The following is a 115343-nucleotide window of genomic DNA, read 5'->3' on the forward strand; positions in this document are numbered from 1 at the left end:
CACCGCGACCCGCGCCGCCGCTCGCGCCGCGCTGAACGAGGGTGGCAAGGCCGCCGCCCGCGCCGCCACCACCGCCGCCGCTCGCGCCGCCGCCGGTCCGCTGGCCAAGGCCGCGGGCCGCTTCGCCCCGGGCGCCAACGTCGCCATCGCCGCCTTCGACGTGGCCAGCGCCTACTCCACCGTGCGCGACCCCAAGGCCAGCACCACCAAGAAGGTCACCAGCGTCATCACCGCCGTGGGCTCCGTCGCCGCCGCCACCAACATCCCGGTGGTCAGCCAGGTGGGCGCCGCCGTCTCCGCGGTCTCCAGCTTCGTGGGCGGGCTCTTCGGGTAGTCCACCCTCCCGGGAACTTCTGGGTATTGTCGCCGGAGGGCCCTATTCTGGTAGGCACCGTTGAGTCGCTCTCGCTTCAATCCCGTCTGGGATCACGGTCGCTATCTGCCAGGAGGCCCCCCGGTGGCCAGCAGTGACAAGAAGAACGCCTCGAAGAAGCCGTCTCCTGCGCCCGCGGCGGCCCGAGGGACTCCGCCTCCCGCGGAGTCCCCGGTGCGGCAGTTGGTGCAGCGCCTCCCCGTGGCCACGGGCCTCCAGGGCGCGCCGAACCTGCCGGAGGTGAGGGCGCCCTCGCTGGACGGGCTGGACATCACCGTCCCCGCGCCCGAGGACCTCACGGAAGAGGACCTGTTGCAGCGCTTCCATGAGCTGGCGCGCGCGCAGGCCCAGACCCGCCCCCGCGAGGAAGGCGAGGCCGTCGCCATGGGCGACGACGTGCAGCTCGACATCCTGGGCTATGCCCACGGCCAGCTCATTCCGCTGAGTACGCGGCTGGGCTTCTGGATGGAGTTGGCGCCGCAGGCCATGCTGCCCGGCTTCGCGGAGGTCATCGCCGAGGCCGAGGTCGGTGACAGCCTGGAGGTGGGCGTCACGCTGCCGGACGAGTACCCGGCCGAGCAGCTTCGCGGCAAGCCCGCGCGCTTCATCGTGGACGTGCGCGCCGCCCGCGAGGTGACGATGCCCGACACCGAGTCCGATGCCTTCCTCCAGGCGCTGGGGCGCGGTGACACGCATGAGGCCGTGATGGACTCCATCGTGGACGAGATGGAGCAGGAGATGGCGGACCTCCTGTGGGTGGACGCGCAGGGCCTGGTGCTGGACACCGTGGTGGCGCGCGCGGACGTGACGGTGCCCAAGGCGCTGGTGGACGAGGAGATCCGCCGCCGCTGGTCGCAGCTCGAGGGCGAGTCCCTGGCGCTCAAGCAGTTCAGCCTGGAGGAGCAGCAGGAGGCGCTCGACGGGTGGCTGCATCACCCGGGCATCCGCGAGGACGTGGAGCGGCGCCTCAAGATCGCGCTGGTGCTCCGCGCCATCGCCAGCCGGGACAAGCTGGAGCTGACGCCCGAGAAGATGCTGGAGCTCTTGAGCGAGTCCTCCGAGCCCTTCGGCATCACCCCCGCGCAGCTCCGCGAGTCGCTCACCGACCCCACCGCCGCTTCGCAGATGCGGGACGTGGCGTGGCACCTGCTCGCGGTGGAGCACGTGATGTCGCACGCCCGCGTGAAGTTCGAGGGCGCTGAAGAAGCCTGACGCCCGGGCTCCGGCACATCGCCGGAGCCCGAGTCACGCTCGCGGACTCACATGCCCCGCGAGCGGAACGAAATCACTCGCTCCAGTACTGCTCGCTCATCACGCCGAGGCCGGTCGCGGTGTCGACGAAGAACGCCATGTTGTGGCCGCTGAACGGATCCTCCTCGTACTTGAAGTAGCAACCCTTGAACGTGCGGCCCTGGGTCTGGGCGCTCAGGTTGTTCAGGCCCGGCGCGATGAGCGCATCCGGAAACGGATGCATGTGGTGGGCGTAGTCCACCGTGTTCGCCACCACCGAGTTCACCTCGGCCGCGGTGGCCAGGGTGGCGCGCATGGGGGGCAGCGAGTTCGGGTACCCCGGAATGTCGATGGCGTCGATGCCGAAGCACTCCTGCATGGAGACGCGGTAGCCGTAGTGGTGCAGCGTGCCCCACCAGTCGAAGTGGCGGTACACGCGCCCGTAGAAGTCTCCCCGGGGCGTGGCTTCAATGGCGGCCGCGAGGTCCTCGAACGGCTTGCTCAGCGTCGCGGCGTTGCGCAGGCCGCGCATGCTCACCGTGGCGATGCCCGTCGTGTTGCTGATGGCGTCCACGGAGGTGAAGGGGCGCTGGGTGAGCAGGTTCACCGCGCCGTTCCACGCGTTGGGCAGCACCTCGTGCAGCTCGGTGGAGCTGATGTTGTTCACCAGCGACACGATGGCGGCGGCGTCATCCGCCGAGACCGCCAGCTCGTCCACGATGCCCGCGCAGCTCGCCGTGATGTAGTGCTCCGTGCGCGCGCCGCCCTCAATCTGTTTCAGCCGCGCCGGGCCCACCAGCCGCACCGCCGCCACTTCCGCCAGCGTCACGAAGGGCGCCGTGGTGCGCCGGGCCACCAGGTTGTTGACCACGTCGCTCGGCAGGTACACGTCCAGCGTCTGGAACGAGGCGCTGTTGACGAACTGGATGATGCCCTGACACTCCGGGGCCACGTCCACGTCAGTGGACGTCAGCGGCGCCTCCTGGCGCGCGGTGTTTTCGGTGGACGACTCGGGGGCGATGGGACCACCGCAACCCGCGAGCATGCTCACAGCAAGTACGGCTGAGCCGAAACGACGCATCGAGGACTCCTCATGGGGGGCACTGCGAAAGCCAAGCCTCCATACATCAATAGCGAGTGTTTCGGACAGAACCCGACCCGCTGAGTATTCACGAAGTCGGCACTTGCAATGAGATGCCTGCTCAAGTGAGTGATACATTTATTCGGGATATTGCTGGGACCTGCGCGTCCCGTGTCGCTCGCACCACACCCAGAGCGAAGGCGAGAGGGGAGGCGGGCGCGAAAGTCGTCGTCAAAGCAGGGGTGATTGCCTATAGAAGCAGGACGACATCCCGAGACTCACGCGGCCCTGCCCGGGGCCGCGCTCGGTGCCGCCGGAGGCTCCGCTGTTGCAGCAGGCATACGCCCGTGTTTTCCCCAGGGGCTCGGTGTTCTGGCTCGTGCTGGGGCTCGCGCTCATCTACGTCGTGGTGGCGGCGCTGCTCGCGTTCGGCTCGGTGTACGTGCTGCCGCGCGGGCTGCTGGAGCACCTCTTCCTGTCTCGGATGGGCTTCTTCCTGTTCCTCTTCGGGATTCCGGCGGGTGTGTATGCCCTCGGGTGGCGCGCCAGTGACGCGTTCGCCTGGCTGCAAGCGCCCGAGGCGCTGGTGCTGGACGCGGAGGGGCTGCGCGCGGGCGACACGTTCATCGCGTGGCGCGAGGTGCGCTCCATCGTGGAGCGGCGCATGGACGATTGCGTCGTCCTGGAGCACCCCGCGGGCGCCTACCGGCTGCGGCTGGACCTCTGGGATGACGGGGATTCGCTCTACGCCGAGGTGCGCGCGTGCGTCATCCCGGTGGTGCTGGAGCGCGTGCAGCGGCAGGTCGCGCGGGGAGAGTCGGTGCGCTTCGGACCGCTCACGCTCAGCCGCGAGGGGCTGACCCATCGCGGGCAACTGCTGCGCTGGGAGGACATCGACAGCATCCGTCGCCAGGATGAGGAAGACGAATCCGTGGCGACTCGGGAATGGGTCATCGTCGCGCGCGGCACGTCGCGAAAGATAGACGAGGCGAAAATCATCAACGCCCCCGTGCTCCTGGCTTACCTGTCGGCCCGACTGGCCGATTGACCCCTTCTCCAACCGCAGGCGTCACCTCATGCAAATCTACAGCTCCGCTCGGACGAAATCGAAGGCCCAGCAGCCGCACGAACTCTATTACTCACGGACCCGGCTCATCGCGGGCGCCGTGGCCTTCACTGGTGCCACGCTGTTCTTCGGAACGCTCACCTGGCGGATGATGGGCGAGCCGCTCGGCATGGTCCTCATCGGGCTCATCACGCTGGCCACGGCGTGGATGGTCTTCAATTGCATCCGCGCCCTGGGGCGCCTGGACAAGCCCGCGCTCGTCATCAGCCAGGAAGGCATCCTCTTCGAGGATGGCCTGCTCATCGCCTGGGAGGACATGGAGGAGAATACCTTTATCAACCAGACGTACATGGGCCTGCCCATGATGCGCATGGTGCAAATCAAGACCCGGCTGGAGCGCCCCCGCGTCAAGAAGCAGCGGGTCACCGCGCTCGGGGTCTCCAGCGATGAGTACCTGGCCCTCTGCGACCGCTACAGCCAGGACGAGGCACCCCCCTCGCGCCGCTGAAGCACGCCGCGCGCTCGCGCTCCGGACCCGACCCCGTCAGGCGGGTCCCTGAGCCATGTCGGACCGCCAGGGCAATCTCTCGGTTGCCCCGCGGACGGGGGGTCCTTTGTACGCCAACATCCTTGCCATTTCGCCCGGCTTGCCGTCCACTAGCCCACAGCCCGGTGATCCAGGGTGGTGGCCTCATGCGGGCCCCGTGCGCACCGTTGCGATCACCGACGCGGCAGCAGCAAGGGGATGGGTGCATGACGGGGAAGCCATGGCGCAATGGGACGGTGTGGATGGCACTGGGGGTGCTTCTGGCCACCGGTGTCGCTCACGCTGGCCAGGCCGGTGGCGTGAACATGCCGGACTCGCTCCAGGTGGAGGGCCGCACGCTGGCGCTCACCCACATGGAGCTCAAGCGCAAGCTCTTCTTCAACGTGTACGTCTGGAGCCTCTATCTGGAGGACTCGCCCTCCTGCACCACCCAGGCCGTCGCGTCGGACAGCCTCAAGCGCCTCCACTTCCGCTTCCTGCGCAACATCAGCCGCTCCCAACTGGTGGAGAGCTTCCGGGATGGGCTGCGCCGCAACCCGAACCTGCGCGATGGCTCGCTGCACCACGCCATGGAGACCCTGCTCAACTCGCTGCGGGACGTGCACAAGGGCGGTGACCTCGTCCTCACCTACGTCCCCGGCTCCGGGCTCCTCGTCGCGGGGGAGGCCACCGGCGGCCTCCTCATCCCCGGCAAGGGCTTCGCGGATGCCCTCTTCTCCGTCTGGCTGGACGCGCACCCCATCTTCCCCCACTGAGCCTGCCTGACCGCCCTCCTGCCAGGAAGGTTGCGGCTCAAAATTTCAGCACTCCGCGCCTGACGACCCGGGTCCGGAACGCTAGGCTCGCGCCTCCACCATTTGTCGGGAGGATGCGTACATATGCGGACACGTCTGGTGCTGGCGGCTCTCGTTGCTCTGTCCACGGGCTGCGTTTCGCAGGGCAAGTTCGACGCGAAGGCCTTGGAGGCCGAGCAGCTCGCGAAGAACCTCACGGACGAGAAGGGGGGCCGGCAAGCCGCCGAGGCGAAGGTGAAGGAGTTGGAGGAGCAGGGGGCGGCGCTGGCGCAGGAGAAGGCCGCGCTGGAGTCCCGGCTGAGCACCGCTGAGTCGCGCCTGACCGAGTCCGCGGCCGAGCGGCGCGCGCTGCAGGAGCAGAACGCGCAGCTCGCGGCGCTCAACGAGGAGCTGTCGCGCAACTCCAAGAAGCTGGCCCAGGCGAAGGAGGAGCTGGAGAAGAAGAGCTCCGAGTACGAGAGCCTCGCCCAGAGCCTCAAGCAGGAGATTTCCGACGGCAAGATCCAGCTCTCCGAGCTGAAGGGCCGCATGACGGTGCAGCTCAAGGACAAGATCCTCTTCGCCTCGGGCTCGGCGCGCGTGGGCAAGGAGGGCCAGGAGGCGCTCGCGAAGATCGCCGAGGCCCTCAAGGGCGTGAAGGGGAAGATCATCCGCGTGGAAGGCCACACGGACGATGTGCCCACGGGGGGCGGCGCGTTCCCCACCAACTGGGAGCTGAGCCTGGCGCGGGCCATGGCGGTGGTGCACTCGCTCCAGGACTCGGGCGTGGACCCCACCATGCTGTCAGCGGCGGGCTATGGGCAGTACCAGCCCATCGCGCCCAATGACTCACAGGAGCACAAGAGCCTCAACCGGCGCATTGAAATCGTGCTCGCTCCCAGCCTCGGAGGACGCTAGGACGGTGCGCGGGAGACCCGCGCACCCCCTATGAAAACGCTCGCCTCCGTTCTCTGTCTTCTTCTCGCGTCCGCGTCGGTGGCCCAGCAGGCTCCGGACGCGGGCGCCGACGCGGGCATCCCCGCCGGCGTCCTCACCAAGCCCCCCGCGCTCACGCGCCAGGTGGAGGCGACGTATCCGCCGGAAGCCGCCGCCCAGCAGTTGGAGGGCACGGTGGTGATGGTCATCGACATCTCGGAGACCGGCGCCGTCACCGCCGTCGAGGTGTCCCAGCCCGCGGGCCACGGCTTCGACGAGGCCGCCATGGCGGCGGTGAAGCAGTTCGAGTTCGAGCCGGCGGAGGTGGACAATGTCCCCGCGCCGGTCCGCATCCAGTACGCCTACCAGTTCGTCTTCCGTCCCGCGCCGCCCCCCGAGTCCTCGGATGGCGGCGTGGACGGGGGCGCGCCCGAGGCGCCGGTGAACTTCAGCGGCCGGGCGCTGGAGCGCGGCACGCGCAAGCCGCTGGTGGGCGCGGAGGTGGTGCTGCCGGAGCTGGAGCAGTCCACCGTCACCGACTCGGACGGGCGCTTCACCTTCCGGGGCGTGCCGGTGGGCACCCACGCGGTGCTGGTGGTGCTGGGCGGCTATGACCGCTTCCGCACGCAGGAGGCCGTCAGCGAGGGCCTGGAGACGCAGGCCACGTACTACGTGCAGAAGCGCTTCTTCAGCCCCTACGAGACGGTGGTGCGCAGCGCCCGCGAGCGCAAGGAAGTCACCCGCACCACCATCCAGGCCGCCGAGGTGCAGCGCATCCCCGGCACCCAGGGCGACACGCTGAAGGTGGTGCAGAACCTGCCCGGCGTGGCGCGCCCGGCGTTCAATGGTGGACAGCTCGTCATCCGAGGCACCAGCCCGCAGGAGTCCGGCGTCTTCCTGGACGGCCTGCGCATCCCGCTGCTGTATCACTTTGGTGGGCTGACCTCCGTCTACAACTCAGAGCTGCTGGAGGCGGTGGACTATCTGCCCGGCAACTTCTCCGCCTACTACGGAGACATCACCGGCGGCGTCATCAACATCCGCAGCCGCGAGCCCCGCACGGACCGCGTCCACGGCACGGTGGGCGTCAGCCTCATCGAGTCCAACGCCGTGGTGGAGGGCCCCATCACGGACACGCTCAGCTTCGCGGTGGGCGGCCGGCGCTCCTATGTGGACCTGGTGCTCAAGGCGGTCCCCCAGAGCGAGGACGGCCCCAACCTCCAGACCGCGCCGCGCTACCACGACGCCCAGGTCAAGCTCGTCTGGAAGCCCGCCAAGGCACACACCTTCACGGTGCAGGCCCTCACGTCGCGCGACCGTCTGGCATTGCTGTTCGACCGTCCCGCGGACGACGACCCGTCCGTCAATGGCAACCTCGACGTCACCACGGGCTTCAACCAGTTGCGGCTGCGCCACCAGTACCGCGATGGCGCCCTCACCCTCGACACGCAGGGACTCCTTGGCAACACCCTCGTCCAGTTCGTCATTGGCGAGCGCAACCTACGCATTGCGTCAACCGATGTGTATCTGCGACCCACGGCCGAGTATGTGTTCAGTGACGCGGTGTCCGTCGCGGGCGGAATCGACGTGGTGGCCAACTTCTCGAACGTCACGGCCAACATCCAGGCGCCGCCGCGCGAGGGTGAGCCGCCCAGCCCGCTGGTGACGGAGGGCCTGGTCACCGCGGACGGACACTTCACGCAGTACTTCCCGTCGCTCTGGGCGGAGGTGCGGTGGAAGCCAGTCCCGGGGCTCCTGGTGGTGCCGGGCGTGCGCGCGGAGAGCTACGTCTTCACGGACCAGGAGCACCGTCAGCGCACGGTCAACCCGCGGCTGGCGGTGCGCTACGCGCTGACGGAGACGCTGTCGCTCAAGGGCGGCGCGGGCGTCTACCACGGCCCGCCCATCCAGGATGAGCCGACGGTGCCCTTCGGCAATCCCAACCTCGGCGCCAAGCGCTCGCTCCAGTACGGCGTGGGCGCCGAGTGGCAGCCCGTCCCGGAGTGGTTCGTCAGCAGCGAGGTCTTCTACAACGACCTGACCGGGCTCATCGTCCGCTCCAACTCGACGGTGGTGCGCGACGGCGAGCAGGTGCCCGAGCGGCTGAAGAACGGCGGCGTGGGCCGCATCTACGGTCTGGAGTTGCTCATCCGCCGCTCGCTGACGGACCGGCTGTTCGGCTGGATCTCCTACACGCTCAGCCGCAGCGAGCGCCGGGACGAGCCGGGCGCGGCGTGGCGCCTCTTCGACAATGACCAGACGCACGTGCTGACGGCCATCGCCAGCTACAAGCTGCCGCGAGGCTGGGAGGTGGGCGCGCGCCTGCGCTTCGCCTCGGGCAACCCCACCACGCCGGTGCTGGGGTCGCGGCGCGACGACGTCACGGACGTCTTCATTCCGTACTTCGCCGCGGTGAACTCGCAGCGGCTGCCCTCGTTCAACCAGCTGGACGTCCGCGTGGACAAGACCTTCCTCTTCGACACCTGGAACCTGGATGTCTTCCTGGACGTGATGAACGCCTACAACAACGCGGCGGTGGAGGGCGTGGCCTACAACTACAATTACTCGCAACGAGAGTTCTTCAAGGGTCTGCCCATCCTGCCTGTCATTGGCGCCAAGGGGAGCTTCTAGGCCATGCGCAAGTCCATCCTCCTCGCCTCGGTCTTCGCGCTGTCCGCGTGCGGCCCCGACTTTGAGCTCCAGAGCGAGATTCGCCGCGTCCGCGTGCTGGCCATCAAGAGCGAGCCGGCCGAGCTGGTGCTCGACCCGAACGCCTCGCAGCTGCCGCCGCCCGTCACCTTCACCGCGCTGGCGGTGACGCCGGATGCCCGGCCCGTCACCGTCTCGTATGCGCTGTGCCGCCCGGACGTGAACCCCTACGGCGACACGGGCTGCCCGGGCTCGAACGGTGTCGAGCTGTCCGAGGGCGTGCTGTCCCTGGCGGACCCGCGCGTGCAGGCCATCCTGCGCGACTCCTTCCCGAACACGGGCACGGGTGGAGACACGCCGAACTTCAACGACCCGGCGGTGCAGAAGGCGCTCGCGCAGGGCATCCCGCTCTTCGTCGGCTACGAGGCCTCGGATGGCAGCGGCACGCCAGAGGGCATCGAGCGCGGCGTGCGGCGGGTGACGCTGCGGACCACCACCGCGCCCAACCACAACCCGAGCCTCACGGACGTGCTGTGGAATGACGTGTCCCTTTCGGGGCCGCTCCCCCTGGCCTCGGAGGTGCGCTTCCGCCCCGTGCTCGCGGACGGCAGCGCGGAGACGTACGACACGGCGGACGGCCCCAAGACGGAGCAGGTCTTCTACAGCTGGTTCGCCACCGGCGACGGCGAGGTGAAGCAGTTCCGCTCGCTGGAGCCCGTGGACGGCAAGCCCGGCGACCCCACGTCGAAGTACGAGACCGCGGACGTGCCCCAGACCGTCACGTTCTGGGTGGTGGCGCGAGACGGGCGCGGCGGCGTGGATTGGCTGAGCCGCACGGTCCAGGTCGGGCCCTGAGAGACGAAGAGCCCCGGCCTACGCCCTGGCCATGTTGGGCGATGCCCTCGCCGGCATGGCCAGCGTCGCGTAAATCCTCCCAGGTGGCGAGGCCCCGGGGAGCCTCGCCCGAGGCTTCGGCGAGGCCTTCAGCGGCGTCGCTGAAATCGTGGGCAACGCCGTCGAGGACATGAAGAACGACGACCTCAAGACGTACCTCGAGGCCGCGCTTCCCAACGACACGAACTACCGGGAGTGGTTCGCTCCCAGGTCCTCGGCCTCACGCCGTGAGGTTGGCGGAGGCCCGGCCGAGACCCTCGGCCACGGAGGTGAAGGCGTCGGCGGTGCGCACGCGGTCCTCACCGAAGCGGCGCACGTACAGCTCGCGCACGGCGGGAATCTGCGACGAGCCGCCCGTGAGGAACACCGCGTCGATGTCCTTCGCCTCGGGGTGGCGCGACAGCAGGCCGTCCGTGCACTCCTCCAGCTCGCCGAGCAGGCCGCGGCTGGCCTCGTCGAACTCGGCGCGGGTGATGGGCTCGTGCAGGTGGATGCGCGCTTCCTCGAAGTCGATGGTGGTGGACTCCTCGCGCGACAGCTTCACCTTCGCCGCCTCGATGGCGCGGAACAGCCGGTAGCCCAGGTTGTCCATGACCAGGTCGTGGAGCGCTTCAATCTCCGCCGGCCGGTCGCTCGTCTCCAGCATGACCTCCAGCAGCTCCTGGGTGGACTTCTCGCGGATGAAGGACATCTCGTGCCAGGAGAGCAGCTTGGCCAGCACGTGCTGCGGGATGGGCAGGCGCTTCTTGCTGATGCCCATGACCTTGTACGTGGAGCCCGCGCCGAAGCGGGGCAGCAGCTTGTGGCGCATGATCTCCGCGTCGAAGCGGTCACCACCCACGCGCACGCCGGTGGAGCCCACCACGTCCGGGCGCCGGTCCGCGTTGCCTCGGCGCGAGGGCCCCAGCCGCATCAGCGTGAGGTCCGTGGTGCCGGCGCCGAAGTCCGCCACGAGCACCAGCTCGTCGCGCGTGAGCTGCGCCTCGTAGGCGAGCGCGGCGGCGATGGGCTCGATGAGGAACTGGATGTGGGTGAAGCCGGCCAGCTCGGCGGCGCGGCGCAGGCGCTTCTCCGCGAGCGCGTCCCGCTCCGGGTCTGGCGTGAAGACCGCGGGGCGCCCGAGCACCACCGCGTCCGGAGGGCCGCCCATCCGCTCGCCCGCGGCCTCGCGCACGCGGCGCAGCAGCACGGCGACCAGGTCCTCGATGGTGTACGTGCGCCCGCGCACCTGGGTGGCCCGGAACGAGGTGCTGTGGAGGAACGACTTCACGGACTGGATGAAGCGTCCGGTGTTGTCCTCCAGGTAGCGCTGGATGGCGTCCGCCCCGGCGTAGAAGTTCTGCTCTTCGTCCGGGAAGAAGAGGACGGAGCGGAACAGGCGCGGCTCCGTCGTGTGGGGCTGCAGGGGCAGCACGGTCCCGTCAGGGAGTGCGGCGGCGGTGTTGCTGGTTCCGAAGTCGAGTCCGCAGGCGCGCATGGGGGGGCGCCCCTTATCACCCCCCACGCCGCGGAGGCAGTCAAAGTGGGTCCGCCTGCCTCCTCCGTGACACGGGAAGCGGGCAGGGCCTCACCGGCGGTGACGCGTCGCTCAGGACAGCGAGGTGTCGGAGACCACGATGCCGTCCGAGTCCGCGTACAGGTGCTGCCCCGGCCGGAAGGTGATGCCCGCGAAGCGAACCTCCACGTCGCGCTCGCCCTCGTTGCGCTTGAGGCTCTTGCGCGGGTGGGTGCCCAGCGCCTTCACGCCTACCGCGATGCGGCCCACGTCGTCCGCGTCGCGGATGCAGCCGTTCACCACCACCCCGGTCCAGCCGTTGCGCTCGGCGAGCCGCGCGAGCTGGTCTCCCACCAGCGCGCACCGCAGGCTGCCGCCGCCATCCACCACCAGCACGCGGCCTCGGCCTTCCTCCTCCAGCGCCCGCCGAACGAGCGAGTTGTCCTCCAGCGCCCGCACGGTGCTGATGGGGCCGAAGAACGCGCGGCGCCCGCCGTAGTCGAGCAGTCCGGGAGAGGCGACCTGGAAGTGGGGCGCGCTGCCGTGGGTGTCGCAGAGGTCGGCGGTCTTGAAGGTCATGGCGCCGCCACTCTAGCCGCGCGGGCCGGGCCTCCGGCCTGCCCAGAGGGGCACGGCCAGCGTGACGCACCGGACGGCGAAGGGCCTTCCGTCCGGCGCGGCGCCCGTGGCTACTCCAGGTACGCGGGGAACCTGGGCAGGGCGTTGAAGTCCGCCCACTCGTGCTGCACCACCAGCCGCGCGCCCGAGTTGCGCATCAGGCGGTTGATGCGGTCGATGGACGCCAGCGTGTCCGCTCGGCTCGCGTTGAAGGGCGGCACCAGCGACTTCTCGAAGTTCTCGCGCGTGTGGAACAGGTCGCCGGACAGGATGACGGCGCCCGTCCTGGCCAGCTTCAGCATCAGCACGCGGTGGCCCACCGTGTGGCCCGGCGCCTTGATGAGGCGCACGGTGCCGTCACCGAACACGTCCTGGTCCATGTCGACGTAGGTCGTCTTCGCCTTCGCGTGGCCCTTCACCAGCGCGGGGTTCACGCCGACGGCGGGGGGCGAGGCGGATTGCGCCTGCTTGAACTCGGCCTCGTTGACGAACCACGTGGCCTGGGGGAACGCGAGCGCGTTGCCCATGTGGTCCGCGTGCAGGTGGGAGATGCCCACGTACTGGATGTCGGAGGGCTTCAGCCCGAGCTGCGCGAGCTGCGAGGTGAGCGTCGTGGCGACGCGGAAGCGAACTCCGGGCATGGGGGAGAGGCCGTCCGGGAGCTTGGCCAGCGCGTCACCCAGCCCGGTGTCCCAGAGCAGGTTCCCCTTCGGGTGCTGGATGAGGAAGCAGGGCGCGGGCATCGAGCCCGGCTCGCCCGCGTGCTCGCCCGTGTCGGAGAACATGCCCATGTCCGCCAGGTCGATGCGGCCGCAGTCCAGCGTGTAGAGGCGCACGCCCTTGACGGGCTCCGCGGTGCCGTAGACGGCGTCGCGAATCTCGCTGGGGAACATGCCCGTTGCGCCGGGCATGCCCTCGAACGCGGTGTTGGTGACGGCCACCACCGACAGGCCCTTCGCCGCGTCCATGAACCAGCTATGGCCGTACGCGCCGCCCCACTGGAGCGTGCCCGCGGCCTGCGGGCTGTGCGCCTTCACGGGGTCCACCAGCAGGCCGGAGAGGAGGCCAAAGCCCCAGCCGGGCCCCTGCGTCTGCGCCTCCTCGCCGCGCTGCGCGGTGGAGAGGGCCTTCACGCTGGCGGCCGTCACCACGGGCGTGCCGCCTCGGCGAATCGCCTCCAGGAACTTCAGGTAGTCCGCCGCCGTCCCCACCATGCCGGCCCCGCCCGAGGGGAACGCGCTCGCATCCAAGGCGCGGTTCGGTGAGAAGCGGACGCCGCCCGTGCCAAAGGGCACCACCTTGTTGTCCTGCACGCGCGTGGGCTCCGGGCGGCCGTCCGCGTAGGCCGTCGCGAGCCGCGTCGCGTCCCGCGCCACGAACGCCGTGTCCGTCATCCCGAGCGGCTTCGTCACCAAGCGCTCCACCGCTTCCGGCAGCGGCACTCCCGCCGCGCGCGCCACCACCGCGCCCAGGACGTCCGTGGCCACGGAGTAGGCCCAGCGCGTCCCCGGCTCGTACGACAAGGGCACCGAGGCGATGCGGCGCAGGTTCTCGTCCAGCGACAGCCCCGAGGAGTCCAGGCCGTCCGAGACGCCCGCCCGGTGGTAGGGGCCCTCTTGGCCGGGCTCGAAGAAGCCGTAGGTCAGCCCCGCGCTGTGGGTCATCAGCTGGCGCACGGTGATGACCGGCTCGCGCCCATCCGCCAGCCTGGGACGGAAGGTGGGCAGCCACTTCGTGATGGGCGCATCCAGCTCCAACTGGTGCTGCTCCACCAACGCCAGCGCCGCCGCCGACACCAGCGGCTTGGTCATGGACGCCAGCCGGAACACCGCGTCCTCGCGCATGGGGCGCCCGGCCTCGCGGTCCATGGCTCCAGCGGCTCGGTGGTAGACGACCTGCCCATCCTGGGCCACCAGCACCACCGTGCCCACGATGCGCTTCTCGGCGATGGCCTGGTCGATGGCCGCGTCCAACCGCGCCGTCAGGGCGCGCGGGGGGGCGGAGGGCTCGGGGGCGGGGGGATTCGCGCCTAGACTTGCGGCCACCACCAGGGCGGCCAGAACGGAATGCATGCGGGGAGACTCCTGAATACGTAGTGACTGCTACGGAATTAAGAAGCTGGGGGAGGGATTTCAATAGTGACTGCTATGAAAATAAAGGCGACAGAGACCCACAGGGCCCGTGGGCGTCCCCGCGGCTTTGACGTGGAGCAGGCGCTGGAGCGCGCGATGGCGGTCTTCGGGCGCCAGGGGTACGAGGGCGCGTCCCTCGTGGACCTCACCCAGGCCATGGGCATCACCGCGCCCAGCCTGTACGCGGCGTTCGAGTCCAAGGCCGCGCTGTACCGGCGGTGCCTCGCGCACTACCGCGCTGGGGCGGGGGCGTTCACGCAGCGGGCGCTCACGGGGGAGGGGACGACGCGCGAGTGCTTCGCGCGCGTGCTGCGGGATTCCGCGGCCCACTTCGTGAGGGACCAGGCGCTGCGGGGCTGCCTCATCTCGACGGCCGCGCTCACGTGCGCGGCGGAGAATCAGGCGGTCGTCGAGCACACGGCCAGCCTTCGCGCGGACGCACTGGCTCAGTTCGAGGCCCGCATCGAGCGCGGCCTCGCCGAGGGGGACGTGCCGGCCGGCACGGACACGAAGATGCTGGCCCGCTACATCGGCGCGGTGCTCCAGGGCATGTCCGTGCAAGCGCAGGACGGCGCCCCGGAGGCCGAGTTGCTCCAGGTCGCCGCGCTGGCGATGCGCGCCTGGGACGGGCTGTCCCGCCCCTGAGCGCCGGTCTGCATCGCCGCGCGCGAAAGGGCGCTACGGCCTCGGGCCTCGGGCCTGGACCGTGGCCTCCAGGCGGGACAGGCCGCGCTTCAGCTCCGCCAGCTCCGCCTTGAGCGTGTCGACCTCGGCGGTGCGCGCGCGCAGCTCCTGGGTGCGACGCTCCAGGGCCTGGATGGCGGCCATGTTCACCCCGTCGATGTCGAGCATGCCAATGGTCTTGTCATCGGTGCCCAGGCCGAAGGCCGCGCGGAAGTCCTGGGCGACGGGGCCCAGGTGGCGCACGCCGGGCGCCTCTTCCTTGTAGTGCCAGGTGTCCACGGAGAGCCGCGCGACCTTGGCCAGCACCTCCTCGCCATTCAGCGGACGGAAGTCCTCCTTCTGGTTGCGGTCCGAGGTGCAGTTGAACGTGCCCGAGCCCGCCGCCAGGTCGCAGCCGGTGCTCAGCGTGGTGTTGGTCCGCAGGCGCACGCCGCCCGCCGCGCGCACCATGAACTGGTTGTCCGCGGAGTTGGACGCGATCGTCGTCGTCGAGTTGTCGCCCCAGATGAACGCGCCAATGTGCCCGCCCGTGTTCACGCGTGTCCCCATCGCGGTGGCGTAGTCCGCGTCCGCCGCCACGCGATACCCGATGGCCACCGAGCCCAGGCCTTGCGAGGTCACGGCGTAGCCCATGGCCGTCGAGGCGAAGCCCTGGGCCGAACTGGAGGCCCCGGAGGCGAAGGAGACGGTCCCCGAGGCCGTGTTCGTGGAACCGAAGCACACCGCGCCCGTGGCGCTCGCCACGCAGTGGTCGCCGAAGGCGAACGTCCCATAGGCGCTGGCGGTGGAGGCGAGGCCGCCCGCCCACGAGTAGGGGCCCACCGAGGCGTCATCCCACTCAGTGTCCGCGCCTCCCGCACGGAAGGCCGCCTTGCTGGGGTGCCACATCAGCCGCAGCCCCTGGCCGCTCATGGGCACCTTTCCCAGTCCGTACTCTCCCCGCGCCAGCAGCCCGCCCGCGGCGTCCACCGTGAACAGCGGGTAGTTCGCCCAGATGGGCGCGGTGGCCGACGAGTTCTCCACGCGCAGCAGCGGCGTGCCGGCCGCCACGTCCGCCTGGGCATCCACGCGCAGGTTCGCGCGAGTCGTCACCGGGCCGTTCGCCGTGGCGGTCCCCGCGATGGTGAGCGAGGCGTCCTGCAGCGTCGTCCCGTTCTGGATGTAGGAGCCGCTGCCCGCCAGCGGGGGCCGCGCGTCGGTCAGCCGCGGGTCGCTCCCCGCCACCACCGAGGTGTCCGTTGTTCCCGTGCTCACGCTCAGCACGCCATCCTTCAGTGTCAGTCCCGGGCCTACCTGGTACGTGCCGGCGGGACCCGGAGGCCCTTGGGGCCCCACGTCGCCAGCGGTCCCGCATCCAACAAGGCCCGAGGCGAGGAAACCCACCGCGGCCCACAGGGTTCGGCGCTGCATGGAGGACTCCTTCCATTCCTCGGGCAGAGGGGGGGGCCCGAGGGCGGGCGGTGCCCGCGCAGGGTGAACGCGGACCTCCCGTATCCTTCACGCGCCCCGCCAACCCTCCACGGCGGTGGCCACCGCGGCGAGCAGCAAGAGGCAGCCCACCCCCCGCGCCACCAGGGTGCTGGCGGCGGGGTTCGTCTCCAGCCAGCCGCGCGCCCGGTCCGCGATGAGCGCCAGCGAGCCGTACACGCCCACCTGGGTCACCGCGATGATGGCGCCCATCACGACCGTCTGAATCCAGAGCGGTCCGTACTCGGGGCGGAAGAACTGGGGGAACACCGCCAGCATGAACAGGTACGCCTTGGGGTTGAGCAGGTTGGTGACCGCGCCCCGGCCGAAGGTGGCGAACGAGGAGCGCCGCGCGGATTCCGGGCGGGCGGTGAAGGCCGCGCCCGCGCGCCACAGCGACACGCCCATCCACGCGACATACAGCGCGCCGCCCCAGAGCAAGACGTTGAAGGCCGCCGGCATGACCTGGAGCAGCACCGCCACGCCCGTGGCGCCCACGGCGACGTGACACATGCTGCCCACGACGACCCCGCTCATGGCGGACAGCCCCGCCTTGCGGCCTCCCACCAGCGAGCTGGCCAGCACGAAGGCCATGTCCAGGCCGGGCAACACGATGATGCCGAAGACCATCACGAAGAAGAGCCACAGGTGGGATGTCTGAGTCATGCGTCGTACCTCGGTGTGGACCCGCCCGACTTGGGGGAGCGGGCGCACCGTAGACGCGATATAGGGCCGAATCCGCCCTCATTCGAACGAGCCCTCGTGTCCCGGCCCACCACGCGCGTCCTCACGGTGCTCGAGCTGCTCCAGACGCACGGGCGGATGAGCGGCGCCGAGCTGGCGCGGCGGCTGGAGGTGGACCGGCGCACGGTGCGGCGCTACGTGGCCGCGCTGGAGGCGCTGGGCATTCCCCTCACGGCCGAGCGGGGGCGAGATGGCGCGTACCTGCTGGCGGCGGGCTTCAAGCTGCCCCCGATGATGTTCACCGACGACGAGGCGATGGCGCTCGCGGTGGGGCTCCTGGCGGCGCGGGGGTTGGGGCTCGCGGAGGCGGCGCCAGCGGTGGCGAGCGCCCAGGCGAAGCTGGAGCGGGTGATGCCCGCCCCGTTGAAGCGCCGCGTGCGCGCGGTGGACGAGACGGTGCGGCTGGACTTGTCGCGGTCGCCCGAGACGCCTCGCGACAACGCGGCCCTCACGGCGCTCAGCGCGGCGGCCCAGGCGCGCCAGCGGGTGCGCCTGAGCTACGCGTCCGCGGAGCATGAGGAGACCGAGCGCGACTTCGACCCGTATGGCCTCGCGTACCGAGGAGGGCGCTGGTACGTGGTGGGCCACTGCCACCTGCGCCGGGAACCGCGCTCGTTCCGGCTGGACCGGGTGCGCTCGGTGCGGTCGCTGGACGTGGCCTTCGAGCGCCCGCCCGACTTCGACGCGCTGACGCAGCTCACGGTCTCCGTGGCGATGCTTCCGCGCGCGCACGCGGTGGAGGTGCTGCTGCAGACGGACCTCGAGGCCGCGCGGCGCGAGGTGTTCCCGGGCCTCGGCGTGTTGGAGCGCGCCGAGGCGGGGGTGGTGCTGCGAGGGCAGACCGACGACCTGCGCTGGTTCGCGCGGGAGCTGGCGCGGCTGCCCTTCGACTTCCAGGTCCGTCACCCCACCGCGTTGGGCGAGGCCGTGACGGCCCACGCCCGACGGCTGCTCGGGCACGAGCGCGTCTAGCCTGCGGGCTCCAGCTTCGCGATGGGGCCCTGGAGCAGCGGGATGCCCGAGAGCACCACCGAGACGGGCATGTCCGCGCTCAGGTTCGCCAGGTCCACCAGGTAGGTGCCGTCCTGGTACGGGTCCTGGAGTTGGAACTCGGCCTTGTCTCCGGCCTCGGCGGGGTGACGCAGCTCCTGGCCCTTCACGAACACGCGCAGCTCGTTCTGGAAGCCCGGGCCCAGCGGCAGCCCACTCGCGCTGTAGGGCACGAACTGGATGCGGAAGCGCCCGCTCCCCTGGTCCAGGACCTTGTAGTTCGTGGCCTTGGGCAGCGGGAGCACCTCCACGTGGGCCTCCACCGTCTCCACGCGGTGCAGGCCCTGGGCGCTGTCCACGGTGACGAGGAAGCGGTACGTGCCCGGCACCGTCGTGTCCGCGAAGTCGAGCGTCCAGCGGCCCTTGTCCTGCGGCGCCATCTGCCAGGTCTTGCTCACCTGGGCCTGGGCCTTCTCGCGGAAGCTGGCGGTCTTCATGAGCGTGTCCAGCTTCACCTCGTAGGCGGTGCGCTGGCCCTTGATGTCATCCGTGTAGACCTGGCCGCTCGTGTCGCGCAGCAGCGCGCCCAGCGGCGTGAGCGGGGCCCGCGTCTCGACCTTGAACTGGAGGTCGGGCGCGGTGGCGGGCTTTCCGTTCTGGAACGCCACCGCCTCCAGCATGAGCGGCTCGCCCGCGGGGTGGCGCTGGCCGCGCACCCGCAGGTCGAAGTCCAGCTCCCCTTCCTCCGTGAAGACAGACAGCTGATAGGGAATGGCCTGCGCGACCTTGCTGGTGACCTCCACCGTCCACTTGCCGGCCGGTCCGCTCGTGGGCAGGTCCACGCGCTGCACGGTGAAGAAGTTTCCGTCGGTCCGGGCCACGGGCTGCGCGGGTTTGCCGTCTGGACGCAGGATGCGCAGCGTCAGGCCCGCCTTGGACAGCTCCGTGCCGCCCAGCCAGCCCAGCACCACGATGGCGTTCTTCACCGAGCCATCGAGCTGCACCGGGTGGGTCACCGAGCCGGCCGTCGCGGGCGTGCTCTGCTGCACCTGGAGCGCGGCGGACGGCGTGTTGCCCTTCAGCGTGTCCACCAAGGTCTGGGTGAGCGCGACGGACATGCCCATGGCCGGCGTCAACCGGCTCTTTCCCGAGGTCTGCTGCGAGATGCGGTCGAGCAGCTGCGCCCACGGAACGCCCACGTCTCCCACGGGGACGGAGAGGATGGGGACGCAGCGCTCGACGAGCGGCTCCTCGCCCGTGGAGAACTGGAGCGTCTTGAGGCCCGCGAGCGAGCCCATGGTGAGCTCCTTCACCATGGGCTCCTGGTTCTGCATGCCGTCTGTCATCAGCACCACGGTCAAGTCATTGAGCGTCCGGCCCGCGGTGACATCGGCTTGATAGCGCTCGATGGCGTCGCGCAGGCCCGCGCCCATCGCGGTGACGCCGGTCGCGGTGGCGGCGTTGAGCTCCGTGACGAGCCCATCCCACGCGGCTCCGGTCGCGCCGCGCTCGACATACGGGCTGGCCGCGCTCAGGGGCTGGACGCTGGTGGAGAACAGGTACATCGCGAGGCGGTCCTTGCCCAGGTCCACGCCCCCGGAGCGACTGGAGGCCAGTCCCTCCTGCTTCCAGAAGGCCACGAACTGGCCCGCGGCCGACTGCAACGCCTGCCAGCGCGACATCCCGGTGACGACCGACGCGGTCATGCTGCCTGAGCGGTCCAGCACCAGCGCGATGTCCTGCGGCATGCGGCCCTTGTCGACCCCCGGCGGCGCGACGACCCAGTTCAGGTTCGTCTTCACGCGTCGCCTGGCGCACCAGCACGCGTCCTGCGACGCGGCGGCGTAGCCCGTCATCCGGTACGCGGTGATGGGCGGAAAGCCTTGCACGGAGAAGGCATACGTCTGGGTGGGATTGCCCGTGGCGCTCACGAGGCAGAGGTTGGGCGGAATGGCCAGGAAGCTGCGCGCGAAGTACGTGAGGATGACGGTGTTCGTCCCCACGCCCTGGAGGAACACGCGATCGCGGTTCGACAGGTCATGCGGCCCGTCCGTGGCGGGCAGGGTCTCCGCCAGACCGGCGCTGGGCGTGATGGTGATTTGGGGCGAGGTGAACGTCGTGCTGCCCAACTCCAGGAGCACGCGCACCGTCGTCACCGGCGGTGTGCCCAGGGGCACGTCTGGATGGCGATACGAGAACTGCTGTTGCGCGAGGCCCGTGGCGGGCCCCCACACGACAGCGGACACGGCGAGCCACAGCAGCAACGACACACGGCGGTTCATGGTCGGCCCCTGGGGGTGGACGAGGCCGGTCGCCGCTCCCCCCAGAGCGGGTGCCGAGGACGCGCCCCTTGCGTCCGTAAAAGCTGAATTTGCTGATTTTTAACGTTTTGGGAGGGATTGTGCAACTGGGGGCGCCGCGCCTCAGGTGAGCGTGTCGTGGAGCGTCTGGGGCAGCGCGTCCGAGCGCCAGTGTCGGAGCGCGTGCTCGACCTGGGTGGCGTTGGCGTCGCGCTCCTCGCGCACGAGGGGCAGCAGCGTTCGCGCGGCCTGTCGCTCAGGGAGGGGGCCCTGGGTGGCGTCGTGCTCCAGCAGGGCCAGGCGCACGTCGGCGTCATGCAGGGAGCCCAGCCGGTCCTGGAGTCTCTCAATCACCTGGAGGGCTGTGTCTGGCATCGGGCGGGCCGGCTGGAGCAGCTCGATTTCGTAGCGCAGCTTCTTCAATTCCTTGCGCAGCGTGTGGGCCGTGGCCGGGTCGTGGGTCTCTGCATGGTGTGCCATGGCCTTGTCCACCCGGCGCAATCGCTGGCGAAGCTGCTTTCGGATGGGGCGGCTGATGAAGCGATGGGAATCCTTCAAGTCCTTCAGCCGAGCGTGCAGCAGGGGGACCGTGCAGGTGCTCCAGCGCTGGGCCTCGAAAGACAGCCGCTGGCTTCGCGCTTCCTCATCGGAGAGGTGGGTGCTGCGCAACGCGGAGATGCCGGGTTGGAGCTGGGGGTGTCGGCGGGCGGCGGTGTCCAGCCAGTCGGCTTGCACGTGCAGGTCCCTCACCTGTCCGAGCGCGTCCTGGAAGCACTTCACCTCGCGCTCCAGCGTCTTCATCCTGCCCAGGGGCCGGAAGACATGCAGGGCGGCGCGAAGTCGGCGGGTGGCCACGCGCAGGTCATGGACGGCCTCCGGGTCCTGGCCCTGTTGGAGTCGGGCCTCGTGGGTGTGCACGTCCGCGAGTCTGCCCGCGAGGCTGCGCCGGGCGGCCTCGCCAAGGGAGCTGTCTGGTCCCAAGCCGCGGATGGGCGTGGGCTTCGCCATCTCACGGCTCCGTCGTCACGGCGTGCCGCACTTGCTGCAAGGCGGCCTCGGGGCCTTCCCAGCCGAGCACGTTCGCGTCCTTGTCCTCGAAGCGCTGGGTCGCGAGGAAGAAGTGCTCCAACTCGGCGCGCTCTCGCTCGGACAGGTCCATGACCGAGCTGAGGTCGGAGGCGCGGGCGGCGGACAGGGGCACGACGAGGAGCCGGTCGTTGCGCTCCCTCGCGTCCCGAGGCCCGCCCTTGGGGCGCTGGTCGAGCAGGAGGACACCCAAGGGCCGACACGGCAGCACGACACCCGGCCAGCTCGTGTCGTCCCAGTACACCATGGCATCGAGCGGGTCGCCGTCGGGGCCGACCGTCCCGGGGATGAAGCCCCAATCGAACGGATAGCCGAGGCCGCGGGGGAGCGGCCGAGACACGGAGAAGGCCTGGAGCGCGGGCTCGTACTTGAGCTTCAGGGTCGAGCCCCGGGGAGACTCGATGACCACGTGGACTGCGTCCGCGCGCGCGTACGTGGGGAGCCGGGTGAGGTCCGTCGCCATGGGGCAACGGTGGTTCCGGATGGCGGCGACGGGCAACCCCAGTCCCCGTGGGAGTTCGCCTGCGCGCCAGGGCTCAGCGATATCTGAGCAGGGCGGTGATCCCCATGCCCAGGACCGCGAGCCCCATCCCCAGCAGCGGCTTCCAGCGGCCGGTCGGGGGAGGGGCCCGCCGGTTGTGCACCCACACGATGATGTTGAGCACCAAGGCGACGACCTGAATGATCGGGCAGAGGGGGATCAGGGCGACGACGCCAGCGATGAGGCCCAGGGTGGCGGGGGCAATGCCTGTCGCTGGGACGGACTGGACCTTGCTGGCGCGCAGGGTCCAGCAGGCGGGGCACATCGGCACGGACTCGGGGCGGACGCGGTTCTCGCAGCGTGGGCACATGAAGGCGCCACAGCGAGGGCAGAGGCTGGTGGCGACGCTGTCCGAGTGGCCTCCGCAGAGGGCGCCCTCGGGAGGCACGGGCTGGGTCATCCCAAACGTCCCAGGGTCGGGCGGCTCGCCAGGGGCCGACGGCGTGGGTAGAGGCGCTCCTGGAAGGCCTGTGTCGCCTCGCTGCTCGGCAAGCTCAGCGTGAGGGTCTCCTTGTCGATGCGGTGCACGACCGGGCCCTTGTTGCGCACGAACCGGAAGTGACACGCAATGGGCAGCGCGATGCCCAGCACGAAGACGGGCAGCCCGAAGTTCACCGCATCACCCACCAGCAAGCAGGTGCCCCCGATGATGAGGAGGATGCCGGCGACCAGGGACGTGGGGAAGAGGATGCGTCCCTGCCGCCACGCGCGCCACGCCTCCTCCGTGAAAGGCAGATGACCGTTCGCCCGCCGCGTGGCGACCGCGGCGATGAGCAACGCGATGAGGAGGTTGAGGAGGACGAAGAAGTTCACCCAGCGCGGGTACCACGTGAACTTCACGGGCTTGAAGGTCACGCCCTCCGTCTGACCGGTGACGATGCACACGGGGGGGAGGTCAAACTCGTTCAACTCTTTCAAGGGAATCGTCAGGTCGCGCATCGCGCGCAGCTTTAGACCAGACGTGTGGCGGGATGCCAGTCACCCCCAGGCTGCTTGGGAATCCTCGCGCCATGGCTCAGCCCAGGACGCGGAAGACGACCTGGACCAGGTCGGGGAAGCCTGCGCCCAGCACCGCGAGCCCCATTCCCACCAGCGGCTTCCAGCGGCCGGTTGGGGGCGGCTCCTTCCAGTGGGCCCTCCACTGAATGGCGTTGAGCATCAGCGCGAGGACCTGAAACGCCACATCCAGGGAGATCAGCGCGAAGACACCGAAGAAGAGGCACACGGAGGGGGGAGACGCGCGGCGGCCCGATGGGCAGGGCCAGGCAGGACCACAGGTCCCAGCACGCGGGACACAGCGGCACGAACGCAGGGCGGATGCGGTGCTCGCACTGCGGACACCTGAAGGCGCCACAGCGCGGACAGACGCGGGTGGCGGCGCGGTCCGAATGGCCCGGACAGAGGGCGCCCTTGGGCGGCGGGAGTGGGCTCACCCCGAGCGCCCCCATGCCGGGTGTTTCGCCAAGGAAGGATGGCGCAAGGAGAGGCGCTCCTGGAAGGACTGTGCCGCTACGATACTCGCCCAGCTCCGCGGGAGGTCGCGCATCGCGCGCAACTCCAAATCAGTCGGGCGGGGTGATTCCAATCACCCTCCCGCCCACGACTCCGTCAGGAACTGCAACTGACCGCGAGGTGCCGTCCCCACGCCGGAGGAGACGCCGCATACTCCTCGGAGTCGGGATGCTCGTCGAAGGGCGCGGCCAGGAGGGCGAGGATTCGGTCTACCTCCGCGGAGTCTCCTGCTTGGGCCCTCTCGATGGCCCGCTGCGCCACCCAGTTTCGCAGCACGTACTTGGGATTCTCCCGGTCCATTCGCACGCGACGCTCGGTGTCCACGCTGCCCTCGGCGCGCAGCCGCGCTCGGTAGCGTTCGGCCCATGCGTCGAAGCCCGTGGGGGGCAGGAACTGGTCGCGCAGCAGGTCCTGGCGCGCGCCCTCGGTGGTGTCGAAGCGGCCCAGGGCTCGGAAGAAGCGGGCGTAGTCCACGCGCGACTCCGCCAGCAGGCCGAACAGTGACTCCAGCAGGTCGCGGTCCTCCGCGCGCTCCTCGCGCAGCCCGAGCTTGCGCCGCATGCGTGCAAGGAAATGAACCGCGAACCGCGGTTGATATTGAGCGAGCGCGGCGCGGGCCGCGTCCTCGGTCATGAGTGAGAGCAGGGCCTCGCCCAGGCACGCGAGATTCCACAGCCCGATGCGAGGCTGCTGGTCGAACGCATAGCGCCCGCGTGCATCCGAGTGGTTGCACACGAAGCCCGGCTCGAAGTCATCCAAGAACCCATACGGTCCGTAGTCGAGCGTGAGGCCGAGGATGGACAGGTTGTCTGTATTCAGCACGCCGTGCGCGAAGCCCACGGACTGCCATTGCGCGAAGAGGAACGCGGTGCGCTCCACCACCGCCTCGAAGAAGCGCGCGTATCGGTCTGACTCTCCCTGAAGCTGGGGGAAGTGCGCGGCGATGACATGGTCCGCCAGCGTGGCCACATGCTCGGGCTGCTCCGAGTGGTGGAAGTACTCGAAGGTACCGAAGCGCACGTGCGAGGGCGCCAGCCGCACCAGCATGGCGCCTGTCTCCACCGCCTCGCGGTACACGGGCTGCTGACTGCCGAGCATGCACAAGGCCCGCGTGGTGGGGATGCCCAGCGCGTGCATCGCCTCGCCACAGAGGTACTCGCGAACGGTGGAGCGCAGCACCGCGCGGCCGTCTCCTCCGCGCGAATACGGCGTGGGCCCGCCGCCCTTCAAGTGCAGGTCCCACTTGTCGCCGGAGTCCGTGCGCACCTCGCCCAAGAGCAGCGCGCGCCCGTCTCCGAGTCGAGGCACGTACACCCCGAACTGGTGCCCCGCGTACACCATGGCCACGGGCTCCATGCCGGGCAGCAGCCGGCCTCCGCCCAGCACCTGCGCGAACTCGGGGCGCAGGGCTTCTGCCGCGTCCAATCCCAGCAGCTTCATCGCGGCGGGGTTGACGCTCACCACGTGGGCGTCTGGGAAGGGCGTGGGCGCCACGCGGGCGGTGAAGCCCGCGGGCAGTCGGGCGTAGGTGTTGTCGAAGCGGAGCTGTTCGAGCGTGGCCATGGAGACGCGAGGCGACCAAGGACTACTTGGAGAGGGTGGGGACCGCCATGCCCTTCTGGACGGCGGGGCGGCTGGCCACGCGATGCAGCCACTCGGGCACGTGGCGCAGGCCAATGAACAGCTCGGGGTTGTAGTCGCGGAAGCCCGTCACCCACGGGTACAGGGCGATGTCCGCGATGGAGTACGTGCGCGCCACGTACTCACCCTGGCCGAGCTGCTTGTCCAACACGCCCAGCAGGCGTTTGGATTCGGCGCGATAGCGTTCGATGGCGTAGGGGACCGCCGTCTTGTGAAAGCGCGTGAAGTGGTTGTACTGCCCGAACATGGGGCCCACGCCGCCCATCTGGAACATCAGCCACTGGAGCACGTCGGCCTTGCCGCGCGGATCCGACGGCATGAGGTAGCCCGTCTTCTCGGCCAGGTAGATGAGGATGGCGCCGGACTCGAAGACGGTGATGGGGCGGCCATCCGCGCCGTCGTGGTCCACGATGGCGGGAATCTTGTTGTTGGGATTGATGGCCAGGAACTCGGGCTTGAACTGGTCGCCGCGCAGGATGTCCACCACCTTGGCGGTGTAGGGGAGCTTCAGCTCCTCCAGCGCGATGGAGACCTTGCGGCCATTGGGGGTGGGGAACGTGTACAGGTCGATCATGTCTGCACTCCCGTGAGCTGCGCGCTCACTTGCCAGAGCCGCTCGGCGAGGGCGTCATCGCGTGCGGCCGACGACGGCTTCACCGGACGGCATTTGATGAAGTATTGCCCCGAGACGTCCGCCACCTCGGGGGATGAGGCCAGATAGACAGAGGTCCGCGCGCCGCGCTCCGCGCTGAGCATGAACGGCGCGCCGAGCTTGATGAGGTGCTTGAAGATGCCCTGCGAGTTGAGTCCGAAGCCCGTGCGCACCACGCCGGGGTGCAGGGCGTTGGTGGTGACGCGCGAGCCTTTCAGGCGCTTGGCCAGCGCGTGGGTGAACAGGATGTTGGCGAGCTTGGAATTGCCATACACGCGGATGCCGTCATAACCGCGCTCGCTCTGGAGGTCGTTGAAGTCGAGCCGCGCGAGGCGATGGCCCTGCGAGGACACGTTGATGATGCGCGCGGAGGGGCTCGCCCGGAGCAGGTCGAGCAGGAGGTTCGTGAGGAGGAACGGGGCCAGGTGATTGGTGGCGAGGGTGGCCTCGAAGCCATCCACGGTGACCTGTCGCCGGTCGATGATGAGGCCGGCGTTGTTGATGAGGACATCCAGCCGCGCGGTGCGTGCGCGAACGGCGGCGGCCAGCTCGCGCACGGACTGGAGGGAGGCGAGGTCCGCGAGGAAGGACTCCACGGTGGCGCCAGGGGCCGCCTCGCGCACGGCGGCGACGGCGGCCTGGGTGCGACCGGGGTCCCGGCCCACGAGCAGGGGGGTGGCACCCAGGCGGGCCAGGGCCTTGGCGGTCTCGAGGCCAATGCCGCCCGTGGCCCCGGTGATGAGGCACACCTTCCCGTCGAGTCGGTTCTGCTCCGCCATGGCCTGCGTCCTCCGTGCCGCGAGAGGACGCCATCTATATGCGGAGGCCGCGCCGAGCGCTCGTGGAAGGAGCGGGCTCAGGCGTGGGACGAGGTGCCGGCGTCGCGGTCCTTGCGCGAGCGGGGGGCACCGGGGCGGTTCTCTCCGGTGAGGTGACTTTCGAGGAACCAGAGGTCCAGTTCGACATCGCCGAGCGACTGGGTGAGGAGGTCGACGGTGACGGGGTCCTTGAGGGCCTCGGAGCGCTGGATGCCGTCGCGGATGCTGGCGGCGTAGCGGGCGAACCGGTCCACGAGCGCGCGCATGTGGGCATCGCCATCGACGGCCTCGAGGTCATACTCGGGCAGGAGGGAGTTCTGGGTGGCGAGGCGGATGGTGCCCTCCGCGTAGCCGCCGAGGGTGCCGGCGCGCTCGGCGAAGCTGTCGGCCTGTTCGCGGGCGTGCTTGGCGAGGTCGTCGAACAGCTCATGGCGGCTGATGAAGTGCTTGCCGCGGATGTTCCAGTGGGCCTGTTTGATTTGCCAATGCAGGTCGATGGCGCTGGCGAGGAGGGTATTGAGCAGATCGACGAGCTGCTCGCGGGCGTTGGCGGGGAGGTTCACATGGCTGGTGGTGTACATGGCGCACGTCCCTCGGGTTTGGGGTTCCAGGTCGAAGGGTGGGGATTCCCGCTGGGCCTGGCAGGCCCGGCCGCCCGCCTGCTGGGCCGCACGGACGAGGGGCGTCTTCTGGACAGTGCAAGTCGTTGGAAAGGGAGTGTCCCCATTGACCGCACTGTTGGGTTCCTATCCCCGCCGAGTGGGTGCACGCGGAAGCGAAGGGGATGCTATGGCGTCACGGGGGAGCAGAGCGCTCGGCGGGCGGGACGCTGGTGAGGGTGAAGGCGAGCGCGAACCTCTCCCGATGCGAGCTGCGTCGAGGGTTCGCGCTCTTTGAAATCGCCAATAGTCATCCAGGGTTCGGGCCCGAGCCCGTTCTATTCCGTCGCGCGGAGGCGCCGCGGAAAGGAGGTTCGCGGAACCCGGTCAATTTCCGCAGGAGTTCCAGTACATTGGCGAGGCAGAGTCGCTCCTCGTGACCGCGAGGAGCGTGGATTGAAACCGCCGCGGCCCACGGCACATCGTCGGCGGCGGCCGTCGCTCCTCGTGACCGCGAGGAGCGTGGATTGAAACCGGATACGGAGGCGGTGACGGGCGACTCTCACGGGTCGCTCCTCGTGACCGCGAGGAGCGTGGATTGAAACAGAAAGCCGACGGGGTGTCCAGCGAGGGCACCGTCGCTCCTCGTGACCGCGAGGAGCGTGGATTGAAACCGTACAGCAAGGAGCAGTGGACGAAGTATCAGGTCGCTCCTCGTGACCGCGAGGAGCGTGGATTGAAACTTTCACGGAGGAGAGCGCGTCCATGAGGTTGCCTGTCGCTCCTCGTGACCGCGAGGAGCGTGGATTGAAACCACTCAAAGATTGACGCCGCAATCCACAGGCTCAGTCGCTCCTCGTGACCGCGAGGAGCGTGGATTGAAACCATACCGGCGTCTCGATGTCGAGGGGGCGAGGATGGTCGCTCCTCGTGACCGCGAGGAGCGTGGATTGAAACAAAGGAGCAGGCCATGGATGAGTATACGTCGCGGTCGCTCCTCGTGACCGCGAGGAGCGTGGATTGAAACTTCATATGAACCTCACGGCAGCGTGTGGGAGCTGTCGCTCCTCGTGACCGCGAGGAGCGTGGATTGAAACGCCAGGGCATCCGCGAGCCGCGGGGCGTCGGAGTCGCTCCTCGTGACCGCGAGGAGCGTGGATTGAAACCAACAGGCGCCCGCGTCGTTGGATGGCCGTATCCGTCGCTCCTCGTGACCGCGAGGAGCGTGGATTGAAACGAGGAAGAGCGCTCGAAAGCGGAAGCGGAGCGCAAGCGTCGCTCCTCGTGACCGCGAGGAGCGTGGATTGAAACGTCTCAGCTTAGCCATGCCCCGAATATCCACGGGGTCGCTCCTCGTGACCGCGAGGAGCGTGGATTGAAACAAACGCTCTTTCCTGTAGGGCGTCCTCCTCTTCGGTCGCTCCTCGTGACCGCGAGGAGCGTGGATTGAAACGGGCGCGGGCTCCGCAAGTGGACTCACCTCGACGTCGCTCCTCGTGACCGCGAGGAGCGTGGATTGAAACGGGGCCCCCGCCCCCTCCCCCGCTTCTGCCTCGCGGTCGCTCCTCGTGACCGCGAGGAGCGTGGATTGAAACCAGACAGCGCGAGGAGTTCGCGCGGCTCGCGCGTCGCTCCTCGTGACCGCGAGGAGCGTGGATTGAAACCCCGGTTTGATGGTCGCGGAGATTGGCGACATCGTCGCTCCTCGTGACCGCGAGGAGCGTGGATTGAAACCCATGTGTGGTGCTGGACCTGACGCGGCCGTTCGGTCGCTCCTCGTGACCGCGAGGAGCGTGGATTGAAACCGCAACAGGCCCACGTCTTCGAGCTGCGCGATCTGTCGCTCCTCGTGACCGCGAGGAGCGTGGATTGAAACTGCCACCATCGGCGCTTAGGCCACATAGTCAACAGTCGCTCCTCGTGACCGCGAGGAGCGTGGATTGAAACGTTCCCTTGCCGCCAACGACATGCGCCTGCGTCGTCGCTCCTCGTGACCGCGAGGAGCGTGGATTGAAACCTAGCCACGTGCAGGATCGCCCCCATGGAGCACCAGTCGCTCCTCGTGACCGCGAGGAGCGTGGATTGAAACACTGCCAAATCGCGGTGGTCGAACGACTTCGACGTCGCTCCTCGTGACCGCGAGGAGCGTGGATTGAAACCCGTTCGGCGTATGGCTGGCCAGCAGACCCAGCGTCGCTCCTCGTGACCGCGAGGAGCGTGGATTGAAACTCGGTCAGAAACAGGCTCACGGCCGACATGTTGTCACTCCTCGTGACCGCGAGGAGCGTGGATTGAAACTGCTCGGAGAAGCTGCGCGAGCCGTGGACACGCAGTCGCTCCTCGTGACCGCGAGGAGCGTGGATTGAAACGATCAACAACGTGAGCACCGGCTGGAGGCCCTGGTCGCTCCTCGTGACCGCGAGGAGCGTGGATTGAAACGATCAACAACGTGAGCACCGGCTGGAGGCCCTGGTCGCTCCTCGTGACCGCGAGGAGCGTGGATTGAAACATATCGTTGAAGTATGCACACTGCCGGAAGGTGGTCGCTCCTCGTGACCGCGAGGAGCGTGGATTGAAACAGGTCGAGGAGGAGCTCCCGCTTCTTGGCGACGTCGCTCCTCGTGACCGCGAGGAGCGTGGATTGAAACCGGCGCACTTCGCGCCGGCCGGACAAGGGGCTGGTCGCTCCTCGTGACCGCGAGGAGCGTGGATTGAAACACCGGCCACAACGCCCCGTTGCCCTGTGTCCACCCCTGGTCGCTCCTCGTGACCGCGAGGAGCGTGGATTGAAACGCCGTGGCGGACACTCCCGACACCAACGAATTGGTCGCTCCTCGTGACCGCGAGGAGCGTGGATTGAAACCGTGGGGAGTCGGGCGTTCTCGCCTCTACTCCAGTCGCTCCTCGTGACCGCGAGGAGCGTGGATTGAAACTGCTCCCTCACGCAGTGCGGGCGCAGATGGTCACGAGTCGCTCCTCGTGACCGCGAGGAGCGTGGATTGAAACTGCTCGCCGTGCAGCGAGCGGAACGCGAGCCGCGTCGCTCCTCGTGACCGCGAGGAGCGTGGATTGAAACGTCTCGATGCCGGTGAGGTCGCTGACGTCGTCTCGTCGCTCCTCGTGACCGCGAGGAGCGTGGATTGAAACAGCAACCCGCGCGCCAATGTCCTCCCGAGCGGAAAGTCGCTCCTCGTGACCGCGAGGAGCGTGGATTGAAACCAGAAGCCGGCCGACTTCGCGCGCGCGTCGGTCGTCGCTCCTCGTGACCGCGAGGAGCGTGGATTGAAACCATCAGGTGCGCGGCGGCTGGCAGCCCGAACAGTCGCTCCTCGTGACCGCGAGGAGCGTGGATTGAAACTGTCCCGGATTCGCAGTGCTCATGCCTTGGCCTCGGTCGCTCCTCGTGACCGCGAGGAGCGTGGATTGAAACCGCGGATGGCCCCTGGCAGCTGAGCCTTGGATTCGTCGCTCCTCGTGACCGCGAGGAGCGTGGATTGAAACTCCGCGAGGCCATTGGCGGTAATGTGCCGCGCTGGTCGCTCCTCGTGACCGCGAGGAGCGTGGATTGAAACCCCTGCGTGGTGCTGGACCTGACGCGGCCGTTCGGTCGCTCCTCGTGACCGCGAGGAGCGTGGATTGAAACTCGGGGCCGGTGGTCGCCAAGCAGGTGAGCAAGTCGCTCCTCGTGACCGCGAGGAGCGTGGATTGAAACGCCAAGCAGTCCTCGGTCTGCCGGATCCGAGCGAGTCGCTCCTCGTGACCGCGAGGAGCGTGGATTGAAACATCGCAGCACACAGGGGCGCGATGTGCTCACGCGTCGCTCCTCGTGACCGCGAGGAGCGTGGATTGAAACGCATCCGTGCGCGGGACATCCACGCCCGACAGGTAGTCGCTCCTCGTGACCGCGAGGAGCGTGGATTGAAACATCTCCTCGGCATTGGGCGGCTTGCCGGTGAGGTGTGTCGCTCCTCGTGACCGCGAGGAGCGTGGATTGAAACCAACGTCCGCGAGAGCGAATGGTCAGCCAGGAGTCGCTCCTCGTGACCGCGAGGAGCGTGGGTTGAAACGCGGTACGCCCTATGAGGCTGACTATGAGAGTGGTCGCTCCTCGTGACCGCGAGGAGCGTGGATTGAAACAACGCGAGCGAATGGGAGACGGTGAAGGCAAGCGTCGCTCCTCGTGACCGCGAGGAGCGTGGATTGAAACGGTTCGGCACCCGTGGTGCAGACACGTGGTTCATGGTCGCTCCTCGTGACCGCGAGGAGCGTGGATTGAAACGCACCCAAGCTGGATGAGCAGGAAGAGACGCTCCGGTCGCTCCTCGTGACCGCGAGGAGCGTGGATTGAAACGACAGGTTCCCGGGCCTCATGGCGGCGCCCTCCGTCGCTCCTCGTGACCGCGAGGAGCGTGGATTGAAACTTTTTCGGCGCGCAGTTTTACAAGGAGTTGCGGGTCGCTCCTCGTGACCGCGAGGAGCGTGGATTGAAACCCGTGCGTGAGGGTGCCAAGGTTGGGCAGCCGACGTCGCTCCTCGTGACCGCGAGGAGCGTGGATTGAAACCGCCGTGGTGGTGGGCGAGGTGCCGAGGAGTGAGTCGCTCCTCGTGACCGCGAGGAGCGTGGATTGAAACAGGGCGTCGTCACCGCCACGGCCGCGCTGGGCGGTCGCTCCTCGTGACCGCGAGGAGCGTGGATTGAAACCTCTTCGGCGCCACCGCATCCGGCCAGCATCCCGAGTCGCTCCTCGTGACCGCGAGGAGCGTGGATTGAAACCCAGCGGGCAACACGTTCGCGGAAATCGGCATCGTCGCTCCTCGTGACCGCGAGGAGCGTGGATTGAAACCAATGCCGTCCCGGAGATAGGAGTAGCCGCCGCACGTCGCTCCTCGTGACCGCGAGGAGCGTGGATTGAAACCCAAACAGGCCCATGCCACCCTCCTACCGACGACGAGTCGCTCCTCGTGACCGCGAGGAGCGTGGATTGAAACCCTGGCGCCGGCACGCCGTCATCATGACAACTTGTCGCTCCTCGTGACCGCGAGGAGCGTGGATTGAAACGAGCTGCGCGACACGTTGAGCTGGCTCTGCGGGAGTCGCTCCTCGTGACCGCGAGGAGCGTGGATTGAAACAGAATCTGCAACACCTCTGGCAGGTCAGCATGCTGTCGCTCCTCGTGACCGCGAGGAGCGTGGATTGAAACCTCGGGTTCACGGCCTGGGAGAAGTGCTAGAGAGTCGCTCCTCGTGACCGCGAGGAGCGTGGATTGAAACGACGGCAAGTGCAAGTTGCCGCTGCCCGCGTTGTCGCTCCTCGTGACCGCGAGGAGCGTGGATTGAAACCGGCCGCTGCGGTCGCGGCGGCCTTGCTCCTGAAGTCGCTCCTCGTGACCGCGAGGAGCGTGGATTGAAACCTGAGGTCCATGCTGGCCTCGACTGAGGATGAAGGTCGCTCCTCGTGACCGCGAGGAGCGTGGATTGAAACCTGCGTGGTACCAGGACCTGATTCATTCGTGTGTCGCTCCTCGTGACCGCGAGGATCGTGGATTGAAACGATGGGCCTCCCCCGGCCGACCAGAGGGAGGCCCTGTCGCTCCTCGTGACCGCGAGGAGCGTGGATTGAACCTTGAGGCGCCCCCGGCGGATACGCCGTCGGGTTCAAGTCGCTCCTCGTGACCGCGAGGAGCGTGGATTGAAACCACTGGACTGACCGTGGGTCGCCGTGGGTCCGGTCGCTCCTCGTGACCGCGAGGAGCGTGGATTGAAACAAGCGCAGCCACGCGGTCCGAGCCGATGGCATGGTCGCTCCTCGTGACCGCGAGGAGCGTGGATTGAAACGTGAGGCTGTGCCCGAGGTTGGCCGCCGCGTTGTCGCTCCTCGTGACCGCGAGGAGCGTGGATTGAAACGACGTCCTGGCTCACAGCGTCGCTTGGAATCCCAGTCGCTCCTCGTGACCGCGAGGAGCGTGGATTGAAACGCGTTCAGGTTGAGTCCAGCCGTGAGCTTCGTGTCGCTCCTCGTGACCGCGAGGAGCGTGGATTGAAACGGTCAGTCCGCGCGCGATGCGGTGCTCGACGCGGTCGCTCCTCGTGACCGCGAGGAGCGTGGATTGAAACATCGCCGCCGCGCGCTGCACCTGCTGCGGAGACGCGTCGCTCCTCGTGACCGCGAGGAGCGTGGATTGAAACAACAAGAGTCTGTCCGAAGCGCGCCGCAGCGAAGTCGCTCCTCGTGACCGCGAGGAGCGTGGATTGAAACCGTGGCGCTTGGTTGCGACCACGGAACGCATCATGTCGCTCCTCGTGACCGCGAGGAACGTGGATTGAAACGAGGGCTGGGACAACAGTGCGACGGGCCTTGCGTCGCTCCTCGTGACCGCGAGGAGCGTGGATTGAAACTTGTTTGACGGCAGCGGCAACCCGTCCTCATCGGTCGCTCCTCGTGACTGCGAGGAGCGTGGATTGAAACGCACGATGTGGTCGATGCAGAACTCTGTCGAGATGTCGCTCCTCCTGACCGCGAGGAGCGTGGATTGAAACGCCTCCGCGTCTGGAGCAGGAGCAGAACCGGCAGTCGCTCCTCGTGACCGCGAGGAGCGTGGATTGAAACGCGTACTCGGCCCATGCCTGCTCTCGTGCCCTGAGTCGCTCCTCGTGACCGCGAGGAGCGTGGATTGAAACGCCCGGCGGGCGCACGGGCAGGGCTTCGAGGTGGCGTCGCTCCTCGTGACCGCGAGGAGCGTGGATTGAAACACGTCCGGGTGCTTGCCGCAGCGCAGGGTGAAGTCGCTCCTCGTGACCGCGAGGAGCGTGGATTGAAACCAAACGTTGATGCGCGCGGACATCGGCGCGTCGCGTCGCTCCTCGTGACCGCGAGGAGCGTGGATTGCAACTGGGACTGCGAGACGCGCCACATGTCCGGGGAGTCGCTCCTCGTGACCGCGAGGAGCGTGGGTTGAAACTCCGCGAGCGGCTCGAACTCCGTTCGCCAGACCGGTCGGTCCTCGTGACCGCGAGGAGCGTGGATTGAAACCGCCGCGACAGCGGCAGCCGCAACGCCAGCTCAGTCGCTCCTTGTGACTTGCGAGGAGCGTGGATTGAAACGACATGGACGCGTGCACGGTTTATCGCTGGCGCAGTCGCTCCTCGTGACCGCGAGGAGCGTGGATTGAAATACCCGTGCAGTCGGACTCGGAGTCAGGGCCAATCGTCGCCCTTCGTGTCCTCGTGGTTCTCGGCCCCTGGGCCAGGCGCGACAGGTCGGGCCCGGTGCGGTATGCGGGGAGGCGATGCTCGATTCTCTGTCCCTGGATGACTGGGGCGGCACCGGTCCGGTGCTCCACTTCGCCCATGCCAATGGGTTCCCTCCTGGCTCCTATCGTCAGCTCATCGAGCGTCTGACGCCGCACTTCCATGTCTACTCGTGGCGCGGCTCGTGCTTCGTGCCGGGCTCGGAGCCTCGCTCGCTTCGTCGTTGGGAGGAACTCGCGGACGAGATGGCTCAGCTCCTCCTCGACCGAGGATTCGAGCGCATGATCGGGCTTGGGCACAGCATGGGCGGCGTGGCCACGCTGTTTGCTTCACTCAAGTACCCGCGGCTCTTTCGCTCCGTCGTGGCGCTGGAGCCCGTGCTGATGACGGGTGCTCGGACCTGGGTGCTTCGCGCCGCATCGGTGCTCGGCGTGAGACACCGGCTTCCTCCCGCGAGCCTCGCGCTTCGTCGCCGTGAGGTCTGGCCGACTCGTGAGCTGGCCTCCCTCAGCTACCGCAAGAAGCTCCTGTTCTCCCGCTTCGACCCGGCTTGCTTCCAGGACTACCTCGACCACGGACTCACCGAGCGTCCCGAAGGGGGCTTCCGTCTCACCATTCCTCGCGAGTGGGAGGCTCGGTGCTTCGAGACCGCTCCCAGTTCTCCTTGGGCCCAGTTGCGTGGCGTAACCGTCCCTACGTTCGTGCTTCGCGGCGGTGACTCCGACACGCTGACTCGGAGTGCTCTGTCCCGCGTGGCTCGCACGGTGCCCCATGTCCACACGGAGGAACTCGATGGCACCACGCACCTGTTCCCCTTGGAACAGCCCGAGGCCTGTGCCCAGCGCATCCTCGCGTTCCTCGCATCGGTCGAGGACCCGTCCTCACGCCGCGCCGCGTAGGATGGCGCCGCACTCGCCCCGGGGGCGGTGAGGAGACTCATGTTCGCGCTGGAGATGGTGGAGAAGCTGCGCCGGGTGGCGCCCGGTATGGCCAACACGCTGACGACGTTGGCGGTGAAGAACATCGTCCCGCTCGCCTCGGCCATGGGCTACCGCGTGGAGGAGGTGTCGCATTCGCGCACGCGCGCCTCCGTGCCGCTCAATCGGAAGACGAAGAACCACGTGGGCAGCGTGTACCTGGGCGCCCAGGTGACGGTGATGGAGCTCACCATGGGCGTGCTCCTCTTCACGCGCTTCCCGCCCAATCAATACAAGCTCCTCGTCAACCGCATGGAGGTGCAATTCCACGCCAAGGCCAAGAGCGCCGTCACCGCCGTCTGCGAGCCTCCGCCGGAGGTCTTCGCCCACCTCGAAGCCACCCTGCTCAAGCGCGGCGACAAGGCCGAGTCCTGGGTGCCCGTGCAATTGCTCGACGTGGACGGACTCCTCGTCGCCGAGGCCCGCTTCCTCGCCGTGTTCAAGCGCGGCTGAGCCGAGGCGCTACGTCTCCAGCAGCAGGAAGTCCACGATGCGCTTCCACATGGCCTCGAACTGAGGCCGCCGGAAGCCCGAGCCCGAGATGAGCCAGTCCACGTGCGGCGGCTGGTGCGCGGGCTGGTCGAAGTGCCCAATCGCATCCAGGTGGTCCGCGCGCACCGCCGCCAGCACGCGCCCATGCACCTGCGAGCGCGTGGGCACGATGCCGTCGCACGCGGTGGGCCCCGGCATCGCGCCGTAGGACTGCACCAGCGCCGCGGTCTGCGCCGGCGTATGCAGCGGCAGCGCCGTCAGCGGCATGCGCTGCGTCTGGCTGTACACGAACGCATAAATCGTGTGCGTCAGCTGCGCGTACGGATCCAACCCCGCGGACAAGCGCGTGCGCAGCGACGGCGGCCGAGCCTGCGTCACCACCGAGCCATACCGCACGCCCGGCCGGTCATGCGTGCTCGCGTTGAACAGGTCGATGCCCTCGGGCGTGAGCTGCGGAATCAGCGACGTGTCATGCCCCACGTCGCCCAGGAACTTCGCCACCGCGTCCCGCCGCTCGGAGGAGAAGTCTCCGAGGAGCTGGTCGTAGAGCTGATCCAACAGCGTGTGCTTCCACCCCAGGTTGTCATCCGCCCGCGCCAGCACGTGCCCGAAGCGGAACACCACGCGCAGCGGCAGTCGGCCGTAGCGCAGCACGTACATGGTGAAGAGCGACAACAGCTTCAGGATGCGCTGCCCCAGCATCCCCTGGAAGAAGGACGCCAGCGGCGTGCCCGCGTGCGGCGCGGACACGGACACCACGGACCGCACGCGCCGCGCCAGCGGCTCCACCTCGAGCCCATCCGCGAGCTGCGCCCCCGGGCTGACGAACAAGCGCGCGTCCAGTCCTCCCGTCGAGTGCCCCACGAGGTGGATGGGCCCGTCGTCCTTCGACGCCGTCTCCTGAATCGTCCGATGCAGGTCCGCCGCGCGCTGCCGGATGGAGGCCGTGGGGTGCGAGGGGACAATCACCACCTCCGCGTCCACGCCGCGCCGGGCCAACTCCGCCTTCAGGTAGTCGAAGGCGTGGCCGAAGTAGACGAGCTCGCCCAGGTTGGTGAATCCGAAGAATCCAGGGACGAGGTAGACGTGGTGCTTCACGGGCATCGGCTCGCACCATAGCTGACGCGCTGCGTGGTCGGTTGGAATACACGGAGGGCCGGGTGGTTGACGCGCGCCCTGTCGCGGGAAAGAACGGGGCCCTCACCCGACACGACTGAAGACAAGGACGACCGCCCGTGCACCGCAGATTGCTTGCCCTCGGCCTGCTCCTCTCCCTGCCCGCCTCGGCGGAGGAGGGCATGTGGACCTATGACGCGTTTCCCTCGGAGGCCGTGAAGAAGGCGTATGGCTTCGCGCCCACGCAGGAGTGGCTGGACAAGGTGCGGCTCGGCTCGGTGCGACTGGCGGGCGGCTGCTCGGCCAGCTTCGTCTCGCCGGATGGCCTGGTGATGACGAACCACCACTGCGCACGCGGCTGCATCGAGGACCTGTCCTCGCCGAAGGAGGACCTGCTCGCCACGGGCTTCTACGCGAAGTCGCCCCAGGAGGAGCGCCGCTGTCCGAAGATTGAAGCCAACCAGCTGGTGGAGATGACGGACGTCACCGCGAAGATGAACGCGGCGACGAAGGGCCTCTCCGGCGCGGCGTTCAACACGGCGCTGAAGAAGGAGATGTCCACGGTGGAGGCCGCGTGCGCCACCAGCGCGGACGTGAGATGCGACGTGGTGACGCTCTTCAACGGCGGCAAGTATCAGCTCTACAAGTACCGCCGCTTCCAGGACGTGCGTCTGGTGTTCGCGCCTGAGTTCTCCATGGCGGCGTTCGGCGGAGACCCGGACAACTTCAACTTCCCTCGCTACGGCTACGACGTGTCGTTCCTGCGCGTGTGGCAGGGCGACGCGCCGGCGAAGAGCCCGGACTACCTGCCGTGGGCGAAGGAGGGCGCCAGGCCGGGCGACCTGGTGTTCGTCTCGGGCCACCCCGGTGGCACCGAGCGCAAGAGCACGGTCGCGGAGCTGGAGTTCCAGCGCGACGTGGCCCTGCCCTACACGCTGCTGTATCTGGCCGAGCTGCGGGGCACGTTGCGGGAGTTCGCGGGCGGCTCGGCGGAGCGCTACCGCATCACGCGCTCGCGGCTGCGCGCGGTGGAGAACGGCCTGAAGGCGCTGCGCGGTCGGCATCAGGCGCTGGCGGATCCGTCGCTGCTCGCGCGCAAGCGGCAGGACGAGGCGGACCTGCGCAAGCGAATCGAGGCCCAGGCGCAGGTGAAGACAGACACGGCGGGCGTGTGGGAGGAGAACGCGCAGGCGCTCGATGCGTACCGGCGCATGCTGCCTGGCTACCGCATGAAGGAGGCGGGGGACGGCTTCCTGTCCGAGCTGTTCGGCTACGCGGAGACGCTGGTGCGCGCCGCGGACGAGCTGCCCAAGCCCAACGCCGAGCGCCTGCGCGAGTACACCGAGGGCCAGCTCCCCGCGCTGCGCCAGCAGCTGCTGCGCGCGGCCCCGGTGGCCACGGACCTGGAGGTGGTGCAGCTCACGTTCAGCTTCAACAAGCTGCGCGAGACGCTGGGCGCGGATGATCCGTTCGTGCAGCTCGTGCTGGGCAAGGAGGCTCCCGCGGACCTGGCTCGCGCGCTGGTGATGGGCACGAAGCTGGGCGACGTGAAGGCCCGTCAGGCGCTCTTGGAGGGCGGCAAGGCGGCGGTGGAGGCCTCGAAGGACCCGATGATTCAGCTCGCGCGCAAGGTGGACGCGGAGGCGCGCGCCACGCGCAAGCGCTACGAGGACACGGTGGAGTCGGTGCTCAAGCGCAACGGCGAGCGCGTCGCGCGGGCCAACCTGGCGGTGTACGGCACCGCGGGCTACCCGGACGCCACCTTCACGCTGCGCCTCAACCAGGGCGTGGTGAAGGGCTGGACGGAGGACGGCCACACGGTGGACGCGCTCACCACGTTCGGCGGCGCGTACGCGCGTCACACGGGCAAGGACCCCTTCAAGCTGCCGGACTCGTGGATGAAGGCGCAGGGCAAGGTGCCCGCGAGCACGCCCTTCGACATGGCCACGACGAACGACATCATCGGCGGCAACTCGGGCTCGCCCATGGTGAACCGAGACGGGCAGGTGGTGGGCCTCATCTTCGACGGCAACCTGCAGTCGCTGGGCGGGCGCTTCGCATACGTGCCCGAGACGAACCGCGCGGTGGGCGTGCACGGCGACGGCATCCTCGCCGCGCTGGAGCACGTGTACGGCGCCACGCGCGTGGTGAGCGAGCTGCGCGCGTCCCAGCAGGTGGCCGCCCCCTCGGCGAAGTAGCCGCCGTGACAGGTAGGGGACAGCCTGGCTGTCCCCGAGGTCCGGAGTCTGGCGCATTCCCTACGCGGCCCGCCCTGTCGCGTTGGGTCCGCGACAGCGCTCCGAACCTTCCCTTGAGGTGGTTGGTGCGTCGCGTCAGCGGGGCGTACCGTGTGAGGCCAGGGCAGTGATTTCCAGGTCCTGGCTTCGTACGGCCGCGTCCCCCCGGGGCGAGGGGCCGTCCGGGGCCTCGGGACCCGGTCGAGGCAGCGGGCGCGACCAGGACCCAGGCTCCGTGGTGCGGTAGCATCGTGCGGACGGCATCCGGGGGGAGGGAGGCTGCACTCGATGGCGGTCGAAGCACCAGAACCCAGGAAGTTATCGGCCATCATGTTCACGGACATGGAGGCGCCAGCGGGACAGCGCTGGGACGATGACGCCCTTCAGCGAGACCTGAGGGAAGAGCATGGCCTGCTCGTGCGCGAGTTATTGCCTCGCCACGGTGGGCGCGAAGTGAAGCGATTGGAGGATGGCTTCCTCTTGGAGTTCGACGCGGGCATGTCCGCCGTGTCGTTTGCTTTGGAGTTGCAGGCCGCGGTGGATGTCCGCAACGACGCGGTGGCAATGGAGCGGCGCGTGGCGGTTCGCGCCGGCGTGCACCTGGGCATGGTGACGCACCGAGACGGCGATGTCTTCGGCGAGGGCGTCAACCTGGCCGCGCGCATCGAGTCCCTCGCCCGGCCCGGCACCCTCTACGCCAGCGAGACGGTGGTGCGGCAGGTGGAGGGGCGCCTGTCCTCGGAGCCGGTGCGGCTGGGCCGCGGCGAGCTGAAGAACATCCGGCTGCCGGTGGCCGTGTATCGCATCGACCGCCCCGAGACACACCGGCGCGGAGGCGCGTGGCTGTCGCGCGTGCGCTCGCTGCTCGGCCGAGGCGACGCGCGGAGCTGAGGACGCGCTAGACCCCGAGGGCTCGGAGCTGTGAGTCGAAGGTGGCCGCGTCCGTGAAGAGTCGGCCGCGCAGGCCGAACGCCTCGGCCGCCACGACGAACTCGGGCAGGTCATCGAAGAAGACGGCCTCGCGCGGCGCACAGCCCGCGCGCTCCAGGGCGATGCGGAAGATGTCGGGCTCGGGCTTCACGAAGCCCACCTCGCAGCTCAGCACGAGCGAGTCGAAGCGAGTCAGCACCGGCAGCAACGGCCGCACGTGGGCGATGTGCAGCGCATTGGTGTTGGACACGAGGATGCGCTTCACGCGCCCCTCCAGGGCTTCCACGCGCGGGAGCACGGACTCGTTCACCGTGAAGTGGCAGCTCCACAGCGGCGCGAACTCGTCCATGGGCAGGTCCATGCCCAGCGCACCGCACACGTCGCGGCGGATGCCCTCCGCGTCCAGCTCGCCTCGGTTGGCGGCCGTCCAGCCCGCGCCGGAGAGGCGCTGGGCGACCTCCTCGGCGGACAGGCCCGCGCGCTCGCCGAGCGCGGCGAACAGGCGCGCGTTGTCGTGGAAGACGAGCACGTTGCCCAGGTCCAACAGCACTGCGCGCACGACGGCGGACATGCGGGTTCTCCGGAGGCGTTAGATGCGGTAGGCGCGCGCGACGCCTTCCATCTGGCTGGTGACTTCCTGGAGCCGGCGCGCGGCCTCGGTGGTGGCCTTCAGGCCCGCCTGCGTCTCATCCATCATCCCGGACAGGTCCGTGACGGCGGTGAAGATCTGCGCGATGCCCGCGTTCTGCTGGTTCACCGCGCCGGCGATCTGCCGGACCGCCGAGGCGTTGTCCTGGATGATGGTGGCCAGCTCGTTGAGGTGCTGGCCCGTGGCGCTCACCTGCTCCAGGCCCTCGGTCACCCGCACGTAGCCCTGCTCGGTCATCTTCGCGGCGGAGAGGATGGCGTTGCCCAGGTCCCCGAGGATGTCGCGCACGCGCTCGGTGGCCTGGATGGACTGGTCCGCGAGGCTGCGAATCTCTCGGGCCACCACGCCAAAGCCCTTGCCGTGCTCGCCGGAGCGCACCGCCTCGATGGCCGCGTTGAGCGCGAGCATGTTGGACTGGTCCGCCAGGTCCTTCACCGTCTGGGTGATGCCGCCAATCTGTTGCGTGCGCTCGTTGAGCTGGGCGATGCGCTGGGCCATCTGCCCCACCTGCTCGCTGAGGGCCTGGAAGCCGCCCATGCTCTCGCGCAGGGCGCCCTCGCCCGCGCGGCCCACCGCCTCGGCGCGCGCGGCCACGTTGAGCACCGCGTCCGCCTTCTCCGAGGCCAGCATGGACGTCTGTTTGATCTCCTGCGCGGTGACCTGGGTCTCCTGGAGCGCCGCGGCCTGCCGGGACACGTTGCGCTCCTGCGCCTCGGAGGTCCGCTGGAGCTCCGCCACGGTGTCGCCCAGCACGCGTGTGGCGCGATTCAAGCTGCCCGCCGTCTCACGCAGGCTGGCCATGAGTTGGAGGAACGCGCCGGCCAGCTCGCCCAACTCATCCTGGCCCACCTCCATGTCCAGCTTCCGGGAGAGGTCGCCCTCCTTGACGACATGGAGCATGACCTCGCTCAGCGCCCGGATGGGCCGGATGAAGCCGCGCGCGAGCAGCCACGAGCCCGCCGCCGCCGCCGCCACGAAGAGGGCGGCCAGGGTGAGCACGAGGGCGCGGGCCTGGATGAGCGGCGCGTAGGCCTCGTCGGGATCCACCAGCGCCTCGAAGCGCCAGCCGTCTCCCACGTCGCGCACCGTCACGCCGTCCACCGCCGCTACGACCAGCCGCTCGCGGTCATCGTGCGCGCCGGCGCCGCGCGAGTCGAACAGCACCTGTCCGTTCGGGCGCAGCACCTTCAGCGCGAAGCTCTGGTGGCCCCGCAGCGCCGCGCGCGCCAGCGCCGGCTTCACCATCTCGGACACCTGTCCCCAGTCGAACGCGGCCAGCAGCACGCCCAGGCGCCGGTGCGTGCCCGCCTCGAGGACGGGCACGGCCAGTGGCAGCACCTGGCCTTGGTAGATGGGGTTCACCTCGGTGACGCCCTCGGCGGTGGTGCGCTCCTGCTGGGCCTCGACGAACCATGGGCTGCGCCGCACGTCGGCGGAGAGGCGCGCGTACTCATCGCGCAGGGCCGGGGTGCTGGCGGACAGGGCGACGCCGTCGTCGGTGAAGAGGACGATGCCGTTGAGGGTGAGGAAGCGGCGTTGCAGCAGGGCCAGCATGGCGTCGCTGGCGGTCGCGTCGCGCGTCTTCAGCGCGTTGCGAAGGACGGGGTCCTCGGCCCAACTGCGCGCGGTGACCTCACGCTCGGACAGCATGGCCTCCATGAGGTCCTTGAGTCCCTCGGCCTCCATGCGCAGCGACGACTCCACCTGTCGCTCCAACATTCCTCGGGCGATGGTGTTCTGGAGCCAGGTGAGAGCCAGCAGCGGGACACAGGACACCAGCGCCACATACAGCGTCAGTCGCCTGCGCAGCGTCAGAGAGCCGAGGATGGGAAAGGGCATGTCGCTTCGAGGCACGGTGGAGGGCGGCCCTCATAGCAGAGCCGTGCCCCCATCGTGCCCCGAACGCGTCCTCCGCTACAGCACTGGCACGCGGTCCGGCAGCTCGCGTGCGGGCAGGCTGGAATAGTCCGCATCCACGTCCAGCAGGACCCGCTGCCTGACCCGGGTGCTCAGCAGTCGCCGCACCCGCCCGAGGAACTCCGGGGGGGCCGCGATGACGAGCTTGTCGAACGCGTGTCGATCATGACCCCGGTCCAGGTAGGTGGACAGCTCCCGGGCGAAGCGCGCGTGCTCCAGCTCGCGTCGGCCATTGGGCTCGTTCTCGGGGGGCGGGCCGTGCAGCGTGCCCGCGTTGGGATTGTCCGGCTGGTTCAGCAGCTCCTCGGTCTTGGCGCGGCTCTCCTCGTGCTGGAACTCGTCGATGAGTCGCCAGTCCTCCGAGCCCTTCGCGTCCGTGGCGAAGAGTCGGGCGCGACTCGCATTGGCCACCAGGATCCAGAGCGTTTCATCCGCCATCTTCACGCCTCCCTCTAGAGTGAGGGATGCGGACCCCCGGAGGCCCCGGCAAGCTTCCCCCAGCGACCGGCCCCCCCACCGCGAGCCCGGGGAGCGGCCGGCATGGGGCCGCCCGGCCCGGCCGGGGTTCCCGAAAGCGGTGTGATGTCGGGGTACAATTCCGTTGTGGGGACCATCGCGGTAGAACTGCGGCCATGCGCATTCCCGCCGTGTTGCTTGCCGCCCTGGCCCTCGGGCTCGGGGCGCTTCCCTGCCGCGCCTGGGCGCAGGCGGGTGGCCTGGGGCTGGACCTCTCGGACTCCTCTTCGCAGCCCGCTGCGCAGGAGGGTGAGGCCGGCTCTGGAGAAGTTGGATTGGATTTGAGGGCCGATGGCCCCGCGGGCTCGGAGCTGTTGCCGCGTCTGGTGGTGATGGGGTTGGACACGCCCGAGCGGGCGGGCGCCCAGCAGTCCGGGCGCTGGGTCCAGGCGTTGGGGCGCGCGGCCCTGGGCGGCGGCAAGGTGGCGCTGGGCACGCCGATGCGCGAGGTGCGCGAGCGGCTGGCGGAGAAGTACACGGCGGCGCTGCGCTGCGCGACGACCGCGTGCATGTCCGAGCAGGCCGAGTCGCTGGACGCGGATGTGCTCGTCATGGCGCGGCTGTCGTTGGAGGACGCGGGCTGGACGCTGCGGTCATGGACGTATGACCGCGACTTCAACGTGGTGCACGAGGACGCGGTGACGGGGCGCAACCCCAAGGACGCGACCTTCCAGCGCGAGGCGTCGGCGAAGCTGGCCAGTCGCGTGGCGGCGGTGGCCCGGCCGCGCGCGGTGCTGAAGGTGACGGTCAACGTGCCGCAGGCGGTGGTGCGCGTGGGCGAGCGGACGCTGGGCGTGGGCAGCCTGGAGCGCCACATCGCCCCGGGCAAGGTGGCGCTGGAGGTCTCCGCGGACGAGTACACCACGTTCACGCAGACGCTGACGTTGGCGCCCGGGGAGCGGCAGGAGGTGACGGCCAACCTGGAGATCACGGGGCCCTCGCCGGATGGCCCGGGCGGAGAGGACCGTGCGTCCCTGGCGCTGAAGAAGAAGGTGGGGCCCTCGGGGCCGTCCATCTTCAAGCGGCCCGCGCTGTACACGGCGCTGGTGGGCCTGGCGGTGGTGGGCGTGGGCGCGGTGCTGGGCAGTCAGGCGAAGAACGTGGAGAAGCGCGCGAAGGACGCGGATGGGGACGGCGTCATCGATGTCACGCCCAAGGAGCGTGACGACGCGAAGAGCCAGGCCAACCTCGCCACGGCGCTGATGGCGGGCGGCGGCGCGGTGGCGGCGGGCAGCGTGGTGTGGCTGGTGTTGGTGCCCACGAAGAGCCCGGTTCCCTCGGTTGCACCCGTGACGTCGGGCCCGGCTCGGTCGGCCACGTCGCTCCAACTCGTCGTCGGCGGGAGTTTCTGAACCATGTCTCGGATTGAATCGTTGCCCCGCTGGCTGAGTGGGTTGTTGTTGGCGTCCGCGTTGGTGGCGGGCTGCAAGGTCGAGTTCCCCGAAGGCATGCCGTACACCTGCACGCAGGATGTGGACTGCGCTGGCGGTGGCGCCATCTGTGCCACGCGGCCCGGGACGACGGTGCACTACTGTTGCGTGCCTTCGCCCGAGGTGTGCAACGGATTGGATGATGACTGCGACGGGCAGGTGGACGAGCTGGAGGCCACCACCTGCTACACGGGGCCGGAGGGGACGCGGGGCGTGGGCCGCTGCAAGGAGGGCACGCCGTCCTGCGGGCCCAACGGCACCATCCTCTGCACGGGCGAGGTGAAGCCCGCCACCGCCGAGACGTGCAACGGCGTGGATGACAACTGCGACGGGCAGGTGGACGAGGGCTTCGACTTCCAGACGAACCCGCTGCACTGCGGCCGGTGCAACCGCCGCTGCGCGTCCACGGAGCAGTGCCTCGCGGGCCGCTGCGAGCCGCGCGCGGAGACGCTCTGCGACAACGGCATCGATGACAACAACGACGGCACGACGGACTGCGCGGACCCGGGCTGTACGGACCAGGCGTGCGGCGTGGGCTGCGTGTGCCACGACGGCGGCAAGGCCGAGGGCAAGTGCGACGACGGCGTGGACAACGACGGTGACGGGCTCATCGATTGTGAGGACTCCGACTGCAACGCCCAGGTGTGTGGCGCGGGTCGCGCGTGCCGCAACTTCCGCTGTGGCGAGGCGAAGTGCGACGACGGCGTGGACAACGACGGCAATGGCGCTGTCGACTGCGCGGACCCCTCGTGCGCGGGTGGTTCGTGCGCCCCGGGTCCGTCGTGTGTCTGCAAGAACGGTCAGAAGGCCGAGGTCGATGCCGCGTGCTTGAACGGCGTGGACGATGACGGCGACGGCGCCATCGACTGCGCGGATGCGGATTGCGACGGGTCTTCGTGCGGCATGGGCTGCGCGTGCGGTGGCCTCAAGCCCCGCGAAGTCACCTGCGACGACAAGCTCGACAACGACGGTGACGGCAAGGTGGATTGCGCGGACTCGGACTGCGACACCAAGTCGTGCGGCGCGGGCTGCGTGTGCGCGGGTACGACCGCCACGGAGACGGTGTGCAACGACGGCATCGACAACGACGGCGACGGGAAGATCGACTGCGCGGACATGGCGGACTGCGACGGACAGGTCTTCAGCCAGCCCGCCGGACAGGTGGCCAGCGCCATCTGCATGGGCGGCCAGGCGGTCGAGGCGGACTGCTCCAACGGCCAGGATGACAACGGCGATGGGAAGATTGACTGCCAGCCTGGCAACGCGGACGCCAACTGCGTGAGCGGCTCGTGCGGTCCGGGCTGCACGCTGACGAACTGCGTGCGCCAGGAGTCGAACTGCGCGGACGGCGCGGACAACGACGGCGACACCAAGGCGGACTGCGCGGACTCGGATTGCGATGCCAAGTCGTGCGGCACGGGCTGCGTGTGCAACGGCACGACGCGCAAGGAGACGATCTGCACCGACAAGCAGGACAACGACGGTGACGGCAAGGTGGACTGCGCGGACTCGGACTGCGACAACCTGGCGTGCGGCACGGGCTGTCTGTGCACTGGCAGCAAGGCCGTGGAGACCGTCTGCGACGACAAGCAGGACAACGACGGCGACACCAAGGTCGACTGCGCGGACTCGGACTGCAACACCAAGTCGTGCGGCACGGGCTGCGTGTGCAACGGCACGACGCGCAAGGAGACCATCTGCAACGACCGGCGCGACAACGATGAGGATGGGCTGACCGACTGCGCGGACTCCACGGACTGCCCGCGCAACACGCCGTGCACCAAGAACGATGGCTCGGCCGGCACCTGCCAGACCAACAAGACGTGCGGGTGAGCGAGGGCCTCGCGGTTCAGTGGGACACCGTGGCGGGCGACACCCGCCACGGCCCCCTGGGGCAGCCGACTGTTCGTCTGCTCACGGAGGTTCAAATGCACCGCGCACGCGGTGAGTCCGCGTGGGATTCCGCTCGGGGAGAGTGGCGCTCACGGGGGTTCGCCGTCATGGAAGAAGGACAGCGGAGCCCGGGCCGGCTGGGTGCCTGCGTGAAGGGTTCTCGGAGTACGTCCTGTCCAGTCACGGAGGGGCCGTGAGCAGTGGCAGTACCCAAGCAGTGGAGGAACTCCGAGAGGGCTCGATGCTGGGCGCGTACCAGCTCGAGCGGCTCCTCGGCGAGGGCTCCATGGGGCGGGTGTATCAGGCCCGCCACGCGAAGCTCGGGCGCCAGGTGGCCCTCAAGGTGCTGCGCGCGGACCATGCGCGTGACAGCACCTTCGTGCAGCGCTTCTTCCAGGAGGCGCGCACGGTCAATCAGATCAACCACGAGCACATCGTGGAGATCTTCGACTTCGTGGACGAGGGCGCGGAGGGCCGCGTCTACTGCGTCATGGAGTTGCTGCGCGGCCAGAGCCTGGCCACGCTGCTGAAGTCCGAGCCCATCACGCTCGCGCGCATCCAGCGCATCGCGGTGCAGGTCTGCACCGCGTTGGGGGCCGCGCACCAGGTAGGCGTGGTGCACCGGGACATCAAGCCGGACAACCTCTTCATCATCCAGCGTGGCGGCCAGCCGGACTTCGTGAAGGTGCTGGACTTCGGCGTGGCGAAGCTGATGGCCGCGCAGGGGGGCGTCTCCAGCACGCTGGATGGGACCATCATCGGCACGCCCGCGTACATGTCCCCCGAGCAGGCGGCGGGTCTGCCCGTGGACCACCGCGCGGACATCTACGCGGTGGGCAACATCCTCTACGAACTGGTGGTGGGGCACCCGCCCTTCGAGTCCACCGCGTTCGGTCAGCTCGTGGTGCAGATCATCACGCAGGCGCCGCCCGCGCTCCCCGCGACGTTGCCCTCGGGCGAGCCGCTGCCCGCGGAGTTCTCCGAGCTGGTCATGCGCTGTCTGGCGAAGGAGCCCGAGGCGCGGCCGCAGCAGTTGGCGGAGGTCACCACGGCGCTGCTCCTGCTGCGCCCCGTGTTCGACGATGCCTCGCTCGACGGAGGGCGCCGGCCTTCGGGTGAGTTCGTGCGCGTGGACCGCGCGACGCCCGCGCTCGGCACCGCGAGTCTGTCTTTGGGGAGCGGTGTCCCGGACAGCACGTTGGCGGAGACGCTGGACCGTGCGCAGCCTCCCCGAGACGCAGCCGCGCCTCGCGCGACGCCGGCGGGGCTGCCAGCGCTGGTGGCGGCCACGGAGGTCGCGGGCTCGCCAGGGCTGCCGCCCGGCCTGAACGCGCCCGTGGGGGGAGAGGCCGCGGAGCGAGCCTCCGCGACCGGGCTCCCCGCGGCGCGGAGTCCCTGGCCCACGGTCCTGAGCAATCGTCGGATGGCGCTGGGGCTCGCGGTGCTGGCCTTGGTCGTGTCGGTGGGGGCGCTGGCCTGGCGTGGGATGAAGGGCCGCGCCGCGCCCGAGTCCGCGCCTGCGGTAGTCGCGATGGCCGCGCCGGTGCCCGCGCTGGCGTCGGTGCCCACGTCGGTCGCGGCCGTGCCGCCGCCTCCCGCTGAGTCGGCAGCGCTCATCACGCTCAAGGTCAGCTCGTTCCCACAGGGCGCGCACGTGATGCGCTCGGATACGGGGGAGTTGCTGGGGCTGACGCCGCTGGTGACGCAGGTCCCGCGCGAGGGGGCCCTGCTGGGGTTGCGCGTGGAGCTGTCGGGCTACATGTCCCTGGAGCGCGAGGTGCGGCTCGACGCGAGCGAGGCCGAGTTGGTGGTGCCGCTGGTGAAGGCTCGCCCCGCGCCGCGTCCGCCACCTGCGCCCGCGCGGCAGCCGCCGGCTCGCAAGGGCGCTCGGCGGACGGTCGTGGCGCCCGCGGCCTCGCACGGGGCGCGGTGAGGCTCAGCGCGACGGGGGAAGCGAGGCCTGGGCGATGACCTTCTCGGCGATGCGCGCGATGCGGTCGTTGAAGCCGTCGGCGTCGTGGAAGGTGAGCCGCACGTCGCCTACCTGAAGTTTCGCGCCGGGTTGCAGGCGCCGGGGTTGTTCGGGCTCCAGCGTCTCGCCATCGAGCGTCACCGGGCGCGCCTGCGCCACGCGCTCCACCCACCATTGTCCATCCGGCGTGGGCGAGAGGGTGAGCTGCTCGCGCGACACCGTGGCGTCATTCACGACGAAGGTGTTCTGCGCGGCCCGTCCCAGCTTGAGCGCGCCTCGCTCGGCCAACGCCACCAACTCGAAACACATCGCGTCGCCAGCAGGCAGGCAGTCGCGCAGGTCCATCAAAGGCAGGCGCGTGGTGGCGACATTCTGCTCGGTGGCCTCGGGGACGTTCCACGCGCCTGCCTCCCACACCAGCCACGGGTGTGCGTACTTGGCGCGGAACTTCTCCTTGAGGGCCATGTGCTGCCGCAAGAGCAGGGAGAGCAGCAGGGATCGAGCCATGACGGGAGAGATAACCTTCCTGAGGCGGGCTGGCGGTCGCGGTCATTCGAGGATGTCCACGAATGATCGGAACCCGGGCCTGGAGTGCCCCACTCGCGCCAGTGCCTGAGCCTGTAGTACACCCGCGCCTATCTCTTTCCATCCGATTCTGGAGAGTTCATGCGCCGCCTGCTGATTGCCTCGCTCCTGTTGCTGTTGCCTGCCTGCAAGGGGGAGACGGCCAAGGACGTCACCGCCTCGGTGGTGGGGAAGACGGTGGAGGTGGCCAAGGGTGCGGGCAGCGGCGTGGTGGAGGGATTGAAGGAGGGGCGTAAGGGCGCAGTGAGCACGGACGGCTCGCACACCCTGTCCACGCCCGAGGAAGTCTTCGCCAGCGTGGAGCTCGGCGTGCTGGGCGTGAAGCCGGCGGAGGGTGGGGGCGTGGAGGTGCAGCTGTCCGTGGAGAACAAGACGCCCGCGCCGTTGCACCTGCTCGGCTTGCAGGAAGGTGGCGGCGCGCAGCTGGTGGATACGGAGGGTTTCTCCACGCAGCTTCAGACGCGCTCGCCTGGGCAGGCCTCGGACTCCATCAAGGTGCCGCCCACGTCAAAGGTGAAGGCGAGTGTCTTCTTCGAGGGCGAAGCAGCCAAGGCCGCGCGCGTTCGCCTGTGGGGGCGCGAGTTCCCGGTGCCCGCGGGCGCCAAGGCCGCGGCGACCACCGCCGCGCCGAAGCCGTAGTCGCGGCCCTCACGGAAACACGACGGTGCCATCCGGTGCCGTCGTGGTGTGCGTGCCCAAGGCTTCGGACACGCTGATGAGCAGCTCCGCGACCCCCGAGTCCGTTGCGCGGCCCGGTGCCTCACCCGCGAGGCCCGCGCGAAGCGGCAGGGCGCTCACGTCCGACACCGCGCCGTCCGCCGCGAGCTGGAAGCGCAGCACGTAGGCATCCTTCACCGCGGTGCACCGGCACGAAAAGGCGAGGTTGCCCAGCGAGTAGGCGATGACGCCCTGGCCGTGTCGCTCCACACCTTGCGGCGCATGCGGCCCGTGGCCCAGCACCGCGGAGGCACCTGCCTCGATGAGCGCGTGCGCCAGCGTGCGCTGGGCGCGCGTTGGCAGGTTGGAGTTCGTGGTCCCCCAATGCAGCGATAACAACACGGGGCCTGTCTTTCGCGCGGCGCGCACGGCCGCGGTCAACGCGCGTGCCTCGTCGCGTGTGGGCTCTCGGGGCAGGTCGCGCGCGAGCACTGTGACCTGCAATCCCTGTCGTTCGACCGAGGCGGGCTCGCGCGCCAGGGCCGGCTGGATGCCCGCCGCGCGCAGCGCGCCCGCGGTGTCCTGCCTGCCCGCCACGCCCGCATCCAGCGCGTGGTTGTTCTCCAACGAGACCACGTCCACTCGGCCCGCCAAGGAGTGGGCCCACGAGGGCGGCGCGGCGAAGCGGACCCGAGGCGCGCGCGGTGTCCCGTCGGCGTCCAATCCCTGCTCATGCGCGCGCGCGGTGAGCGGGCCCTCCAGGTTCACCACGCGCACGTCTCCCTCCAGCAAGGAGGGCAGGGCCTCCAGCACGGCGGGCGTCGTCCGCGCGCCGAGTTGCAGGTCACCCGCCGCGCTCACCCGCAGCGACGCGGAGGGCGCGGCGGACAGGAGCAGGACGAGCGTGGGGACGAGCAAGGCGGGCTCCGGCTCAGAGCTTCCGCGCGATGGCCCGCGCCAGCCGCCCGGCGGCCTGCGGATCCAATGACAGGAAGAGACACGGCTCGGTGACCTCCAGCTCCTGGAGCCGCGGCTGGCCCGTGTTGTCCGTGGCCACGTCCACGCGGGCATACCGCAAGGGTTGGCCCACCGCCGCGATGACCTGCTCCGCCAGCTTCAGCTCCGCGGCGTTCTCGGGGGTGAACGCACGCGGCTCCGAGAAGCTCCGCGGCGCGCTCTTCAGCGTGGGCGGGCGGTGCACGGCGTGGCTGAACTCGCCGTCGAAGAAGATGTATGCCCGCTCGCCCTCGCGCTCGAACGCGGTGAGGTAGGGCTGCACCATGACCTCGCACTCCCGAGCCATCTCCTCCACGCGCGCGCTCGCGGTCCCCGCCTCCGCGCGAGGCAGGACGTAGGTCTTCAGCGCGCCCGCGGACACGGCGGGCTTGAGCACCACCGCGTCCCAGCTCCGCTCGCGCATCACGGCGCCCACGTCCAACGTGCCGCCCTGCGGGACCCAGACGGTGTCCGTCACCGACACGCCCTTGGCGGTCAGCTCGCGCAGGTAGCTCTTGTGCGTGTTCCAGCGCAGGACGTCCGCGGGATTGTGAAGCTGGGTCAGCTTCGAGACCTTGGAGGCCCACGCGACGAAGGTGTCTCGGCGCAGGTGGCTGTCCCAGGTGCTGCGCACGACGGACAGGCGGGCCGTGCGCCAGTCCATCGTCGGGTCATCCCAGATGACTGGGTTTGCATCCAGGCCCAGCGCTCGCAGCGCGGGCAGCAGGCCTGCGTCAAAGGGTTCGAGCTGGGGCAGCCCTTGAAAGGTGAGGATCGCGACGTCCATGCGAGGTGCTCCGTCGAGGCAGGCGCGAGGTTGTAGCGCGGGCCCGGAGGGATTGCTCGCGCAGCGTGGCCGTTCCTCAGGCGGGACGCGCGGCGTTCGCTCGCGGTGTCAGCGCGATGCTCTCCGCGGGCGCATCGTGGGCGCGGCGTGAGTGGTCCATCGCCTCGCGGGCGATCCGGGCCAGCTCCGCCTGCCCGCGCGGAAAGGGAGCAGCCAGTCCTTCCAGCGCGAGGAGTTGCTGCCGCAGCTCGGCGCCATCCGCGGTGCGGCGCGCGGGGTCTCGCTCCAGCAGGCGCATCACCACCGCGTCCAGCGCGACGGGCACCGCGGGGTTGAGCCGCGACGGCGGCACCAGCTCTTGATCCACGGCGGCGCGCATCAGCCGTTCCTCCGAGTCACCCGTCAAGGCGCGGTGGCCGGTGAGCGCCTCGTGCAGCGTGAGCCCGAGGGCGAACAGGTCCGCGCGCCCGTCGAAGGGACGCCCCAACGCCTGCTCTGGCGCCATGTAGCCCAGCTTGCCGCGCACGCCACCCGCCACGGTGAGCTGCGCGCGCGCCGCATCGCGGGCGATGCCGAAGTCGGACAGCTTCACCTCGCCAATGCGAGACACCAGGATGTTGGGCGGATTCACGTCGCGGTGCACCAGTCGCAGCGGCGCGCCGTCCGGGCCGGTGCGGCGGTGCACATAGTCCAGCGCCGAGGCCAGCTCCGCCGCCAGGAAGGTGGCCGCCGGCACGGGCAGCGGAAGCCGGCCGAGCTGCTTCATCAAGCCGCTGAGCGGCAAGCCGTCCACGAACTCCATGGCCAGGAAGTACGTGCCCGCGTGCCGGCCCAGGTCGAACACCTGGATGATGTTCGGATGGTTGAGGGTGGAGCACAGCTCCGCCTCGCGGCGGAACATGGCGAGGAAGCTGGCGTCGTCCGCGAAGGCGGGGAGGATGCGCTTGAGGGCCACCTGCTTCTCGAAGCCGCCCTCGGGCGAGTACGTGGCGCGGTACACCTCCGCCATGCCGCCCGCGCCCACGCGCTCGTGCAGCACGTACTTGCCCATGACCTCCTGCTCGCGCAGCGCGGCCAGCGCGTCCCGCGTGCGGCTGAGGAAGTGGCGCGCGAGGATGGCCGTGAGCGCGCCCGCCGCGACGAAGAAGAACGCCCGCACCAGGATGAACAGCGGCGAGAGCGTGACGAGCGGCTGCTCCGGCAAGAGGGGCCGCACGAACCCGAAGTAGATGCCCGCGTACTCGGCGGCCACCAGCACGCCCGCCGCGAGCGCCAGCCGGGGGCTGCTGCGCAGCGCGGCCAGGGTGACGAGGCTGCCCCAGATGACGAGGGTGGGCGCCGTGAGCGCGTAGACCGGGCCCTGGTAGCGCAGGTCGAACGCCAGCACCACCGCGGGGATGCTCACCTCGATGGCCACGTTCAGCCACGGCACCGCGGGGTGGAACACGCCCGCGCGCAGGATGCGCCACATCGCCCCGTAGTAGAGGCAGAGCACCGCCGCCAACCCGATGAGCGCGCGCGTCAGGCCCCAGCCCAGCGACTGTCCGAGCGCCGCCGCCACCACGATGCAGAGCCCCGAGAGCGCCGCCATGAAGCGCGCCACGGACAGCTCCCGCGCCTGCGCGTCGCGGCGCAGGTGCCCTTCGAGAAAGCGGGAGACGGCGCTGGACGGGGTGCGGGTGACCATAAGCCCGCGACTCTAGAGAACGCGCTCTCTTCCGTGCACGGGGCCCCCCGTACCCGGGGTGGGAATTCACCTCACCTGATGGCACCTACCAGAGCGGATTCGTCCCTGGGTGGGTGGACTTGGCCGGTCAGGTGTCGCTGAAATGTTTCACGGCCCAACCATTTCGCGTGAAAGAGGACGGGTCTCATCCATCAAAGCTCGGCCCCGTGTCGGGAGGCTTCATGCGCATCACCCCCCGCTATCTGCTGATCGCGCTCAGCGCGGTCCTACTTCTAAGCACCGCTTGCGGTGACGACGACAAATGCAAGGACGGTGAGCAGTGCGGCTCCGCTGTCTGTGGGAACGGGAAGAAGGAGGCCGGCGAGCAGTGTGACGACGGCAACAAGGTCAACGGCGATGGCTGCGAGGCGAACTGTACGACGACGCCCGGCTCCGCCCAATGTGGCAATGGCGTCACGGAGACCGGCGAGCAGTGCGATGACGGCAACCGGGTGAACGGCGACGGTTGCGAGAACGACTGCACGACGACGCCGAGCCAGGCCCACTGTGGCAACGGCCGCGTGGAGACCGGCGAGCAGTGTGACGACGGCAACCAGGTGGCGGGCGACGGCTGCGAGAACGACTGCACGACGACGCCGGGCTTCGCTGTCTGTGGCAACGGCCGCGTGGAGACCGGCGAGCAGTGCGACGACGGCAACGTGGTGGACGGCGACGGCTGCGAGGCGACCTGCAAGTTCACGCCGGCGGGCCCCTCGGCCACGGTGTGCCCGGGCGCGCCGGCGGCTCCGCTGCCGGGCGATGCCACGTGCGCGGTGACGAAGGCGGGCAATGGCGCGCGCCTGTTCACGGGCGTGGTGCTGAAGGACGGCGAGACGCTGATGGGCGGCCAGGTGCTGGTGGACGCGCAGGGCGTCATCCAGTGCTCCGCGTGTGACTGCTCGGCCGCCGCGGGCGCCGCCGAGGCCACGCAGGTGTCGTGCCCCCGCGGTGTCATCTCCCCGGGCCTCATCAACCCGCACGAGCACATCCTCTATCCAGGTGCCCCGGTGGCGGGCACCGCCGAGCGCTATGAGCACCGGCATGACTGGCGCACGGGCGCCAACGGCCACACGAAGCTCACCAACCCGTCCAACTCCAAGGCGGACATCATCCGCTGGCAGGAGCTGCGGCAGATGCTCGCGGGCACCACGTCCATCGCGGGCGCGGGCGGCCAGCCGGGCCTCCTGCGCAACCTGGACGTCTCCGCGGTGGCGCAGCAGGAGGGGCTGGGCGAGGGCTACGCGGACTCGGACACCTTCCCGCTGGGTGACTCCTCCGGCACGACGCTGACGAGCGGCTGCAGCTACGCCTCGATGCCCACGTCCAGCGGCCTGCCGAAGACGGCGGCCTACCTGCCGCACATCTCCGAGGGCATCGGCCTGACGGCGCTCAACGAGTTCCGCTGCTTGTCGCAGGGCAGCAGCAACGTGCTGTTCGGCCGCACGGCCATCATCCACGGCGTGGGCCTCACGGCGAAGGAGATCGCCGCGATGGCGGAGCGTGGCACCGGGCTCATCTGGTCGCCGCGTTCCAACGTGTCGCTGTATGGCGAGACGGCGATGGTGACGGCGTACAAGCACCAGGGCGTGAGCATCGCGCTGGGCACGGACTGGCTGAAGTCCGGCTCCATGAACCTGCTGCGCGAGCTGCAGTGCGCGGACTACCTCAACAGCACGCGCTACGCGCACGAGTTCACCGACGAGCAGCTCTGGCGCATGGTGACGGCGAACGCCGCCGACTTGACGGACGTCTTCGAGAAGGTGGGCCGCATCGCGCCAGGCAAGGTGGCGGACCTGGCCATCTACCGCCTGCGCGTCTTCTACGGCCGGCCGCACCGCGCGGTGGTGACGGCGAACGCCGAGGACGTGGTGCTGACCATGCGCGGCGGCAAGCCGCTCTATGGCGACCAGACGCTGATGAACGGGCTGAAGGGCTCGGACACGTGTGACGCGATGGATGTGTGTGGCACGGCGAAGTCGGTGTGCCTCACCTCGGAGATTGGCAAGGACCTGGCGGCCCTGCAGGCGTCGCCGGACACGGCCAATGCCTATCCGCTGTTCGCGTGCGGTGGCACGCCCAAGGACGAGCCGGTGTGCGAGCCGCGTCGCGACTCGCAGGGCGCGTCGTGGCCCAATGCCTCGCAGTTTGGCTCCACGGTCTACTCGAGCGAGGCGCGCGCGGATGACCCGGATGCGGACGGCATTCCGAGCGGCAGCGACAACTGCCCCACGGTCTTCAACCCGGTGCGCCCGATGGACAACGGCGTGCAGGCGGACTCGGACGGCGATGGCGTGGGCGATGCGTGTGACCCGTGCCCGCTGGAGGCCAATGTCACCAGCTGTCAGCTGAGCCACGCGCCGGACGATGACGACGCCGACGGCGTGCCGACGTGGCGGGACAACTGCCCGTTCGTGGCGAACGCGGACCAGAAGGACTCGGACGGCGACGGCAAGGGCGACGTCTGCGACGGCTGCCCGCTGGACGCGAGCTCCGCGTGCGCCACGCCTGATCCGACGGACGTGGACAACGACGGCATCCTCACGCCGACGGATAACTGCCCGTTCGTGGCGAACGTGGACCAGAAGGACACGGATGGCGACGGCATGGGTGACGCGTGCGACCCCTGCCCGGTGCCCAACGCGGGCGGTATCGCGTGTGCGCTGACGGTCTACGACGTGAAGACGACGCCGCGCACGGGTCTGGCTTCGCTCGTGGGCGCCAAGGTGGCGGTGTCCGACGTCATCGTCACCGCGGTGGATGTCACGGCGACGAGCGGCTACTGGGTGCAGGTGGCCAACCCGCCGGCGGGCAAGGGCCCGGAGAACTCGGGTCTGTTCGTGTACGGCCTGAAGGCGGACGTCGCGGTGGGTGACCGCATCAACATCACCGAGGGCGTGCTGAAGGACTACTTCGGTCTGCTCGAGTTGACGAACGTGAAGCTGACGAAGGTGAGCAGCGGCAACCCGCCGCCCGCGCCGGTGGTGGTCCGCACGGACGCGGTGCGCACGGGTGGCCCGAGCGCGCAGGCCCTAGAGGGTGTGGTGCTGGAGGTCCGCGACCTCTGGACGACGGGGCCTGAGAACGCGAAGCGCGAGTTCACCGTCGATGAGAACCACTCGGGTGATCCGACGAAGGCGGGCCTGATGGTGGATGACCAGGCCTTCTCGTACCCCACCCAGACGGTGGGCACGTTCTACCGCGTCCTGCGCGGCGTGCTGACGTACACCTTCAGCAACTCCAAGCTGCTGCCGCGTGGCGCGGAGGACATGCAGGGTGTGTTGCCCGCGCTGACGGCCTTCACGTCCGGCGGGTATGCGCGCGTCGGCGACACGGTGGCCTTCCCGCAGGCGCTGACGGTGACGATGGCCTCCACGTACGCGTCGGACATCACGGTGACCGTGACGTCGAGCGACCCGAGCGTGCTGAGCGTGCCGGGGGGACAGGTCGTCATCCCGAAGAACCAGACGAGCGTGACGGTGCCGGTGACGGCGGGTGCCCAGGCCGCGAGCGTCACGCTGACGGCGACGTCGGGAACCTCCTCGCTCTCCACGAACCTCCGGGTGCTGGGGACGAACGAGACGCCCGTCGTGACGGGCATCACGCCGACGACGGTGTCGGTCGCGCCCGGCGGGACGGTGTCGTTCACGGTGTCGTTGGACCGGCCGGCTCCTGCTGGCGCGGTGCTGGACCTGACGGCTTCGCCCGCTGCGGACTTCGGGACGTTCACCCCGAGCACCACGGTGAAGAACGCGATGGTGGCGACGTTCAGCTTCACGGCGGACGAGACCACGACGGTGACGGCCGGTCAGGTGACGGCCTCGCTGGGGGGCGGCTCCGCGACCGCGAACGTGGCGGTGCTCCTGGACGCGGCGCGGCTGGTGTCGCTCACGCCGTCGGGCGCGGTGTCTGTGAATGCGGGTGGCACGCAGGTGTTCACCCTGACGGTGACGCCGGCGCCGGCTGCGCCGATCCAGGTGCAGGTGGCGGCGGTTCCGCCCGCGGGGAGCGCTCCGTTCGGTGCGCTGGACACGCAGGCGGTCACGGTGGATGCGGGCGCGACGACGGCGACCTTCACCTTCACCGCGAACGCGGCGGGCGAGGGTTCGGGCAGCGTGACGGCCTCGCTCAACGGCGTGACGCGCAGCACGGCGGTCACGGTGGTTCCGCCGCCGGCGAAGCTCGCGAGCATCTCGCCTGCGTTGGCGACGGTGAACACGGGGGCGACGCAGGTGTTCACGGTGTCGCTGGACCGCAAGGCGCCGGTGGGTGGTGTCAACGTGGCGCTGGCGCTGACCTCGGGCGTGGGGGCGTTTGTGCCGGATACGACGACCGCCGTGACGATCCCCGAGGGCAGCCAGTCCGCGACGGTGACGTTCAAGGCGGCCGCCACGGCTGGGACGGGGACGCTCACCGCGAGCTACGACGGAGTGACGAAGTCGTCGGCCATCACGGTGGTGGTCCCGGTTCCCAAGGGGCACGTGGTCATCAGCGAGATCTCGGGTGCCGGGTTGACCGTGAACGCGGATGACTTCGTCGAGCTGTACAACCCGACTGACGTCGACATCGACATCAGCGGTTGGAAGCTGCAGTACCGCACGGCCAGCACGACCAGCACGACGGTCAACTACACGGTCCTCGTGACGATTCCCTCGGGCAAGACGATCAAGGCCCACGGGTACTTCCTGATCGCGAACGACGGATATGTGGCGGGTTCGCCGACCGTGGCCGCGGACATGTCCTGGGGCTCGACGGATATCTCTGGCTCCGCGGGCAATGTTCGTCTGGGCGATGCGACGGTGGCGGTCGACCCGAACGTGACCACGGGAGTCGTCGACACGGTGGGCTACGGTACGGGCCGCGTCGTTGTCGAGACCGAGGCTGCGCCGTCACCTCCAGGCAAGGGCGGCAGCATCGAGCGCAAGGCGCTCGCTACCTCCACGTCCGCGAGCATGGGGGCGGGTGGCGCGGATGCCCTCAAGGGGAACGGTAGCGACACGGACAACAACAAGAATGACTTCGTCACGCGCGCGGTGAGAGATCCGCAGAACGCCGCGAGCCCGACGGAGCAGCCGTAGTCGCTTCCTGAAGTCTTGAAGTCAGGGCCCTCGCCTCGATGTGTGGAGGCGAGGGCCCTTTTGCGTTGAAAGGCCGCGAAGTGCGGCCCAAGGGGGGCTGCGAGTGGTCAGCCGTTGTCCGTGATGGGGGAAGGACTCATGGCGCTCGAGCATCTTTGGGCCCCATCTCTCAGGGGCTTGTGGCTCGTAGTCTTTCGGGGGCGCGAGCGAAGCCTCGCACGAGACTTGTCTCGGCTTTCGGCCAAAGAGGTGTCTCCGTGTTCGCATGTGGTGAGAGCCCTGCTGACTTCGCGGAGAGCGTCTGGCGCCACTTTCATCTGGCTCCGAACTCTCTCTTTCTGTGCCTGTCAGGAGGGGGCAACTGGAGCGCTCGGGTGAGCAAACCACGAGAACTGGGCTCTGCACGGCTCGTTTCCAGGCTGACGAAATCGTGGAGGAGAATGGCAACCTCCGGCTCCGGTACTCGGGATTCCACTGGGGAACCCTCACGCTTTCGGGGCTGGCTCCTCACAACCGTGCGAGGGTTCTGGCCACGCTCCGACTCCGACCGAACGGCTGAACAGTTCATTCTCTTCAGCCCACCTGGATACCTGCTCCATGAGTTCTCGAGCCAACGACCCCCTCTGCATGTAGCCCGACAGTGATGGAGACGAGTATGGTTGAACACGAAATGCAACATGTAATCCAGTCGGATTTCTTGGGCGAATTTCATTTGCCGCTGCATTTGTTTTTTTCAGGGATACTCCGGTGTCACGACGGGGACGTATAACAAGGCGAATCCGCTTGAACTTGGACCTTATTCGCACCCACCACACCCTTGGCCGTAGCTTGAATTGGAGGTGAGATGAGACGGTTTTTGTGTGTCATTTGGCTTTCTTTCCTGGCGTCCTGCATTATGGGCTTGTCGGTGGTTCGTGTGGGGCAGAGTGCGGTGCTGCCGGCGGAGATTTCTGTATCCTGTATTAAGCAGGTGCTGAGTGGGCCGGAGTTCAAGGAGTGGGCGAACTCCCGCCAGCACGCAATGGGCTGGATTATTGATGCCCCTCAAGCCTTTAGTGGGGATCGGGGTTTTGGGGAAAGAGTCTCGATTCAGCAATTCACAAGGAGGGAAGGGGTAGAGGTGTTGGTTCTCATTGCTGCAAGATCTCGCGCCGGGAACACAACTCCCGAGCAGTGGCGGATGGGGGAGACTTTTACTCGGACAGTCATGCAGGCTATTTTGAATTCCTGCATAGAGGATAAAACTCTGGTCACAGTGAGGTGCTACCGAGAGACGGGCGAGAGTCTGGATGCGCCCTGTCTTTCCGGGTGATGCGTTCGTGTCGAAAGGAAGGCCGGAGTTCGATCGAGGGGTGGGGGCGCGATTTTCCGCACATGCCTCCCTGCGCAGGGCGCGGGCTATGCTCTTGGGTATGGCCCCGTTCGACTGGTCCACGCGTCTTCTTTTGGTCTGGCAGTCAAGGCTTCGCTGGCTGCTGGGTGCCGCCAGTCTCCTGGTGGCCTCGCCGGCCTGGGCCCAGAGGGCGGAGACTGCCCTGGGGGCTCTATTCACCGGGGCGGTTGTCGCGAGTGGGGCGATCTTCGTGATCATCGTGGGACTGGTGGTGCTCGGACTCAACCAGTCCAAGGCTCAGCGCAGCATTCCCATTGCCCTGGGGGTCCTCACCGGCGTGGCGCAGGCATGCGCCGGCGTCGCGGGGTTGCTCTTCTTTTTGGCCGGGTCCATCCGAGCCCTGCTCCTCAATGGCCCCATCCCGTACGACGGCGCCTTCGTCCTGTGCTCCGGCGGCTTGCTGGCCCTCGGGGTTCATGAGGTCCGCGCGGCCTGGAGGGCGCGGGCTCCAGCCTCGGTGCCTCCTCCCTCGACGCAGGGACGGATCAGCTGAAGAGGCGGGTGGCTCCTTCGCAGGAGCGGCAGGCTTGGACTCCGAGGTTCAAGGAGTCGCTGACCATGGACTCCATGGCTTTTGCTGCGTCCTGGAACTCGTAGGGGCCTCACCTGGAAACCGCAGGCCCAGCAGTCGATGGCGCTGCACGTATCACAGGTGTGCCAGCGCCTCACGAGCGACGGGCCGCGGCCGTGCACCGCGTCGCAGGCATTGCACCGTCGTCTTGGTCCAGGCATGGGCCGGCTGGTCGAAGGGGACAGGGAGCAGACACCTCGCGCGTACCATGTCTTGATAGGGAATGGGAGGCGGTACCCCGTCCGCAATCGTGAGAGGGTTCTGGTGCCGCTCTGCCCTCGAACGCTCAGTTGCGGAGTCGGGTGGGGCCGGCGCGGTTTGCCTTGCACCGGCCATTTCACGCAGGGCGTGGGCTATGCTCTGGCGCATGGCTCCGTTCGACTGGTCCACGCGGCTTCTTTCGGTTCGACAGTCATGGCTTCGCTGGTTGCTGGGTGCCGCCAGTCTTCTGGTGGCATCGTCCGCCTGGGCCGGGAGGGCGGTGGAGGACCCCGATGCGGAGTTGAGAGAAATTCTCATCGTGAATGTCCTGGTCGTGGTGGTCGTCCTGGGGCTGGTGTTCCTGGGACTCAACCAGTCCAAGGGCCAACGCCTCGTCCCCATCGCCTTGGGAGTCCTCACCGGCGTGGTGCAGGCGTGCGCCGGAGTCGCGGGGTTGCTCTTCTTCTTGGCCGGGTCCATCCGAGCCCTGCTCCACAGTGGCTCCACCTCGGTCGATGGCGCGGTCACCTTCGTCCTGTGCACCAGCGGCTTGCTGGCCCTCGGGCTCTATGAGGTTCGTGTGGCCTGGCGGGCTCGGGCCCCGGCAGCGGCCCCTCCTTCGTCGCCGCCAGGTCCGGTCAGCTGAACAGGCGGGTGGAGCCTTCGCAGGAACGACAGGCTCGGACCCCGGGGTTCGAGTAGTCGCGAATCATGGCGTCCATGACTTCGTCCGCGTCCTGGAACTCGTACAGGCGCAGTCGGAAGCCGCAGGCCCAGCAGTAGATGGCGCTGCATGTGTCGCAGATGTGCCAGCGCCTCGCGAGCGACGGGAACCGGCCGTGTACCGCGTCGCAGGTATTGCACATCAGGTTCCGGCTCGACTCCTCCGGGTTCGGCACGTTCCACTTGTAGATGACCCGCTTGCGCAACACGTAGTTGTCTTGAAACTCCGTGTTCAAGGTCTGCAAGTTGTTCACGTGGTACTGCATGTAATGCAAATGCGACGTCGCCGGGAAGGCCGCCGCCAGCATCCCAAGGTGGTTGTTGTAATAGGTCGTGATCGTCTTCGTCCAGGCGTGCGACTCCTGGTCGTGCCCGTGCAACTGCTTCAGCGAGTTCCCCAGCGGGACATGGAACGGGAATCTCGCGCGCACCATGTCTTGATAGGGAATGGGCACGCAGTACCCCGTCCGCTGATTCTCCAACATGAACGCCGGCGTCGAGGTGTTGAAGTTCGGGTCGTACACCAACGTCGCGAACAGGCTCGTGTTGAACGAGATGGGGAACCCTCCGCTCCCCACCAGCGAGTCCACGTCGTGGTCCGTGCCTCGGTAGAGCAGCAGCCTCCCCGCGCTCTCCATCTCCACCCGCATCGCGGCCCGCAGGCTCCGGATGAGGATGTCCACCCGCGTGCGGATGGGATTGTTCCCGTTGAGTCGCTGGCCCAGCGAAATCTGGCTCGCCACGTTCACGGGGTTCAAATACCGGAACCCGGACTGACGGGCTCCCGCGCGCAGGATGTGGGCTCGGAACAGCGCCAGCTCCGGGTTCGCCAATCTCCAAATCTGCGCGCCTGACAGCGGGAAGTGCTGCTCGTGCACGGTCAGCAGGGGGCGCAGCTTGTCGGTGATGAGCACGTTCATCCCGAGCGAGCAGTTCACGTTCTCCGCCGCCAGGTTGACGGCCGGGTCCACGATGGCCGCCTCGTACTGTGCCATCGGCTCCAGGTCCCACTGGTTGAACGCCGCGAGCGTCTCCTCCTGCTCCATCAGCGCGTTGAGGTACATGACCTCGTAGAGCGTCCTGGGGATGAAGATGAGCCCGTAGACATGGGGGTGAATCGTGGCGTTCCGGTTGGTGAGCTGTTGCTGGACCGTGGTCGCGCGGTTGCGCACCGCTTGCTCCACCGCCGTGAACGCTTGTCCCTCCAACATCACCCCGTTCGCCACGTTAAGCCGGTGCTGGTGCACCACATGGAACGGTGAATGGGGATGCAGGATGTTCTGGTAGATGTTTCGGTATTCCGCGCTGCTCAGCCGGCCCAGGGGATGCCCCGGCCGACTCTTGATGACAACGAACTCCCCATAACCATCCGGTACGAGCGGCATCGCGTGGGACCCCCATCCCAGGACCGACTGCGCGATAGCCTATCAAACACTGGAAGACGTGTTGGCGCGGGAGCGCCCGCGCGGCTCAGGACCCCGAGGGTGCGGGCCGCAGACCCGACGCGACGAGTCCATCCAGCGCGGCCATGACCGGGTTGTAGTCCACGCTGGTGCGAAACAGGTTCTGGTGCAGCAGGAGTCCCAGGTAGCTGCCCATCAAGGTGTGCGCCAGATGTTGCGGCTCCATATCGATGCGGAACTCTTGCGTCCGCTGGCCGTAGCGCAGGATGCCGGCGAGCACCTCCACGTAGAGGGCGATCTTCTCGCGGATGGCCTCGGCGACGCGGTCGTTGGACTCGGCGGACTCGGCGGCCACCAGGCTGAAGAAGATGCCGTACTCGCGATGCTGCCCCAGGAAGTGCGTGGTGCGCCGCATGAACGCCAGGAGTTGCTCGCGCGCGGGCAGCTTGCGGTGCTCGGTGAGCAGGTCCACGAACTCGCGGAGGTAGCGCTCGTGCAAGTCCGCGATGGCGGCGAGGAGCAGGTCCTCTTTCGTGGGGAAGTGCCAGTAGAGCGCGCCCGGCGTCATCCGGATGGCGCGGGCGAGGTCCGCCATCGTGGTCGCCAGGTAACCGCGTCGCGCGAACAGCGTGATGGCGGCCTCGAGAATCTCAACCCGAGTCCGCGCCGCGCGCTCCTGCTTGATTTCACGCTTCGCTGGTTCCTTATTCATCTACCCATCAAGCCTACACCTCAGGCGAGCAGCGTCACCTTCACGATTTCCGGCGGCGCGCCCACGCGCAGCGGCGGACCCCAGAAGCCCGTGCCTCGGCTGACGTAGAGGTGATTCTCGCCCTGCTGGAAGTGGCCCTGGTCATTGCGCCAGATGGCCGCGACCGCGAGGGTGAAGGGGAAGAACTGGCCTCCGTGGGTATGCCCGGAGAGTTGCAATCCCATCCCTGCCTGGGCGGCCTCGGACCAGTTGGAGGGCTGATGCGCCAGGAGGACCGAGGCGCGCGAGAGGTCTCTCCCCGCGGTGGCCGCGCCCAGGTCATAGCCTCGCGCGCCGCCTCGGTTGCGCGCGGACCAGTCATCCACCCCCACCAGGTCGAACGAGGCCGCCGCGTCACCGATGCGCACGTGGCGGTTGCGCAACGTGCCAATGCCCAGGCCCTCCAGCGCCTGGGTCCAGGCGTCCGCGTTCCAGTAGTACTCATGGTTGCCGGTGACGAAGTAGGTGCCGGCCCGCGAGCGCAGGTTCGTCAGCGCGGAGACCGCCGGACCCAGGCCCGACACCGTGCCATCCACCAGGTCGCCCGTGATGGCCACCAGGTCTGGCTTCAACGCGTTGCACCGCGCCACCAGCTCATCCATGAAGCGCCGCTGGATGATGGGGCCCACGTGGATGTCGCTCAGGTGGACGAGCGTGAAGCCATCCAGCGCCTTGGGCAGTCCTGGCAGCCGCACCGCCACTTCGCTCACCACGGGCGGATGGAACGCGCGCCACGCGCCGTAACCCACCACGCCGCTGGTCGCCAGCACCGCGCCGCTCGCTCCGGCTCGGGCGAGGAACAGGCGGCGGGCCTCGTCGACCGGAGCGGGAGCCGGGGGCGTGGGCGCCGCGGCCGGTGTCTCACGCGCCGCCTTGCGTGCCTGGAGCTTGCGGCCGAGGGCCTTCACTCCGTCCACCGCGCCCAGCGTCAGCAGCAGGTAGATGGCGATGCCCATCCAGGTCCACACCACCGTGGCCATGGAGAGCAAGGCATTGAGCGGCAGCAGGCGGGTCACGAACCACGAGAGGGTGAGCGGCAGGCACAGCGCGACGAGCAGCACCTTGCCCGCGCGGTGCCACGCGAGGCTCCCGGACGTGTCCCGGAACAGTCGCCGGTACAGGTAGATGTGGGTGAATACCGTGAGGACGCCGATGACGAGCACGAAGAAGACGAAGCGCAGCGCGGTATCCATGGGCTCTCAATACTCACGGGCCACGGGCCCGTCGCAACGAATTCAGAGTGAAGAATCGTCAAGGCGCGTCCAGACGAGGCTCGCCCGCCCGGCGCGCGGGCTCAGAGCTTGAGGCCCTTTCCCAGTCGGCGCAGCAGCGGCTCGACGTCGCTGTCGCTCAAGCCCATCTCCTTCAACTCCAGATGTTTCAAGTGGGGCAGCGCCTTGGGCGACTTGAAGGCCAGGGCGCCTTCCTCGCTCAGGTCATTGCCAGACAGCTCCAGGCGCTCCAGGGCATTCAGCCCCTTGCTCCGCGCCAGCGCCGCCGCGCCCTCGTCACTCAGCTCGTTCCGGTTCAACGCGAGCTGCTCCAGCGTGCCCAGGGTCTTGCACTTCGTGAGCCCTTGCGCGCCCTCGTCGCCGAGGCGAGCGCCGGAGAGGAAGAGTCGCTTCAGGGCGAGCCGATTCGACGCGAGCGCCTGGGCCAGCACCTCGGGGTCCGCCTCTTCCAGTGACAGGCTGAGGACGCGCAGGCCCGTCAGCGTGGGGCTCTTCACCAGGGCCATGACGCCGCCCTCGGAAGGGGCACGGAAGGACAGCACCTCCAGCCTCCCGACGTGGGGCGCGAGCGCCAGCGCCTCCGCGGCGGCCTCCACGCCCGGGCCTTGGATGCGCAGCCAGGTGACTTGCTCGAACCAGGGCTGAGCCGCGGCCTCGGCGAGCGACCTCCCATCGCGCGTCTCCAGCGTCACCTGCCGCACGGGCTCGCGCGCGAGCAGCTCCTTGCCGTGCTGGGCCAGCGCCTCTTCCGGGAGTGAGAGCGATTCGACGTAGCCGCGCGTGAACTCCCAGCGCTGGGCGCCGAGCTTCCGCAAGGGCTCGAGCCAAGCGGAGCTGTGGTCGGCGAGGAGGTCCTCCGCCCTGCGGTTCAGCGTGCGGCGGCGCGCGGGGTCCAGCTTGCCGGTGAGCGCCACCTGCGCCTGGATGAAGTCCGCGCGGGGCGCGTCCGTCTCTCGCAGCGCCGCCGCGTGGGCCAGACGGAGGGCGTTGTTCGCGGGCTCGGCGGCCACCCGGGAAATCCACTTCGCGTCGTCGCTCATGTGGCGAGCAGCTCCTTCACCTCGCGCTGCCAGGTCTCGCCCAGCTCCGGGTGCACCATGCGGACATAGGCCGCATAGCCCTCCAGCCAGCGCCGGAAGTCGGGGCGTCCTCGCGCCTGCGAGTCCACGCCGTGCTTGCGGCAGTTGGCCAGGATGGCCTTGAAGCGGCGGCGCTCGTCGCGGGGAATGGACACGCGCTCGTTCACGGTGAGGCCCGTCACGCGCTGGCGTCCGCCCTGGCGCATCACCCGGCGCTTGGGCCCGTTCTCCGCGAAGCCCTCCTGCTGGAGGATGGCGTTCACCCACCAGAAGAAGCGGCCCAGGCGCTCGGGCGGCTGGCGGAAGGAGAACGACAAGTCATCCGCGTAGCGCGTGTACGTGGCGCCCACCTTCGCGGCCAGCGCGGCGAGGCGCGCGTCCATGCGACGACACACGAGGTTGGCGATGGCGGGCGACGTGGGCGCGCCCTGGGGAAGCACGCCGGGCCACGCGACCGTGCCGTCCGGCAGCTTGGCGCGGTAGGTGGTGAGGCCCGCCAGCGCGGTCGCGACCTCCTCGCCGTAGCCATGCGCCTCGAAGAGGCCCTTCACGCGGCGGAAGTGCACCGAGGGGAAGAAGTCCTCCAGGTCCACGCGCACCACCACCGTGGCGCCCACGTGGGGCTGGGCGTTCGTCACGGTGGAGCGGCCGGGCACGAAGCCGTGCGCGGCGGGGTGCGACGGCATGCGCGCGAGCACCTGTTCCAAGAGCGCGCGCTGCGCGGCCTTCAGCTTGGGGCGCGGCGCGCTCAGGCGTCGCACGCCACCGGAGCGCTTGGGGACCTCGAACTCGACGTAGCTCGAACCGGACTCGGCGCCCGGGCGCATCAGCGCGTCGAGGTCCGCGGTCCCGAGGCCCAAGAGCTTCGCCACGTCCTCGCGCGTGCGCAGCGGGGGCAGCGCCTCGGTGACGGGAGGCGGGCGCTTGCGCACGGCCTTGCTCGTCTCGGGAAAGAGCCCGTAGCTCCAGCCCGTGGGGTTCCAGCCGCCGATGGCCCAGGGGTGCGGATGGCTGGGCGGCTCCTCGCGAGAGTCGGGGGGCGACACGTCCGCGAGCCCCAGCTTTCGCACCGCGGCCCGCGCGGACGCGCTCACTCGCGTGTCCGGGTCCTTCACCAGCCGGCGCAGGAGCCGCGCGGCGCTGGTGCGGTCGAGCAAGAGGGGAATCAGGCGCGCGGCCCGCAGGCGCTCGCGCGCGTCCGGGCTGCGCACGCGGCTTTCGATGGCGTCCTTCCAGGCGCGCGCGACGTAGAAGCGGGCGACCTCGTACTCGGCGAGGCCCTGGTTGTGCTCGAGCAGCTCGACGATGCGGTCGAAGCTGGCCTCGGGGTCCATCATCAGTGGCTTGAGCTCCAGGAGGAGTCCAACCAGGTTCATGTGCCAGGGCTCCAGGGCGGGAAACCGCGGCTCCTGGGACCGCCGCCACCTGCACGGCAGAGGCGGACGAGGTCGAGGAAGCCCGCAAGGCGGACCTCGTACCGCGTCATTCTTCAATGGGAATCAACGGCAGCCGCGACGTGACATCGCGGACGGAAGGCTGGCTGCACGCGGCCCCAGGAGCGCTCCGGATTCCATCACACCCCTTCGCCCTCTTCCAGCAGGGCGAGCAGGGCCTCGCGCGGGCCGCCCGGCGCGCGGCGCACCCGGGCATCCAGCTCTCGTTCGCGGGCCCTCACGCGCTCGCCGTGGGCCCGCATGGCAGGCAGGGCGTCGGGTTCCATCCGCGGGCGGGCGAGCACGTCCAGGTTGTGGCGCAGCTCGCTCCAACTGCGCGGCGCGGTGAGGCTGGCGCTCACGCCGGGTTGGGAGAGCGAGTAGCGGTAGCAGTCCACCGCCGAGGGCAGCACGGCGTCCGGCGCGACCTCGGGCGTGGGGCGCAGCAGGCGGCCGTAGCAGGTGGTGCTGAAGGTGAGCACGCCGGTGCCGCGAGCCTGGGCTTCGGGCAGGAGCGCGGCCTCCGCGCCCGGGTGCGCGGCGCTGTGCCGGGTCATCACGACGGGCCAGGGCGCCCGGTGGAGCGCCTCGCGGGCCAGGTCACGCAGGTGCGTGGAGAAGCCGAAGGCGCGGACCTTCCCCTCGGCGCGCAGCCGCTCCAGCGCCGCGAAGTCTCCGTCGGAGAGCCGCTCCGGGGAGCGCACCCAGAACAGCAGGAAGACATCCAGGCAGGTCGTGCGCAGGCGCCGCAGCGCGGACTCCACGTCGCGGCGGAGGGCGGCTTCACCCGCGTGGTACGTGCCGGCCACCACCACCAGCTCGTCTCGCCGGTCGCGCTGGGCGCGGAGGAACCGCGTGAGGGCGGTGTAGCGAGGCTCCCAGAAGAAGGCGTTCACGCCCGCGTCCCGCGCCTCGAAGAAGGGCTCGGGGGTGGTGAGGTTCGCGCCCGAGAGCACGAGCGGCGAGACGCGCAGGCCGGTGGTGCCCAGGGGGCGCCATGACGCGTGGGCCTCGGGCCGCGGGCGAGGCATCGCGGGCGTTCGCGGGCGCTTGGGCGCGGGCGTGGGGCGGTGGCGCGCGACGGACGGCGCGTCGGCGAGGGCGTCGTCGGGGAAGACGAGCGTGAGGGCTTCGAGGTGCGCGGTGAGTTCGTCCGAGGTGGCGGCGCTGTCGAGCGCGGCGCTCAGGCGCTGGAGGGCGGTGGCGTTGGCGTGGCGCAGTCGCCAGGTCCAGACGGCGGGCTGGAGGTCGGGGGCGTCCACCGTGTCGAGGCGCGCGTCGAGCCCGTCGCACGACTCCAGCACGGAGGCCGCGGCGGCGCGCGCCATGGGCGAGGTGTCGTGCGACAGCCGCAGCAGCGCGTGCAGCTCCTCGGGCGCTCGGGTGGGGTCGAGCAGGTCGCACGCGCGGGCGCGCACCCACGGGTCCGGTGATTGCGCGCAGGCGAGCGCCACGTCGCGCGGCTCGGGCGCGTCGTCGTCGGAGGGCTGGCGATTCCAGGCGACCCAGAGGTCGAGCGCGGCGCGCCGCACGCTCGGGTCGGGGTCTTCCACGCAGGCCCGCCGCGCGGTGGAGAGGTCCAGCACCGCCAGGCGGAGCCACGGGTCCTCGTGGCCTTCGGCGTGGGCGCGCTCCTCGGCGCGGAGGGTCCCATTCCGGGCTCGCGCCGTCAGCGCCACGGCGCGCACCGAGGCATCCTCGTCCCGCGAGGCCAGCTCGAGCAGGGACTCATCGTTCAGCAGGGCCGCGGCGGTGGCCACCGCCCGGCGCTCGCGCGTGGAGCGGGCGTGGGGGGCGAACGCGACCAGCGCCCGCGCGAACGCCTCGGCGGCGATGCGCGCGGGGGGCCTTCGCTCCCAGGCGGTCAGGACCTCCGCGCGCACGGCCTCTTCGGGATCCGCGAGCGCGGCGAGCAGCACCTCTCGGCTGTCGGGGTCCGAGGCGAGGCCCGCCAGCGCGGCGCGGCGGATGGACGGCTCCAGGTGTCGCGCGAGCACGCGGCTTCGGGCCAACAGCGCGGGATGGGCCCGACGCGCCGCCACGCGCGTGGCCCAGGCCACGGCGCCGGGGCGCGGGGCCTCTTCCAGCACCCGCGCGGCGAGCACCACGTCCTCCACGGGCGCGCGCTCCATCAGGGCGTAGGCGGCCTGCGCGGCGTGGGGCACCCGGGGCTCATCCAGCCACCGCAGCGCGAGTCGGAGCGCGTCCAGGTCCTGGCGCTCCCGCAGGCGACGGCGCGCCAGCTCGCGCAGCGGCTCGTGTGGGTCCCCCAGCCACTCCACCAGCTCCCGCGCGCTCACCCGGGCGGCGGGGGTGGCCTCCAGCCTCGCCGTCACCACCGCCGGGTCCTCGTTCCCGAGGTCAGGCGCGAGGCGGTCGGGCGGGGTGGGTTCGCGGGTGGACATCGCGGCATTCTAGACACCGGCCGCCCTTCGCGGCGGGGCGCCGACCCCTCGCGAAGTTCATGGCCGGACGAGGAAGCGAGCGCCCCCTCGAAGTGGGTGGTGTGAACACAAACTATCAGCTGATAGAGGGGGGGGATGTTCACCTCGTTCCCTCATCCTGGGCTCTCGTTTCGTGTCGTGCGTTCGCCAGCCGTGCTGGCGTGTCTGGGGCTGTGGCTGTCCGCCTGCCATGGCTCGCCTCCGGCGAAGGAGGAGGCGGACCAGGGGCAGGTCGAGCAGGAGCTGCCCGCGGTCACCTTGGAGGGGATGGACAACGCGCGGCACGTCTTGTGGGGCGCCGTGCGAGGCGACGTGGGCGCGCTGACGGTGGAGGTCTTCGTGGATGGCGTGCGCCTGGGGCGCGCGGACGTGGAGGGGGGGCAGTGGAGCCTGCCGTGGTGGCCCGACGCGAGCGCCCGCGAGGTGGAGGTGGTGGCCTCGCACGTCTCTGGCACCGTGGGGCGCGCGCGCGTGGCGCTGCGCCCGTTGGACCTCTTGGATGCCGCGGGCCTGTACCAGCCCGAGACGCTGCTGACGCTGCCCACCGATTCCACCACGATGACGCGCTACACGCTGGATGGCTCGGTGCCCACGCCCGAGTCGCCGCTCTATTCGGGGCCGCTCGTGCTGTTGGGGGGGCAGGGCCCCGCGCTCCTCTCCGCCATCCCCACCACGGACCTGACGGCGCCTGACCACTGGCGCTGGAAGGTGCCCCGGGGGCCGGTGTCGCTGGCCCACGTCATCCGCGCGCAGGCGTTCGACGGGGAGACGCCCGTGGGGCCGAGCTGGACGCGCACGTACCTGCTGGGCCGCGAGCCGTACACGCTGCCCGTGGTCTCCCTGGTGACGGAGGCCGCGAACCTGTTCGGCGACGCCATGGGCATCTACGTGCCGGGGAGTGCGCACCAGGACTCCCCCGAGGACGGCACGCTGAGCTGGAACACCGGCAACTACATGCAGGATGGCAAGGACTGGGAGCGGCCCGTCCACGTGGAGTTGTTCGAGGCGGATGGCGCGCTCGGGCTCGCGCAGCCCGCGGGCGTGCGCATCCACGGGTCGGGCAGCGCGGTGCTGGCGCAGAAGAGCCTGCGCCTGTACGCGAAGGAGGACTATGGCCCGGAGTGGTTCTCCGGCGCCCTGTTCCCCGAGCTGAACGTGCGGGACTTCAAGCGAATCCTCCTGCGCACGTCCGGGCAGGATCAGATCGTCACGAAGCTGAAGGACTGTGTGCTCCAGGGGCTGCTGCGCGAGACGGCGCTGCCGCTCCAGGCGTGCCGCCCCGCGCTGGTGTTCATCAATGGCGAGTACTGGGGCCTGCACGAGCTGCGCGAGCGCTATGACGAGTACTACCTGAGCGGGCACTACGCGGTGGACCGCAAGAAGGTCGCCATCCTGGAGGGCGCGGGCGGCCTGCTGGACGTGGGCGGGGCGAGCGACGCGCAGGCGTATCAGGACCTGCTCAGCTACGTGCGCACGCATGACCTCGCGGTGCCGGCGTCGTACGCCTACGTCCAGGCCCGCATGGATGTGGACGACTTCATCGACTACCTCATCGCGGAGGTCTACCTCGCGAACACGGACTGGCCGGACAACAACATCCGGATGTGGAGGTACACCGGCAAGGTTGTGGCGGGCGCGCCCGTGGCGCAGGACGGGCGCTGGCGCTGGATGGTGTACGACCTGGACTCGGCGCTGCTCACGGGGCCCGAGGACGACACGCTGACGCGGCTCCTGTCGGACCCCTCGCTCTCGGAGCCTTCCGCGCTGCTGCCGCGCAAGCTGATGGCGTCACCGGACTTCCGGGCGCGGTTCGCCGCGCGCTTCCGCTGGCACCTGGACCACACCTTCGCGCCGGAGCGCGTCGTCGCGGCCATCGACGCGGTGGCCGGACAGTTGGCGCCGGAGATGGCCGAGCACATCCAGCGCTGGAGCTACCCCGCCTCGCTGGCCGTGTGGGAGGCGAGCCTCGACCAGATGCGGGACACCGCCGCGCGGCGTCCCGCCTTCATGCGCCAGGTCCTGGACGAGACCTTCGGTCCTCCTTGAGTCACGGAGGCGGCGGGCCCATGCCGCCGTCGAAGCCCGGCGGCGGACCCATGCCGCCGTCGCCACCGGGGGGCGGGCCCATGCCGCCGTCGCCGCCCGGTCCACCGGGGTTGCCGCCACTGCCTCCCGGCACCTGGCAGCGCGCGGCGTCGAGCGAGGAGCGGATGACGAGCGTCTTCCACGCCAACATCGCGCCGTCCGGCATGCGCTGCGTCTGGAACAGGTAGTCCACGACGGAGTCCGCCGAGACGACGTTGTCGCGCGCGTTCGTCGTGTCTCGCGGCCCGCGCGCGTTGTACAGCGGCTGCGTGTTGACGATTTCGTCGTCCAGCGCGTCGTCGAAGAAGAGCTGCGACGTCACGTACTCCTGGCCGTTGAGCCGCACCGTGAAGTGGATGTGGATGGTGCGGCTGCTGTACCAGCCAGGGAAGCACGTATCGAACTGCACGCGTCCGTTCGCGTCCGTGGTCTGCACGCCGCGGAACCAGCGCGCCGCCACGGCCTTCGCGTCCGCGGACGTGCAGAAGGTGCTCGCGTCCTCTCCCGAGTAGAGGCCCTCGGGCGCCGCGTGCCAGATGTCCACGCTGGCGCCTGGGATGGGCTTGCACGTCTCGTCCACGATGAGGAAGGCCAGGCACACGGGAAGGCCGTCATGGCCCTCGCTGATGTCCTGGCGCTCCAGCGTCCGCGCGTAGCAGGGCCCCAGGGTCGCCTCGCACGTCAGCTTGCAGGCGCTGCCGATGCCCGACGCGAATGGATCCGGGTAGCCGCCGCGCATGACCGCCGTGCCGCCGGTGGCCCAGCTCTCGGCGGGGACACCGGAGTCGATGAACGTGCCGGCGTCCGACATCGGCTCGGCGGTGGAGGTGCCCTCACCGCAGGCGGCGAGGAGGCGCCCGAGGGGAGCGGCGGCCAGCGCCAGCCCGATGCCTCGGAGGACCTTGCGCCGCGTGGCATCAATGGGGGGCGTGTCGTTTCTGACAGGGTTGCTCATCCCGATTCCTCCCGGCGTGACGAGGCGCCACGCGCAGCCGCGCCCTTCATGGGTCGCGACCCTGCGCTTATCCGGGAGGAGTCTTAAGCAGTCCTTACGGGCGGGACGGCGCCTCGCGCCACACGCCTTCCAGGTACGTGGCCGCCGAGCGCAGCGGGCCCTGGGGCGTCCGTTCCGCCGCCTGCTGGACGCGCTCCCGGACACGCGCATCCTCCGCGCCGAGCCATCCCAAGGCCTGCACCGCGGCATGGCGCACGCGCCAGAATGGGTCCTCCAGGGCGATCATCAGCACCTCCAGCGCCTCCGGAGTCGCCAGGGACGCGGCGGCGCGCACGGCCGCGCGGCGCACCCACCACACCGGCTCCTCGCGGGCCGCGCGTCGGGCCGGAGACAGCAGCGCCTCCGCTCCCAGCCTCGCCAGCGCGCGCCAGGCGCGATCACGCACGCTGGGCATCGCGTCGCCCAGGGACTCGAGCAGGGCGGGGATGAAGCGCGCGTCACGAGCGTCCCCCAGCCGATGCGCCGCCGCCGCGCGCACCTGCGCGTCCGCGTCCGTCAGCAGGGACTGCCGCAGGGCGAAGCGGCCCGGGGAGGACGTGAGGTCCACGGCGTCCACCGCGTCGCGGCGCACCCGCGCATCCTCGTCGAGCAGTCGCACCAGGGCGGGGTCCAAGTCGGGCATCCGCGCGGACTCTATGCCTCCTGCTAGAGTCCGCGACATGCCCGACATGCTGGCCATCATCAGCAAGGCCATCTTCGAGAAGCAGGCGGTGGGCCTCTCCCCTGGCGACGTGCTGTCGTTGGACATCTACCGCAGCAACAGCCGCGCCCTGGATCCGCTCGAGGATGGCGGGAACCTGTTCCTCGTGACGGTGCGTCCGCCGGACGAGGCGCTGTGGCTGGTGGCCGTGCTGCGCTCGCCCGAGCAGGACGATGATGGCTGGCGCTCGGCGGCCAACCGCATCCCCATCACCGACGTCACCTCGCTCATCCCGAGCATCCGCTTCGCGTCCGGCAAGGGAATCCAAGCGGCGAAGGGCGCGCTGGGCATGTCGCTCCAGACGCCGCGCGCGCTGACCGCCGAGGACGCCGCGAGCCTGCTTCGGGCCGCGAAGGGCTCGCGCCCCGCCATCAACCTCACCGCGCATGGGACGGGCGCACCGATGCCCTGCTTGTGCAGGCAGTGTCTGCCGGAGAGCCCGGAGCGCGCGGAGGTCGACGGGCTGCGCTGCGTGCGGTCCCAGGTGGAGGTGGACGCGCACGTGCTCTACTTCTGGATGCCCGAGGAACTCTCCGCGGACGCCGCGCAGGTCACGACGGCCGTGCGGAGCGCGCTGGTGAAGCGGCTCCCCCGGTTGGCGCGGTAGCCGCGGGCGCGGTTACTTCACCTTCGAGGGCTGCGCCGTGCCGCCGAGCGCGGCGCCAATCTCGCGCCACTCCTGCGCGTAGGCTCCCCGGGCGAAGGCCTTGATGTCGTCCGTCGTGACGGTGCCTCGCTCCATCGCGGTGTCGAGCGCGCGCACGATGGCCTTGCGGTGCGGCTGCTCCACGTAGGGGTTGCCGTCGCGGAACACCTCGCCGAAGAGGGCCTCCAGGCGACCGTCCTGCTTCAGCCGCTCCACGATGCGGTTCTGCGACACCGGCGCATCCGAGTGCGCATGGAGCATCGCGGACGCCAGACCGCCCTGCGCGTCCTGGTCCGGGAACTCCTCGAGGAGGCCCAGCTCCGCGTCGGCCTGGGCAATGGATTCGGCGTCCGCGGGCGAGACGGCGGGCCGGGCCGGCGGCGTGGGCCGCGCGGTGGGGCGGGCGGGCTCGAAGTCGCTCCGCCCTTGAAAGGGGCGCATCGTCTGATTCGACATCACTTCTTGGGGCCTTGCGCCGGTGGGCGCTTGCGGTCTGGCGCCGGTGGGCGTTTGGGCCCTGGCGACAGTGGGCCGCGCGGCCGGGGTCTCGGGCTTCTTCTCGCGCGACACGTCACCCCTCTCGGGGCGCTCCGTTTCCGGGCGCCTCGACGAGGAGGGGGGGCGGTTGCCACCATCGACGCGGGACATGGCGGGACTCCGGGCGGGAAAGCCCGAGGCGGTGATCGCCCCGGGATGGCCCAAGGTGGTTATCGCACCTGCCCCCGTCCAGGTTGCTTCTTCCGCGGATGAGAGGTGGGTGAATGTGGGAAGATAAACTCCAGACCTCGGGGCAGGTCATCCCGCCAGGCCGGGTAGTTGTGGCCGCCGCTGTACTCCCGGAAGGCCACCCGGTGGCCGGCCGAGGTCAGCAGCGGGGCGAGGCGCCGGCTGCCCTCCAGGAGCCCCTCGAAGCCGCCGCAGTCCATCCAGACGGAGAGGGGGCGCTGCTGGGGGCGCCGGGCCAGCTCGAAGACGACGAAGTCCCAGCCCTCCAGCGAGTAGGCGCCGGACTGGGCCAGCACGTGGCCGAACACCTCCGGCGCGCGTTGGGCGGCGAAGAGGGCCATGAGGCCGCCATAGGACGCGCCGAGCACCGCGTGGGCGCCGGGGTGGAGGCGCTCGTCCAGGAGGGGCAGCTCGCGCTTCGCCAGGGGGAGCACGGCGTTCAGGAGGAAGCGCACGGTGGCCTCGCTGCACGTGTACTCGGGCGTGCGGGCCTCGGCGCCGTTGGCGACGAAGGCCAGGGCGACGGGGCTCATGCGCTTTTCGGCGATGAGGTTGTCCACCAGCACGGGCAGCCGCGCGCGTCGCAGGTAGTCCTCGCCGTCCAGCACCACGCCCAGCGGCACCGGGCCTTCCACCGGTGGCGCATAGAGCGTCACCGCGCGGCGCGCGCCCACGGCCTGATCCTCCGTCTCCACCGTGTGCCGCGTCAGCTGCCCGCGCGGCACGCCGGGCAGGCGCCGCGAGAACGGCGTGGGGCCGCCCTCGGGCATGTAGAAGCAGTGGTTCACATCGCCGAAGCCGTTGTCCGAGACGCGCGGATTGAGCGGGTCCCTCACGCGGCGGCCGTGCGCGTCGAACAGCGCATATTCCACGTAGGCATCCCGAGGCAGCGTCAGCGTGCGGGCCCACAGGTTCGGGCCCGCGCGCTCCAGGGGGAGGGGCTCGCCCCGCCAGTCCTGGAAGTCGCCGTGCACGCGCACGCCGTTGCGCCCGTGCCAGAGGAACGTCGCCGTGTCGCCGTCGATGACCGGGGTGCGCTTCGCGTCCATGCGCGGACAACCCTATGCGAGCGCGGCGGGTCCCAGCAGGTCCCTCAGCGCGGCCTCCAGCTCGGGGTGTTGGAAGACGAAGCCTCTTTCCAGCGCGCGCGCCGGCAGCACCCGCTGTCCCTCCAGCACCACGCGCGCCATCTCCCCGAAGCGGGCCTTGAGCACGAGGCCGGGCACGTGCATCCCGGCCGGGCGCTCCAGCACGCGGCCCAGGGCGTGCGCGAACTCGGCGTTCGTCACGGGCACGGGTGACGTGGCGTTGAGCGCGCCCTCCAGCTCCGGGCGCTCCACGACGAACCGCAGCAGGTCCACGAGGTCCTCGCGGTGCACCCAGCTCACGTACTGAAGCCCCGCGCCCACGCGCCCGCCCGCGCCCACGCGGAACAGCGGCAGCATCCGGTGCAGCGCGCCGCCCGAGGGATGCAGCACCACGCCGATGCGCAGCACCGCGGTGGCCACACCCGCCGCCCGTGCTCGCAGGGCCTCGGTCTCCCAGTCCTGGCACACGCGCGCGAGGAAGTCGTCGCCGGGCGCATGCGACTCCGTCAGCGGCTGTGCCCCCCGCGCGCCGCCGTAGTAGCCCACCGCCGACGCCGACACGAACCGCCGCACCGTCCCCGCGCGCTCCAGCGCCGCCACCACCGCCCGCGTGCCGAGCACCCGGCTGTCGTGGATGCGGTGCTTCACCTCGCGCGTCCACCGTTGATCCACCGGCTCCCCGGCCAGATGCACCACCGCCTCCACCCCCGCCAGCGCGCCGTCCGGCACCTCCCATCCCACCCAGGAGGTCCCCGTGACGCCCGCCGGGAGACTGGCCAGGGTTCGTTCAAGGTTGCGCGAGAGGACGTGGACCTGATGCCCCACGTCGCACAAACACTGAACAAGCCGAGCGCCCAGGAAGCCGCTCGCGCCGGTGACGGCGACCCTCACGGGGCGGTTCCGGTTCCCGGCGCGGGCACTCCAAGGTCCTGCCCCACCAGCGCGCCGAGCTGGACGAAGAAGGCCTCGCGCTCCTCGGGCTTCATCCGCCCGGCGTGCTGGAAGACGACCGCGCCCGTGGCGTCCAGGAGCAGCACGTTGGAGGTCTTGGTGGGCAGCTCCCACGGGGCCCGGCCCAGCGTCCCGTCCAGGTCCACGAGGATGGGGATGCCGACCTTCTTCTCCTCGTCGCGGACGTAGGAGAGGGCGATCTGCCGAGCGGGGAAGAAGTCGTAGCGCTGGAGGTTCGCGACCGCCACCACCCACGCGGCGCTCAGCAGCCCGTGCTCGCGGCCCTTGGCGAACAGCTCTTCCTTCAGGGCCGCGTTGAGCGTGGTGGAGTCCCGGTCCTCGTAGAAGAGGATGACCGGCTTGCCTCGCCAGTGGGACAGCCGCACCGACTCCCCGTTGGAGCCGCGCAGGGCCGCGTCCCGAGGGCCCGCGACAGGGGCTCCTCCCGCCGCCAGGGTCGCCGAGAGCACGCCAGCCAGCCATGTCTTCATCGGTGCACTCCTTTGTACAGAGTTGAAACAAACATTGGACATAGTCTTGACAAGAGCTGGACGCAAACGCTACCTGTGGGGTGAAGGCCGCAGTCCGTCCTCTCCTCCGTGAGGTCCGCCGCATGGCCCCCGTGCCTCCCAACGCGCAGTCGGCGGGTGACGCGCCGTCGCTCGAACAGGCGTGGCTGCAGCGCGTGCAGGGGCAGGTGGAGTCCTCGCTGGCGGAGCTGTTCGAGCTGCCGGACGAGGTGGGCCTGGACGAACGCTGGACTCAGGCGATGGCGCGCGCGCGGGCCTATGCCCTGCGGCCGGCGAAGCGACTGCGGCCGGCGTTGGTGCTGGCGGGCTATGGCATGGCGCGGGGCGGCTCGGGAGTGCCGCCGGGGCTGTGGCGCTTCGCGGCGGGCCTGGAGCTGCTGCACACGTTCCTGCTCATCCACGACGACGTGGCGGATCAGGCGACGACGCGCCGCGGAGGCCCCGCGCTGCACCAGCTGCTGGCGGCGGGGCGCGCGGGTGAGGACCTGGCGATGGTGCTGGGCGATCACCTCTTCGCGCGCGCACTGGAGGCGCTGCTGGCGTGCGGGCTGCCCGGTGTCACCGACGTGGCGCGCTACTACCTGGCGGTGTGTCGGCACACGGCGGCCGGACAGTTCCTGGACCTGGAGGTGTCGCGCGCGCCGTTGTCCGAGGTGACGCTGTTCCAGTCGCTGCGCGTGGCGCACCTCAAGACGGCGCGCTACGGCTTCTGCGCGCCGCTGGTGTGCGGGGCCATGCTGGCGGGCGGTGGCGAGGCGCTGACGGAAGGGCTGGAGCGCGTGGGCCGCCACGTGGGGCTGGCCTACCAGCTCCGAGACGACTTGCTGGGCCTCTTCGGAGACTCGGGCGTGGCGGGCAAGTCGTGCGACAGCGACTTCGTCCAAGGCAAGCGCACCTTCCCGGTGCTGGCCGCGTATACGCGGGCCTCGCCCGAGGGGCGTGCCGAGCTGGATGCCCTGTGGTCGCTGCCCGCTGCCGCGAAGGACGCCGCCGCGCTGGCTCGGGCCCGCGCGCTGGTGGAGTTCCATGGGGGGCGTGCCGCGGGTGAGCGGCGGGTGGAGCAGTGCTCTCGCGCCGCGCGGCGTGCGCTCCGGGGGCTGCCCAATCCTCAAGGCATGCGCGAGCGGCTGGATGCGCTCATCGAGCGGCTGACGTACCGGGCCGCGTGAGGACGTCATGGGTGAACCCGGCAGGCCGAGCGTGGTGGTGGTGGGCGCGGGCGTGGGCGGGTTGGCCGCGGCGGCGCGGCTCGCGCACCACGGGTTCGATGTCCAGGTCCTGGAGAAGACATCCGGGCCCGGCGGGCGCTGCAACCAGCTTCGGGTGGACGGCTTCAGGTGGGACATCGGCCCCACCATCGTGTTGATGCCGGAGGTGTTCGAGGAGACCTTCCGCGCGCTCGGCCGGCGGTTAGAGGACTACCTGACGCTCCTGCGGTGCGATCCGAACTACCGCGTGCACTTCCGGGATGGCTCGCACGTCACCTTCACCTCCGAGCTGTGCGCCATGGGACGCGAGCTGGAGCGCGTGGAGCCCGGCAGCTACGAGCGCTACCTGGCCTTCCTGGCCCAAGGCCGCGAGCAGTACCGCATCAGCCTGGAGCGTCTGGTGGGCCGCAACTACGCGGGGCTCACGGACTACCTGTCGCCCCGCGTGCTGGCGAGCCTCTTCCAGGTGCGCGCGCACCGCCGCATGTACTCGGACGTGGCGCGCTTCTTCCGCGATGAGCGGCTGCGCGCGGCGATGACCTTCCAGACGATGTACCTGGGCGTGTCCCCGTACGCGTCCCCTGCTGTGTATGGCCTGTTGCCCTTCACGGAGCTGGGCGTGGGCATCTGGTTTCCCCAGGGCGGGCTGTATGCCATTCCCCGCGCGCTGGAGCGGCTGGGCCGCGAGGAGGGCGTGCGCTTCCGCTATGGCGCGAGCGTGGAGCGCATCCTCACCGAGGGCGGGCGGGCCACGGGCGTGCGGCTGGTGGGCGGCGAAGTGCTTCGCGCGGACGCGGTGCTGTGCAACGCGGACCTGCCCTACGCCTATGAGACGTTGTTGGACGCGAAGGCCGTCCCGCTGAAGCGGCGCACGCCGCTGCGCTTCACGTCGAGCGCGTACCTCCTCTACCTGGGCATGAAGCGGCGAGTGCCGGGGCTCCTGCACCACAACGTGGTGTTCGGCCGCGACTACCGGGGTTCGTTCGAGGACATCTTCGAGCGCTTCCGTGTGCCGGAGGACCCGAGCTTCTACGTCAGCGTGCCCACTCGGACGGACCCAGGGCTCGCGCCGCCCGGCCGCGACGCGCTCTACGTCCTGGTGCCCGTGCCGCATCAGCACCCCAACCTGTGCTGGCGCGACGAAGGGCCGCGCGTGCGCGCCAAGGTGTTCCAGCGCCTGGCCGAGCTGGGGCTCCCCGGGTTGGAGCGCGACATCGCGGTGGAGCGCGTCTTCACGCCGGATGACTGGGCCGGCACGTTCAATCTGGCGCGCGGCAGCGCCTTCGGGCTGGCGCAGAACTTCATGCAGATTGGTCCCTTCCGTCCCGCCAATCAGGACGCGCGCGTGCGCAACCTCTTCTTCGTGGGCGCGTCCACGCAGCCGGGGACGGGGCTGCCCACGGTGCTCATCTCCGCGCGGCTCGTCACCGAGCGCTTGGGGACATGGGCGCGCACGGTGGGGCTCGTGCCTCGGCCGGCCTCGCCTGCGTCGGCGTCGTTCTCGGAGGCCACCGCATGACGCCCGCTTCGGACGATGCGCCGCTCATCGCGCGGGGCTATGGGTTGGCGAAGCAGGTGACTCGCCAGCACGCGAAGAGCTTCTCCTTCGCCTCGTACCTGCTCTTCGGGCAGCGCCGGAAGGCGGCCTTCGCGCTGTATGCCTTTTGTCGAAGGCTCGATGACCTGGTGGATGGCGACGCGGGCGAGGGCGGAGACCTGTCCCTCCGTCTGGCGACGGCGCGGTGGCGCGTGCGCGAGCTGTACACGGCGATGCCGGAGCTGGCCTCGGCCGAGTGGGGACTCTTGCCTGCGCCCCCGCGCGGAGAGGCGGCCCGCGCGCCCTGGGACGCGGGCGAGTTCGCCGCTCTGGCGCACACGGTGCGGCGCTACCGCATTCCGGAGCAGCCCTTCCAGGACCTCATCTCCGGAATGGAGATGGACCTGACGCGCGCTCGCTATGACACGTGGGCGCAGCTGGACTTGTACTGCTACCGGGTGGCGGGCGTGGTGGGGTTGATGCTGACGCCGGTGCTCGGGGGGGAGGACGCGCGCGCGGTGGCTCCAGCGGCGGACCTGGGCCGCGCGATGCAGCTCACCAACATCCTGCGCGACGTGCGCGAGGACCTGGAGCGCGGTCGCGTCTACCTGCCCGCCGAGGAGCTGCGCGCCTACGGTCTGTCCGAGGACGACCTGCGCCGGGGCGAAGTGGACGCGCGGTGGCGCGACTTCATGCGGTTCCAGATTCGCCGTGCCCGGGCCTATTACGCGCGCGCGGCCTCGGGGGTGCGCTACCTGCGAGGGGTGGGCTCACAGCGGATGGTGCGGCTCATGGGCGCCCTCTATGGCGACATCCTCCGCGACATCGAGGCGAGGGACTTCGACGTCTTCCGCGCCCGCGCGTTCGTGCCCACGCGACGGAAGCTCGCGCTGGCGGCCCTGACCTTGGTTCATCCCCCCTCGGTGTTGCCCGAGTCCTCCGACGCCGCGCAGGCGCTGCTGCCGCGCACGGGGACGGAAGGCTGAGAGGCGCCCATGAAGCGAATGCGCGTCGCCGTGGTGGGAGGAGGCATCGGAGGGCTGACCGCGGCGGGGCTCCTGGCGAAGGAGGGCCATGCGGTGACGCTCTTCGAGGGCGGCGCGACGTTGGGTGGCAAGGCTCGCGCGCTCTCGTGCGAGGGCCTCACGCTGGACACGGGGCCCACGCTGCTGACGTTGCCGGAGCTGGTGCGCGGGACGTTCGCGGCGCTGGATGCGGTGGACCTCTTGCCGCCCTTCATCGAGTTGGAGCCGCAGTGCGCCTATCGCTTCTCCGACGGGTGCAGGTTCACGGCGCACAAGGACCTGGAGCGCACGGCGTGGAGCGCGGGCGAGCTGCGGCCCAGTGAGCGGCGCGGGGTCCGCTCGTTCTACGACGAGGCCGCGCGCATCTGGCGCGCCGCGGGCGAGCCCTACCTGGAGGCCCCTTTCGAGGGGCTGGCGGGCTTCATGGCGCGCGTGGCGAGGCGGGGCGTGGGCGCGGTGGTGGCGGGGATGAAGTTGCCCACGCTGCATGACCTCGCGGTGAAGCACTTCAAGACGCACCACCTCCAGCAGTTCGTGGGGCGCTTCGCCACCTACGCGGGCGCCTCACCCTTCGAAGCGAGCGCCGCGTTCTCGCTCATCCCGCACATCGAGCGGGCCTATGGCGTGCACCATGTCCGCGGTGGCATTGGCGCGCTGGTGGAGGCCTTGGGGCAGGCCGTGCACCGCCAGGGGGTCACGGTGCGGCTGGGCGTGCGCGCCACCTTCTCGCGAGATGCCGAGGGCTACCGCGTGGGGCCGCTCGGGAGCGCGGAGCCGTTCGACACCGTGGTGGTGAACGCGGATCCGCTGCGCTCGGCGCGCCGTGAGTCCGGGCCCCTGGCGCTCTCTGGCTTCGTGCTGCTCTTGGAGGTGGAGGGACGCCCGGCGTTGCCGCATCACACGGTGCTCTTCGGCGGGGACTCGGCCCGCGAGTTCTCCGAGCTGTTCCGGGGACAGCTCGCGGCGGACCCCACGGTGTATCTGTGCAACCCCTCCGCGACGGACGCCACCATGGCGCCGCCGGGGCGCACGGGCGTGTTCGTCATGGTGAACGCGCCGCCGCTGCCCCAGGACTTCGAGGCCGCGGAGCGCGCCGCGCGCGCGTGGGAGCTGAATGCCGAGCGGGCGAAGGGGCAGATGTTCGACAAGCTCCATCAGCACTTCCCGGAGCTGCGCGGGCGCATGCGCATCGTGGGGCAGCGCACGCCGGTGGACCTGGCGGAGCAGGGGGCTCCGGGTGGCTCTATCTACGGCTTCCTGCCGCACGGGAGGTTCGGTCCGTTCCGGCGTCCTCGGATTCGTGGCGGAACTCCCGGCCTGTTCTTCGCGGGGGGTGGGACGCACCCGGGCGGGGGTGTGCCGCTGGTCATGTTGTCCGGGCGCTTCGCCGCGGAGATGGCGTTGGCGCACTTGCGGAGGGAGACATGAGCGAGCCGTGCCCCCTGCCTCGGTTGCCGGAGGCCGCGGGGGCCTACCGCTGGTTCTACGCGGACGTCAGCGCGGGGCCGTTCAGCGCGGTGTGCATCTTCATGCTGGGGTCGCTGTTCTCGCCGCGGTACTCGGCGGCGGCGCGGCGGGGGGGACGGCCGGCGGAGCACAGCGCGGTGAACTTCGCGCTGTACCACGAGGGGACGCGCGAGGCCTGGGTGCTGAGTGAGTACCCAGAAGCGCGTGTCGAAGCGCCGGGCCGCCTGGCCATCGGGCGCTCGTCGCTCACGTACGCGGACGATGGCGCGGTGCGGATGGAGGTGGTGGATTGGACCGCGCCCTGGGGGCGGCCGGTGCGCGCGCGCCTCCTGTTGGAGCCGCTGACGCCCGCGGGCGAGGAGGTGACGCTGGCGCCCGAGCTGCCGCATTACTGGCGCGCGTTGGCGCCTCGGGCCCGCGCGCGCCTGGAGGTGGAGACGTTGGGCGTGGCGGTGGAGGGCCTGGGCTATCACGACACCAATCACGGCGAGGAGTTGCTCGGCGAGCGCTTGTCGGGATGGCACTGGACGCGCACGCACCGCGCGGACTCGACGGTGGTGGACTACCACCTGCCGGGCCGCTTCCCGGCGCTTCGGTTGACGGCCTCCGCCGCGGCGGTCTCGTGCGCGCGAGGGCCCACGTCGGAGCGACGGTCCACCTACGTGTCGAGCTGGGGCCTGCGCATCCCCGAGCGGCTGGACGCGGGGCCCGCGCCGCTGGGGGAGCCTCGGCTGTTGGAGTCCTCGCCGTTCTACGCGCGCCTGGAGCTGCGCGAGCGTGGCCTGGATTCGCTCGGGGAGGTGGCGGACTTTCGCCGCTTCCACTCCCCCTTCATTCGCTGGATGGCGCACTTCCGCACGCGCGTGGAGCATGCGGCATGAGCGCGCTGGGGATGATGGCGCTGTCCTGGGCGGGCGTGGCCGCGGCCTTCAGTGTCGTGACGTGGCTCCGCTTGGGGCGCCGCGTGCCGGTGGCGGCGCGCACGTCCGTGCCCGTGTTGCTGCTGCGTCCCGTGGAGGCGCCCACCCGCCAGGAACTGGAGAACCTCGCTCGGCCCGTGGACTACCCGGGACCGCTGGAGCACGTGGTCGTCTCGCCCTACCGGCCTCGGCTGGCGCCGGGCGTCCGGTGGCTGCCGAGCGAGCCGCTCACGGCGAACCGCAAGGTGGGGCACCTGCTGCACGCGCTGGAGGTGCTCGAGGCGCGCGAGCGCGTGGTGGTGGCGGTGGACGCGGACGTGGCGGTGACGGGCGCGCTGGTGGAGGGGCTGGTCGCGCCCGTGGTGGCGGGCGCCGCGCTCAGTACGGCCGCGCCCATGCCCGTGTTGCCTCGGGGGCTGCCGGCCCGCGCGCTCGCGGGGGTGCTGCGCTACACGCACCACAGCTTTCGCGCGCTGCACGTCATGAGCGCGGGCGCGCCCGCGGTGTGCGGCAAGGCCATGGGCTTCTCTCCTCGGGCGGTGGAGGCGCTGCGGAGCGTGGCGGATCATCTGGGCGAGGACCTGGAGTTGTCTCGGCGACTGCACGCGCAGGGGCTGGACGTGGCGCTGGGGGCCGCTCCGGCGCTGGTTCCGCTGGCGCCGCTGTCCGATTGGCGAGGCCCGCTGGGTCGCCTCACGCGGTGGATGCGCGTGCTCGCTTCGCATCGTCCCGAGCTGTACCCCACCGTGCCGCTCTTGTTCACGCCCACGCCGTCGCTGCTCCTCGTGGCCGCCGTGCTGCGCGAGCCGCCGCTGATGGGCGCGGTGGCCCTGCTGGTGCTGGCTCGGCTGGGCCTGTCGTGGCGGCTGGCGCGGTGGGGCGAGGACGTTGCCCGAGCCGGAGGGGACACCGGCGGCCTGGTGCGCGCGGGGACGGATTGGCTGCTGGGCGAGTGCCTGCTGTGGGCCGCGTTCCTCGGCTCGCTGCGCCGCTCCCGCCCGGTGACGTGGCGCGGACATACGTATCGGCTCCATCCAGGTGGCCGGCTGGAGCGCGTGTGGCCCGAACCCAGTGGAGGACCCGGATGACCTACGCGCGCTTCTTGGGAGTGTTCGTCGTCCTGCCCCTGGCGCTGCTCCTCGCGCGGGAGCGGCACCTGTTGTCGTGGCGACTCCTCCAGCCATTGGGGTGGCTGCTGCTCGTCGTCTACGCGGCGACGACGCCGTGGGACCACGCGGCCGTGCAGTGGGGGCTGTGGGACTTCGCGCCGGAGCGCATCTGGGGGCCGCGGCTGGGCGGGTTGCCGGTGGAGGAGTACCTGTTCTTCGGACTCCAGACGCTGCTGGTGGGGGTCTGGGCTCGGGTCCGGTTGGAGCGGGAGGTGACTCCATGATGAGCACGCGCTGGGCCTACCTCGTTCATTTGTTCGGGTGGGGGCTTCCCGTCATTGGATTGCAGATGTTCTTCCTGTGGCGTCACCACGGGACGCGCACGAGAGGCGTGCTGCGCGCCGTGCTGCCTCCCGCGCTGGGCGTGGGCCTGTACCTGTCCGTGGCGGACCACCTGGCCATCTCCACGGGCCTCTGGCGATTTGGCGAGGGCCGACACCTGGGGGTGTACGTGGGCGCGGTACCTCTGGAGGAAGTGCTGTTCTTCGTGCTGACGAGCACGCTGGTGTCGCTGGGGGTGGCGCTGTTTGCCGCCCTGACTCGCGGCGAGGCTCGGGCCACTTGATTCGCGCGGCGAAGGGCGGACCCCTCGGGTGGGCGCTGGACCGCTACGTCGGATGGAAGCTCCGAGGAGCGTTCCGGGGGCTGTGGATTCGGGGCGCGCTGCCCTCGGGGCCCGAGGGGCGGCTCGTCTATCTCAACCATGCCAACTGGTGGGACGGCTTCGTGGCGCACCAGGTCTGCTTGATGGCGGGCTGGGACGGCTACTGCCTCATGGATGAAGAGAACCTGCGTCGCTACCGCTTCCTGGCGAGGCTGGGCGCCTTCAGCATCCGTCGCGGGCATGCCGCGTCCACCTTGGGCTCGCTGCGCTATGCGAGGAGGCTGCTGCGCGGGCCCCGCGCGGCGGTGTGCCTCTTCCCCGAGGGGGAGCACCGTCCCTTCGGCGTGCTGCCGCTGCGCCTGGAGCGGGGCGTCGAGTGGCTGTCCCGCGCCGCGGACGTGACGTGTGTGCCAGTGGGGATTCGCTACGCGTTCTTCGAGCACGAGCGCCCCGATGTGCTGGTGGAGGTCGGTGAGCCGCATGCATCCGGACCCCTGGCGCGGTTCGAAGCGGGGCTCACGGGCGTCGTGACGAGGCTGGCGTGCGCGACGAACCTGGACGGCTTCACGCAATGCCTCGCGGGGGCTGAGGGCGTGGCCGAGCGCTGGGATGCAGTGCGGCACGGGCCTGCTCGTTGGGTGACCCGCGCGAAGGGGGATGGCTCGCGATGAGCCTGCGCTCGCAACGCGGGACCGCTCGGGTGGCGCTCCCGCGAGCGAACGCGCTCACCGAGGCGCGGGGGTGTGCCTGTGCCCGGGAGGGAGCGAACGCGGCGATGCGCTCTTGTAGCTGTTGCGCCCTGCCCGCCGCGGTCCGCGCGGTGATGAAGGCCTGCGCTCCCCGCGAGGTCGTGCTAGGAGGTCCGGGCGCTCGGGAGCACTTCAAAACCCTCTTCCCGCTGGGAGCACAGGACGCGGAGTCAGCGGAAGCGCGGGTCGCTCTCTGGCCACAGGTGTGAAGGGCCTCGTTCCGACCTCCGCGGTGACACACACCATGGCAGAGCGCACCTACCGCATCCACATCGCCGCCGAGCTCTCCGGTGTCCGGGTGGAGCTGATTCGCGCCTGGGAGCGCCGCTACGGCATCCTGACTCCGGAGCGCACGCCCTCGGGCTACCGCGTCTACACGGAGCGGGACGTGGCGCTGCTCAAGCGCTTGAAGCAGCTCACGGACGAGGGCGTGGCCATCAGCGAGGCGGCGCGCATGGTGCCGCGCTTGCTCTCGGAGCTGGCCTCGGAGCCTCCGCCGGGCGAAGTGCGCCCCGCCGTCAACGGCGCGCAGTTGGAGGCGTGGAAGGCCGCGATGCTGTCGGCGGCGGAGGACTACGACCAGACGCGTGTCTCGGAGATTCTCGACGAGGCGCTGTCCGCGCTGCCGCCGCTCAAGGCCTATGAGGACGTGCTGTCGCCCGTGCAGTTGGAGGTGGGCGACCGCTGGCACGCGGGCCTGCTGACGGTGGCGCAGGAGCACCTGGTCTCGCAGATGGTGCGGATGCGCATGGTGAGCATGCTGCACGGCGCGCCCAAGGGCGGACGCCGTCACGCGGTGCTGTCGTGCTTCCCGGAGGAGCAGCACGAGATTGGCTTGTTGGGCGCCGCCCTGCGTCTGCGCCACGCGGGCGTGCGGGTGACGCTGCTGGGGCAGCGGGTGCCCGCCGCGGACCTGGGCCGGGTGGTGACGCGGCTGCGGCCGGACCTCGTGGGCCTGTCCTGCGTGACGGACGAGGGCCGCGCCGCGTTCGAGTCCATGCTGACGGCCTTGGTGGACGCGATGCCGCGAGGGCAGCTCGTCTGGGTGGGCGGGCGCGCGGCGCTGGCGCACCGCGAGGTGTGCGCGCGGATCGGCGTGCGCCTCTTCGAGGACGAGCGCGACTGGACGCGCCTCTTGGAGTAGGCGCGGGCTACTTGTCCGCGACCCACGCGAAGTGGAAGTGCACCTCCAGCGGGGCGAGGGTGCCCGCCGGCAGCGGGTCGAACGGCGCGGCCTTCTTCACCGCCGCGAGCGCGGCCGCGTCCCAGGCCTTGGAGCCGGACTCCATCAACACCTGACTGGAGACGAGCTTGCCGTCCGGGCCGAGCACCGCCTGGACAATGGCCTTCTTGCCCACCGCCGGCACCTGCTTCGCGCTCGGCTGGACCCAGGTCCGCGCCACGCGCGCGAACGTCTTCTGGGAGTAGGTGGCGTTGCTCAGGCTGGACTGAAAATAGGTCTGGAGCTGCGGGCGTCCCCCGGCGGCCAGGGCCAGGGTGGGCAGCGCGAGCGCCAGCGCGGCGACGAGGGCGAGGCGGGACATGGCCCGAGTATAGGGCCCGCTCACGTCCAGGTGAGGTCGTACACGGCCGTGTCGCCGTCGGTGCTCAACACGCGGACCACGGGCTGCTGCGCGCCGCTGATCTCCAGGCCCGCGGAGAAGAGGCCGACGTAGAAGCCCACGATGACGACGGGGCGGCAGGTGAGCACGTAGTGCGTGGGGCCCTGCTGCTCCAGGTGGGCCTCCAGGTAGTTGGTGCCCGTGCGCAGGTTGCGCGTCATGCGCTCCAACATGCGCTGCGGCCCCAGCAGGCGCACGCCGGTCAGCAGCGCCCGACCAATGAGCGTGCCGCCGTAGCCGTGCAGGAAGCGGTGCCCCACCAGCGCGGCGGCCTCATCCAGCGGCGCCTGGGGCGCGAGCGTGGCGGCGGCCTCTCGCAGCGCGCCCACCCAGACCTCCAACGGGTAGGCCACCGCGAGCGGGCGGATGGGGTCGATTCCCACCTGACGCAGGCGCTGGACGCAATCGTCGTCCATGCGCGAGCCGAGGGCGCGGATGAGTCCTTCGAAGCTCTGCTGGAACACGACGCGCTCGGGGCTCTCCACGCGCGCGCATGCTAGCCCGGGGGGCTTCCGCGCCTCAACCCACGAGGTCCCGCCCTTCAGTGCAGGGTGCTCTTGAGGAGCTGGAACCCCGTCCCGATGCCCTCCACGTTGGTCAGCTTCAGCAGGGCCTCGCCCGAGGACAGCTCCCAGTACACGTCCGCGCGCGCGTAGTCGTCCGGGAACAGGCGCGGGTAGGCGGTGAACTCGGTCCAGGAGAGGCCGTCCGCGCTGGCGAAGACGTGGGCGCTCACGTCCCCGTCCGCGTACACGTCACCGCTCGTCTCGCGGGTCGTCCCCATGAGGTAGCCCCCGCTTCGCAGCCGAAGCACCGAGTAGCTGGGGCCGGGCAAGCGCTTCATCTGCGCCACCTCGTCGTCGGTGCCCACGCGGCGGATGACGGGCACGGGCGGCCGGTACAGGTTGTCCGTCCCGAAGAGCAGGCCGCGCGGCGTGACGATGCCGTCCACGGCGACGCCCGTGGGGCCGTCCAGCACGGGCTTCCAGGTGACGCCGTCATCCACCGAGCGCAGCAGCCCACCGTGCAGGTCGCCCATCATCGCCCACAGCACGCCCTGCTCCGGGTCCGCCACCAACGAGTGACAGTGCCGGCGACCTTGCAGCGTGGCGCGCACCTTCCACGTGGCGCCTCGGTCCGTGCTCGACCAGATGCGCACCGGCGACTCCTCGGCGAACACCTGGTACTCGCCGAAGAAGAGCGTGCCGTGCAGCTCGCGGATGTTGCCGGGCTGGAGCATGCGGAACAGCCCCAGGGGCAGCACGTCGCTCCAGGTGGCGCCCTGGTCGATGGAGCGCGCCAGCGCGTGCGTGCCGTCCAGGGCCTGGGTGTCCGCCAGGAGCGTGCCGTCCTTCAGCGCCGTCATCACCTGGAAGGCCGAGCCCGTGGGGTGCGTCCCGCGAGGCTTGAACGAGCGCGCGTTGTCGGTGCTGGCCCACAGCCGCGAGCGCCCCGCGCCGTTCTTCACCGCGTACACGGTGCCGCTGGCATCCACCGCGAGGACATCGTGACTGGAGTCCGTGAGCGTCACCTCCGTGGTCATCGTTCGCGGGCGCTCCTCGGGGGGCGCGCCGCCGAGCCGCCGCGCGACCTCGGCGCCCATGCGCACCTGGGCGCGCTCGGAGAGGACGCCGGTGTCATCTTGCATGTCGGCTTGGCAATGCTCGGGGTTGGAGGGGTCCCGCAGCAGCGCGTCGAAGTCCACCACCTGCGGCGCGGGGACCGTCGAGCGCAGCCAGTCATTCACCTCGCGCCGGGCCGTGGAGTCCGGTGGGCCGCTGGCCGTGGAGACGCCCTGCGGCGGGAGCGTGCCCGCGTACACGTTGCAGCGCGCGCGCAGTCGCGACAGGAGCGCGTTGAGGGAGGTCTGCAGGGTGGCCGTGGAGGTCGTCGCGGCCTCGTCGCTCCCCAGCATGACCAGGCAGTCCGTGACGCCTGTCACCTTCAACGTGCCCGCGTCGAGCGCCGTGAGCGCCGCGTCCACGCCCAGCCCCTCCTGGCTGACGTTGAGCACGGGCGCGCCCAGCAGTCGCTCGGCCACCGCGGGCCAGGTGTCTCGGTAATCTCCCGTGGGCGCGCCCTTGCCCGCCGCGAGCCCGCCTCCGATGAGCGCGACCGTGCGCGCCGCCGTGCCCTCCACCTCGATGCCGCCGAGCCCCACCAGTCGGGCCTGTGGCTGACCGAAGCGCTCGGGCGCGGAGGCATGGGCGCCCACCGCGGCGTAGCTCTGTGGGAAGAGGTCCGCTTGCCCTTGGGCGATCGCGCCATCGACCTCGAACGAGATGGCCAGCTCCTCGCGGAAGCTCACGGACAGCGCCACGGGGTCGCTGTGCACGGTATGGCGGGCGGACAGGGTTGCGCCGGGAGCGCCCTGGAAGGACAGCGCCACGGGGGCCGACGCGAGGGCGCCGTTCGCATCCGCGCGAGCGACCGTGGCCGCGTGGATCCTCAGCACGTCGTCCCCTGCGACGAACACGAAGCTCAGCCGCTCACCGGCGCGCGCCACCGGAACGCGGAAGCGGAACGTGGTGCGTTGCGCCACGGCGCGCGAGCCGGGCAGCTCCTGCTGGAAGGCCGGAGGGAAGACCTGCGCCTCGGGAGCGCCAGCGGGAGGCTCGCCGGGCGGCGGCGTCTGCGGCGGCGTCTGCGGCGCGGGCGGCGGTCCCCCGTCTGGCGCGGCGGGGTCGCTCGGGCGGGGGCCGTTGGACGCGGGCGGTGGCGCGGGCGTGCGCGTGCCCTTCTCTGGGTTCGAGGTGCAAGCCACGCCGACACAGCACACCCAGGCGACCCAACACCGCGCACTTGGACGCAACCGCCGCATCATGGCCTCCCCCGTGTCCTCAGCCCATCACTCGCCAAGGGTGGGTCCCCTCGGGGGGCAGGGCACAGTGCCTCGGTGGGGCCTTGCCCGTGTCGACGGTCACGCAGGGGAGCTGTCTTCGAGGCCGGTGCGGAGCGCGCACGGGCCTGCCTGCTCATCCCTTCTGGCGCATGAAGTGCCGACGGCGGTCGGCGGGGAACTTCTCGATGGCGTAGCGCAGCATGGTGCGAGGCATCTCGTGCGCGTGGCGGTCGAGGAAGGCCTCCTCCTGCTTCAGGTCCCGGTTGCCCACCTCGCGCAGCATCCAGCCCACCGCCTTGTGCATGAGGTCATGCGGGTCGTGGAGCAACCGCTCCGCGAGCCGCAGCGTGTCCTCGAACGCGCCGGCCCGGATGAAGGCCTGCGTGGAGATGATGGAGATCCGCCGCTCCCACAGCACAGGGGAGCGCGCCAACGTGTCGAGCCAGGGCTTGAGCGTGGGGTTGTCCAGGAGGTGAGGCCCGAGCAGCCCCGGCGCCACCGTGTCCACCAGGTCCCAGTTGTTGATGCGCGCGAGGTGCGTGCGGCACAGCGCGAAGCTGTGTGCTCGCGTGGCGGCGTCACCGGAGGCGAAGCGGCCAATCAGGATGAGGAAGCCGGTGAACCGGTGCTCGTGGATGCCATCCTGGAGCAGCTCGGCGATGGCCTCGGGAGGCAGGGCTCGGAAGGCGCGCGCCAGCTTGCGCTGAGGTGGCACCTGGACGCCGATGAAGCGATCGCCCTCGCCATAGCCGCCGGGGCCACACTGGAAGAAGCGCGTCAGGACGGTGGCCTTGTGGGGATCCGCCAGCAGGGCCAGTTCGCGCCGCACCGCGGCCGCTGTCAGCGTGGGAACGTGGGACATGGCGGCGCACTCTAGCCATGCGCGTCGGCCGACGTGTCGACCGTCGCGTTCCGACCCGTCGCCTCCAGCGGTAGAGTGCCGGCCGCCGCGCCGGGAGTCCGGCCGGGACCCCTCATGCCTTCCGAACCGATTGCCGATGTGTCGACGGCCGCGCTCCAGGAGCGGGGGCGGCGCGCGCGAACGCCACGCGTCATCCCCGCGCTGACCCTTGTTTCGCACCCCGTGCCTCGGCGCGTGGGAGAGCGCCTGTTGCTTCAGCCCGTGGCGGAGGGGCGCGCGATGGAGGTGTCGCGCAACGCGCCGGACTTCACGCGCCCCCGCCATGCCTTGGGCCTGCCGCTGTCGGATCCGTTCGTGAGCCGCAAGCCGCTGGGGTTCGAGCCCGTGGGCGAGGGCGGCGTGCGGGTGGTCGTGAGCGAGGGCGGCACGCGCGTGGTGCTCTCCGGCGAGGTGTTGCAGGGCAGTCGGGACTTCGATGCGGGCGCGCTCGCGGAGGGCGTGCCGCTGGAGCTGGCTGGGCGGGTGGTGGTGCTCCTGCACACGGTGGACCTCGACCTGGAGGGAGGCTCGGACGCGCTGGAGATGGTGGGCGAGAGCACCGGCGTGCGCCGCGTGCGCCGACACATCGAGCGCGTGGCGGACCTGGACGTGCCGGTGCTCATTCGCGGTGAGACGGGCACGGGCAAGGAGCTGGTGGCGCGGGCCATCCATCAGCGCAGCCGACGGCGCGAGGAGAAGTTCGTCAGCGTCAACCTGGGCGCCATCCCCAAGGAGCTGGCCGCCGCCGAGCTGTTCGGCACGCAGAAGGGCGCGTACACGGGGGCGACGAGCAGTCGTGACGGTTTCTTCGGGGCCGCGCGCGGCGGCACGCTCTTCCTCGACGAAGTGGGCGAGGCGCCGCCCGAGGTGCAGGTGATGCTCCTGCGCGTGCTCGAGACGGGGGAGATGTATCCCGTCGGTGGCACCACGCCCGTGAGCACGGATGTGCGGCTCATCGCCGCGACGGATGCGCACCTGGAGGAGCAGATTCGCGAAGGGCGCTTCAAGGCGCCGCTGCTGCATCGGCTCGCGGGCTATGACATCCGCGTGCCCGCGCTCCGCGAGCGCCGCGAGGACCTGGGGCGCCTCTTCTTCCACTTCGCCGCCGAGGCCCTGGCGACCCTGGGCGAGGCTCACCGCCTGGAGAACGAAGACCCCCACGCCGAGCCCTGGCTGCCCACGACGTTGGCCGCGCGGCTGGTCCACTTCGCCTGGCCCGGGAACATCCGGCAGCTTCGCAACCTCACGCGGCAGCTCGTCATCGGGAGCCGGGGGCAGTCGCGCCTGCACATCGAGCCGGTGCTGGAGGCCGAGCTGGGACCTGGAGTCTCGACGCCGCGTGTCGCACCCGTGACGCCTCGGCCGGCTTCGGTGGCCCGGCGCAAGCCTTCGCAGGTGACGCAGGAGGAGTTGCTCACCGCGCTGCGAGCCAACGACTGGGACGTGAAGGCGGCGGCGGATGCGCTGGGGATCCCGCGTCCCTCGCTCTATGACCTCATCGACAAGAGCCCCCATGTGCGCACCGCGGGCGACTTGAGCGCGGAGGAAATCACCCGCTGCTTCCACGAGTCTGGCGGGGACTTGGAGGTGATGGTGCGCCGCCTGGAGGTGTCGCGGCGTGCGCTGGGACGTCGTCTCAAGGAGCTGGGCCTGGGCGCCAAGGGCACCTGAGGGGTGCTGGCCGGGCTGGCACGCTCCTCGCTATACGGGCCCGCGCAGCTGAGACAAGGAGCGGGCACACATGCGAGTGCGAGACGTGGGTCTGGTGGTGATGTTGTCCCTGGGAGGCGTGGCGTGCGTGACGGCCACCGCCCCGAGCGAGGGCGCGGCGGTGCGCGGGGCCGCGGACACGACGTGCAAGGCGACGACGACGGCGTGCGATGGTGGGACCTGCGCGTTCTTGCGCATGGATGAGAACTCGGCCGGCGCCACCCACTTCAAGCCCGAGTGTCTGGCGGTGCAGCAGGACCAGACGCTCATCATCGAGAACGACACGGATGGGAACCGGTGCGTCAACCTGCCGGCCATCTTCGTGGGAGTCACCACGGGTTGCGTGCAGGTGAATGCTCACTCGAGCTGGCAGGGCGTGGTGAGCCCCTCCGCGACCGTCGAGAACTTCGCGCTCACGGGAACGAAGGGGGACTGTCAGACCGGTTGTCCGGCGTCCATCTCGGTCACCATCAACGGAAGTCTCGACGTGACGAGCAAGGGCGGCGAGCCGGACGGCGTGCGAGCCCGGTGACGCTCACGGAGGTGGCGCGGTGGCCTCCTGCCTGGCGCGTGGATCCAACGAGCCCCAGGCGCGCTCCAGGTGGCGGTTGCCCTGGAGCGCGGCGTCGAGGTCCTCGCGAGCCCGACGCAGCCACTCGCTCCGCGTATCGGGCGGGGCGGGGGTCTCCGCCAGAGCGGAGAGGAGGGCCGCGCGCAGGGCTTGTGCCTCGGGCCAGTGAAGGCGCGTGGACAGCGCTTGCTCCACACGGGCCAGTCCCCGTTTCAGCACGGGCGCGGCATCCCGCGATGCACGCGCCGCGATGAGGCTGACGTGGCCGGAGGCGAGCTGATGCTCCAGTCCCGTGGGCTCCAGCGCCACGGCCTTCTCGACGGAGCGCAGCGCGTCCTCCCCGTGCCCCGACAAGGCCTGCGTCTCACCCAGGTAACGCCACGCGAGCGCGAGCGAAGGGTTGAGCCCAACGGCCTTCTGGAGCGCTTCGGTGGCGCTCGTCAGGCTCGCGTGCGCGTCCTGGCCCCGTGACTGCTCGAAGGCCCCGACGAGCAGGCGCGCGCGGCCAAGTTGTGCCCAGGCCTCGGGCAGGTCGGGGAGCGCGCGCAGCGCTTGTTGCAGGGAGGTCTCCGCGTCGCGCGCGCTGGCGACGGGCGAATCGCCGTTCGCGAGCTGCATGGCCGCCCACCATGCTCGGACCTCTCCGGCGTTGAACGCGGCGAAGCCCTGCGTGGGCGCGCGGTCTTGCGCCTGGGCATAGGCCTCCAGGGACTGGCGCACGAGCGGCGCCGCGTCCTCGCCTCGGCTCCAGGCCTCCTTCGCTTGTTCAAACAGCGCCGTGCCCACGCCGTTGGGAAGCTGAGGCAGGTGCGCGTTGAGCGTGGCGCCGTGGCGATAGAGCGCGAGGGCCCGCTCGAGGTCCGGGCGCGCATCTCCACCGTGGTCTCTGCGCAGACGCGCCCGAGTGACGAGCGCCTCGCCTTCGTAGAACCAGGGCACGACGTTGCTCGGGTCCAGCTCGCGAGCCCGGCTCAGTGCGGCGCTGGCCTCATCGAGGCTCGCCTCGGGAGAGGGCGCGTGCGGATCCGCCGCTTGCTTCACGTACTCGGTGCCCAGGTTGATCCACGTCTCCGCTGGACTTGAGTCCTGCGCGAGTGCGGTGCGGAAGGCTTCAATGGCGCGAGCCCTGTGCTCGCTCGGGTCGCCGCCGTGCGCGCCCTCATGGTCCGCCCAGACGCGATACACGAGGCCACGGTCGATGTGGAAGTTGAAGTCACGCTCTGGCGCGGGCACGTGCTCGAAGGCGTCGGCGGAGGCACGGAGTTGCTCGCTCGGGTCCTGATTGCGCTGCTGTCGGGCTCGCGACCACTGCCAGTAGGCCGAGCCCAGCGCATGCCACGCCACGGCATTCGTTGGCGCCAGCGCGAGCGCTTGCCGAGCCGACGCGACGGCCTGACCCAGCAGGGCCTCGGCTTCGGGGCTGCCCTGGCTCACGCGCTGCTGCGCGAAGCGGCGATGAAGCCGTGAGGCCAACAGGTGCGCGTCCGCGTCGTCGGGGTTGGCCGTGAGCGCATGGCCCACGGCCTCCAGTCCTTGGGTATAGGACGGCAGCACGTCGCCGCCACCGCTGACCTCCATGAGGAGCGCGTCCTGCTCCAAGTCAGCCAGCGCGCGGTGGACGGCGGGCACGCTCCGTCCAATCGCGGCGGCTTCGGCATAGGCGCGACGCCCCGCCTCGAAGTCCTCGCGCGCGGCCTCGCGCTGCCCCGCGTTCCAACGGTGGAGGGCTCGCGCGTGGAGGATGTCGCCGCGCAGCAGCGGGGCCTCGTGGAGCCAGGTCAGCCGGCCTCCGAGCGCATCGAGGTGTTGCAGCGCCGCGTCGGGGCGGTCCTCGTGGAAGGCGCGCAAGGCCTCGACGTACTCGGGCGCGGGGACCTCGGCGCCCTGGCTGCGCTGGAGGAAGTCGAGGGCTGGGGCACGGAGCCGCTGCTCGGCGTCGCGCTGCTTCGCCTCGCGCTGGGAGGGCTCGGCGCTGCGCTCTGCTTCCAGGCGCGCACGCTGGTACTGGGCCCCGAGCACCCACGCGAGCGCATAGGCCACGCGAGGCTCGTGCTCTCCCGTTGCCCACGCGGCATCGAGGTGCTGGCGCGCGGAGGACACGTCATCCAACGCGAGGAACGCGCGCCCCAGGGCGTAGTGGCCGGAGCCCTCGGCCTCCGGGCCGGCCTCGCGCATGCCCGCCTCGATGTCGGCCATCCGCGCACGCAGCGCACGACGGTCAGCGCGGGTGTCATGCAGTGGCGCCTCGCCGGAGGCACGCGCGAGGGCATCGATGCGCTCGACGCTCTCCGTGAAGCGTCGGGCGAGCTGCTCCCTGCGCGCCACCTCACGACGTGAACGCACCGTCTGCCCCACGCCGAGCGCGAGGGCCCACCCCACGACGCCGAGCGCCGCCGCCGCGCGCCAGTGCTTGCGCAGTCGCTTGCGAAGTCGGTAGCCCGGACTGGGCCGCGCCTGCACGGGCTCGCCGTTGAGGAACCGGTCCAGGTCATCCGCGAGCGCCCGCGCAGAGTCGTACCGAGCCGAGCGGTCCTTCTCCAGACACTTGAGGACGATGGCCTCCAGGTCCCGGGGGATGTCCGCGTCCAGCGCGCGCGGCGGCCGAGGCTCGTGCGTGGCGATGCGGCTGAGCACCTCCAAGCCATTGGAGCCAGGGACAGGCGGTTGGCCGGTGAGCAGGTGGTAGAGCGTGGCGCCGAGGCTGTAGACGTCCGCGCGCCGATCCAACCGAGCCACGTCGCCTCGGGCCTGCTCGGGGGCCATGTAGTGGGGCGTGCCCAGCACGGTGCCAGAGGCGGTGTCGCTGTCCTTCCAATCACGCGCGAGCCCGAAGTCCATCACCGAGGGGAGCAGGCCGCCGTCCTCGGTGCGCTCGACCAGGATGTTGGAGGGCTTGAGGTCGCGGTGGACGAGCCCCGCGCGGTGGGCCGCGTGAACGCCCAGCGCCGCGTCACGAAGGACGAGCGCCTTCTGCTCCACGGTGAGCGGGGACGCGAGCGCATGGAGGGGTTGTCCATCCACGTACCGCATCGCGATGTACGCGCGCCCCTGGACCTCACCCACTTCGTAGACGCGACAGACGCGCTCGTGGTCCACGCGGGCCTGCGCACGGGCCTCGGCGATGAATCGGCGCGTCAGCTCCGGGTCCTCGTCGCGGACGAACTTGAGGGCCACCTCGCGACGCAGCCGAGGGTCATGGGCCAGGAACACGCGCCCCATGCCGCCCTGTCCGAGGAAGCGAACGCAGCGGTACCTGTCCCAATGCGGCACGGGGAAGGCCGGCGAATCGGAGCGCGGTGGCGGCGCGACGCCCTCTTCGACAGGGGGGAGCGTGGCTTCGGGTTCGCCGGTATCGGGGCGCGGTCCGTGGGCGCGAGCAGGGTCCCGGCGCAACGAGGCGAGGGTGTCCGGAGACAGTCGGCCTTGTTCGGTGAGTAGCTCCAGCGGCCCACGCCCCAGTCGCGCGACCTCCTCTCGGAGCGAGTCCACTTCGTCGCGAGAGAGCCACCCCTCGGCGAGAGCCATCTTCAGCTCGGCTTCGTACTCCTCACGCACGGCGGGGTGCCCCTGTCTTCCCTCCAGGCAGGAGAAGGCCAGGATGGAGGCCGCGCAGCGTAGCGGAGCGCGAGAACCCGCGCGCAACCGCGCGATAGGCTGCCGGGGCCATGTCGAGCCTCACGTCATCCCCTGCGCCTCGCCGCTTCCATGCCGAGCCCCTCGTCCTCGTGGTGCGCCACGTTCGCGAGGTGCTGGCGAGCGGAGCGTCACGGGCGTGCATCGAGGTTCCGGATCCGGACCTTGGCCGTGGACAGTACCCGGGAGCGCGGGTCGGGCCGGAAGGCGCGCTCGTCCATCGCTCCTTCCGGGCGTGGTGTGACCTGGCCGAAGGCCTGTCGTGTCGGCTGCTCACGCCTCGCGCGGTGGATGCCACGCATGTCGCGTTGACGTTCGAACCCCTGGGCGCTGAGGCGTCGTGGCATGGCGCGACGTCGTCGGAGTCCGCGCCCCGGCATGAGCGATACGGCGCGGGCTCGGCGTTCTCCGCGTTGCGCAAGTTCGAGGACGCGGGGTTTCTTCTGCCGTGGCTCGAAGCCCTGGGGCGCCTGCGGCTTCCTCCGGACGCGCGGGTGTTGGACCTGGGCGTCAACCGAGGCGACGAGCTGGAGACCTTCGCGTGGTTCGAGGGACTCCAGGACGTCTCCTTCGTGGGCGTGGACCACAGCGCCTCGGCGCTCGCGGAGGCCCGGGCGCGGTTCCCGGACGCTCGTCATTCCTTCCACGTCGCGGACCTGAACGCGCTGCCTCCGGAGCTCGGGCGCTTCGACCTCGTGGTGTCGGTGGGCACGTTGCAGAGCCCTGGCGTGGAGGACCATGCGCTCTTGCGCAAGCTCGTCCAGGAGCACTTGCAGCCCGCGGCGGCGCTGGTGCTGGGCTTCCCCAACTCACGCTTCCGCGAGGGCGAGGTCGTCTATGGCGCGCGGGTGCGGAACCTGCGCGAGCCAGACCTGTCGTTGGTGGTGAAGGACCTGTCGTTCTATCGCCGCTACCTGCATCAGCACGGCTTCCGCACGTTCCTTGGCGGGAAGTACGACCTGCTCCTCACCGCGGTGCGCGGCGCGCTTGCCGCGGAATGAGTCCCTCCGGAAGATGACGGCATGAATTCCACCTGGGTCCTCGACGAGCCGCAGCCGCCCCCCGATGCGCGCATCGCCTACGGCGAGGGGCCGCATCGGTTCGGGGAGCTGCGCCTGCCCGCCGGGCCGGGTCCTCACCCCGTGGTGGTCTTCGTGCACGGCGGATTCTGGCGCGCGATGTACGGGCTGGAGCACGCCGGTCACCTCTGCGCGGACCTGACGCGGCGAGGCTTCGCCACGTGGAGCCTCGAGTTCCGTCGCGTGGGGCACGCGGGCGGCGGTTACCCCGGGACGCTCGAAGACGTGGCCGCGGGGCTGGACCACTTGCGTGTCATGGCGCCATCGCGCGGGCTGGACCTGAGTCGAGTGGTGGTGATGGGCCACTCGGCGGGTGGGCAGCTCGCGATGTGGCTGGCGGCGCGGTCGCGGCTCCAGCCAGGGCAGCCTTTGTACGCGGCGGATCCGCTGCGGTTCCGCGGCGTGGTGTCGCTCGCGGGCGTGGTGGACCTGGAGCAGGGCGTCGCGCGGCGCCTGGGCGACGGGGCGGTGGCGGCGTTCGTGGGGGAGGGCGCACCGGACCTTGCCGCGCGCTACGCGGTGGCCTCGCCCGCGATGCTCCAGCCGCTGCCGGTGCCCCAGGTGCTGGTGCACGGGACCGTGGACGACACGGTCCCGGTGGAGATGAGCGACGCCTTCCACACGCGGGGCCGAGCGCTCGGCGCGCCCATCACCTACGTGCGGCTGGAGGGCACCGGGCACTACGAGCTCATCGACCCGCGCTCCCAGGAGTGGCCGCGCGTGATGGAGGCGCTCCAGTCCCTGCTGTGAGGCGCGCGGTGCTTCACGACGCGAACGGCGCGCGACCCCAGCTCGGGCCGCGCGCCGTGAGGTCCTACGGAAGAGGACCCGTGCGTCTCAGAAGATGCTCCAGAGGTACTGGTTGGTCACCTCGTGGTGGAACTGGATCTCCGAGGTCTTCACCCGCGTGCCCAGCTGCTTGGGGCTGCGCTCGGCCGAGGCGGTCTTCAGCTCGGCGAACTTGCCCTGCACGTTCTCGCCCAGAATCTGGGCCACGAACTGGCTGCCCTTGAACAGGCGCACGGCGTCGAAGATGTTGTCGGGCAGGAAGCGCGTGCGGCTGCGCTTGGACTCGGCGTCCTCCTGCGGCTGCGGGCCCTCCAGGCCCGTGCGCAGCAGCGTGAGCAGCACCATGTACGGGTTGGAGTCCGGCGCCACGCTGCGCACCTCGACGCGCGCGCTGCGCTCGTTGCCGAACGGGATGCGCACCATGGCGCCGCGGTTGTTCGCGCTCGCCTTGATCTGATTCGGCGCCTCGAAGTGCGGATCCAACCGGCGATACGCGTTCACGCTGGAGTTGAGCACCAGGCAGATGTCGTTCGCGTTGGTGAGGATGCGGTCGATGAACGACCAGCCCTCGGCGGACAGGCCGTCCTGCCCGTTCTTGTCGTAGAACAGGTTCTTGCCGCCCTTGGACAGCGACATGTTCATGTGCATGCCATTGCCATTCACGCCCGTCACGGGCTTGGGCAGGAAGCACGCGGTCAGCCCCATCTGCGCGGCCACCTGGCGGCACAAGAGCTTGTAGAGCTGAATCTGGTCCGCGGCGATGAGCGCCTCGCTGTACGTGAAGTTCATCTCGAACTGGCTGGGCGCCACTTCGGGATGGTCCTTCTCGTTCTGGAATCCCATCGCGCGCTGGGCCTCGGCGGCCTTGTCGATGAACGTGCGCAGCGGGTCTCCCGGCAGCGCGTGGTAGTAGCCACCCGTGGAGATGAACTCGAACTGGTTCGTCTCGTGGTAGTGGCGCTCGGCGTCGCGGCCCTTGAAGAGGAAGCCCTCGATCTCCGGCGCCGCGTGGAACACGGAGCCGTCCTTCTGGAAGTGGCCGTCCGTGAAGCGCTTGAGCTGGCCGCGCATGTCGGAGTGGTACGGCGTGCCGTCGCGCTCCAGCACCTCGCTGAACACCAGCACCTTGCCCGGCCCGAAGATGTCTGACGGCAGCCAGTAGAACGAGGCCCAGTCGATGTTCAGCCGCAGGTCGCTCTCCGCCTGCGCGGAGAAGCCCCGGATGGACGAGCCGTCGAAGGTGAGGTTGTCGGCGCTCTTCAGCAGGAACTTCTTGTCGTAGTCGAGCATGTGCAGCCGACCCTCGAGGTCGGTGAAGCACACGGTGACCGCTTTGATTCGCTTCTCGTCCGTCAGGTACTTGATGCGCTCGTCGCGGAGCTTCTCCGGGGACTCACGCTTCATGCGCTGCTCTTTGACGCGGAGGTTCATCGCCTCCAGTTCGTCGTAGGGAATCTCCAGGAAATCCCGCAGCGGCTTCGTCGACTCCATGAGCATGCCTCCCGGCAGTGGGCCCGCGCCGAGCGCTTCGTGGACGGGCCAGAAAGTTCTGGGCTCATGTATTTACATTTGCGGGCGTGAAATCAAGTCTAAATATCCGAGCATTTAGCTAAATAGGGCGGCTTTAGAGCCTTGAGGGTGGTTTCTGAACGCTCCAGACCGGGTTCTGGAGGGTCCAGCTGTCGAAATCCGGACGCAGGGGCCGAGCCCCAGCCCTCCATCGGCGCGCACGGAGACGGCCCGTTCGAACCGCTCGAAGAAGTGGGGGACGGCGAGCGCGGACTTCACCTCGCGGCGGGCCACATAGGGGTCCGCGACGAAGCGCCCCTGGTGCGCGGCGTCCGACCAGGCCCACCACGTTTCTCCCGTGCGCCACGCATGCTCCACCCGCGAAGCACCCCGCCCGTGGCTCTCCCAGGAGGTGGTCCCGCACCCCCTCGCCCAGCAGCGTCTCTGGGCGCGAAGGACTCCGGCGAACAGGCGGAGCGAGCGCGCCCCTTCTTTGTTGGCCTCGCTAGCGCAGCCACTCCACCACGTCGGGAGGAAGCGCCGTGCCCGTGGGCCACAGGACATACGCGGCGCCGCGCGAGTGCCTCCATGCCCGCCACAGCTCCGAGCGCCGATACGTGACGGCGGTGCCCTCGTTGCTGCGGGCCGCAGGGTCGTTGCAGAGGACGTCGCCCTCGGGCGTGAAGCCGCGCACGACGATGAGGTGTCCGTCCGTGCGCCGCGACGGCGCGCCCGTGAGTTCTCCCTCCTCGAACGCGATGCTGATGCTCACCGGGAGCCCCGCCGCGATGAGGCGCTCCACCTGCGCGAAGGTGTCGAGCCGGGCCACCAGTCCCTGGAGTTCACCGCTGCCGCGCGCGGAGGCGTAGGCCGTGTTGAAGCTCCAGTTCCCCGTGCCCTGGTAGGCGGCGTCATACGTGTGCGCCGCGGCTTGGGGGACGGGCTCCTCCAACGTGGCGCGGCCGAGCTTGCGGCTCCAATAGCCCAGCAACATCGTGGTGGACGTGGGCGAGCACCAGACCTCGCCGCCATCCGGATAGAGCATCTGCGAGTAGCCGGGCACCTCCAGCGCGGTGCCCCACGCGGTGCGCTCGGCGGCCGAGTCCTCGGCCGTGCGGCGCGTGTCCGTCACCGCGGCGGTGAGCGCCCGCACGCGCGGGCTCGCATCTGGCCGCGTGGCGTAGAGCCCCACTGTCACGCGCAAGGCGTCCGCGCGGCGCTTCAAGTTCAGCGTGTCCGTGGCCACCGCGCCGTCCGCGTCCTCCTGCGCGTTCACGCTGTGGCGCGACACGGTGTCTCGTTCGGACGCCCACACGCCCAGTTCGTAGTCGCGCGTCCACCGCCCCTCGATGCGCGCGGCCACCCAGACCTGCACCCAGGTGCCGGGGGGGGTCTGCGCTTCGAACGACGGCACCACGCTGTCGAAGCCTCCCGAGACGGCCTGCGGCTCGGACACCGCCGTGCCCAGGCGGTAGGCGTCGAGCGTGGCGCTCGTGCCCGCGTCCGGGGGCGCGCCCGTCGGGAAGGGCACGGTGCTCGCGCGAGCGGTCTCGCTCAGCACGAGCGCGCCATCCGCCGCGAGGGCGGTGCCGTCGCGGGTGAAGCGCTCGAAGTCGCGCGCCTCCGCGCCGCGCCGCCACAGGCGCGTGGTGGGGCCGTCATCGGTGGAGGAGCCAGGGAGCGACGAGGGCGGCTGAGAGGCGCATGCCGTCGCGAGGGAGACCAACAAGGCGGACAGCCAGCGGGCGCGTGCGTTCACGCGCGCGAGTCTGTCAGGCGCGACGCGGGGCTCACAAGGAGCCCGCGGGCTTCGCGGTCGCACCCTCCTTCGCGAGGTGCTTGAGCGTCAGGTAGACGAACTCCGCGCCGGGTTGCAGCGACCCCACGGGGATGCGTTCGCCGGGCGCGTGCGCGGTGCGCGCGTCGTCGGGCGTGAGCGCGAACAGGTCGATGCCATAGGCGTGGATGCCCGCGCGGCGCAGCGCGGCGGACTCGGTGGTGCCAGTGGACATGCGCGGGATGACGGGCACCCCCGGCCACACGCGCGCGGCGGCGGACGTCACGGCGCGAAACAGCGCGTTGTCTCCCACGGGGGACATGGGCGAGTCGGGTGGGCTCACGTCCATCTCCACCTCGAGGGTGGGATCCGCGAGGGTGGAGACAATGCGCGCGCGGACGGCGCGGGCGTCATCATCGGGCAGCAGGCGGCAGTTGAGCGTGGCCTCGGCGGAGGCGGGGATGACGTTGGGGCGCGTGCCTGCTTGGAAGAGCGTGGGCACGCAGGTGGTGCGCAGGACGGCGCCGAGCGCGGGCTCCAGGCGCGCGACGGCGTCCACATCCGCCTGGGCGGGGGCGTCCGGCGCGGCGGCGATGCGGCGCAGCGCCTGGCCCAGCTCGCCCGGAGTGACGGCGGCGCGACCTTGGACATGGAGGCGGGTCGCGGGCGTCAGGCGCGCGGGAAAGGTGAGCGTGCCCACGCGCGCCACGGCTTGCGCCACGCGCACCAGCGGGCCCGGCTCCACGGGCGGCGCGGACGAGTGGCCGCCGGGGCCCTTCGCCCGCAGGACCACGTTGCGCGACACACGCTCCGCGGCCTGCACGGCGACGAAGAGCACGCGGCGCCGGTCGCCGGACAGCTCCGTGAGTCCTCCCTCGTTGAGCGCGAACTCCGCCTCGCGCAGCTCGGGCCGGTGCTCCAGCATCCAGTCCAAGCCCTGACCGGAGCCCACCTCTTCATCCGCGCCCAGGTAGAGCACCACGTCGCGCGACAGGGAGGCGCCCTCGCGCTTGAGCCGGCGCAGCGCGAGGACGCTGGCGGCCACCATGCCTTTGTTGTCCTGGACGCCGCGGCCGAAGAGCAGGCCGCTCTTCTCGGTGAGGACCCACGGGTCGGTCTCCCACTCGGCGCGCACGGCGGGCACGGTGTCCAGGTGCGCCACCACCAACACGGGCCGACCCGTGCCGCGTCCCTTCAGGCGCGCCAGGAGGTTGCCGCGGCCGGGTGAGGGCTCGACCAGCTCTGATTCGATGCCCGCCTCTTGGAGCCACCGCGCCGCGACTCGGGCCGCGGCGACCTCGTTGCCGGGAGGATTGGAGGTGTCCGCGGCGATCAGCTCCGCGAGCAGCGCACGCATCTCAGCGGCCTCTCGGGGGCCGTCCGCGAGGCAGAGCCCCGGGACCAGGAGCAACAGGATGCAGGGCAAGGAGCGCATGGCGACCGTGCGGAACGCGGGTGGAGGACGCGGGTTCATTGTAGCGTGCGCGCCACGACACGCGGTCGCGGGGAGAGACACCATGATTCGGTATGGCGCCAAGTTGGGGAAGTACGTGGTGGGCGGGGCGATGACGGAGGCCATGCGTCGCCAGTTGGAGGAGCGTGAGCCGTCCTCGGCGGGGTTGCCTCGGCCTCCCGTTGTTCCCCCCCCGACCGAGGGTGGATTCCAGAAGGGCGATGCGAAGTTGGCGCAGGTGGCGGACAAGCTGCGCGAGCCCATCCAGGACCCCACGAAGGCGGGCGTACAGGGCTTCATCCAGAGCCGCGTGGAGTTCGCGCAGGGCGCGGCGCAGGTCGGTGGCGCGGTCGTCCAGGGCGAGCTGGGCGTGCAGAACGTGACGCAGGCCGTGAGCGAGTTGGTGCAGAACGTGAAGTTCGCGGCACAGGTCGCGGACGTCTACGCCAACGATGCGCTCGACGGGGATGACGCTCAGCGCGTGGTCCGCGCCGGGGTGAACGAGGCGGCGGAGAAGGCCTGGGAGAAGTTCCAGAACGCGACGCCCCTCGAGGCCGCGAAGCAGGTGGCCGAGGCCGCGAAGGCGGGGGCTCGGGGCTTCTACGCGGGGAGCACCACCTCCAAGGCTGGCGTGCAGGAGGTCAATGACGCCATGGCCGAGCGGGCCAGGTACGAGGCCCAGAAGGTGGGGACGACCGCCGCGGTGGCCGTGGGCGTGGGCGCCGTCGTCGGGATGGTGAATCCCGTCGCGGGAATGGTCGTCCGGGGCGTCGGGGCCGCGGCCGCCGGCTATCAGGCGTCCGGCGCCCTGCACGAGATGCACGGGAACTCCGAGCCCGGTGAGATGGGCGCGGTGCGCCGCGAACTCAACAAGGTCATCGAGGAGAAGTCGCGGCTGGGCTCGAACATGGACGTGGACTGAGCCATGGACGTGGACTGAGCCCTCGCAACGGGAGACCGCACCGATGTCCGCATCCCTGAGTTTTCGCACCGTCGAGCTGCCGCTGCGTCACGCCTGGACCATCGCGCGGGGGACGAGCACGTCGAAGCGCAACGTGCTCGTGGAGCTCCGCGCCGGGGGCCACGTGGGCCACGGCGAGGCCGCGCCCAACGTGCGCTATGGCGAGTCCGCGGAGACGGTGACCGCCGCGCTCCAGGTGCTGGCTCCCGTGGTGGAGGGGCGAGACCCGCGCTGCTTTCGCGACGTCTCCGAGGCGCTGGAGGCGGCGCTGCCCGGCAATCACGCGGCGAAGGCGGCGGTGGACCTCGCGCTGCATGACCTGGCGGGGAAGCTGCTGGGCGCGCCGCTGTACCGGATGTTGGGCGTCACCCCGACGCGGATGCCGGCCACGTCGATGTCCATTGGCATCGATGTGCCCGAGACGCTCGCGCTCAAGGTCCGCGAGGCCGCGGACTTCGCGGTCCTCAAGGTGAAGCTGGGCGCGGAGCGCGTGCGCGAGACGTTCGGCGCCGTGCGGGCTCACACGCGGCAGCCCATCCGCGTGGATGCCAACGAGGCCTGGCGCCCCGCCGAGGCGCTGGCGCACATCGAGTGGCTCGCCTCGCAGGGCGTGGAGTTGGTGGAGCAGCCCTTGCCCGCGGCGGACGGGGACGGCGCGAAGTGGCTGCGCGCGCGCTCGCCGCTGCCCCTGGTGGCGGACGAGGCCTTGTCCATGGCGGGCGACGTGCCTCGGCTGGTGGAGGGCTATCACGGCATCAATGTGAAGCTGCAGAAGTGCGGCGGCATCCGCGAGGCGCTGCGCATCATCGAGACCGCGCGCGCGTGTGGCCTGAGGGTGATGCTGGGCTGCATGGTGGAGACGGGCGTGGGCATCGCGGCGGGCGCGCAGCTCGCGCCGCTGGTGGATTGGGTGGACCTGGACGGCAACCTGCTGCTGGCGGAGGACCCGTTCGTGGGGCACCCCGTGGTGGCCGGGCGCATCCAGCTCGGGAGCGGCGCCGGACTCGGAGTCGAGCCCCGGGCCGCTTCATGAAGGCCGCGCTCATCCAGGAGCCGATGGCGGTGCTGGCCGTGCTGCTCACCGTGCTGTCGGCGCTCTACGCGGTGGAGCGGACGCGAGCGGGAGGCCGGCTGTTCCAGGTCGTGCCGCTGCTCGTGTTCGCGTACTTCGTGCCCACGCTGCTGTCGAACCTGGGCGTCATCCCCACGCAGTCCGAGCTGTATCGCTTCGTCCGGATGTACCTGCTGCCCGGCAGTCTGGTGTTGCTGGTGCTGTCGGTGGACCTGCCCGGCATCGCGCGGCTCGGGCGAGACGCGGTGGTGCTCTTCCTGGCGGGCACGCTGGGCATCATGGTGGGGGGCCCGCTGGCGTACCTCGTGCTCGGGCGGCTGGTGCCAGCGGAGCTGGGGGACCAGGCGTGGAAGGGGCTCGCGGCGCTCAGCGGTTCGTGGATTGGCGGCAGCGCGAACTTCGTGGCCATTGGCCAGAGCGTGGGCGCGCTCGACAGCATCCTCAGCATGATGGTGGTGGTGGACGTGGGCGTCTCCAACGTGTGGACGGCGGTGCTGCTGTCCTTCGCGGGCCGGGAGCTGGCCATGGACGCGCGCATCGGCGCGGACCGGCGCGCGCTGGAGGCGGTGCGCGAGGAGGCCGCTCGGCTCCAGGCGGGCACCGCGCGGCCCGCGAGCCTGCCGGACTTGATGTGGATGGTGACCATCGCCTTCGGGGTCACCGTGGCGGCCACCGAGCTGGCGGCGCGGCTGCCGGACATCGGCACGGTGGTGACAGGCTTCACGTGGGTGGTGCTGCTCGTGACGACCGCGGGCGTGGTGCTGTCCTTCACGCCGGCGCGGAAGCTGGAGGGCGCGGGCGCCAGCCGCATGGGCTCGCTGTTCCTCTACCTGTTGGTGGCCACCATCGGGGCCCAGGCGGAGTTCCGCAAGTTGCTGGATGCCCCCGCGCTGGTGGCGGTGGGCGCGCTCTGGATGGTCATTCACGCCGGAGTCACCATGGGCGTGCGGCGCTACCTGCGCGCGCCCGTGTTCTTCGCGGCGGTGGGTTCGCAGGCGAACGTGGGAGGGACCGCGTCCGCGTCCGTGGTGGCGGCGGCGTTCCATCCCGCGCTCGCGCCGGTGGGCGTGCTGTTGGCGGTGCTGGGCTACGTGCTGGGGACCTACGGCGGGCTGGTGACGGCGTTGGTGCTGGAGCAGGTGCACCACTTCATCCACGGAGGCGGATGATGCGCGCGGCGTGGATGTGCACGGCGGGGCTGGTCCTGAGCTGTGCGACCGCGCCGGTGCCCTCGGAGGCGCCTCGGCCCTCCCTGCAAGGCGTGGTGGATGGGCTCGTGCAAGAGGCCGCGCGGCTGGCTCCGGGCTCGGACGTGGCGATCGCGGTGCAGGAGGTGGGCACGGGCGAGTACGCGGGCGCGGCGGACGCGGTGCCGCATGTGTCCGCCAGCTCGGCCAAGGTGTTCTGGGTGGCGGCGGCGCTGCGGGACGTGGCGCTGCCGCAGGTGGCGCCCCGCGCGGAGAAGGTCTTCCGCACCTCCGACAATGAGGCCTCGGGGGAGATCATCGACCTGGTGGGCGGCCCGGACGCCATCAACGTCTACCTGCGGGAGCTGGGGCTCGGGAACACGGCGCTCACCAAGTGGAACTATGGCAAGCCGCGCTGGGCGACGAACTCTCCGCGCGCGTTGGGCAATGACAACTACTTCTGCGCGGCGGACGCGGTGTCCTTCCTGCGGCGCCTGGACCGGGGCGAGCTGCTGGACGCCGAGCGAACGGCGCGGCTGCGCGCCTGGATGTCGCTCACGCCGCGCGAGGGCTGCGGGGGGTGGTTGGGCACGCGCTTGCCCGCCGCCGCGCGCGCATCGTTGCAGCACAAGGGAGGATGGCTGCCTCCGGGGTGTTGCTCGGATGATGCGCGCTACAACGTCCTCAACGAGGTGGGGCTGGTGACGCTGCCCGAGGGTCGTCGCTACGCGGTGGCGCTGCTGGCCGCGCACGGCCCGGACTGGCCCAAGCAGGCCTTCTTCATCGAGCGCGCCTCGTGCGTGCTCTACCGCCACTTCTCGCGCGACGCGGCGCTGGACTGTGGTGACGCGCTCGCGGCGGCGGGTGGGCCCGCGCCCTTGCGGCTCGCGCCGGGAGAGGCGCCTCCGAACTACGACTGTGATTGAGCGCGAGGCGCGCGCAGGGCGCCACCGTGCGCCTCGCGCTTCCCTGTCTGGGAAGTCCAGGTCACCCCCTGCCGGACCCCATCGCTCGGCGCGGCGCGGGCCCCGTGCGCGCGCGGGATGCCCCCGGGGCAGGGGACCTTTCCACCAGGCAACGTCCTGGCGTCGTGCGGGGCGAAGTGACCGGTAGCGCGCGGTGCCAGCGTGCGCTGGCGCGCGGAATGGGCTGGACATGCTGGGCGCGGTGGGGCTCGGCGCTCAGCTTGCAATGCTGAAGGTCTCGCCGGAATCCGCCGGCTCATTGCTGGAGCATTGCCATGAAAGCCATTTCGCGTGTCGCCGCTGTCATTGGCGTCGCCTCTGCATTCGCCTCGTTCTCTGACGCGCACGCCGCCACGGCTACCGCGAACCTGACGGTGACGGCCACGGTGGGGTCGGTCTGCACCATCAGCTCGGGCACCTTGAACTTCGGCAGCTATGACCCGGTCGTCCTCAATGCGAGCACAGGCGTGGACCTGCTCGGCTCCGGCACCATGAACGTGCAATGCACGCTGCTGGGGACGGCCGTCGTCACGCTGGGGCAGGGCTCCAACGCCAACACGGGCTCCACGGATGCCGCGCCCCTGCGGCGGATGAAGAACACGGCCTCGGCGAACTACCTGTCCTATGCGCTGTATCAGGACGCCGCGCGCCTCGTGGTGTGGGGCAACACCGCGGGCACGGGCCTGGCTTACGTGGGCACCGGCCTGTCGGTCCCCGTGCCCGTCTACGGCACTGTCTCCAAGGGCCAGAACGTGCCCTCGGGCAACTACAGCGACGTCGTCGTCGCCACCATCACCTTCTGAGCGGGAGCGACGCGTCATGTGCATCCGCTTGCTCTCCCGGACCCGAGCCCTCGTGGGATGGGCCGCCTTGGCCTGCATCCTTCCGCGAGGCGTGAGTGCCTCCTCGGTGGAGGTGAATCCGGTCCGGCTCGAACTGGCGTCCGGCGCCCGCGGGACGGTGGTGATGGTGAAGAACCAAGGCACGGAGCCCACGCGCTTCCAGGCCTCGGTCCACACCTGGGCCCAGGACGAGCGCGGACACATGACGCTCGAACCCACGCAGGAGCTGTTCTTCTTCCCGTCGATGCTGACGCTGGAGCCAGGGGAGTCCCGGCCCATTCGGGTGGGTCTCTCCTCGGCTCCCGCGGAGGCGGAGCGCGCCTTCCGGCTCATCGTGGAGGAGCTGCCGCCGCTGGAGCCCGCCGTGCCCACGGCGGGCCTGAAGGTCCTCACCCGCGTCTCGCTGCCGGTGTTCGTCGCGCCCAAGCGCCGGGTCTTCGAGGGGCGCATCGAGGACGCGGAGGTGCGCGCGTCGCACGTGCGCCTGCGCGTGCGCAACGCGGGCACGGTGAACTTCTTCGTGCGTCAGGCGCGCGGTCACGGCCTGGACGCCGAGGGCAAGGCCGTGGCGGAGCTGGGGCAGCCGGGCTGGTACGTGCTGTCGGGCGGCTCGCAGGTCTTCGACCTGGAGGTTCCCTCGGAGCACTGTCGCAAGCTGCGCGCGGTGGATCTGGAGGTGGAGACGGACCAAGGCGTGCTTCGCCAGACCCTCCCCATTCCCAGCAGTGGGGCGGCGCCCTGCGCGCCGTGAGTCCATCGCCATGTTTCGGGTCATGTCGGCAAGGCGCTCGTGGGGGCACCTGGGATGGGCGTGTGCGGCCTCGCTCCTGGTGCAAGGACTGGAGGCGCGAGCGCTCCCGACGCCCGAAGCGCGGGTGGCGCCACAAGAGCACATCGTCGCTGAGCTGACGCTGAACGACATTCCGCGCGGTGAGGTGTTCCCGCTGCTGCGCGATGAGGACGTGTGGCTCCCGCTCTCCACGCTTCAGGAGTTCGACGTGGAGCCCGGGAAGCTGGGCGGACGCACGGAGGACATCGCGGGGCAGCGCTATGTCTCGCTGCGCTCCCTGGCTCCGGACACGACGTTCCAGTTCGACGCGCGCGCGGCCACGCTCCAGGTCCGGCTGCCCGCCTCGGCCTTCCGTCCCACGCAGATTGACCTGAGCCTGGAGCCCCCTCGGGGCTACGGCGTGCGAGGCGACCCGAGCGCCTTCCTGAACTATGCCGCGCGCACGCGCAACACGTGGCTGACGTTGTTTGGTGAAGTGGGCGCCTCGGTGGGCCGGGGCTTGTTCACCACTCAGGCCCAATGGCATCCGGGCAGCGAGCCGTTGCGCGGCCTGACGCAGCTCACGGTGGACTTCCCCGAGGTCATGGTGCGCGCCATCGCGGGCGAGTCCACGGGCTACGGCGGCGTGCTGGGCGGCGGCGCCGTGGTGGCGGGGCTGCACGTGCTGCGCTCGTTCGAACTGAATCCCTACTTCGTGCGCAACCCGGTGCAGGACTTCGCGGGGGACGTCAACACGCCGTCGTCGCTGGAGGTCTACGTCAACAACCAGCTCGTGCGCCGCACGGACCTGCCGCCAGGGCCCTTCCGGTTGGAGAACGTCACGGTGCCTCGGGGCGAGGGTTCCACGCGCTACGTGGTGCGAGACGCGTTCGGTCGCACGCGAGAGGTGCGCTCCTCGTACTCGCTGGGGGAGCAGCTCCTGGCGCCGGGCGTGGTGGACTACCGCCTCTCCATGGGGGCCGAGCGGCTGTCCCTGGCCACGCGCAGCTTTGACTTCGGGCCGCCGCTGCTCCTGGGCAGCTTCCGGGTGGGGGCGACGCCGTGGCTGACGCCGGGGGTTCGTCTGGAGTTGTCTCCGGACCTCTTGAGCACCGGGCTCATGCAGACCGCGCAGCTGCCCGTGGGGGCGCTGGAGTTGGCGGAGGCGGTGAGCCGGAGTGATGGACAGACCGGCGTGGCGGCGGGCGTCGCCTATTCGCTGCAAGGGCAATGGATGGGCGGCTCGTTCTTCACGCGAGCGATGAGCGCGCGCTATGCCCACGCCAACCTCGCGCCAGTGGATGACCACCCACGGCTGGAGACGGGCGGCGGCTTCTTCCTCTCGCTCGGCAATCGCGTGAACGTGGGCGGGCAGCTCGCGGTGACCCATTGGAGGGATCGGGGCTGGACGACGTGGCTGGGGGCGACGACGTCCGCGCGGGTGACAGACCTGGCCACGCTCTCCTTCACCGCGAGCCGAGGGCAGGAGCAGTCCGGTGCCGCCGCGCTGGAGGGGACGGTGTTCCTCAGCGCCATCCTGGACGCGCGGACCTCGGCCTCGGTGGGCTATGGCCGCGCGGTGGGTGGGGACGCGGCCTCGGTGGATGTCTCGCGCGGGGTGCCGTTGGAGGGCGGTTGGGGCTTCCAGGTCCAAGGGCAGACAGGGAGCGCGGAGCAGGCGCGAGGGCGCGTGGATTACGAGGGCGACGTGGGCCGCGCCACGGCGGGCATGGAGTGGGCCGCGGGCAACCTCGTGGGGTTGGCGGAGGTGGCGGGGGGCGTGGTGGCCATTGGCGGAGGCGTGCATGCCACCCGCGTGGTGGACCAGGGCTTCGCGCTGGTGCGGGTGGAGGGGGTGGAAGGGATTGGGGTGCGATTGAACAACCATGTCATCGGGCGCACGGACCCCACGGGCGAGTACGTGGTGACGCGGTTGCAAGCCTACAGCCCCAATCGCTTGTCACTCTCGGACGAGGAGCTTCCGCTGGAAATGCAGGTGCCCACGACCGAGGCGATGGTGGTGCCCTGGCGCCGAGGTGGCGTGGTGCTCGACTTTCGCGCGCGGGTGCTGCGCGCCCTGCGCGGGCGGCTGGTGTTCATCACGGGGTCGGAGTCTCGGGCTCCTGCGTATGGAGAGCTGCGCATCGAGGTGGGGGGGGAGCGCTGGAGTTCTCCCGTGGGCGCGAAGGGGGAGTTCGAGCTGTCGGGGGTGCCGCCGGGGCGTTACCCGGCGACGGTGGTGTTCTCCCAGGGGCGGTGTATCGCCACGCTGGAGGTCCCGGCGGTGTCGGGCCGGGTCGTGGACGTGGGGCTGGTGAGGTGTGTGAATGAATAGGCGCGATATGCGAGGGCGCGGCGGTGGCCTCTTCCTCGCGGCACTGTGTGTGCTGGTGCCCGCAGCCGCGGGGGCTGCCTGCTCGCTGCAGGGAATCGTGGGGCTGAGCTTTGGCACGTACAGTCCAGCCTCGGCCGTGCCGCTCGACACGGTGGGGAGCGTGGGCTACCGCTGTGACCTCTTGCAGTTGTCGGTGGTCCACATCGATTTGAGCTCGGGGAACTCGGGCAGCTATGCCGCGCGTCAGATGCAGGGCCCTTCGACGAACAAGCTTTCCTACAACCTCTACATGGACGCGACGCACCTGACGGTGTGGGGGGACGGCAGCTCGGGCACGTCACGCTATGGGCCGGTGTTGCCCATTCTCGGGGCGGACGTGAGCTTGCCTGTCTATGGCAGGATCCCCGAGCTCCAGAACGTGGCCGCGGGCGCGTATTCCGACACGGTGGTGGTGACCCTGACCTTCTGAGCGCGCGCGTCTTGAATGGACCTGGGGCGGCTTGCCTGTTAGGTGCAGGGACAACCCCAAGGAGCCGCTGTGTTTCGACTCGAGACCGACCGAGCGCTCATCCAGGCATTCCGACCGCGAGACCGCCGGGTCATTGAAATGCCGAAGGGCGTCTCCTTCCCCTATTTCGTCCGGGACTATCTCGCGTGGACGGAGACCTCGGGCGCGCGGGTGTATCTGGTCTTCGCCGCGTCTGGCAGCGTCAGGCCGATTGGCATCATCTTCCGCCGAGACTCCTTGGGCGGCGAGCGCATGGCGAGCATGTGCGAGTGGTGCCACACCTATGGGGCGTCCGAGGTGGGGCTGTTGACCACGGATGTGAACAGCAAGCGCCGGGTGGGCGTGAGCCTCTGCGCGGACCTGCGCTGCAAGGATCGGCTGGAGGACGCGGCCGACCGCGCCGGTCGTCATCCGGGAGAGATGCTCGCGGAGCTGCGCGCGCGCATGTCCCGCTTCGCGCAGGAAGTCCTGGGCATCAAGGTCGAGTCGTCGTCCTCGGTCGAACTGTCTGGCGACAGGAATTGAGCCGCGGGCATCTCAACGACGGTAGGGTGCGCGACGAAGGCCCCAAACGCGGCGGACTTCTGCCGAGGTGAGGAGCCCTCACCTCGGAGGGCTGCGTATGGCGCTGCGATGGCCGATTCCCTTGTTGCTCGTGGTGCTGGTTGGATGCAGCGGCCCCACGAGAGCCGTGCGCTTGTTCACCGGCCGTGGCGAGCCCAGGGTCCACACCCCCCGTGGTGCGGATGCCGAGCCAGTGGATGTGGACGAAGCGCGCTTTGTTGAAGCCACCGAAGCGCTCGCCCGGAATGTGCCGCCCCCCGCACACCCGCAAAAAGCGGCTCAGCGCTTGTTCGAGGTGGGGGCGCGAGGGGGCGCGTACGTGTACGAGGCGCGCAGCGGCCGAGTCGTACCTGGGGCGCCGGGCGAATGGCTGGCGGATACCGCGACCTCGGCGGAGCTGGACCTCACACGAGCCTATCTGCGCTGGTGCGCGCGTGCGAAGACGCCTGGGGACTGCCTTCGCCTCTTGATGGATGGCCCCACGGTTTCGGGAGATGGGCGCTACGCTCTGGCGATGGCGCTGGCCCAGGGCGTCGTGATGGTTGAGATGACGGATGCCTTCAGGGATATGGCCGATCCTCAGTCCATGCTGTCGGCTGTTCTGTGGACGTGGACCACGTACATGCTCTTGCTCGCCGTGCCCGAGCCCCTTTCAAAGGGCGTGGCGGCCGTGATGACTGCATCGCTCATCGCCTACGTGGGGATGGATACCTTCTGGAGCCTCATCGTGGGCTTCAAACAGCTGGTGGAGGCAGCGGAGCGCGCCACCACCTTTGATGCGCTTTGCGATGCGGGCGAGCGATACGGCAAGGTCCTGGGGCGTGATGCAGCGCGCGCGTTCGTCATGCTGGCCACGGCCGCGTTGGGGAACACCGCGGCGGGGCTGGGCGCGAAAGTGGGGCAGCTCCCAGGCGCTGCGCAGGCCGCGCTCCGGGCCGAGTCCCAGATGGGGATTCACCTCGCGGCGGTGGCGAGCGTGGAGTCCGCGGCCGTGGGCGCCGAGGTTATCACCCTCTCTTTGGCTTCTGGTGCCGTGGCCATGAGCGACGATGGCTCGAATGGTGGAGCCTCACGGGTGCGGCCCTCGAATCCCAGGGGGTGGGCATCCTTCAGTGGCTTCAAGAAGGCCATGGGCTCGGCGGGCACGAACAAGGAGTGGCATCACCTGGTCGAGCAGACCCCCGGTAATGTCGACCGATTCGGGGCGACGAGTCTCCACAACACCGAGAACGTCATCCCGCTGGACAAGGGAGTCCATACCCGAGTCAGCGCGCTCTATTCGTCCATCCGTTTCGACATCACGGAGTCATTTACTCAGACGGTGCGCCAGTGGCTGAGTGCACAACCCTTTGCAGCCCAACGCGAGTTCGGATTGATGGCCATCGAGAATGTGCAGAAGGGATTCTGGTGATGAGGCTGGATGAGCTGGTGGAACAGTTTGCTCGGAACGTCGCGGCCCAGACCGATGCCATCCAGCGTGGCGATGCGAAGGCAGGGAACAAGAGCGCGAAGCTCTATGGCGCCGCGCTCCAAGCGCTGCGGGCCCAGGGCGACGCAGGCCGTGAGGCGCTCGCGGTGCTCTTGAGACACCCCCGCACCGATGTTCGCGCCATGGCGGCCGCCTTCCTGCTCCGCTATCGCACCGACGAATCCAAGGCGGTCTTGGAGGCCGCTGTGCTCGAAGGAGGAATCGCGGCCATTGGCGCGACCCTGACGCTGCGACGTTGGGCGGAGGGGACCTGGGCGCTCGATCCGGCGTAGGCGTGCGTCAGGTCTTGGGGCGCCACGCCATGCGCATGTAGCCGTGGCCCGCGGCCAACTCGTCCAGCATCTGGTTCAGTCGCTTCTGCTGAGTTGCTTCCAGCCTGGCGCGGGAGATCCACCCCAGGTAGTCATTCCGCTGATAGGCCGGTCGCTGCGTGTAGGCCTCGACGAGCCGACGCTCCTGGAGCGCTCTCTCGACGAAGGGCGGCATCGGGTTCAGTGCCCGCTGGAGTCGCGAGGTGTCTGGCTTCTTCGCCACGGCCTTCTTCACCGCAGTCTTTTTCATGGAGGTCGTCTTCATGGAGGTCGTCAGCGGTGGGAACTCGCGGCGCGGGGGCGCCGGGGCTGCGGCATCACGGGATGGCGCGCATGACCGCGAGCCCCGCCCATCGCCCTCGCGAGGAACGGCGCGGTGCAGCTCTCGCGGGACTGCGCCACCTCCGCGGGAGTGCCCTGGGCTACCACGCGTCCGCCGGCCTCGCCCGCCCCAGGTCCGATGTCGATGACCCAGTCGCTGCGCGCCACGAGGCTCATGTCGTGCTCCACTAGCAGGACAGTGTTTCCCGCGTCCACCAGGCGATCGAGCTGCGCCAGGAGTTTCTCGACGTCCGCGGGATGCAGCCCCGTGGTGGGCTCGTCCAGCACGTACAGCGTGTCCCCATGTTGGGTGCGCTGCAGCTCGGTCGCGAGCTTGATGCGCTGCGCTTCGCCTCCCGACAGCTCCGTGGCGGGCTGGCCCAGTCGCAGGTAGCCCAGCCCCACCTCGCGCAACACGCCGAGCGAGCGCAGCACCTGCGGCACGTCCGTGA

At 70.1% G+C, this 115343-nt stretch carries 93 protein-coding genes, 1 pseudogene and 1 CRISPR repeat array (1 of these 95 running past the window's edge); of the genes and pseudogenes, 48 read left to right on the plus strand and 46 right to left on the minus strand.

Going from position 1 to position 115343, the window contains the following annotated elements; translation table 11 throughout:
• Together KRR26_RS24180 and KRR26_RS24185 are read left to right on the plus strand one after the other, a co-directional pair.
• Positions 1 to 334, plus strand: a pseudogene (locus KRR26_RS24180) (hypothetical protein); the annotation flags it as partial.
• A gap of 123 nt (positions 335 to 457) precedes the next feature.
• Positions 458 to 1585 (plus strand): trigger factor, encoded by a 1128-nt coding sequence (locus KRR26_RS24185; protein ID WP_120204627.1) that lies wholly within the window; start codon positions 458 to 460, stop codon positions 1583 to 1585.
• A gap of 73 nt (positions 1586 to 1658) precedes the next feature.
• Here KRR26_RS24185 and KRR26_RS24190 read toward each other — a convergent pair whose 3' ends face one another.
• On the minus strand, positions 1659 to 2684 hold the full coding sequence (locus KRR26_RS24190; protein WP_120204629.1) for a hypothetical protein: 1026 nt from the start codon (positions 2682 to 2684) through the stop codon (positions 1659 to 1661).
• 328 nt (positions 2685 to 3012) lie between these two features.
• Between KRR26_RS24190 and KRR26_RS24195 the strand changes: the two genes are divergently transcribed.
• From KRR26_RS24195 to KRR26_RS24220, 6 genes are all read left to right on the plus strand, one after another.
• Positions 3013 to 3732: a hypothetical protein gene (locus KRR26_RS24195; RefSeq protein WP_236069152.1), complete on the plus strand. Its 720-nt coding sequence runs from the start codon at positions 3013 to 3015 to the stop codon at positions 3730 to 3732.
• A 28-nt stretch (positions 3733 to 3760) separates the two neighbouring features.
• Positions 3761 to 4258: a hypothetical protein gene (locus KRR26_RS24200; RefSeq protein ID WP_120204633.1), complete on the plus strand. Its 498-nt coding sequence runs from the start codon at positions 3761 to 3763 to the stop codon at positions 4256 to 4258.
• Positions 4259 to 4503: 245 nt separating this feature from the next.
• The gene (locus KRR26_RS24205; RefSeq protein WP_120204635.1) at positions 4504 to 5052 is read left to right on the plus strand and encodes a chalcone isomerase family protein; all 549 of its coding nucleotides are present in this window, start codon (positions 4504 to 4506) and stop codon (positions 5050 to 5052) included.
• 123 nt (positions 5053 to 5175) lie between these two features.
• Entirely contained in the window at positions 5176 to 5988 is an 813-nt protein-coding gene (locus KRR26_RS24210; protein ID WP_120204637.1) for an OmpA/MotB family protein, read from the plus strand.
• 30 nt (positions 5989 to 6018) lie between these two features.
• On the plus strand, positions 6019 to 8637 hold the full coding sequence (locus KRR26_RS24215) for a TonB-dependent receptor domain-containing protein (protein ID WP_217080972.1): 2619 nt from the start codon (positions 6019 to 6021) through the stop codon (positions 8635 to 8637).
• 3 nt (positions 8638 to 8640) lie between these two features.
• Positions 8641 to 9510 (plus strand): hypothetical protein, encoded by an 870-nt coding sequence (locus KRR26_RS24220; protein ID WP_120204641.1) that lies wholly within the window; start codon positions 8641 to 8643, stop codon positions 9508 to 9510.
• A gap of 259 nt (positions 9511 to 9769) precedes the next feature.
• Here KRR26_RS24220 and KRR26_RS24225 read toward each other — a convergent pair whose 3' ends face one another.
• The 3 genes from KRR26_RS24225 to KRR26_RS24235 form a co-directional block, all read right to left on the minus strand.
• A complete protein-coding gene (locus tag KRR26_RS24225) occupies positions 9770 to 11026 on the minus strand; it encodes an Hsp70 family protein (protein ID WP_120204643.1) in 1257 nt (418 codons plus the stop codon).
• A 111-nt stretch (positions 11027 to 11137) separates the two neighbouring features.
• On the minus strand, positions 11138 to 11623 hold the full coding sequence (gene rraA / locus KRR26_RS24230) for a ribonuclease E activity regulator RraA (protein WP_120204646.1): 486 nt from the start codon (positions 11621 to 11623) through the stop codon (positions 11138 to 11140).
• A gap of 110 nt (positions 11624 to 11733) precedes the next feature.
• Positions 11734 to 13707 carry a serine hydrolase gene (locus tag KRR26_RS24235; RefSeq protein WP_328707206.1) on the minus strand — a complete coding sequence of 658 codons (1974 nt, stop codon included), beginning with the start codon at positions 13705 to 13707 and terminating at the stop codon, positions 11734 to 11736.
• A gap of 183 nt (positions 13708 to 13890) precedes the next feature.
• On the opposite strand from KRR26_RS24235, the gene KRR26_RS24240 reads away from it, so the two are divergent.
• The gene (locus KRR26_RS24240; RefSeq protein WP_233576786.1) at positions 13891 to 14439 is read left to right on the plus strand and encodes a TetR/AcrR family transcriptional regulator; all 549 of its coding nucleotides are present in this window, start codon (positions 13891 to 13893) and stop codon (positions 14437 to 14439) included.
• Between the two features lie 33 nt (positions 14440 to 14472).
• On the opposite strand, the gene KRR26_RS24245 is transcribed toward KRR26_RS24240, so the two are convergent.
• Positions 14473 to 15888 (minus strand): tail fiber domain-containing protein, encoded by a 1416-nt coding sequence (locus KRR26_RS24245; protein WP_217080974.1) that lies wholly within the window; start codon positions 15886 to 15888, stop codon positions 14473 to 14475.
• Positions 15889 to 15975: 87 nt separating this feature from the next.
• Positions 15976 to 16611 (minus strand): LysE family translocator, encoded by a 636-nt coding sequence (locus KRR26_RS24250; RefSeq protein ID WP_120204655.1) that lies wholly within the window; start codon positions 16609 to 16611, stop codon positions 15976 to 15978.
• A gap of 96 nt (positions 16612 to 16707) precedes the next feature.
• Here KRR26_RS24250 and KRR26_RS24255 point away from each other — a divergent pair, with 96 nt between their 5' ends.
• Entirely contained in the window at positions 16708 to 17661 is a 954-nt protein-coding gene (locus KRR26_RS24255) for a helix-turn-helix transcriptional regulator (protein ID WP_120204657.1), read from the plus strand.
• Here the strand turns inward: KRR26_RS24255 and KRR26_RS24260 are convergent.
• The 10 genes from KRR26_RS24260 to dps all read right to left on the minus strand — a co-directional run bounded on the left by KRR26_RS24260 (position 17658) and on the right by dps (position 26810).
• Positions 17658 to 19961, minus strand: a complete 2304-nt coding sequence (locus tag KRR26_RS24260) for a vWA domain-containing protein (protein WP_217080975.1) — start codon at positions 19959 to 19961, stop codon at positions 17658 to 17660. The two genes, KRR26_RS24255 and KRR26_RS24260, sit on opposite strands and share 4 nt — an antisense overlap.
• Before the next feature lie 141 nt (positions 19962 to 20102).
• On the minus strand, positions 20103 to 20987 hold the full coding sequence (locus tag KRR26_RS24265) for a CHAD domain-containing protein (RefSeq protein WP_217080976.1): 885 nt from the start codon (positions 20985 to 20987) through the stop codon (positions 20103 to 20105).
• Position 20988: 1 nt separating this feature from the next.
• A complete protein-coding gene (locus tag KRR26_RS24270; protein WP_217080977.1) occupies positions 20989 to 21528 on the minus strand; it encodes an inorganic diphosphatase in 540 nt (179 codons plus the stop codon).
• 73 nt (positions 21529 to 21601) lie between these two features.
• Positions 21602 to 22006 (minus strand): hypothetical protein, encoded by a 405-nt coding sequence (locus KRR26_RS24275; protein WP_120204665.1) that lies wholly within the window; start codon positions 22004 to 22006, stop codon positions 21602 to 21604.
• Complete coding sequence (locus tag KRR26_RS24280; protein ID WP_120204667.1) at positions 22003 to 22545, minus strand: hypothetical protein; 543 nt, start codon at positions 22543 to 22545, stop codon at positions 22003 to 22005. The genes KRR26_RS24275 and KRR26_RS24280 overlap by 4 nt, the downstream gene beginning before the upstream one ends.
• Positions 22546 to 22621: 76 nt before the next feature.
• Complete coding sequence (locus tag KRR26_RS24285) at positions 22622 to 22831, minus strand: hypothetical protein (protein WP_217080978.1); 210 nt, start codon at positions 22829 to 22831, stop codon at positions 22622 to 22624.
• A 383-nt stretch (positions 22832 to 23214) separates the two neighbouring features.
• Positions 23215 to 24681 (minus strand): protein adenylyltransferase SelO, encoded by a 1467-nt coding sequence (locus tag KRR26_RS24290; protein WP_217080979.1) that lies wholly within the window; start codon positions 24679 to 24681, stop codon positions 23215 to 23217.
• Positions 24682 to 24703: 22 nt separating this feature from the next.
• Positions 24704 to 25333, minus strand: a complete 630-nt coding sequence (locus tag KRR26_RS24295; RefSeq protein ID WP_120204671.1) for a glutathione S-transferase family protein — start codon at positions 25331 to 25333, stop codon at positions 24704 to 24706.
• Positions 25330 to 26190 (minus strand): SDR family oxidoreductase, encoded by an 861-nt coding sequence (locus tag KRR26_RS24300; RefSeq protein WP_217080980.1) that lies wholly within the window; start codon positions 26188 to 26190, stop codon positions 25330 to 25332. Before KRR26_RS24300 ends, KRR26_RS24295 begins: the two co-directional genes overlap by 4 nt.
• Before the next feature lie 77 nt (positions 26191 to 26267).
• Positions 26268 to 26810: a DNA starvation/stationary phase protection protein Dps gene (gene dps, locus KRR26_RS24305; RefSeq protein ID WP_120204676.1), complete on the minus strand. Its 543-nt coding sequence runs from the start codon at positions 26808 to 26810 to the stop codon at positions 26268 to 26270.
• 444 nt (positions 26811 to 27254) lie between these two features.
• Positions 27255 to 33858: a CRISPR direct-repeat array (repeat unit 37 nt; unit sequence GTCGCTCCTCGTGACCGCGAGGAGCGTGGATTGAAAC).
• 256 nt (positions 33859 to 34114) lie between these two features.
• On the opposite strand from dps, the gene KRR26_RS24310 reads away from it, so the two are divergent.
• Both KRR26_RS24310 and KRR26_RS24315 read left to right on the plus strand, forming a co-directional pair.
• On the plus strand, positions 34115 to 34975 hold the full coding sequence (locus KRR26_RS24310; protein WP_217080981.1) for an alpha/beta fold hydrolase: 861 nt from the start codon (positions 34115 to 34117) through the stop codon (positions 34973 to 34975).
• Between the two features lie 39 nt (positions 34976 to 35014).
• Complete coding sequence (locus KRR26_RS24315) at positions 35015 to 35506, plus strand: DUF4442 domain-containing protein (protein WP_120204680.1); 492 nt, start codon at positions 35015 to 35017, stop codon at positions 35504 to 35506.
• A gap of 9 nt (positions 35507 to 35515) precedes the next feature.
• Here KRR26_RS24315 and KRR26_RS24320 read toward each other — a convergent pair whose 3' ends face one another.
• Entirely contained in the window at positions 35516 to 36649 is a 1134-nt protein-coding gene (locus KRR26_RS24320) for an esterase/lipase family protein (RefSeq protein WP_217080982.1), read from the minus strand.
• Between the two features lie 194 nt (positions 36650 to 36843).
• Between KRR26_RS24320 and KRR26_RS24325 the strand changes: the two genes are divergently transcribed.
• Both KRR26_RS24325 and KRR26_RS24330 read left to right on the plus strand, forming a co-directional pair.
• Positions 36844 to 38859 carry a S46 family peptidase gene (locus KRR26_RS24325; protein WP_236069157.1) on the plus strand — a complete coding sequence of 672 codons (2016 nt, stop codon included), beginning with the start codon at positions 36844 to 36846 and terminating at the stop codon, positions 38857 to 38859.
• A 327-nt stretch (positions 38860 to 39186) separates the two neighbouring features.
• Positions 39187 to 39789: an adenylate/guanylate cyclase domain-containing protein gene (locus KRR26_RS24330; protein WP_120204685.1), complete on the plus strand. Its 603-nt coding sequence runs from the start codon at positions 39187 to 39189 to the stop codon at positions 39787 to 39789.
• Positions 39790 to 39796: 7 nt separating this feature from the next.
• Here KRR26_RS24330 and KRR26_RS24335 read toward each other — a convergent pair whose 3' ends face one another.
• From KRR26_RS24335 to KRR26_RS24345, 3 genes are all read right to left on the minus strand, one after another.
• A complete protein-coding gene (locus KRR26_RS24335; protein WP_120204687.1) occupies positions 39797 to 40399 on the minus strand; it encodes an HAD family hydrolase in 603 nt (200 codons plus the stop codon).
• A gap of 18 nt (positions 40400 to 40417) precedes the next feature.
• A complete protein-coding gene (locus KRR26_RS24340; protein ID WP_120204689.1) occupies positions 40418 to 42316 on the minus strand; it encodes a methyl-accepting chemotaxis protein in 1899 nt (632 codons plus the stop codon).
• A gap of 75 nt (positions 42317 to 42391) precedes the next feature.
• The gene (locus KRR26_RS24345; protein WP_120204692.1) at positions 42392 to 42832 is read right to left on the minus strand and encodes a host attachment protein; all 441 of its coding nucleotides are present in this window, start codon (positions 42830 to 42832) and stop codon (positions 42392 to 42394) included.
• Positions 42833 to 43026: 194 nt separating this feature from the next.
• Here KRR26_RS24345 and KRR26_RS24350 point away from each other — a divergent pair, with 194 nt between their 5' ends.
• From KRR26_RS24350 to KRR26_RS36995, 3 genes are all read left to right on the plus strand, one after another.
• Positions 43027 to 44262, plus strand: coding sequence for a PEGA domain-containing protein (locus KRR26_RS24350; protein ID WP_120204694.1), 1236 nt, complete (start codon positions 43027 to 43029; stop codon positions 44260 to 44262).
• A 3-nt stretch (positions 44263 to 44265) separates the two neighbouring features.
• Entirely contained in the window at positions 44266 to 46173 is a 1908-nt protein-coding gene (locus tag KRR26_RS24355; protein ID WP_217080983.1) for a MopE-related protein, read from the plus strand.
• A gap of 253 nt (positions 46174 to 46426) precedes the next feature.
• Positions 46427 to 48166, plus strand: a complete 1740-nt coding sequence (locus tag KRR26_RS36995; RefSeq protein ID WP_328707207.1) for a serine/threonine-protein kinase — start codon at positions 46427 to 46429, stop codon at positions 48164 to 48166.
• A gap of 3 nt (positions 48167 to 48169) precedes the next feature.
• Here the strand turns inward: KRR26_RS36995 and KRR26_RS24365 are convergent, their stop codons facing one another.
• Positions 48170 to 48712: an FHA domain-containing protein gene (locus KRR26_RS24365; RefSeq protein ID WP_120204698.1), complete on the minus strand. Its 543-nt coding sequence runs from the start codon at positions 48710 to 48712 to the stop codon at positions 48170 to 48172.
• A 159-nt stretch (positions 48713 to 48871) separates the two neighbouring features.
• On the opposite strand from KRR26_RS24365, the gene KRR26_RS24370 reads away from it, so the two are divergent.
• A complete protein-coding gene (locus KRR26_RS24370) occupies positions 48872 to 49429 on the plus strand; it encodes a hypothetical protein (RefSeq protein WP_158611427.1) in 558 nt (185 codons plus the stop codon).
• Between the two features lie 9 nt (positions 49430 to 49438).
• On the opposite strand, the gene KRR26_RS24375 is transcribed toward KRR26_RS24370, so the two are convergent.
• From KRR26_RS24375 to KRR26_RS24385, 3 genes are all read right to left on the minus strand, one after another.
• Entirely contained in the window at positions 49439 to 50365 is a 927-nt protein-coding gene (locus KRR26_RS24375; protein ID WP_217080984.1) for a CapA family protein, read from the minus strand.
• A gap of 13 nt (positions 50366 to 50378) precedes the next feature.
• Positions 50379 to 51230, minus strand: coding sequence for an ATP-grasp domain-containing protein (locus KRR26_RS24380; RefSeq protein WP_217080985.1), 852 nt, complete (start codon positions 51228 to 51230; stop codon positions 50379 to 50381).
• A gap of 76 nt (positions 51231 to 51306) precedes the next feature.
• Positions 51307 to 52917 (minus strand): serine/threonine-protein kinase, encoded by a 1611-nt coding sequence (locus tag KRR26_RS24385; protein ID WP_120204707.1) that lies wholly within the window; start codon positions 52915 to 52917, stop codon positions 51307 to 51309.
• Positions 52918 to 53138: 221 nt separating this feature from the next.
• Here KRR26_RS24385 and KRR26_RS24390 point away from each other — a divergent pair, with 221 nt between their 5' ends.
• The 3 genes from KRR26_RS24390 (at position 53139) to KRR26_RS24400 (ending at position 60842) form a co-directional block, all read left to right on the plus strand.
• Positions 53139 to 58031, plus strand: coding sequence for a DUF4215 domain-containing protein (locus tag KRR26_RS24390; protein ID WP_217080986.1), 4893 nt, complete (start codon positions 53139 to 53141; stop codon positions 58029 to 58031).
• A 1583-nt stretch (positions 58032 to 59614) separates the two neighbouring features.
• Positions 59615 to 59917 (plus strand): hypothetical protein, encoded by a 303-nt coding sequence (locus KRR26_RS24395; protein ID WP_147422926.1) that lies wholly within the window; start codon positions 59615 to 59617, stop codon positions 59915 to 59917.
• Between the two features lie 598 nt (positions 59918 to 60515).
• Positions 60516 to 60842, plus strand: a complete 327-nt coding sequence (locus KRR26_RS24400; RefSeq protein WP_147422927.1) for a hypothetical protein — start codon at positions 60516 to 60518, stop codon at positions 60840 to 60842.
• Here the strand turns inward: KRR26_RS24400 and KRR26_RS24405 are convergent.
• The 6 genes from KRR26_RS24405 to KRR26_RS24430 form a co-directional block, all read right to left on the minus strand.
• Complete coding sequence (locus KRR26_RS24405; RefSeq protein WP_120204714.1) at positions 60835 to 62304, minus strand: hypothetical protein; 1470 nt, start codon at positions 62302 to 62304, stop codon at positions 60835 to 60837. The genes KRR26_RS24400 and KRR26_RS24405 overlap by 8 nt on opposite strands.
• A gap of 85 nt (positions 62305 to 62389) precedes the next feature.
• Entirely contained in the window at positions 62390 to 63034 is a 645-nt protein-coding gene (locus KRR26_RS24410; protein ID WP_120204716.1) for a TetR/AcrR family transcriptional regulator, read from the minus strand.
• Positions 63035 to 63054: 20 nt separating this feature from the next.
• Positions 63055 to 64266, minus strand: a complete 1212-nt coding sequence (locus tag KRR26_RS24415; RefSeq protein ID WP_120204718.1) for a metallophosphoesterase — start codon at positions 64264 to 64266, stop codon at positions 63055 to 63057.
• A 101-nt stretch (positions 64267 to 64367) separates the two neighbouring features.
• Positions 64368 to 65345, minus strand: a complete 978-nt coding sequence (locus tag KRR26_RS24420; protein WP_217080987.1) for a leucine-rich repeat domain-containing protein — start codon at positions 65343 to 65345, stop codon at positions 64368 to 64370.
• Positions 65342 to 66760 carry a reverse transcriptase family protein gene (locus KRR26_RS24425; RefSeq protein ID WP_120204722.1) on the minus strand — a complete coding sequence of 473 codons (1419 nt, stop codon included), beginning with the start codon at positions 66758 to 66760 and terminating at the stop codon, positions 65342 to 65344. Before KRR26_RS24425 ends, KRR26_RS24420 begins: the two co-directional genes overlap by 4 nt.
• Positions 66761 to 66957: 197 nt before the next feature.
• Complete coding sequence (locus KRR26_RS24430) at positions 66958 to 69222, minus strand: aldo/keto reductase (RefSeq protein ID WP_217080988.1); 2265 nt, start codon at positions 69220 to 69222, stop codon at positions 66958 to 66960.
• Positions 69223 to 69399: 177 nt separating this feature from the next.
• Here KRR26_RS24430 and KRR26_RS24435 point away from each other — a divergent pair, with 177 nt between their 5' ends.
• Positions 69400 to 71307: a CotH kinase family protein gene (locus KRR26_RS24435; protein ID WP_328707208.1), complete on the plus strand. Its 1908-nt coding sequence runs from the start codon at positions 69400 to 69402 to the stop codon at positions 71305 to 71307.
• Between the two features lies 1 nt (position 71308).
• Here the strand turns inward: KRR26_RS24435 and KRR26_RS24440 are convergent, their stop codons facing one another.
• Together KRR26_RS24440 and KRR26_RS24445 are read right to left on the minus strand one after the other, a co-directional pair.
• Entirely contained in the window at positions 71309 to 72301 is a 993-nt protein-coding gene (locus KRR26_RS24440; RefSeq protein WP_217080990.1) for a dioxygenase family protein, read from the minus strand.
• Positions 72302 to 72395: 94 nt separating this feature from the next.
• Positions 72396 to 72983 (minus strand): HEAT repeat domain-containing protein, encoded by a 588-nt coding sequence (locus tag KRR26_RS24445; RefSeq protein WP_217080991.1) that lies wholly within the window; start codon positions 72981 to 72983, stop codon positions 72396 to 72398.
• A gap of 37 nt (positions 72984 to 73020) precedes the next feature.
• Here KRR26_RS24445 and KRR26_RS24450 point away from each other — a divergent pair, with 37 nt between their 5' ends.
• Entirely contained in the window at positions 73021 to 73668 is a 648-nt protein-coding gene (locus KRR26_RS24450; RefSeq protein ID WP_217080992.1) for a hypothetical protein, read from the plus strand.
• 12 nt (positions 73669 to 73680) lie between these two features.
• Here KRR26_RS24450 and KRR26_RS24455 read toward each other — a convergent pair whose 3' ends face one another.
• The 4 genes from KRR26_RS24455 to KRR26_RS24470 form a co-directional block, all read right to left on the minus strand.
• Positions 73681 to 74163, minus strand: coding sequence for a hypothetical protein (locus KRR26_RS24455; RefSeq protein WP_236069153.1), 483 nt, complete (start codon positions 74161 to 74163; stop codon positions 73681 to 73683).
• A 251-nt stretch (positions 74164 to 74414) separates the two neighbouring features.
• The gene (locus tag KRR26_RS24460; protein ID WP_217080994.1) at positions 74415 to 75482 is read right to left on the minus strand and encodes an alpha/beta hydrolase; all 1068 of its coding nucleotides are present in this window, start codon (positions 75480 to 75482) and stop codon (positions 74415 to 74417) included.
• Positions 75483 to 75494: 12 nt separating this feature from the next.
• Entirely contained in the window at positions 75495 to 76412 is a 918-nt protein-coding gene (locus KRR26_RS24465) for a TIGR01777 family oxidoreductase (RefSeq protein WP_120204739.1), read from the minus strand.
• Positions 76409 to 76963, minus strand: coding sequence for a peroxiredoxin family protein (locus tag KRR26_RS24470; protein WP_217080995.1), 555 nt, complete (start codon positions 76961 to 76963; stop codon positions 76409 to 76411). The genes KRR26_RS24465 and KRR26_RS24470 overlap by 4 nt, the downstream gene beginning before the upstream one ends.
• A 122-nt stretch (positions 76964 to 77085) precedes the next feature.
• On the opposite strand from KRR26_RS24470, the gene KRR26_RS24475 reads away from it, so the two are divergent.
• The 10 genes from KRR26_RS24475 (at position 77086) to KRR26_RS24520 (ending at position 86825) form a co-directional block, all read left to right on the plus strand.
• Positions 77086 to 78171: a polyprenyl synthetase family protein gene (locus tag KRR26_RS24475; RefSeq protein ID WP_120204744.1), complete on the plus strand. Its 1086-nt coding sequence runs from the start codon at positions 77086 to 77088 to the stop codon at positions 78169 to 78171.
• 7 nt (positions 78172 to 78178) lie between these two features.
• Positions 78179 to 79729, plus strand: a complete 1551-nt coding sequence (locus KRR26_RS24480) for a phytoene desaturase family protein (RefSeq protein ID WP_217080996.1) — start codon at positions 78179 to 78181, stop codon at positions 79727 to 79729.
• A complete protein-coding gene (locus tag KRR26_RS24485) occupies positions 79726 to 80733 on the plus strand; it encodes a phytoene/squalene synthase family protein (RefSeq protein ID WP_217080997.1) in 1008 nt (335 codons plus the stop codon). The genes KRR26_RS24480 and KRR26_RS24485 overlap by 4 nt, the downstream gene beginning before the upstream one ends.
• A 9-nt stretch (positions 80734 to 80742) precedes the next feature.
• Positions 80743 to 82200, plus strand: a complete 1458-nt coding sequence (locus KRR26_RS24490; protein WP_217080998.1) for a phytoene desaturase family protein — start codon at positions 80743 to 80745, stop codon at positions 82198 to 82200.
• Positions 82197 to 83120 (plus strand): carotenoid 1,2-hydratase, encoded by a 924-nt coding sequence (locus KRR26_RS24495; RefSeq protein WP_217080999.1) that lies wholly within the window; start codon positions 82197 to 82199, stop codon positions 83118 to 83120. Before KRR26_RS24490 ends, KRR26_RS24495 begins: the two co-directional genes overlap by 4 nt.
• On the plus strand, positions 83117 to 84247 hold the full coding sequence (locus KRR26_RS24500; RefSeq protein WP_217081000.1) for a glycosyltransferase family 2 protein: 1131 nt from the start codon (positions 83117 to 83119) through the stop codon (positions 84245 to 84247). The genes KRR26_RS24495 and KRR26_RS24500 overlap by 4 nt, the downstream gene beginning before the upstream one ends.
• Positions 84244 to 84552, plus strand: coding sequence for a lycopene cyclase domain-containing protein (locus KRR26_RS24505; protein WP_217081001.1), 309 nt, complete (start codon positions 84244 to 84246; stop codon positions 84550 to 84552). The genes KRR26_RS24500 and KRR26_RS24505 overlap by 4 nt, the downstream gene beginning before the upstream one ends.
• Entirely contained in the window at positions 84549 to 84893 is a 345-nt protein-coding gene (locus KRR26_RS24510; protein ID WP_217081002.1) for a lycopene cyclase domain-containing protein, read from the plus strand. Before KRR26_RS24505 ends, KRR26_RS24510 begins: the two co-directional genes overlap by 4 nt.
• Positions 84890 to 85603: a lysophospholipid acyltransferase family protein gene (locus KRR26_RS24515; protein ID WP_217081003.1), complete on the plus strand. Its 714-nt coding sequence runs from the start codon at positions 84890 to 84892 to the stop codon at positions 85601 to 85603. The genes KRR26_RS24510 and KRR26_RS24515 overlap by 4 nt, the downstream gene beginning before the upstream one ends.
• A gap of 322 nt (positions 85604 to 85925) precedes the next feature.
• A complete protein-coding gene (locus KRR26_RS24520; RefSeq protein WP_120204961.1) occupies positions 85926 to 86825 on the plus strand; it encodes a MerR family transcriptional regulator in 900 nt (299 codons plus the stop codon).
• Positions 86826 to 86832: 7 nt separating this feature from the next.
• Here KRR26_RS24520 and KRR26_RS24525 read toward each other — a convergent pair whose 3' ends face one another.
• The 4 genes from KRR26_RS24525 to KRR26_RS24540 all read right to left on the minus strand — a co-directional run bounded on the left by KRR26_RS24525 (position 86833) and on the right by KRR26_RS24540 (position 91007).
• Positions 86833 to 87225 (minus strand): TonB family protein, encoded by a 393-nt coding sequence (locus KRR26_RS24525; protein ID WP_217081004.1) that lies wholly within the window; start codon positions 87223 to 87225, stop codon positions 86833 to 86835.
• 20 nt (positions 87226 to 87245) lie between these two features.
• Positions 87246 to 87788: a DUF2378 family protein gene (locus tag KRR26_RS24530; protein WP_120204764.1), complete on the minus strand. Its 543-nt coding sequence runs from the start codon at positions 87786 to 87788 to the stop codon at positions 87246 to 87248.
• 56 nt (positions 87789 to 87844) lie between these two features.
• Entirely contained in the window at positions 87845 to 90067 is a 2223-nt protein-coding gene (locus KRR26_RS24535; RefSeq protein ID WP_217081005.1) for a hypothetical protein, read from the minus strand.
• Between the two features lie 211 nt (positions 90068 to 90278).
• Positions 90279 to 91007, minus strand: a complete 729-nt coding sequence (locus KRR26_RS24540) for a DNA alkylation repair protein (RefSeq protein WP_120204768.1) — start codon at positions 91005 to 91007, stop codon at positions 90279 to 90281.
• Positions 91008 to 91121: 114 nt separating this feature from the next.
• On the opposite strand from KRR26_RS24540, the gene KRR26_RS24545 reads away from it, so the two are divergent.
• Both KRR26_RS24545 and KRR26_RS24550 read left to right on the plus strand, forming a co-directional pair.
• Positions 91122 to 92717 carry a sigma 54-interacting transcriptional regulator gene (locus tag KRR26_RS24545; RefSeq protein ID WP_217081006.1) on the plus strand — a complete coding sequence of 532 codons (1596 nt, stop codon included), beginning with the start codon at positions 91122 to 91124 and terminating at the stop codon, positions 92715 to 92717.
• Positions 92718 to 92787: 70 nt separating this feature from the next.
• Positions 92788 to 93288 (plus strand): hypothetical protein, encoded by a 501-nt coding sequence (locus tag KRR26_RS24550; protein WP_120204772.1) that lies wholly within the window; start codon positions 92788 to 92790, stop codon positions 93286 to 93288.
• Positions 93289 to 93291: 3 nt separating this feature from the next.
• On the opposite strand, the gene KRR26_RS24555 is transcribed toward KRR26_RS24550, so the two are convergent.
• A complete protein-coding gene (locus KRR26_RS24555) occupies positions 93292 to 96852 on the minus strand; it encodes a protein kinase domain-containing protein (protein WP_217081017.1) in 3561 nt (1186 codons plus the stop codon).
• Between the two features lie 140 nt (positions 96853 to 96992).
• On the opposite strand from KRR26_RS24555, the gene KRR26_RS24560 reads away from it, so the two are divergent.
• Positions 96993 to 97961: a class I SAM-dependent methyltransferase gene (locus tag KRR26_RS24560; RefSeq protein WP_120204773.1), complete on the plus strand. Its 969-nt coding sequence runs from the start codon at positions 96993 to 96995 to the stop codon at positions 97959 to 97961.
• A 21-nt stretch (positions 97962 to 97982) separates the two neighbouring features.
• Positions 97983 to 98789, plus strand: coding sequence for an alpha/beta hydrolase family protein (locus KRR26_RS24565; protein WP_217081007.1), 807 nt, complete (start codon positions 97983 to 97985; stop codon positions 98787 to 98789).
• A gap of 87 nt (positions 98790 to 98876) precedes the next feature.
• On the opposite strand, the gene KRR26_RS24570 is transcribed toward KRR26_RS24565, so the two are convergent.
• From KRR26_RS24570 to KRR26_RS24580, 3 genes are all read right to left on the minus strand, one after another.
• Complete coding sequence (locus tag KRR26_RS24570) at positions 98877 to 100319, minus strand: glutamine synthetase family protein (protein ID WP_120204964.1); 1443 nt, start codon at positions 100317 to 100319, stop codon at positions 98877 to 98879.
• A 523-nt stretch (positions 100320 to 100842) separates the two neighbouring features.
• The gene (locus KRR26_RS24575; protein WP_217081008.1) at positions 100843 to 102096 is read right to left on the minus strand and encodes a peptidase C39 family protein; all 1254 of its coding nucleotides are present in this window, start codon (positions 102094 to 102096) and stop codon (positions 100843 to 100845) included.
• Between the two features lie 31 nt (positions 102097 to 102127).
• On the minus strand, positions 102128 to 103549 hold the full coding sequence (locus KRR26_RS24580) for a M20/M25/M40 family metallo-hydrolase (RefSeq protein WP_217081009.1): 1422 nt from the start codon (positions 103547 to 103549) through the stop codon (positions 102128 to 102130).
• A gap of 82 nt (positions 103550 to 103631) precedes the next feature.
• Between KRR26_RS24580 and KRR26_RS24585 the strand changes: the two genes are divergently transcribed.
• The 11 genes from KRR26_RS24585 (at position 103632) to KRR26_RS24635 (ending at position 114531) form a co-directional block, all read left to right on the plus strand.
• Entirely contained in the window at positions 103632 to 104489 is an 858-nt protein-coding gene (locus KRR26_RS24585) for a hypothetical protein (RefSeq protein WP_120204780.1), read from the plus strand.
• 43 nt (positions 104490 to 104532) lie between these two features.
• Positions 104533 to 105561 carry a dipeptide epimerase gene (locus KRR26_RS24590; RefSeq protein WP_217081010.1) on the plus strand — a complete coding sequence of 343 codons (1029 nt, stop codon included), beginning with the start codon at positions 104533 to 104535 and terminating at the stop codon, positions 105559 to 105561.
• Positions 105558 to 106769, plus strand: coding sequence for a DUF819 family protein (locus KRR26_RS24595; RefSeq protein ID WP_233576792.1), 1212 nt, complete (start codon positions 105558 to 105560; stop codon positions 106767 to 106769). The genes KRR26_RS24590 and KRR26_RS24595 overlap by 4 nt, the downstream gene beginning before the upstream one ends.
• Positions 106766 to 107713, plus strand: coding sequence for a serine hydrolase (locus tag KRR26_RS24600; protein ID WP_233576793.1), 948 nt, complete (start codon positions 106766 to 106768; stop codon positions 107711 to 107713). Before KRR26_RS24595 ends, KRR26_RS24600 begins: the two co-directional genes overlap by 4 nt.
• A gap of 314 nt (positions 107714 to 108027) precedes the next feature.
• Complete coding sequence (gene pru, locus KRR26_RS24605) at positions 108028 to 108555, plus strand: fruiting body development fimbrial-like coat protein PRU (protein ID WP_120204783.1); 528 nt, start codon at positions 108028 to 108030, stop codon at positions 108553 to 108555.
• A 67-nt stretch (positions 108556 to 108622) separates the two neighbouring features.
• Complete coding sequence (locus KRR26_RS24610; protein WP_233576794.1) at positions 108623 to 109345, plus strand: fimbrial biogenesis chaperone; 723 nt, start codon at positions 108623 to 108625, stop codon at positions 109343 to 109345.
• 22 nt (positions 109346 to 109367) lie between these two features.
• Positions 109368 to 111698 carry a fimbria/pilus outer membrane usher protein gene (locus KRR26_RS24615; protein ID WP_233576795.1) on the plus strand — a complete coding sequence of 777 codons (2331 nt, stop codon included), beginning with the start codon at positions 109368 to 109370 and terminating at the stop codon, positions 111696 to 111698.
• Positions 111691 to 112167: a Csu type fimbrial protein gene (locus KRR26_RS24620; protein ID WP_233576796.1), complete on the plus strand. Its 477-nt coding sequence runs from the start codon at positions 111691 to 111693 to the stop codon at positions 112165 to 112167. The genes KRR26_RS24615 and KRR26_RS24620 overlap by 8 nt, the downstream gene beginning before the upstream one ends.
• Before the next feature lie 69 nt (positions 112168 to 112236).
• On the plus strand, positions 112237 to 112731 hold the full coding sequence (locus KRR26_RS24625) for an FBP domain-containing protein (protein WP_120204789.1): 495 nt from the start codon (positions 112237 to 112239) through the stop codon (positions 112729 to 112731).
• Between the two features lie 97 nt (positions 112732 to 112828).
• Positions 112829 to 114181: a SitA5 family polymorphic toxin gene (sitA5, locus tag KRR26_RS24630; RefSeq protein ID WP_217081011.1), complete on the plus strand. Its 1353-nt coding sequence runs from the start codon at positions 112829 to 112831 to the stop codon at positions 114179 to 114181.
• Positions 114181 to 114531 carry a DUF2019 domain-containing protein gene (locus tag KRR26_RS24635; protein ID WP_120204793.1) on the plus strand — a complete coding sequence of 117 codons (351 nt, stop codon included), beginning with the start codon at positions 114181 to 114183 and terminating at the stop codon, positions 114529 to 114531. The genes sitA5 and KRR26_RS24635 overlap by 1 nt, the downstream gene beginning before the upstream one ends.
• Positions 114532 to 114538: 7 nt before the next feature.
• Here KRR26_RS24635 and KRR26_RS24640 read toward each other — a convergent pair whose 3' ends face one another.
• Together KRR26_RS24640 and uvrA are read right to left on the minus strand one after the other, a co-directional pair.
• A complete protein-coding gene (locus tag KRR26_RS24640) occupies positions 114539 to 114820 on the minus strand; it encodes a YdeI/OmpD-associated family protein (RefSeq protein WP_217081012.1) in 282 nt (93 codons plus the stop codon).
• A gap of 23 nt (positions 114821 to 114843) precedes the next feature.
• On the minus strand, positions 114844 to 115343 hold the 3' portion of the coding sequence (gene uvrA, locus KRR26_RS24645) for an excinuclease ABC subunit UvrA (RefSeq protein ID WP_217081013.1). It continues 2128 nt past the right edge of the window; the window shows 500 of its 2628 coding nt (coding positions 2129-2628); its start codon lies off the right edge, out of view; its stop codon occupies positions 114844 to 114846.

Source organism: Citreicoccus inhibens, assembly GCF_019039035.1.
Taxonomy (GTDB): domain Bacteria; phylum Myxococcota; class Myxococcia; order Myxococcales; family Myxococcaceae; genus Citreicoccus; species Citreicoccus inhibens.

Bases quoted from the DNA above. Each gene is read 5' to 3' on its own strand.
- sitA5 (WP_217081011.1), top strand. From the start codon at position 112,829: ATGGCGCTGCGATGGCCGATTCCCTTGTTGCTCGTGGTGCTGGTTGGA.
- KRR26_RS24275 (WP_120204665.1), bottom strand. From the start codon at position 22,006: ATGACCCAGCCCGTGCCTCCCGAGGGCGCCCTCTGCGGAGGCCACTCG.
- KRR26_RS24380 (WP_217080985.1), bottom strand. From the start codon at position 51,230: ATGGACGTCGCGATCCTCACCTTTCAAGGGCTGCCCCAGCTCGAACCC.
- KRR26_RS24425 (WP_120204722.1), bottom strand. From the start codon at position 66,760: ATGAACCTGGTTGGACTCCTCCTGGAGCTCAAGCCACTGATGATGGAC.
- KRR26_RS24350 (WP_120204694.1), top strand. From the start codon at position 43,027: ATGCGCATTCCCGCCGTGTTGCTTGCCGCCCTGGCCCTCGGGCTCGGG.
- KRR26_RS24310 (WP_217080981.1), top strand. From the start codon at position 34,115: ATGCTCGATTCTCTGTCCCTGGATGACTGGGGCGGCACCGGTCCGGTG.
- KRR26_RS24510 (WP_217081002.1), top strand. From the start codon at position 84,549: ATGATGAGCACGCGCTGGGCCTACCTCGTTCATTTGTTCGGGTGGGGG.
- KRR26_RS24345 (WP_120204692.1), bottom strand. From the start codon at position 42,832: ATGGCGGATGAAACGCTCTGGATCCTGGTGGCCAATGCGAGTCGCGCC.
- KRR26_RS24635 (WP_120204793.1), top strand. From the start codon at position 114,181: ATGAGGCTGGATGAGCTGGTGGAACAGTTTGCTCGGAACGTCGCGGCC.
- KRR26_RS24190 (WP_120204629.1), bottom strand. From the start codon at position 2,684: ATGCGTCGTTTCGGCTCAGCCGTACTTGCTGTGAGCATGCTCGCGGGT.
- dps (WP_120204676.1), bottom strand. From the start codon at position 26,810: ATGTACACCACCAGCCATGTGAACCTCCCCGCCAACGCCCGCGAGCAG.
- KRR26_RS24245 (WP_217080974.1), bottom strand. From the start codon at position 15,888: ATGCAGCGCCGAACCCTGTGGGCCGCGGTGGGTTTCCTCGCCTCGGGC.
- pru (WP_120204783.1), top strand. From the start codon at position 108,028: ATGAAAGCCATTTCGCGTGTCGCCGCTGTCATTGGCGTCGCCTCTGCA.
- KRR26_RS24485 (WP_217080997.1), top strand. From the start codon at position 79,726: ATGACGCCCGCTTCGGACGATGCGCCGCTCATCGCGCGGGGCTATGGG.
- KRR26_RS24540 (WP_120204768.1), bottom strand. From the start codon at position 91,007: ATGTCCCACGTTCCCACGCTGACAGCGGCCGCGGTGCGGCGCGAACTG.
- KRR26_RS24460 (WP_217080994.1), bottom strand. From the start codon at position 75,482: ATGGACGCGAAGCGCACCCCGGTCATCGACGGCGACACGGCGACGTTC.
- KRR26_RS24210 (WP_120204637.1), top strand. From the start codon at position 5,176: ATGCGGACACGTCTGGTGCTGGCGGCTCTCGTTGCTCTGTCCACGGGC.
- rraA (WP_120204646.1), bottom strand. From the start codon at position 11,623: ATGACCTTCAAGACCGCCGACCTCTGCGACACCCACGGCAGCGCGCCC.
- KRR26_RS24505 (WP_217081001.1), top strand. From the start codon at position 84,244: ATGACCTACGCGCGCTTCTTGGGAGTGTTCGTCGTCCTGCCCCTGGCG.
- KRR26_RS24200 (WP_120204633.1), top strand. From the start codon at position 3,761: ATGCAAATCTACAGCTCCGCTCGGACGAAATCGAAGGCCCAGCAGCCG.
- KRR26_RS24520 (WP_120204961.1), top strand. From the start codon at position 85,926: ATGGCAGAGCGCACCTACCGCATCCACATCGCCGCCGAGCTCTCCGGT.
- KRR26_RS24560 (WP_120204773.1), top strand. From the start codon at position 96,993: ATGTCGAGCCTCACGTCATCCCCTGCGCCTCGCCGCTTCCATGCCGAG.
- KRR26_RS24410 (WP_120204716.1), bottom strand. From the start codon at position 63,034: ATGAATAAGGAACCAGCGAAGCGTGAAATCAAGCAGGAGCGCGCGGCG.
- KRR26_RS24405 (WP_120204714.1), bottom strand. From the start codon at position 62,304: ATGCCGCTCGTACCGGATGGTTATGGGGAGTTCGTTGTCATCAAGAGT.
- KRR26_RS24615 (WP_233576795.1), top strand. From the start codon at position 109,368: ATGTCGGCAAGGCGCTCGTGGGGGCACCTGGGATGGGCGTGTGCGGCC.
- KRR26_RS24445 (WP_217080991.1), bottom strand. From the start codon at position 72,983: ATGCCCGACTTGGACCCCGCCCTGGTGCGACTGCTCGACGAGGATGCG.
- KRR26_RS24390 (WP_217080986.1), top strand. From the start codon at position 53,139: ATGCGCATCACCCCCCGCTATCTGCTGATCGCGCTCAGCGCGGTCCTA.
- KRR26_RS24580 (WP_217081009.1), bottom strand. From the start codon at position 103,549: ATGCGCTCCTTGCCCTGCATCCTGTTGCTCCTGGTCCCGGGGCTCTGC.
- KRR26_RS24480 (WP_217080996.1), top strand. From the start codon at position 78,179: ATGGGTGAACCCGGCAGGCCGAGCGTGGTGGTGGTGGGCGCGGGCGTG.
- KRR26_RS24570 (WP_120204964.1), bottom strand. From the start codon at position 100,319: ATGGAGTCGACGAAGCCGCTGCGGGATTTCCTGGAGATTCCCTACGAC.
- KRR26_RS24490 (WP_217080998.1), top strand. From the start codon at position 80,743: ATGAAGCGAATGCGCGTCGCCGTGGTGGGAGGAGGCATCGGAGGGCTG.
- KRR26_RS24215 (WP_217080972.1), top strand. From the start codon at position 6,019: ATGAAAACGCTCGCCTCCGTTCTCTGTCTTCTTCTCGCGTCCGCGTCG.
- KRR26_RS24595 (WP_233576792.1), top strand. From the start codon at position 105,558: ATGAAGGCCGCGCTCATCCAGGAGCCGATGGCGGTGCTGGCCGTGCTG.
- KRR26_RS24585 (WP_120204780.1), top strand. From the start codon at position 103,632: ATGATTCGGTATGGCGCCAAGTTGGGGAAGTACGTGGTGGGCGGGGCG.
- KRR26_RS24620 (WP_233576796.1), top strand. From the start codon at position 111,691: ATGAATAGGCGCGATATGCGAGGGCGCGGCGGTGGCCTCTTCCTCGCG.
- KRR26_RS24260 (WP_217080975.1), bottom strand. From the start codon at position 19,961: ATGAACCGCCGTGTGTCGTTGCTGCTGTGGCTCGCCGTGTCCGCTGTC.
- KRR26_RS24300 (WP_217080980.1), bottom strand. From the start codon at position 26,190: ATGGCGGAGCAGAACCGACTCGACGGGAAGGTGTGCCTCATCACCGGG.
- KRR26_RS24365 (WP_120204698.1), bottom strand. From the start codon at position 48,712: ATGGCTCGATCCCTGCTGCTCTCCCTGCTCTTGCGGCAGCACATGGCC.
- KRR26_RS24500 (WP_217081000.1), top strand. From the start codon at position 83,117: ATGAGCGCGCTGGGGATGATGGCGCTGTCCTGGGCGGGCGTGGCCGCG.
- KRR26_RS24565 (WP_217081007.1), top strand. From the start codon at position 97,983: ATGAATTCCACCTGGGTCCTCGACGAGCCGCAGCCGCCCCCCGATGCG.
- KRR26_RS24225 (WP_120204643.1), bottom strand. From the start codon at position 11,026: ATGCGCGCCTGCGGACTCGACTTCGGAACCAGCAACACCGCCGCCGCA.
- KRR26_RS24385 (WP_120204707.1), bottom strand. From the start codon at position 52,917: ATGGTCACCCGCACCCCGTCCAGCGCCGTCTCCCGCTTTCTCGAAGGG.
- KRR26_RS24325 (WP_236069157.1), top strand. From the start codon at position 36,844: ATGTGGACCTATGACGCGTTTCCCTCGGAGGCCGTGAAGAAGGCGTAT.
- KRR26_RS24280 (WP_120204667.1), bottom strand. From the start codon at position 22,545: ATGCGCGACCTGACGATTCCCTTGAAAGAGTTGAACGAGTTTGACCTC.
- KRR26_RS24525 (WP_217081004.1), bottom strand. From the start codon at position 87,225: ATGTCCCGCCTCGCCCTCGTCGCCGCGCTGGCGCTCGCGCTGCCCACC.
- KRR26_RS24475 (WP_120204744.1), top strand. From the start codon at position 77,086: ATGGCCCCCGTGCCTCCCAACGCGCAGTCGGCGGGTGACGCGCCGTCG.
- KRR26_RS24270 (WP_217080977.1), bottom strand. From the start codon at position 21,528: ATGGCGACGGACCTCACCCGGCTCCCCACGTACGCGCGCGCGGACGCA.
- KRR26_RS24205 (WP_120204635.1), top strand. From the start codon at position 4,504: ATGACGGGGAAGCCATGGCGCAATGGGACGGTGTGGATGGCACTGGGG.
- KRR26_RS24440 (WP_217080990.1), bottom strand. From the start codon at position 72,301: ATGAGCAACCCTGTCAGAAACGACACGCCCCCCATTGATGCCACGCGG.
- KRR26_RS24240 (WP_233576786.1), top strand. From the start codon at position 13,891: ATGGCGGTCTTCGGGCGCCAGGGGTACGAGGGCGCGTCCCTCGTGGAC.
- KRR26_RS24295 (WP_120204671.1), bottom strand. From the start codon at position 25,333: ATGATCGACCTGTACACGTTCCCCACCCCCAATGGCCGCAAGGTCTCC.
- KRR26_RS24455 (WP_236069153.1), bottom strand. From the start codon at position 74,163: ATGTCGAATCAGACGATGCGCCCCTTTCAAGGGCGGAGCGACTTCGAG.
- KRR26_RS24470 (WP_217080995.1), bottom strand. From the start codon at position 76,963: ATGAAGACATGGCTGGCTGGCGTGCTCTCGGCGACCCTGGCGGCGGGA.
- KRR26_RS24250 (WP_120204655.1), bottom strand. From the start codon at position 16,611: ATGACTCAGACATCCCACCTGTGGCTCTTCTTCGTGATGGTCTTCGGC.
- KRR26_RS24370 (WP_158611427.1), top strand. From the start codon at position 48,872: ATGCGCCGCCTGCTGATTGCCTCGCTCCTGTTGCTGTTGCCTGCCTGC.
- KRR26_RS24290 (WP_217080979.1), bottom strand. From the start codon at position 24,681: ATGGCCACGCTCGAACAGCTCCGCTTCGACAACACCTACGCCCGACTG.
- KRR26_RS24220 (WP_120204641.1), top strand. From the start codon at position 8,641: ATGCGCAAGTCCATCCTCCTCGCCTCGGTCTTCGCGCTGTCCGCGTGC.
- KRR26_RS24450 (WP_217080992.1), top strand. From the start codon at position 73,021: ATGCCCGACATGCTGGCCATCATCAGCAAGGCCATCTTCGAGAAGCAG.
- KRR26_RS24590 (WP_217081010.1), top strand. From the start codon at position 104,533: ATGTCCGCATCCCTGAGTTTTCGCACCGTCGAGCTGCCGCTGCGTCAC.
- KRR26_RS24545 (WP_217081006.1), top strand. From the start codon at position 91,122: ATGCCTTCCGAACCGATTGCCGATGTGTCGACGGCCGCGCTCCAGGAG.
- KRR26_RS24495 (WP_217080999.1), top strand. From the start codon at position 82,197: ATGAGCGAGCCGTGCCCCCTGCCTCGGTTGCCGGAGGCCGCGGGGGCC.
- KRR26_RS24415 (WP_120204718.1), bottom strand. From the start codon at position 64,266: ATGGATACCGCGCTGCGCTTCGTCTTCTTCGTGCTCGTCATCGGCGTC.
- KRR26_RS24355 (WP_217080983.1), top strand. From the start codon at position 44,266: ATGTCTCGGATTGAATCGTTGCCCCGCTGGCTGAGTGGGTTGTTGTTG.
- KRR26_RS24420 (WP_217080987.1), bottom strand. From the start codon at position 65,345: ATGAGCGACGACGCGAAGTGGATTTCCCGGGTGGCCGCCGAGCCCGCG.
- KRR26_RS24265 (WP_217080976.1), bottom strand. From the start codon at position 20,987: ATGGCGAAGCCCACGCCCATCCGCGGCTTGGGACCAGACAGCTCCCTT.
- KRR26_RS24550 (WP_120204772.1), top strand. From the start codon at position 92,788: ATGCGAGTGCGAGACGTGGGTCTGGTGGTGATGTTGTCCCTGGGAGGC.
- KRR26_RS24320 (WP_217080982.1), bottom strand. From the start codon at position 36,649: ATGCCCGTGAAGCACCACGTCTACCTCGTCCCTGGATTCTTCGGATTC.
- KRR26_RS24600 (WP_233576793.1), top strand. From the start codon at position 106,766: ATGATGCGCGCGGCGTGGATGTGCACGGCGGGGCTGGTCCTGAGCTGT.
- KRR26_RS24430 (WP_217080988.1), bottom strand. From the start codon at position 69,222: ATGTCCACCCGCGAACCCACCCCGCCCGACCGCCTCGCGCCTGACCTC.
- KRR26_RS24340 (WP_120204689.1), bottom strand. From the start codon at position 42,316: ATGCCCTTTCCCATCCTCGGCTCTCTGACGCTGCGCAGGCGACTGACG.
- KRR26_RS24335 (WP_120204687.1), bottom strand. From the start codon at position 40,399: ATGTCCGCCGTCGTGCGCGCAGTGCTGTTGGACCTGGGCAACGTGCTC.
- KRR26_RS24640 (WP_217081012.1), bottom strand. From the start codon at position 114,820: ATGAAAAAGACTGCGGTGAAGAAGGCCGTGGCGAAGAAGCCAGACACC.
- KRR26_RS24315 (WP_120204680.1), top strand. From the start codon at position 35,015: ATGTTCGCGCTGGAGATGGTGGAGAAGCTGCGCCGGGTGGCGCCCGGT.
- KRR26_RS24555 (WP_217081017.1), bottom strand. From the start codon at position 96,852: ATGGCTCTCGCCGAGGGGTGGCTCTCTCGCGACGAAGTGGACTCGCTC.
- KRR26_RS24330 (WP_120204685.1), top strand. From the start codon at position 39,187: ATGGCGGTCGAAGCACCAGAACCCAGGAAGTTATCGGCCATCATGTTC.